This is a genomic window from Olsenella sp. An285, assembly GCF_002159625.1.
GTDB classification, from domain to species: domain Bacteria; phylum Actinomycetota; class Coriobacteriia; order Coriobacteriales; family Atopobiaceae; genus Thermophilibacter; species Thermophilibacter avicola.
On record NZ_NFIZ01000003.1, the window covers coordinates 56972 to 172314 of the forward strand.

The window sequence follows — 115343 nt, forward strand, 5'->3', positions numbered from 1 at the left end:
TACACGTATGAAACGGTGCGTCCGCCCTGTCACAGGACGGCTCCACGCCCGCAACGCAAACGCCCCGCGAGCTTCACGCGAGGGCAACGGTCGTGAAATAATGGCCCCGTAAAGTAATCCGCCGTAAGCCACAACGCCAAGAGAAGGGGCGCACATGGGCAAGGACAGGGTCTCACAGGAGTACGGCAGCCTGCTCTTCACGGACGCGGTGATGCAGGAGCGGCTCCCCAAGCCTACGTACAAGGAGCTTCGCCAGGTCATCGACGACGGAGCGCCGCTCGACCTCGACATCGCCAACGAGGTCGCGCACGCGATGAAGGAGTGGGCGCTCGAGAAGGGCGCCACGCACTTCGCGCACTGGTTCCAGCCGCTCACGGGCATCACGTCCGAGAAGCACGACAGCTTCCTCACGCCCATCGACGACGGTACGATCCTCATGTCCTTCTCGGGCAAGGAGCTCGTCCAGGGCGAGCCGGACGCCTCGAGCTTCCCGAGTGGCGGCCTGCGCGCCACCTTCGAGGCGCGCGGCTACACCGCCTGGGATCCCACGAGCCCGGCCTTCATCAAGGACGAGGTCCTCTGCATCCCCACCGCCTTCGTCTCTTACACCGGCGAGGCGCTCGACAAGAAGACGCCGCTGCTGCGCTCGCAGGTGGCGCTCGAGACGCAGGCCAAGCGCGTGCTCGCCCTCTTTGGCCGCGAGCCCAAGCGCGTCTTCACCACCATCGGCCCCGAGCAGGAGTACTTCCTCGTGCGCGAGGAGGACTACGAGAAGCGCCCCGACCTCATCTACTGCGGTCGCACGCTCTTTGGCTGCGAGCCGGTCAAGGGCCAGGAGCTCGAGGAGCACTACTTCGGCGCCATCCGCCCCACGGTCAACGACTTCATGAAGGAGGTCGATGACGAGCTCTGGAAGCTCGGCATCCCCGTCAAGACCAAGCACAACGAGGTCGCGCCCGCCCAGCACGAGCTCGCGCCGATCTTCGAGCAGGGCTCGCTCGCCATCGACGACAACCTCCTCACGATGGAGAAGCTCAAGCTCATGGCCACCCACCACGGCCTGGCCTGCCTCGAGCACGAGAAGCCCTTCGAGTACGTGAACGGCTCCGGCAAGCACAACAACTGGTCCATCTGCGCCGACGGCAAGAACCTGCTGGAGCCTGGCGCGGTTCCCTCCGAGAACCTGCAGTTCCTCGTGTTCCTCGCCGCGCTCGTCGCCGCCGTCGACGAGCACGCCGACCTGCTGCGCGCCTCCGTGGCATCCGCGGGCAACGACCACCGCCTCGGCGCCAACGAGGCGCCGCCCGCGATCATCTCGGTCTTCCTGGGCGACCAGCTCCATGAGATCGTCGAGGCCCTCATCAACAAGGAGGAGCCCGAGGTCCACGAGGCCGAGCGCATGGACCTGGGCGTCCCCGCGCTGCCTGACCTCCTGCGCGACTCTACGGACCGCAACCGCACCTCGCCCTTCGCCTTCACGGGCAACAAGTTCGAGTTCCGCATGTGCGGCAGCCAGCAGAACCTGGCCGATCCCAACGTTGTCCTCAACACCGCCGTGGCCGAGCAGTGCGACCGCTTTGCCACCAAGCTCGAGGGCAAGACGGGCGACGAGTTCACCAACCTCGCCCTGCGCTGGGTGCGCCACACCCTGCGCGACCACCAGCGCGTGCTCTTCGAGGGCAACGGCTACTCCGAGGAGTGGGAGCAGGAGGCGGAGCGCCGCGGGCTTCCCAACCTCAAGACCACGCCGGACGCGCTGCCGTGCATGGTCAAGCCCGAGAACGTGGCGTTCTACCAGAAGTACCACGTCCTCAACGAGGCGGAGATCCACGCGCGCTACGTCTCCAAGGCCGAGCAGTACGCCAAGCTCCTCAACATCGAGGCCAACACCATGGTCTACATGGCCACCAACCTCTACCTGCCCGCGCTCTCCGAGTTCTCCGGCGACCTGGCCTCCACCGTGGCCACCAAGGCCGAGATTGGCATCGAGAGCCCGGTGGAGAAGGAGCTCGTGCGCACGCTGACCGACGGCGTCGCCGCCATCCACGAGGCGGCCATCGACCTCGAGGCCAACAACGCCGCGGCGCACGCGGTCGAGGACCCGCAGGAACAGTGCAACGCCTACCGCGACAACGTCCTTCCCTCCATGGAGCACCTGCGCTCCTGCGTCGACGCAATGGAGAAGGTATGCGGCGCCGAGTACTGGCCCGTGCCCACCTACAACGAGCTTCTGTTCTGGGTGTAGCGCCGGCCGACTAGCCCGCCGACACGAAGAATCCCACGTCGCCGCCCCGTCCCGGTCTCCCGGGCGGGGCGGTTTTGTGCGGCGGGGGCATGCCGTGGCAGGGGGGCACCGCGGGTGACGTTGCCCCGCCAGAATCGGGCGCGATTGGGCGACATCCTTGATGCCGGCGGGGACCCGGCATCAAGGATGTCGCCCAATCCCCGGGCGATTCTGGCGGATTTGGGCGCCCGACGGTTCTTCTCGCCCTCCAGGGGCTCCGGGGCATCAAGGGTTTTGCCCAATCGGGACGGCCTTCTGACAAAGGCGCGACCTCGCGGAACGCAGGGGAGGGCACATACCCAATGGGACGGGTTTTCTGGCAGCGAAGGGGGACAGGCGCCGCCGCCGGCGGGCGTTCGCGGTGGCCTACGCGTCGGCCTCGTTGAGGCGCGCGACGATTCTGGGCAGCTCGCGCGCGAACTCCTCCATCGACCCGCGCCACGCGGCGTCGCGCGGCCGCGCGTGGCCGACGTACGCCGTGCGCAGCCCGCAGTCCGTGCGGACGATGTCGCGGCGGGCGTCGTTGCCCACCATGAGGCACTCGTCGAGGCGCACGCCCAGCTGGTTGGCGAACTCCTGGTAGTAGCGCACGCTCGGCTTGCATCGCGTGGAGTTCGAGTAGGTGGACACGAGCGCGAAGTCGTCCGCGCCCACGCCGGCCCAGCCCATGCGCGCCCGGTCGCAGGCGAGCGAGAAGGTGGGGTTGGTGGCGAGCGCGCACGTGAGGCCGGAGGACCACACCGCGTCGATCGCCCTCCTTGCCCCCTCGACCGGGCGCGCCCCCACGACGCCGTCGGAGAACCCCGGCACGATCTCACGCTCGTAGTAGTCCACGAGGTCGTGGATTGCGGGGTCGTCGAGCGGGATGCCGCAGGTCGAGAAGAACGTCTGGTTGAAGAGCTGCTCGTTGGTGAGGGAGTCCTGACGGTCCTGGGAGTCGATCGCGAGGAAGCTCCGCACGTAGGGGAGGCCGAGGGAGGCCGGGCTCACGCGGGCGGCCTCGCCGAGGAGCCGCGCGGCACCGGCGACGTAGCGCGCGATGAACGCAGTGAGGTTGAGCCTCAGCAGCGTGTCGTCCAGATCGAAGAGCACGGCGCGTATCACGGTTCCTCCCTCCTGTGCACGTAACGCGTTTTGCGGAGCCATCCAGAAAAAATAATAGATACCCAAGCCTGTCGCTTGAAATACACACTCAAAAAAGGCTACCCTATTCTCCGTGTGAGCACAGGGCTCGCACAACCGTATCTGTCGGCCCCCGAGAGCATGTAAGTTTCCACGTAGACGCCACGATTCCTAGGCACTGCAGGCAGCGACCATGACGACCGGGGCCCCGTTGTTCGAAAGGGGTCCACCTTTGAGTGAGATTCAGAACTCGTCCATCTTTGCGCTGGATGACATCTCCGACGAGGAGATGAACAACCTGATCGACGGCACCGTGACCGACTTCGACGAGGGCGACCTCGTTACCGGCACCGTCGTGAAGCTCGAGCGCGATGAGGTCCTGCTTGACATCGGCTACAAGTCCGAGGGCGTCATCCCGTCCCGCGAGCTCTCCATCCGCAAGGATGTCAACCCGGCCGACGTCGTCGCCATGGGTGACGAGATCGAGGCTCTCGTTCTCCAGAAGGAGGACAAGGAGGGTCGTCTGGTCCTCTCCAAGAAGCGCGCCGAGTACGAGCGTGCCTGGAACGCCGTCGAGGAGAAGTTCAACTCCGGCGAGACTGTCGAGGGCGAGGTCATCGAGGTCGTCAAGGGCGGCCTGATCCTCGACATCGGCCTGCGCGGCTTCCTGCCCGCCTCCCTCGTCGACCTCCGTCGCGTCAAGGACCTCAACGCCTACCTCGGCACCCGCATCGAGGCCCGCGTCATCGAGATGGACCGCAACCGCAACAACGTCGTCCTCTCCCGTCGCGTCGTCCTCGAGGAGGCCCGCAAGGCCGAGCGCCAGGAGATTCTCTCCAAGCTCCAGGTCGGCATGCGCCTCAAGGGCACCGTCTCCTCGATTGTCGACTTCGGCGCCTTCGTCGACCTCGGCGGCATCGACGGCCTCGTGCACATCTCCGAGCTCTCCTGGAACCACGTCAACCACCCCTCCGAGGTCGTCAAGGTCGGCCAGGAGGTCGAGGTCCAGGTGCTCGACGTCGACCTCAACCGCGAGCGCATCTCCCTCGGTCTCAAGCAGACCACCGAGGACCCCTGGCGCTCCCTCGTCAAGAAGTACCCCGTCGACGCCATCGTCGAGGGCACCGTCACCAAGCTCGTCACCTTTGGCGCGTTCGTCGACCTCGGCGAGGGCGTGGAGGGCCTCGTGCACATCTCCGAGATGGCCAAGCAGCACGTCGACCAGCCGTCCCAGGTGTGCTCCGTGGGCGATCACGTTCAGGTGAAGGTCATGGAGATCGACCTCGACCGTCGTCGTATCTCCCTCTCCATGAAGGCCGCCGCCGAGACCCTCGGCACCGAGGTCGAGGTCAAGCCGCTCCCCGAGAGCGACAAGCCGGCCGAGGAGCCCGAGGCTGAGGCCGAGACCGAGGTCAAGGCCACCGAGGAGTAAGCTCCTCCCCACATTCGATCTGCTGAGGGGGCCGTCCTTCCGGGCGGCCCCTTCTGTTAATTGGGGACAGTCCCCAATTTACAGACATCCGAGGAGGTTCCCATGGCGTACGACATAGACAAGGACTACCTGCTCGACACCATGCGCGCGTGCGTCGAGGTGGAGAGCCCGGTTGGCTACTACCCCGAGATCCACGAGTGGCTGCGCGAGGAGCTCGCTGAGATGGGCTACGAGATGCAGGTGGACAACAACGCCACCGCCTACGTGCGCGTCCCGGGCAGAAGTGCCGAGAAGACCGTGTGCCTGGGCGCTCACCTGGACACCATCGGCCTCGTGGTGCGCGGCTTCAACCCCGACGGCACCCTGAGGGTCCGGCAGCTCGGCGGCATCAACTACCACAGTATCGAGGGCGAGACCTGCCTCGTGCACTGCCGCGACGGTCGCACCGTCGCCGGCCAGGTGATCTGCGACCACCACTCCACGCACGTGTTCGAGGACGCGCGCACGCGCGAGCGCACCGAGGACACGATGGCGGTCTCCCTCGTGGCGGACGTGAGCTGTCCCGAGGACGCACGTGCGCTGGGCGTGACGGAGGGCGCCGTGGTGGGCATGGACCCGCACTTCGAGCTCTTTGACAACGGCTACGTGATCACGCGCCACATCGACGACAAGGCCGCCGTTGCCGTGGCGCTCGACGTGCTGCGCTGGCTGGCCCAGACGGGGGAGCGGCCGGCGTACGACACGCTCTTCGCCTTTCCCATCTACGAGGAGATCGGTCGCGGCGGCTCCTGGGTGCCCGACGAGGCGAGCGAGTACGTGGCGATCGACATCACGCTCATCGGGCCCGACTACGCGGGGTCGGACGAGCACTCCGTGGGCGTGATCTGCTCGGATGCCAAGGGTCCCTACGACTGGGAGCTCACCAACACCCTCATCGCGTGCGCGGAGTCAGCGTGCACGCCCGGGCGCTGGAACACCCAGGTGTGCTTCCACTACTCGACGGACGCGAACGCCGCCGCCCTCCACGGCAACGACATCGCGGCCGGGGCCTTTGGCATGGCCTGCATGAACTCGCACGGCCGCGAGCGCTGCCACGTTGACGCCCTCGTGGAGACCGAGCGCCTTGCCCGCGCCTACGTGATGGGCGAGGGCCGCTAGGCGCAAGGATTTCTCGGAGATGCGCGCGGCGAGAAGAACGGTGGTGTACGCGACCGGGCTAACGGGTATCAGAGCTGAGTCAACTCTGGACGAAAGGAAGATCATGGCATCGGGTGACTGGCAGCGCAAGGTGGTCGAGTGGCTGAGGGGAAGGCAGGGCCCCGACGACCTCGCGGTCTTCTCAATGAACCTCGCGATCGTCGTCGTGGTGGTGAACCTCTTCGCGCGGGTGAGCTGGCTCGGCTGGATCGCCCTCGCGCTCATCGTGTACTCGATGTTCCGCATCCAGTCCAAGAACCTCGGCAGCCGCTCCCGTGAGAACGAGGCCTTCCTCAAGGCGCTCGGCCCCGCGCGCCCGTGGGTGCAGAACCCCAGGGCGGCGATGGCCGAGCTGCGCACGTACAAGCACGCCAGGTGCAGCTCGTGCAAGCAGAAGGTCCGCGTGCCGCGCGGCAAGGGCAGGCTGCGCGTCACCTGCCCCAAGTGCGGCACCAAGTTCGAGGTGAAGTCGTAACGCCGTGGCGCCGCAGAGCCCGCTCGCGGAAGGGGCGGGGAGCGAGAGGCCTCCCAGTGCTATCGTTGTTCGGGTTGGAACAACGTGCGCTGGGAGGTCTCTTATGCTCGACAGAAGGAAGTTCCTGCAGGTGACGGGTGCCGGTGCGGCCGTGCTCGCCCTTGGCGCGTGCGACGGCGCCGCTCAGTCCCAGGACGCGGAGCCCCAGGCGGACGAGCCCGAGGAGCAGCCGGCGGCGCCCGTGGAGGTCCGCGCCGTCGCCCTCAAGGGCCCCACCGCCATGGGTCTCGTGCGCTTCATGAGCGAGGTGGACAGCGGCAACCTCGCGGACAACGACTACTCGTTCCAGATCGTGGCCTCGCCGGATGAGGTGACGCCGCTCGTGGCCAAGGACGGCGTGGACATCGCCGCGGTGCCCGCTAACCTGGCCTCCGTTCTCTACAACAAGACCGAGAAGGGCGTGCGCGCCATCGCCATCAACACGCTCGGCGTGCTCTACATCTGCGAGCTGGGGGACACCGTCCAGAGCGTCGCGGACCTCAGGGGCAAGACCATCTACGCCTCCGGCAAGGGCTCCACGCCCGAGTACGGCCTCCAGTACGTGCTCGAGAAGAACGGCCTGGTCGTGGGCGAGGACGTGCAGATCGAGTGGAAGAGCGAGCACGCGGAGTGCGTGCAGGCCATCGCCACCTCCGAGGGCGAGGCCGTGGCCATGCTGCCCCAGCCCTTCGTGACCACCGCCCAGGCGCAGAACGAAAAGATCCGCGTGGCGCTCGACCTCACCGAGGAGTGGGACGCCGTGCAGACGGGAGACGAGAAGAGCTCCATGGTCACGGGCGTGGCCATCGTGCGCGCTGCCTTCGCCGACGAGCACCCCGAGGCGGTGGACGCCTTCCTCGAGCACTACGCGGAGTCGGTGGACTTCGTCAACGACAACGTGGCGGAGGCGGCCGAGCTCGTAGGCAGCTACGACATCGTGGCGGCCCAGGTGGCGGAGAAGGCCATCCCCGAGTGCAACATCGTCTGCATCACGGGCGGGGACATGGCCGAGCGCCTCTCCGGCTACCTCGACGTCCTGGCCGAGCAGAACCCCGAGGCCGTGGGCGGCTCCGTGCCGGGCGACGACTTCTACTACGGCGCGTAGGGCCCGGCGTTTGACCGGCGGCGGTAACAGCGGAATCGGCGGGGGAGGGCGCCCCGGCACCTGGGGCGCCCGCCTTCTTGCCGTGGCGTTCTGGCTCGTGGCGTGGCAGCTGCTCTCCTGGGCGGTCGACTCGCGCATCATCCTGGTGGGGCCGCTCGAGGTGCTCGCGCGCCTGGGGTCGCTCGCCCTCACGCCCGAGTTCTGGGCGTCGGTGGGGACCTCGCTCGGCAGGATCGGCCTGGGCTTTCTGGGCGGGCTCGCGGGGGGCCTTCTCCTCGCGGCGCTCGCCGCGCGGGTGCGGGCCGCGCGCGTTCTTCTCGCCCCGCTCATGGGCGCCCTCAAGGCGGTTCCCGTGGCGTCCTTCGTCATCCTGGTGCTCCTGTGGGTGAGCTCATGCGAGCTCTCCGTGGTCATCTCCTGGATCATGGCCATGCCCATCGTCTACACCAACGTGCTCGAGGGGATAGAGCAGACGGACGCCGGCCTCCTCGAGATGGCCGAGGTCTTTGGCGTCGGCGCGCTCGAGCGCGTGCGGATGGTCTACCTCTCCCAGGTGCTGCCGTACTTCAGGGCGGCGGTCTCGCTCGCCCTGGGCCTCTCCTGGAAGGCCGGCATAGCCGCCGAGGTCATAGGCCTCCCGGACCTCACGATTGGCGAGCACCTCTACGACGCGAAGGTCTACCTCGACACCCCGGACCTCTTTGCGTGGACCGTTGCCATCGTGGTGGTGTCGGTGGCGCTCGAGGCGCTGGTCTCGCGCGGGCTCGACGTCGCCCTGTCCTGGTGGGAGGCACGGCCATGAGCTGCCTCGAGCTGCGTGACGTCACAAAGGGCTACGACGGCCTGCCCGTCCTCTCCGGAGCGTCCGCGCGCTTCGATGCCGGCCGCGCCCACGTGGTGATGGGCCCCTCGGGCGCCGGAAAGACCACGGTGCTGAGGCTCCTGGCCGGGCTGGAGGAGCCGGATGCGGGCGAGGTCGTGCGTCCCGCCGGCACCAGGCTGGCGATGACCTTCCAGGAGGACCGCCTGCTGGATAACCTCACGGCAACCGCCAACATCCGCCTGCCGCACGGGCGCCTCCGCGGGGACGAGCTCGCGTCCTTCCTGGAGCTCGAGCGCGAGGCCCTCCATGCCGTGGGGCTGCCCGTTGACGCGCGGCCCGTCCGGGAGCTCTCCGGCGGCCAGCGCCGGCGCGTGGCCATCCTTCGCTGCGTGCTCGCGCCTGCGAACGTCCTCATCTTTGACGAGCCCCTCAAGGGCATGGACGAGAAGACCGTGCGGCAGGTCATGGGCTACGTGCTCCCTCGCCTGACGGGCAGGACGGTCCTCTGGGTCACCCATGACGAGCGCGAGCGGGGCCTCTTCGAGCGCCCCGTCCTGTGGACCGTGCGTGGGGGTTGCGTGCTGCGGGCCACCATGTGAGATGATAGGAGCCGCAGACACGAAGGAGGCCTCATGCACGTTATCTATCTGGCGGGCGGCATTGCGTCCGGAAAGTCCACCGTGGCGAGGGTCATGGGGGAGTGCGGCGCCATCAGGATCGACCTCGACGAGCTCTCGCGCGAGGCGCTCGCGCCCGGCTCCAGGATTCTCCCGCAGATCAAGGCCGAGTTCGGCGACGACATCATCAACCCCATGGGCGGCGTGAAGCGCGAGCTGCTCGCCCAGCGCGCCTTTGCCACCACCGAGCGCACCGTCACGCTCGAGGAGATCGAGCTTCCGCTCATCGACGAGCTCCTGCGCGCCCGCGTGGCCAAGATCGCCGAGGAGGAGCGCGCGGAGAGGGAGAAGAACCCGGAGGCCCCGCAGAAGATCGTGGTGGTGGAGATTCCGCTCCTCGACCGCATGCGCGGCTCCTTTGACATGGCAGACGAGGTCGTGGGCGTCTTCTGCCCGGCGCCCGCCCGCCGGGCCCGCGCCGCGCAGAGGGGCATGGACCCCAGGGACTTCGACCGTCGCCTCCACCAGCAGCCCTCGGACGCCTACATCAAGGCCCACAGCAGCTACGTGTTCAACAACATCCGCACGCTGGACGTCTTCGAGCAGGAGGTTCGCGACTGGTGGAAGCGCCGGGAGTCAGAGGGCTGGGGGCCGGTCTCCAAGAGGGCCTCTCGTGACGACCAGGCGTAGGCCAACACGCCGCGAGCGCCCCGCCGCGCGGCGGGGCGACGCCCGTCGGGCAGATGCCCGACGTGGCACGCCGCGCCGAGGCGATGCCCGGCAGGGCGAGGCGCCCCGGAGCGAGCCTCGGCGAAGCGAGGCGCCCCGGAGCGCGCCTCGGCAGAGCGAGGCCCGCCGGGGCGAGACCCGGCAGGCGGCGAGAAGAACCGCCCCCCGTCGTCCGACCCCGCGTCCGCACAGGCGGCGGGGCTCTGGGGCGAAGGTCGTCCTTGCCCTGGCGCTTGCCGTGGCGGCGACGTTTCTGATTTGGGAGATGCTCACTCCCGCATCCCCGGCGAACAGGCTTCTCTACCCGGTGCACCACCGGCAGGAGATCCTGGAGTCGGCACGGCGGCACGACGTTGACACCGACCTCGTGTGCGCCGTCATCAAGTGCGAGTCAGATTGGGACGAGAACGCCGTCTCGCACGTTGGCGCGGTGGGCCTCATGCAGGTCATGCAGGAGACCGCGCAGGACCTCGTCTCCATGGGGGCCGTCGACGGCGAGGCCTATCCGCTCACCGATCTCTCGGACCCGCGCGTGAACATCGAGTACGGCTGCGCCTACCTGGGCTACCTCCAGAAGAACCTCTTCAGGCGCGAGGAGGTCATCGCCGCCTACAACGCCGGCCTCGGCGCGGTGCAGGGATGGCTTTCCGATGGCGGCTCCATCCCCGAGGACATCGAGTACGAGGAGACGCGCACCTACCTCACGCGCGTGCTGAACGCCCTCGACGAGTATCGGCGGAACTACCCCCTCGGCGTCACGGCCGGCTGAGCGAGCGATAGACGCCCACCAGAGCGTCGTCCCGGCAGAGCTCGAGAAGCGCGCCCGTGAGCGGGCGGGCCAGGGCAAACAGCCCGGCGTCCGCGCAGGCGGCTACGGCGTCGCGCGTCCTTTTGCGCAGCTCGTCCACCGCGCCCACGGGAATGCCGCCCGCCTCGAGTGCGGGGAGCACCCCCTCATCCGCCAGCCTAGAGAGGCCCGGCTGTCCGGCGAGAAGGTCCTCGAGCTCGTGCGCCGCCTGCTCCGCAACGTCCGCGTGCAGGTCGATGGCGCGCTGGTAGCAGGCGACCGAGAGGTCGCTCCTCCCGAGCTTCCACTCCATGAAGGCGAGGCGATAGAAGCAGATGGCCATGTCGCGGGCCGTTGAGGAGAGCATGATGCCGTCCATGAGCAGGTCCGCCGCCTCGAAGATGCGCGAGAGGTCCTCCAGGCACCGTGCCTTGCAGAGCAGGGCGTCGGGCGTCACCGGCGCCACGCGGACGAGCTCCTCTGCGTGGGCGAGCGCCTCGTCGTGCCTGCCCAGCGCCCCGAGGATGCGCGCCGCATAGGAGTGGGCGGTGTAGTACTCGTCCGGCACGAGGCACACCTCGCGCGCGTCGTCGAGGTGCGCGAGGTTGTACGCCACGCGCTCGGGAATCGAGTTGAAGTAGCGGTAGACGTGGTCGCGGTCGTCGAGGTAGGCGCCCGTCTCGACGAGGGGCGAGAGCGCGGCCTCGAGCGCGTCGAGCGCCTGGGACAGGATGTCGGGCGTCGGCTCGCCTGAGAGCGCGCCCCGGGCCCGCCTCGCGGCGTGGGCGAGCGCGTGCCCGTTCACGAACACCTCCGCGAGCGCGCGGGTGTCCGTCACGTCCGCGGTGCCCTCCACGAGCGCTCGACACGTACGCTCGCACGCCTCGGCAACCGTTGCGTCAGAGCTCTCCTCGCGCAGCGCCACGAGGCGCGAGACCGCCTCCTGCGTGGTGGAGCCGAGCTCGCCCGAGACGTCGTCCCACGCCATCGCCCGGGCGGCCCTCTCCATGATGCCGAGGTCGCGGACTCGTCTGGCGCCGCAGGCCCGTCGCAGCGCCTCGTCGCAGGGCGTCTCGTCGAGCTCTACCGGACGGTACCTCTCCGCGGGGGAGAGCTCCTCGCACCCAAGGTCGAGAAGGGGCTCCACCGGGTCGAGCCACCCCTCGGGCGAGACCGAGAAGCGCAGGGAGGGGTCCTCGGGAAGGCCGCGCTCGACGAGCTCGGCCCTGCGTGCGAGGCCCGTGAGGCGCTCGAGGGACCGCTTGTCGAGGTCGAGCGAGAGGACCGTCGCCGAGCTCCCATGCTCGTGACAGCTCACGGCCACGCGCCGCACGTCGGCGGACGCCGCGAAGGCCCTGCGCGCGAGCAGCAGCGCGAGCCTCAGGGCGTACGCCCTCGCCCAGGCGGGGCGCCTGTTCTCCTCGAACATGGTGAAGCATCCCGGGCGCGGCACCGCGGCGCTCACGCCCACGAGCCCGAGCGAGAGGTTCGCCCTGAACGTGGCCTCGATGCGGAAGGGAGCGGGCAGGTCCTCGATGTCGTTCGCAAGGCGCACGCGGCAGCCCCACTCGCCCTCGGCGTCCACGCCGTCCAGAAGAGCGCGCTCGAGCTGCCTTCCCGGCCCCTCGTGCGGCTTGAGGTCGCACACCTCGGAGAATGCCTGCGCGAGGCGCCAGGTGGCGGTCATCTTCTCGGGCCAGCGGCGCGACACGAGGTCGTCCCAGGCGTTGAGGGTCGCCTCTATCGCGACGAGCTGGTCGTATGCCGCGCCTGCGGGCTCGCCCGAGCGGGGCATGAGCCACCAGCGGCCGTTTCTCCTGAGGCGGTTGGCGCCAACCGGGCGCGGGCCCTCCCACGAGGCGACGGCGGTGCGGCCGAGCAGGGCGGGGAGCGCCCCGTAGTCCTCCGCGCCGCCGTGCTCCATGAGGTCGCGCAGGGCAAGGAGGGCGTCGTCGGCGTTGGTGAGCATGCGCTCGACGTCTGCCCGGACGTCCCTTCTCGCCCGCTCGGGGGCGGGGGAGCCCGCATCCTTTTGGGCGTCCGCGTTCGTGCGGCGGCGCATCCAGGGCGCGACCTCGAAGTCCTTCTCGGTGCGCTCCCTGCGTCGCTCCGCGGCAACGTAGAGGGCAAAAAAGACGAGAAGGACGAGCACGGCGGCAGCGGCGCCACCCAGGCGGCCGACGATCCGCAGCCTGTTGGGCCCGCCGTCGCCCAGGAGCAGCAGGGCGATCACGAGGACGATGGCGGCAAGCGTCACGAGGAGCGCGCGCACGACGCCCGTCCTTCTCGGCGTATCCGCTGACCCACGCTTGCTCATGCGCCCCCTTCCCCAGAAAGCCAATTCTATCCCAGCGGCCGTCCCCTGCGGCCCGTACGAAGAAGATAGCAGAACACTTGTTTGGTGTCGAGAGGTGGGGTACACTGTCCACACGGCAGATTCTGAGGGGAGGTTCCCATGGGCGAGGCGGCGGCTCCTGCGGAGCGCTTCGGTGGCGAGCTCGTGCGGTTTGGCAGGGCGAGCGGGGACGAGCGCCTCACGGTGGTCTCGCCGTTCGAGCCCGCCGGAGATCAGCCCCAGGCCATAGAGAAGCTCGCGGAGGGCGTTGAGCGGGGGCTCCGCTACCAGACGCTTCTGGGCGTCACGGGCTCGGGCAAGACCTTCACGATGGCAAAGACCATAGAGAAGCTCAATCGTCCCACCCTCATCATGGAGCCCAACAAGACGCTCGCCGCGCAGGTGGCGAGCGAGATGCGCGAGCTCTTCCCCAACAACGCGGTGGTCTACTTCGTCTCGTACTACGACTACTACCAGCCCGAGGCCTACGTCCCCCAGACGGACACCTACATAGAGAAGGACGCCTCCATCAACGAGGAGGTGGAGAAGCTCCGCCACCAGGCCACCTCGAGCCTGCTCTCCCGGCGCGACGTCATCGTGGTGGCCTCGGTCTCCTGCATCTACGGCATCGGCAGCCCCCAGGACTACGCGGGCCTCGCGCCCAACGTGAGCAAGGAGGAGCCGCTCGAGCGCGATGACCTCATCCGCAGCCTCATAGACATCCAGTACGACCGCAACGACTACGACCTCTCGCGCGGCACGTTCCGGGTGCGCGGGGACACCGTGGACGTGTTCCCGCCCTACGCGGAGAACCCGCTGCGCATCTCCTTCTTCGGGGACGAGGTGGAGCTCATCGCCGAGGTGGACAACGTCACCGGGGAGATCGTCCGGGAGTTCGACGCCATCCCCATCTGGCCCGCGTCCCACTACGTGACCGAGCGGCCCAAGGTCACGCACGCGCTCGAGACCATCAACGAGGAGCTCGAGACTCGCGTGGCGGAGCTCAAGGCCAACGACATGCTCCTCGAGGCCCAGCGCCTGGCCCAGCGCACGAGCTACGACCTCGAGATGCTGGAGACCATGGGCTACTGCAACGGCATCGAGAACTACTCGCGCCACCTGGACGGCCGCAAGGCGGGCGAGCCGCCCTACACGCTCATCGACTACTTCCCCAAGGACATGCTCTGCATCATCGACGAGTCCCACGTCACGGTGCCGCAGATCCGCGGCATGCACGAGGGGGACCGCTCGCGCAAGATCACGCTTGCGGACCATGGCTTCCGCCTGCCCTCCGCGCTCGACAACCGCCCGCTGCGCTTCGATGAGTTCGAGGAGCGCGTGCCGCAGTTCATCTACGTCTCGGCCACGCCCGGGGACTACGAGGAGTCGGTCACCCAGCAGGAGGTCGAGCAGATCATCCGCCCCACGGGCCTGCTCGACCCCAAGATAGACGTGCGCCCGGTGCGCGGCCAGATAGACGACCTCATCGCGGAGATCAAGGAGCGCGTGGCGAAGAAGGAGCGCGTGCTCGTGACCACGCTCACCAAGCGCATGGCGGAGGACCTCACGGACCACCTTCTGGACGAGGGCATACGCGTGAACTACATGCACTCGGACACCGCCACGCTCGACCGCGTGGACATCATCCGCGACCTGCGCGTGGGCAAGATCGACGTCCTCGTGGGCATCAACCTCCTGCGCGAGGGCCTGGACATCCCGGAGGTCTCCCTCGTGGCGATTCTGGACGCGGACAAGGAGGGCTTTCTCCGCAACCGGCGCTCCCTCATCCAGACCATGGGCCGCGCGGCGAGAAACGCCCAGGGCGAGGTCATCATGTACGCGGACACCATCACGGACTCCATGCGCGAGGCAATAGGGGAGACCAACCGCCGCCGGCAGATCCAGGAGGCCTTCAACGAGGAGCACGGCATCGTGCCTCGGACCGTCAAGAAGTCCATCACCGACGTCTCCTCGTTCATCTCCGAGGCCGAGCGGACGCTCGAGGGCAAGACGCGCGACCGGCACGGCACGGGCAGCCACGGTGCCTTTGAGACGCTCTCCGAGACTCAGCCCTCCGAGGAGACGGCCCGCTCCGTCGCAGACGAGCTCGCCGGCCTCTCCAAGGCCGAGATCGCCGACGTGCTGGACGCGCTGGAGGAGGAGATGGCGGTCGCCTCCGAGGCCATGGACTTCGAGGCCGCGGCGCGCATCAGGGACCAGATCGTCGCCATCCGCACGCGCGTGGAGGGCGGGTCCGCAGACGAGGTCATAGCCCGGCTCAAGGCGGGCGCCCGCAAGGGGAGCGCGCACGCCACGCGCCGCCGCTACCGCCCCCACAAGAAGTAACGTGATACGTGCAAAGGGGACAGGCCGCGCAAAAGTGCCCGTCCCCTTTGCACGGCCCCTTCCACATGAGGGAGTGATTCCATGGCACCGCTCTTCTCGCCAGACGAGAACAACGTCTTCGGGTACCTGGCCCGCTCGTTCGAGACCCTCGACGAGCGCCCGCTCACGGACGTGGACAGCCTCGTGCTGGCGTGCCTCTCGTACTACCACTACCAGGGAGACGCCGTGCGCTCGCGCGAGGGCGCGCCCGTGCGCGACCTCTTTCGCGCGGAGTGGGCGGAGGCGATGACCCATGGCCTGTGGGACCCGGACGGCCTCGCGCGCCTGCTCGCCCTTGTCGCCGCCAGCCCGCGCTTCCGCGACCTGCGCGTGAGCGACTACGTGGACGACTTCGACGAGGCCGCGGAGAAGCAGTTCTCCGCGTGCGTGCTGCGTCTCCCAGGAGGAGGCGCGTACGTCTCCTTCCGCGGCACGGACAACACGCTCGTGGGCTGGAAGGAGGACTTCAACATGGCCTTCGAGACGGGCGTGCCGTCGCAGTACGCGGCGATAGGCTACCTGGAGCGCGTGGCGCCCAGCATCGAGGGCCCCATCTACCTGGGCGGCCACTCAAAGGGTGGCAACCTCGCGGTCTGCGCGGCCGCCCGCTGCCCCGAGGGGACGGCGCGCAGGATAGCGCGCGTCTTCTCCCACGACGGCCCGGGATTCACCGAGGAGGCGCTCGCGGACGACCTCTGGAAGGAGCGCTCGGGCCTCGTCTCAAAGACGGTCCCGGGCTCCTCGGTCATAGGGATGCTCTTCGAGCGCCAGGAGGACTATGCGGTCGTGGAGTCGTCCACGATGGGCCTCACGCAGCACAACCCCTTCTCCTGGGTGGTGGAGGGCGACTCCTTCGTGCTCCAGGAGGAGCTCGGCCGCGGCGCGAGCTTCGTCGACAAGGGCCTCAACGAGTGGATCGCCAGCATGAGCCGCGAGGAGCGCGAGGGCTTCGTGGAGACGCTCTTCTCGGTGCTCGGCGCGGCGGGGGAGGACACCTTCGCCAACCTCTCCGGAAACTGGCAGACCTCCGTGCCCGCCATGCTGCGGCGCCTGGGAGAGCTCGAGCCAGACCAGCGCTCCCACATCACCCGCGCGCTGGGCCTGCTGGTCCAGGCGTTCATGCCCGACTTCGAGGTGCCCCAGATGCCCGGCTTCGAGCTGCCCCAGTTCCCCGACCTTGCGGAGCTCCTGCCGGGTAGAATGGACGAGAAACAGCCCAACGGGACGGCGGAGGTCTGACATGGCGGCAAAGATCGTGGTTGCGTGCGGCTCGGGCGTGGCGACGTCGGAGATGGTGGCCGCCAAGCTCCGCAGGATGCTCGCCGAGAAGAACGTGGAGGCCGAGGTCGTGGCCGTTGACGTGGCGCACGTGGAGGACGCCCTCGAGGGCGCCGCGGCGTTCGTTCCCGTGGTGAGCACCGAGAGGGCCTACGACGTCCCCACCGTGAGCGGCGTGGCCTTCCTCACCGGCATGAACCAGGACAAGGAGCTCGACCGCCTGATCGCGGCGATCTCCGGGTAAGCAATCATGCAAAAGCGTGCAAACGTGCCGGTCACTTCTGCACGGGGCTACCTTGCCGCGTACGCCGCCACGATCTTCTCGGCGGCGAGGATGCCGTCGGTGGCGGCGCTCATGATGCCGCCCGCGTAGCCCGCCCCCTCGCCCACGGGCCAGAGGCCGCGGACGCCCACGCTCTGGCCGTCGTCGCCGCGGGTCACGCGCACGGGAGAGCTCGAGCGCGTCTCCACGCCCGTGAGAACGGCGTCTGTCGCGTCAAAGCCGCGCAGCTTGCGGCCGAGCACGGGGATGGCCTCGCGCAGCGTCTGCGCGACGTAGTCCGGCAGGCACGGCCCCACGTTCCCCCACGCAACGCCGCGTGGGTAGGTGGGCACGACGTCCCCGCCCGCGCTCGAGGGCACGCCCGCCAGGAAGTCGCCCACGAGCTGGGTGGGCGCCACGTACGCGCCCCCGCCCGCGGCAAAGGCCGCGCGCTCGCAGGCGCGCTGCAGCTCAACGCCGGCGAGCACGTCGTCGCCCGGCAGGTCCTCGGGAAAGACGTTGGCAAGGAGCCCGGAGTTGGCGTTCGCGCCCGCGCGGTCCGAGAGGCTCATGCCGTTGGTGCAGACGCCGCCCGGCTCGCTCGCGGCGGAGACCACGTAGCCGCCGGGGCACATGCAGAACGAGAAGGCGCTCCTCCCCGAGGGAAGGTGGCAGGAGAGGCTGTACGGCGCCGCGCCGAGGGCGGGGTGCCCGGCGGCCTCCCCGTAGAGCGCGCGGTCGACGCTCGCCTGGAGGTGCTCGATGCGCACGCCCATGGCAAAGGTCTTGCGCTCCATGGGCACGCCGCGCTCGCGCAGCAGCTCAAAGACGTCACGCGCGGAGTGCCCGCAGCAGAGGACCAGGCAGTCCGCGGAAACCCGCTCCTCCACGACGGTGCCGTCGTCTCGGGTGGTCGAAAGGGTCACGCCGCGCACCTCGCCGCCGGTGACGTCGACGTCCGTCATGCGGCAGCGGCAGCGCACCTCGCCGCCCGCCTCCTCGATCTGGCGGACGATGTCGGTCACCACGCGCGGCAGGACGTCGCTTCCCACGTGGGGCTTGGCGTCCCAGAGGATCTCGCGCTGGGCGCCCGCGGCCACGAAGGTCTCGAGGATGAGGCGGTGCGCCGGGCTCTTGGTCCCGGTCTGCAGCTTGCCGTCCGAGAAGGTTCCCGCGCCGCCCACGCCAAACTGGATGTTGCTCTCGGGGTCGAGCTCGCCGGTCTCGTTGTGCCTGGCCACGGCCTCGCCACGGCGGGCGGCGTCGTCCCCGCGCTCCACGAGCAGCGGCTCGAGCCCGGCGCGCGCGAGCGAGAGCGCGCAGAAGAGCCCGGCGCACCCGGCGCCCACGACCACCGGTCGCGCCGCGTCCCGCCGCGCGACGCGCGCCGGGAAGCCATAGGTCCGCTCGTCCACGACGCGCACGTTCTTCTCGGCCCTTCTCTTGGCAAGGCGGGCGAGAAGGGCGCGCTCCGCCGCGGCCCCGCCGGTGAGCTCGGCGCGCAGCGTGAACGTGAGCTGCACGTCCCCGCGACGGCGCGCGTCGATGGAGCGCCGCCGCCGCGTGACGGCCGCGAGGTCCTTCTCGCCCACGCGCAGCTTTCGCGCGAGCGCGCGGCGGCACGCGGCGAGCTCGCGCGCGTCGGAGCCGTCAAGGGCGGAGAGGGGTATGCGAATCCCGGAGACCTCGAGCATGGGAGTCCTTTCAGATCTGCGCGCCGAGCGGCGCTCGTCGAGAAAGAGTATCTGCCCAAATCGCGGTCGAATCTGGGACAAATTGTGGCAGCTGCTCTTATTCGGCGCTCGCGCGGTGCGTGCCGGCGCTCGCCGTGCACGCGGCGGCACGCCCGGCAACGAGGCCGCTCCTCCACGCCCAGGCGAGGTTGAAGCCCCCGCACGCGGCGTCCACGTCGAGCGCCTCGCCGCAGGCAAAGAGGCCCGCAACCTCGCGCGCGGCAAGCGTGGCGGGATCGAACTGGCTCACGAGAAGACCCCCGCGCGCGACCTGCGCACGCTCCGGCTCGGCGGGGCCGGACACAACAAAGCGCAGGTCAAAAGCCCTCTCAAGCGCGTCCGCGCAATTCGCGCCGCCGAGCGCCCCCGCGAGGCGCGGGTCGAGCACGCCCGCCGCGCTCCCGCCGGCCGAGGCAACGAGGCGCCGGGCGAGGTCGCGGTCCATCCCGCACGTGAGGTCGAGCGCCACCACGTCCCCGGGGCGTGCCAGGCGCGAGAGGTCAAAGACCACGATGCCGGAGAGCCCGTACGGCCGGAAGAGCACCTCGCCGGCCTCGCGCGCGAGCTCCGCGCCGTCCCGCAGCAGGCGCGCGACCACGTGCGCGCGGCGCCCGTCGAGCGCGCCCAGGTCGAGGCGGCCCTCCGCCGGTGCGCAGGCGAGCGAGCAGAGCACGGGCTCGTACGGCGCGCACGCGAGGCCGAGCGAGCGCGTGAGCCCCTCGCCGCCGCCCGCGGCGAGCACCACGGACCGCGCGACGAGCGTGCCCGCCGCCGGGCCCGCCTCGGCACCCGTGCCCTCGTATGCCACGTGCCAGCCGTCCGCGCCCGTCGCCACGCCCGTGACCTCGCGCGCCGGCGCCAGCACCACGCCCGCCCGGCGCGCCCGCGCCAGCAGCACCTCGCGCACGGAGGACGCCTGGCGGGAGAGCGGGTAGAGGCGGCCGCCCCCCTCCTCGGCCCAGGCGAGGCCGCAGCCCTCGAGAAAGGCGAGCGCGTCGTCGCCAAAGCCCGGTCCGCAGACGGCGGCCACGAACTCGGGCTCGTTGTAGCGCTCCCATGCGGGCGCCGGCCCGCGCAGCGCGGCGTTCATGAGGTTGCAGCGGCCGTTGCCCGTTGCCAGGATGGTGCGCCCGCACTCGACGGCGCGCTCGAGCACCGTGACGGCCGCCCCGGCCTCCGCCGCGACCGTCGCCGCAACGAGGCCGGACGCACCGCCGCCGATCACGCAGACGTCGCACCGGGCGGGCACGCTCACGCCCGCCGCGGCCGCGAGCGCCTCCTCGCGCGCCCTGGACCTCGAGGTTCTTCTCGGCCCGCGCGCCAAGCTACGCGTCCTGCCCGCGCAGCGCGTCCACGAACTCGGCCACGCGCACGACCGTGTCGACGGCCTCGGAGAGCGTGCCTGCGGGGAGCTCGTCCTCGAAGGTGCCCGTGTCGCACGCCTCGGCGATCTTGGGGTCGATGGGCAGCTGGCCCAGCGCCTCGATCTCGAAGGCCTGCGCGGTCTCCTCGAGGCGGCTCGGCCCGAAGGGGTAGATCTTCTCGCCGCACTGCGGGCACTCGACGTAGGCCATGTTCTCAACGAGGCCGAGCACGGGCACCTGCATCATGTTGGCCATGTTCACGGCCTTGCCCACGACCATCTGCACGAGGTCCTGCGGGGAGCTCACGATCACGATGCCGTCGACCGGCAGGGACTGGAAGACGGTGAGGGGCACGTCGCCGGTTCCCGGGGGCATGTCCACGAGCAGGTAGTCGAGCTCGCCCCAGGCGCAGTCCTCCCAGAACTGCTTGATGGCGCCGGCCACCACGGGCCCGCGCCAGATCACGGGGTCGGTCTCGTTCTCCAGGACGAGGTTGGCGCTCATGACCCTGATGCCGCCCTTGGTGAGCACGGGGACGATGAGCTCGTCCACGCCGCGGGCGCGCGCCCCGGCGAGGCCCATCATGCGGGGGATGGAGGGGCCGGTGACGTCCGCGTCCAGGATGCCGACCTTGGCGCCGCGGCGCGCGAGCTCCACGGCCAGCGTGCCGCACACGAGCGACTTGCCCACGCCGCCCTTGCCCGAGACCACGCCGATGACGTGGCGGACGTTGGAGTAGTCGTTCTGGGGGAACTTCTCCGGGCCCTGGGGCTGCTTCTGGCCGTGCAGCACCTCGTCGACCTCCTGGCGGAGCCTCTCCTGCTCGTTCTGTTCCATGCTGTTCCTCTCTCCTGCGCCGTATGCCGGCGCGTGTGCGCAACGTCTCGATTCTACCCAAGCTCGGCTGCGGCAATGGCCCATACTGTTGTAAACGGCGCGTCGAGCGCCGCAACGAGAAGGGAGCACCGCCATGATCTTCACGTCGCTTGCCAACGCCGCCGCCAACGACCTCTCCACCGAGCGCTACCAGAAGGCGCTGGCCTTCCTCGCCCGCGAGGACCTGGCCGACCTCGAGCCCGGCCGCCACGACATCATGGGCGACGAGGTCTTCGCCAACGTGCAGGAGATCACCACCGTCCGCCCGGACGAGAAGAACTACGAGGCGCACCGTCGCTACGCCGACATCCACTTCGTCATCAGCGGCACGGAGCTTCTGGGCGTGGCGCCCGTCTCCGAGTGCGCGCCGGTGGGGGAGTTCTCCGAGGCCGACGACTTTGGCCTCTACACGCCCGGCGACCGCGAGGGCTGGGTGACCCTGCGCGAGGGAGACCTCGTGGTCACGCCCCCGTGCGACGCGCACAAGCCGGGCTGCTGCCCGGGCGAGCCCGCCCCGCTCAAGAAGATCTGCGTGAAGGTGCTCGTTGACTAGCGTCTCCGGCGCCGTTCCCGAGGCCGCCGACCCCGGCGCGGACTGGGGCCAGGGCTGCGGCGCCAACTGCTTCACGCTGGACGAGGACGGCTTCACCTGCAGCAGGGTGCTCGACGCGCCAGAGGTCTGGCGCGTCGACCTCCTCATGCACGACACCTTCCTGCCCTCCGTCAACGCCTTCGTGGTGATGGACGGCGGCGAGGCCCTCGTGGTGGACGCCGGGACGCCCGACCCCATGAACGACACGCGCCTCATGCGGGCGCTCCTCGGCCTGGGGGTGGACCCCGAGGCAACCACGCTCTTCTGCACGCACGCCCACATCGACCACACCGGGCTCGCGCGCGAGCTCTCCGAGGCCGGCGCCCGCGTGGTCATCCCCGAGGGCGTGCTCGGCGACATGCGCCGCTTCGCCGTGCCCGCGTGGCGCGACCAGATGGTCGAGCGCATGAGCGCCGAGGGCGCGAGTGCGGCCGAGTCCGCCGAGCTCGCGGACGTGATCTGGGACCACGTGGTCAACTTCGAGACCGAGAAGATCGCGTTCTCGACGGTCTGCCCCGGAGACGAGCTGCGCTGCGGGCGCTGGTGCTTCGAGGTGGTGAGCGCGCCGGGCCACACCACGGGCCAGTGCGTGCTCTGGGAGCCGGAGACGCGCACGGCGTTTCTGGGGGACGCGGTGCTCTTCCTGTGCTCCACCTGCATCGGCTTCTGGGGCGAGGGGGAAGATCCCATCGGCGAGCAGCTGGGGACCCTTCGCGCCCTTGCAAGGAGGGGGATCGAGCACGCGTTCATGGGTCACGGCCTGCAGGAGAGCGACGTGAGCGAGCGCTGCCTCGCCAACGTCGGCCACCACGAGCGCAGGAGCGCCCGCGCGCTCGCCGCGATCGCGGAGCGTCCGGGCCAGACGGGCTTCGAGCTGGTGCCCGCCATGGGCTGGCGCGCGCCCTTCGACCGCTGGGCCGAGACCCCGGCCATGACGCGGTGGTTCCTCGTCTCCGAGAGCATCGCGCACCTGGACCACCTCGTCGCCACCGGGGCGGTGCGCCGCGAGCGTGGCGAGGACGGCGTGAGCAGGTACTGGCCGGCCGGCGTGTAGCCGCGGCGCTTGCCGCTCGGGCCCGCCCCCAAGTGCAAGGCACAACGAGGCGCCCCGCTCTTCTCGGCACATCGAGAAGGGCGGGGCGCCTGCGTTACGTGCGTCTGGGGCCGTGCCTACGCCAGCTTGAGGAACTCGCGGTAGCCGCGGTACGCCTCGTAGACGTCGGCCTTGCTCGTGGCCTCCCAAGGCGCGTGCATGGAGAGCACGGGCACGCCGCAGTCGATGACGTTCATGCCGTAGACGGCGAGGATGTAGGCGATCGTGCCGCCGCCGCCCGCGTCGACCTTGCCGAGCTCGGCGGTCTGCCAGGCCACGCCGCCCTCGTCCATCACGCGGCGGATGGTGGCCACGTACTCGGCGTCGGCGTCGTTGGAGCCGCCCTTGCCGGCGCGGCCGGTGTACTTGTTGAACGTGAGGCCGTGACCCAGGTAGCAGGAGTTCTTCGGCTCGAAGACGCTCGCGAACGCGGGGTCGAAGGCGGCCGAGACGTCGCTCGAGAGCATGTTGGAGCGCGCGAGGCAGCGGCGCAGCGCGAGGGCGCCGCCCTCGCCGGCGAGCTCGAGGACCTCGGCCATGGCGTCCTCGAAGAAGTGGCTCGTCATGCCGGTGGCGCCCACGGAGCCGATCTCCTCCTTGTCCACGAGCAGGGTCACCGCGGTGCGCGCGGGGGCCTCGCACTGAAGCTGCGCGACGAGGCTCGTGTAGGCGCAGACGCGGTCGTCCTGGCCGTAGCCGAGGATCATCGAGCGATCGAGGCCCAGGTCGCGGGCGGCGCCGGCGGGCACGATCTCGAGCTCGGCGGAGAGGAGGTCCTCCTCGTCGATGCCGAGGGTGTCGCGCAGGATGCCGAGCACGCCGGCCTTGACCGGGCTCTTCTCGGCGTCGGAGTCCTTGTCGTCATCTGCGTCGGCGCTCACGACGATGGGACGGTTGCCCACCAGCACGTCGAGCATCTCGCCCTCGATGACCTCGGTGGCCTTCTTGGTCATCTGCTGGGAGCCGAGGTGGGGGAGCAGGTCGGAGATGCAGAAGACGGGGTCGTCGGCCTTCTCGCCAATGACCACGTTCACGACGCTGCCGTCCTTCTTGGCCACGACGCCGTGGATGGCGAGCGGCATGGCGACCCACTGGTACTTCTTGATGCCGCCGTAGTAGTGGGTGTCAAGGGTGACGAGCTCGTTCTTCTCCTCCACGGGGTCCTGCTTGACGTCCAGGCGGGGGGAGTCGACGTGCGCGCCGAGGATGTTCACGCCCTCGGTCAGCGGCGCGGTGCCCAGGTGGACGAGCATGAGGCTCTTGCCGCGGTTGACGGCGTAGACCTTGTCGCCGGGCTTGAGGGGCTCGCCGGACTTGATGCGCTCGTCGAGGCACTCGTAGCCGGCGGCGCGGGCCAGCTCGACGGACGCGGTGACGCACTCGCGCTCGGTCTTGTTGTCGGAGATGAAGGTCTTGTAGTCCTCGCAGAGGCTGTTCAGCGCGGCGAGCTGCTCCTCGCCGTAGCCCTTCCAGGCGTTGGGACGCTCCATGGGGCTCCTTTCATCGTGGTTTACATAACAGACGAACGGTACAGGATTCTAGGCGAACGGAGTGTCGGGGGCCACTCATTTGTGCCGACGCCACCGAAGAACCGCGGATGCGTCCTTGCCCTCCGTTTTGAGGGTATTTCGCGGAGGCCCCACTGAGTATCGAATCGTCTTAGCCTCGAGTTTGCGCAGGTAGATGAATTGACACCCCTGGGGTAGTACTTGGCAGGGCTCTCTCAAACTACCCTCAAAATGAGACGCCCTGTCCTAGCACACGTGCAAACGTATGAAGTTAATGCGGGACTAATTGCCTGCCGACGAGGACGACCCGGAATCGGCGCTCGCGCCCGTTCCGTTGGTCGCGCCTTCGCCCGTTGCTCCTCCTGAGCCTGTCTCAGTGCCCGCGTCGGGGTCCGCGCCGGGGTCCGGAGCCGAATCCGGGCTCGCGGAGTCCCCCGTCTGGCTGTCGCCGCCGGTCGGCGCCTCACCGGAGGGGGCGTCTGTGCTCGTCTGGTCGTTGCCGGTGTCGGTTGTTCCGGCGTCGCCCTCGGGTTCGGACGGCTCCTCTGCGGGCTCGGTCGGCTGCCCGGGCTCCTCCGGGACCCCTTCCTCGGGGGCGGGGCTCTCCGGCTCCGGCTCCTCGACCGTGCTCGGCGAGCTGGGCGCGAGGCTCGGCCCTATGCCCTCGCCGCGCGTGGCGAGGCTCACCACCAGCGCGTAAACCAGCACCACCGCTACGGCGGCGAGCGCGGCGAACACGGCCACGCGCCGCGCCAGGCGCGCCCGCTCGCGACCGCGCGCGGCCTCGGAGAGCTCAAGCGGAGCGATGGGGGTGCCGGACGCCGCGACGCGCGCCGTCTCGTCCGCGGGCGTGGGCGCGGGCATGACGCGGGTCCTCTCCGTGGGGGTCACCCGGGTGGTCACGTCCGGGGCGATGGAGCGAATCTTCTCGGCGGAGGCGGAGAGGATGTTGCGATACACCTGCGTGGCAACGCTCGACGCAACGGCGCCGATGACCGCTCCTATGATGGAGCCCGCGATGCCGATCTGCGCGGACAGCGCGAAGGACGTGGCCGCCGCAAGGCCGGTCGCCACGATTTGCGAGACGGAGAATTCGCCCAGGAGGCCTCTCGAGCGCGCGTTCTTCTCGTCCATGCATCTCCCTCCAGAACCTGACAAAGTACCCTGGCACCATTGTCATCATGTACCCATTGCGGCGCCGCAATGGTCCGGCACACGAAGACCTAACATGCCGTTTCCCCAAAATATGTCTGTGAGACCGATTTCCCCGGCACGACGCGGTATCATCTATGCGTACTGTCCTTCCGGGTTTTCCAACACGTATGGAGGTCAACATGCTCGTCAACGCTACTGCCATGCTCCAGGCCGCGGCCAAGGGCCACTACGCCGTGGGCGCCTTCAACACCAACAACCTTGAGTGGGCGTCCTCGATCCTCGACGCCGCCGAGGAGCTGCAGTCCCCGGTCATTATCCAGTGCACGAGCGGTGCCGCCAAGTGGCAGATCAGCTACAAGGTCGTGGCTGACATCGTGAAGCAGCTCGTCGAGGACAAGAACATCACCGTGCCCGTGGCCCTGCACCTCGACCACGGCACCTACGAGGACGTCTTCAAGTGCATCGAGGCCGGCTTCACCTCCGTCATGTACGACGGCTCCCACGAGGAGACCTTCGACCTCAACCTCAAGCGCACCGAGGAGGTCGTCAAGGCCGCCCACGCCAAGGGCATCTCCGTCGAGGCCGAGGTCGGCGGCATCGGTGGCGTCGAGGACGGCGTCGCCTCCAACGGTGAGCTCGCCGACCCCCAGCAGTGCAAGGCCATCGCCGACCTGGGCGTCGACTTCCTCGCCTGCGGCATCGGCAACATCCACGGCATCTATCCCGAGAACTGGGCCGGCCTCTCCTTCGAGCGCCTGGGCGAGATCAAGGCCCTGACCGGCGACCTGCCGCTCGTCCTCCACGGTGGCACCGGCATCCCCGTCGAGCAGATCCAGAAGGCCATCTCCCTCGGCATCTCCAAGATCAACGTCAACACCGACCTCCAGGTCGTCTTCGCCGAGGCTACTCGCAAGTACATCGAGGCCGGCAAGGACCAGCAGGGCAAGGGCTACGACCCGCGCAAGCTCCTCAAGCCGGGCCGCGACGCCATCGTCGAGCGCACCAAGGAGCTCATCGTCGAGTTTGGCTCCGAGGGCAAGTGCTGGGCGTAACAAGAGGCACGCGCTCGCCGCATAGGTAACGCCGACGCCCGGTCCCGCAGCGCGCGGGGCCGGGCGCCTTGCTGTGTCGCGCGGGCGTTCATCGGAGGCTGGTGTTCATCGCGCTCAGACGACCACGTTCGGCTTGTCGGCTGCCTTGGTTTTGGTCGTTTGAGCGCGATGGACGTCGGACGGGGAGTCCGCGTGCCCGTGGCCCGCCTCGTTGCGCCCCGGCGAGAAGAACATGGGCCTCGTCATGTGGAAACGGAGGGGACACCTTCCTTTAGCCGTCCTTTCAGGCTAGCCTATTCTTTCTCGCTCCATTGTGCTGATGTGCGGGCGGCGTCCCCTCGCCCCGCTCTCGGGCCTACCATGCCCGTGAGACGCGAGGCAAGGGGGAGGATTGGTCATGGAGACGTCGGGAAACGCCCTTCTGGAGGCCGTTGAGAAAACCGCGACGCTCGAGCCGGGGGCGCCGGCGTTCAGGGCGAGTGACGGGAGCGTGACGTCCTACGGCGAGCTCTGGACGAACGTGCTCGACCTTGCGGCGGGCATCGGCGAGCACGTTGCGGGGAAGGACCCGATCATCGTGCTGGGCAGAAAGGATGCCCTCACCGTTGCCGCCATGCTCGCGTGTCTGGCGAGCGGTCACGCCTACGCCCCCGTGGACGCCGACCTGCCCGTCGCGCGCGTCCGCGACATCGCGGGCCAGATGCCCTATCCCACCCTGCTCTCCACCTGCCCTGTTCCCAAGTCGCTGCGTACGGCCATCCCCGCCTGCACGATGCTTGACGCCCGCTCGCTCACCGAGGGCGTCATCGGCGTGGTCCCCGGGCGTGACGCGTGGGTCAGCGGGAACGAGACGCAGTACGTGATCTTCACGTCGGGCTCCACGGGACGCCCCAAGGGGATCGAGGTGACGGCTGACAACGTGGCCGCGTTCATGCGCTGGCTCGTGACCTTCCCCGTCATCCGCGACGGGCACCGGGCCTTCCTCGACCAGGCGCACTACTCCTTCGACCTCTCCGAGTACGAGCTCGTGGGCGCGCTCGCCACCGGTGGGTGCCTCTGCGCGGTGGAGGGGGCCGGCGACCTTGACTTTGCGGCGCTCTTCTCGACTCTCGCGACGTCGGGCGTCGAGGTCTGGGTCTCCACGCCGTCCTTCGCGGACCTCTGCCTCGCCGACCCGAGCTTTGACGAGCGCCTCCTGCCGCGCCTCGGGCTCTTCCTCTTCTGCGGGGAGACCCTCCACCACACCACGGCAGAGGCGCTGCGAGAGCGCTTCCCCCAAGCGATCGTGGCCAACACCTACGGTCCCACCGAGTCCACGGTCGCGGTGACGTATGGCGAGATAGGCGACGCGGAGCTTGCCGACCCCGCCCCACTGCCGGTGGGCTTGCCGCGCCCGGGCACCGAGCTCAGGATCGTCGACCACGAGACGGGGGAGGCCCTTCCCGCAGGAGAGACGGGCGAGATCCTCATCTACGGTGACACCGTCGCCAAGGGCTACTACGAGAACCCGGAGAGGACCGCTGAGGCGTTCTTCGAGACGCGCCTTTCGGACGGCACGCCGTCGCGCGGGTACCGGACGGGCGACCTGGGGCACCTCGACGCGGAGGGGGCCCTGCACTGCGAGGGTCGCCTCGACTCCCTCGTCAAGGTGAGCGGCTACCGCATCGAGCTCACCGAGGTCGAGGGCGCCCTCGAGGCCATCCCCGGGGTCGAGCAGGCGGCGGTGGTCCCGCGCGAGAGCCGCGGGCGCACGAGCAGCCTCAGCGCGTATGTGGTGCTGGACCCGGCCGAGCGCTCTCTGGTGCGCGACGCCGAGGGAGGCCGGGCGGACTTCGAGCTCTCCCGCATCCTCCGGGCCGAGCTCGCCCGTACCCTGCCCGCCTACATGGTTCCCCGACGCGTGCGCGTGATCGACGAGATGCCGCTCACGGCCAACGACAAGGTCGACCGTCGCGCCCTTGCGAGCCGTGGGTGACCCGAGGTGGAGTTCTTCGCCGACCCAGCGTTCTTCGTGCTTCTCGCCGCCGTGGTGGCGGTGGCGGCCGTGCTCGGCCTGACGGGGCACTCGCTCCAGCGCTGGGGTCTCGTGACGTCTGTCGTGTTTCTCGCCTGTCTGCTGGGCTCAGGACCTCAGACCGTGGCGCTCATTACGTTTCTTTGCGTGGCGCGCGTCTGCGTGGTGGTTCTGGCGGGCAACCCGGGTGACCAGCAGCTCTTCTATGCGTCCGCCGGACTCACGATGCTGCCGCTCGTGGTCTACAAGCTCACCGCGAGCAGCGTCTCGCTCTGGGGCTTCGCGGGCATCTCCTACGTGACGTTCAAGGCGCTCCAGGTGGTCTTCGAGGTGCACGACGGGCTCATCGGCCGCGACGAGCTGGGCCTTCTCGACTACCTGAGCTTCCTGCTCTTCTTCCCGCAGTTCACCTCGGGCCCCATCGACCGCAGCCGCCGCTTCCTCGCGGACGCCCATCGCGTGCCCCCGCAAGACGAGTATGCCGGCATGCTCGCCCGCGGCATCCTGCTCCTGCTCGCCGGCATGGGCTACAAGCTGGTGCTCGCCCAGCTCGCGCAGCGCTGGTGGGTGCTCGAGCCCTGGGGCGACGGGCCCTTCCTCGCGGAGCTTGCCAACCAGGTGCGCATCACCTACGCCTACGCCGCCTACCTCTTCTTCGACTTTGCCGGCTACAGCCTCATGGCCATGGGCGCGAGCTACTGCCTGGGCATCCGCTGCCCGCGCAACTTCCGCGCGCCGTTTCTGGCGTCCGACGTCATCGACTTCTGGAACCGCTGGCACATCACGCTCTCCACGTGGTTCAGGGACTTCGTGTTCATGCGCCTCACGCGCACGCTCATGCTGCGCGGGCGCCGGCGCGGCTGGCGCTGGGCGCGCGACCGCGTGCGCGTGGCCCAGGTGGGCTTTGTGGCCGACATGCTCGCCATGGGCTGCTGGCACGGGCTCACGGCGGACTACCTCGGCTACGGCCTCTACCACGGGGTCCTTCTCGCCGGCAACGAGTGGCTTCAGAAGCGCTCCGGGTTCTACCGCGCGCACCGGCGCGACCGCTGGATGCGCGCCCTCATGTGGTTCGTGACGCTCCAGCTGGTCATGCTGGGCTTTGCGATCTTTTCCGGTCAGGTTTCCTATCTCGTGAAGGGAGCTCTCAATGGGTGACGCGACTGAGTCGGTGAGGGAGCGGACGCTGTCTCTGCTCGAGGAGGTGTGCGGGGACCCCGCGGTGCACGACCATCTCGACGACGACCTCTTCGAGCTGGGGCTGCTCGACTCGATGGGAGCCATCGAGCTCCTTGTGGGCATCGAGGACGAGTTTGGGGTGTCCATCGCCCCCACGGAGGTCCCCCGCTCGGAGATGAACACGCCCAACAAGATCGTCGAGCAGGTGGAGAAGCGGGTGGCGTGATGCGCGGCGAGAAGGACAGCGGCGAGAAGAGCCGTGGGACCGGTGGCGTCACGGCACGATCCCGCCACCGCCTGGGACCCGGGACGCGACTGCTCCTGGGGGTCATGGCGGGGCTCGTCCTTGCCGGCGTGGGGCTGCTCGCCTTAGACGCGCTGCTGCCGGGCAACGGGCCCGCCGACCCAACGAAGCTCTACGACTACGTCTACGCCGACGGCAAGTCGGAGAACGCCGACTTCGTCCTCGCGAACATGTCGGATGACTCCCACCTCTGCCTCGGCTCCTCGGAGTTCTACATCTCCAAGGACAAGGTGAGCATGTGTCCGCAGGCCGTCTTCGGGGAGAACGTGACGGGCGTGGACATGACGTTCGTGGGTCAGGGCTACGACCAGTCGCTCTGGCAGGCAATTGCCGCCGGGGCCTACGGAAGCCGCGTCAGGAACAAGAAGATCATGATCGTGGTCTCCCCGCAGTGGTTCTTCAAGGGCAACGGAGATCAGGACAAGTTCGAGAGCAAGTTCTCATACTCGCTCTATCGGGCATTCGCGCAGAACCCGGGCATCTCCGACGACACCAAGGCTTACGTGCGGCGGCGCTGCCAGGAGCTGGGCGTGGATGAGGGCCAGCTTGCCGCCGCGTCCCATGACACCCCGCTCGACGCCGTCGACGACTGGTTCTTCTCGCTCGCCGACAGCTGGCGCCTGCGCTCGCAGGTCCCCAACATCGTGAGCCTGGCTCCCTCGAAGAGCCCCGCGCGCACGGCGGGGGAGCCCACCGGAGAGCCCGACTGGGATGCCCTGCTCGCGGAGGCGCGCTCGGAGGGCGCCGCCGCCAGCGCCAGCAACGACTACGGCGTCTACGACGACTACTGGGAGCGCAACCACCAGTACATGCCCGAGCTCTTCGAGAACTTCCACGAGGCTGACTCCGAGTACGCCGACCTCGCGTGCCTGCTTGACGTGTGCGACGAGCTGGGCCTCGATCCCATGGTGTGCATCCTGCCGGTCCACGGCCCCTGGTACGACCTCGCCGACGTTTCCGTCTCCGAGCGGGCTGCCTACTACCAGCGCGTCCGAGACGTCTGCGACGAAGCGGGGGCGGCCTATGCCGACTTCTCGAGCTGTGAGTACGAGCGGTACTTCCTATGCGACACGGTGCACCCCGGCTGGGTGGGCTGGGTTCGCATCGAGCGGGCGTTCTACGACTTCGTGAACGGGTGCGACGACGATTTCCTGGGTGGCGCCGACTTTGGGGACGTCCCGGGACTCGCGGGCTCCTCGGGAGGCGATGCGTGATGACAGATAAGCAGAACGCGGCTGGCGAGAAGAACCTGGCGCACCTGGCTCGCTGGGCGCCGGTCGGCGCATTTCTCGCCGTGGTGGCGCTCGTGGCGCTGGTCGTGTGGTTCGAGGTCTTCTCTGGCCTCGCGGGTCCGGTGCAGTTCATCTATGACAGCTTCTAGGGAAGAAAGGCGTCGCGCGCTCCGTGAGGTCCCGCGCGCGGCGGCGCTGGTGGCGTCGCTCGTGCTCGCGCTCCTCTCGCCCTGCGCCGCCCGAGCGGACGAGGCGCTCCTTCCCGCCCCAGACGACATCGGCGACCCGGGTCTCTCCGAGGAGGAGGTCGCGTGGATCGAGGAGCCCGAGCTCGACCCCACGGACTCGGGTGCAACGGCTCCCGGGCTGGAGCCGGACGGCGCGGAGCTCGCGGGCCTCCTGGACGGATATCTCGACGAGGCCTTTCCCGCGTGCGGCATGCCGGGGGCGGCCGTGGCGGTGGTGGACGCCGACGGCGTGCGCTACCTGCGCTGCCTGGGTGACGTGACGGGAGCCGACCAGACGTTTCTCGTGGGGTCACTCTCCAAGTCCATGACGGCGGTCGCCGTGATGCAGCTCGTGGACGCGGGGCTCGTCTCCCTGGACGACCCCGCCGGCGCCTACGCACCCGAGCTCGGAGTCCCGGGCTCGGTGACGGTTCGCGACCTCCTCAACCAGACGAGCGGGTTTGGGTACTACGAGTCACTCGCCGAGGCGTCCGTGGGGGAGAGCGCCGGGACCTTCTCCTACGCCAACGCGAACTACGACCTGCTCGGGCGCATTGTCGAGGACGTGAGCGGGCAGAGCTTTGATGCCTATCTGAGAGAGCACGTGTTTGGCCCGCTAGGCATGGACGACGCCTCCGCCGGATCGGGCTCGGGCGGTGCGCCGCAGGCACCGGGGCACCGCTCGTGGTTTGGCGCGTACGTCGCCGACGGCTTCGAGCACGAGGGGGGAGACGACGCCTGGGGTGGGCCCTCCTCGGGCTATGTGCGCGCGAGCATCGATGACATGGCCTCGTACCTGCGCATGTACCTCTACAGCGGCGAGGGGGCCCTCTCGCCCGACGCGCTGCACCAGATGGTCTTCTCGCGCGTGCCCGACCCCTCGGGGGACACCTACTACGGGATGGGGTGGACCACGTTCGCCTGGGACGACGGCGAGCTCGTGATGTCGCATGACGGGCAGGTGGAGAACTACGTGGCCCGCATGTGCATCATCCCCGGGCGCTCGCTCGGGGTGGTGGTGCTAGCTGACGGAAACGACGAGTTCGGTGGCAACGAGGCGTTCTTCTCGCTTGCTGACGGGGTGACGTCAATCGCGGTGGGCGGAGCGGCGGACGTCCCCGACGGCTCGGCGCTCCTGGCGGAGCATGCGCTCTACAACGTTGTCTACCTGGTGTGCGTGTGCGCCGCCGCGGCGCCTCTGGCCTGTGCGCTTCGCGGGCGGCGCAGCCTGGGGGCGGCGTGGGAGGTGGCGCTCCACGTGGTGCTGCCGGCCTCGCTCCTCTTTCTGCCGCGGATGGAGCTGGGCATGCGTCTGCGCGACTTCTGCGACTTCTACCCGGACCAGGCGCTCGTTCTTCTCGCCTGCTGCGGGCTACTTTTGGCAGGCGGGGTCGTGCGCGCCGCGTTCATCGCGCTCAAACGACCAGTTTCGGCATCCCGCGCGGCCCGTATGCGGTCGTTTGAGCGCGATGAATGAGGAACTTTGGTTCATACGCCAGGCGAGGGGCGCCCGGGCGAGAAGAACCTCGCAGCGGCACGTCCTTCTCGCCAGCGCTAGATGGGCTTTGCCGTGCAGGGGCCCGCGTCGTCCGGGCGGATGAGATCGGCGAGCGTCCGGCTGTCGAGGTAGCTCGACGTCACGCGGCCGAGGTCGCGCCAGACGTCCACGGTGGTGCAGCTCTCCCGGTTGGGGCAGAGCTCCTCGTTGGTGCAGTCGAGGCAGCTCACGGGCACGAGCGATCCCTCCGCGGCGCGCAGGAGCTCGCCCAGGGTGTAGTCCTCCGGCTTGCGGGTGAGCTTGTAGCCGCCGCCCTTGCCGCGCTGGCTCGTGACGTAGCCGGCCTTGTGCATGAGCGAGATGACCTGCTCGAGATACTTGCGCGAGATGTTCTGCCGGCGCGAGACGTCGCCCAGCGAGACCCAGCCGTCGTGCGCGGCGAGGTCCGCCATCGCGCGCAGCGCGTACATTCCCTTGGTCGAGAACATTCCAGCCATCTCGTCACCTCCGATGGTACGAAGGGACAGTCCCTTCGTACCATTCAATTACATGTTGCGGGCCTCGAGCATTTCGTCGAGCGTGCGCCAGGCCAGCTCGGCACACTTCACGCGCGCGGGCATGTGCGCGATGTCGCGCAGCAGCACGCCGTCCTCGAGGGCGTCGAGCGCCGCCTCGTCGGTCTCCTCGCCGCGCACCATGCGCATGAAGAGGGCGCAGAGCTCGCGCGCCTCCTCGGGCGTCTTGTCGATCATGAGGTCGCTCATGATGTCCGCGCTCGCCTGGGAGATCGCGCAGCCGTGGCCGGTGAACGCGGCCTCCTCGATGGTGCCGTCGTCGGCAAAGCGCACGGAGAACGTGAGCTCGTCGCCGCAGGAGGGGTTCACGCCCTCGTGGCTGCAGTCGGCGTCCTCCATCTGGTACTTGTAGTCGGGGTGCGAGACGTGGTCCATGAAGGCCGCGTTGTAGAGGTCAGTTACTGCCATGGAAGATCCCCCAGACCTGCTTGAGGCCGTCGACCAGGCGGTCGACGTCGGACGTGTCGTTGTAGAAGGCGAGGCTCGCGCGGCAGCAGGCGAGGTTCTCCACGCCGAGCCACGCGAGCAGCGGCTGCGCGCAGTGGTGGCCGGCGCGGATGCACACGCCGGAGGCGTCGAGGATGCTCGCCACGTCGTGCGGGTGGACGCCGTGCACGTTGAAGCTGATGACGCCGTGGTGACGCGCGGGCTCGGCGGGGCCGATGAGGTCGACGAAGTCGAGCTCCGCCAGACGCTCGAACGCGTAGGCCACGAGCGCCGCCTCGCGCTCGGCCACGGCGTCGATGCCCGCGGTCTTCGTGAGGTAGGCGAGCGCGGCGCCGGTGGCGTAGATGCCGGCGGCGTCCTGCGTGCCGGCCTCGAACTTCTCGGGCACGGGCGCCCACGTGGCGTCCTGCTCGCGCACGGAGTCGATCATCTCGCCGCCGGTGAGCATCGGCGGCATCTGCTCCAAGAGCTCGTGGCGGCCCCAGAGTACGCCCACGCCCATGGGGCCGAGCGCCTTGTGGCCGGAGAACGCGAGGAAGTCCGCGCCCAGCTCGTCCACGCTCACGTGCAGGTGCGGGACGGACTGCGCCGCGTCCACGACCATCACGGCGCCCACGGCGTGCGCGGCGTCCGCCAGCTTGCGGACGGGCAGCTCGCAGCCCATGACGTTGGAGACGTGCGCGGCGGAGACGATGCGCGTGCGCGGGCCAATCTTCTCGGCGATCTCCGCGTCCGTGAGGGTGCCGTCCTTCTCGGGGTAGAGGTAGACCAGGGTGGCACCGGCCGCCCGGCAGGCCTCCTGCCACGGGATGAGGTTGGAGTGGTGCTCCATGATGGTGATGGCCACCTCGTCGCCGGGCGCAAGGACGCAGGGCGAGAAGGACTTGGCCACGAGGTTGAGGCTCTCGCTCGTGTTGCGGGTGAAGACCACGTCGCGCGCGTCGGGCGCATCGATGAGCGCCGCCACCTGGGCGCGGACCTCCGCGATGGCCGCGGTGGCCTCCACGGAGAGGCTGTAGAGCCCGCGCAGGGGGTTGGCGTTCATGGTCTCGTAGAAGCGGCGCTGGGCGTCGAGCGCGCAGGCGGGGCGCTGCGCGGTGGCGGCGCTGTCGAGAAACGCGATCTCGGGGTGCGCGGCCAGCAGCGGGAAGTCGGCGCGATAGGGGTTCTCCCGGATGTCCATCACGCCTCCTCGCCCTCATCAAAAGTTTCTGTTAATTGGGGACTGTCCCCAATTAACAGACGAGCCTCGTCGCAGGGGGCGTGCATGAGGGCGTCCTCGTAGAGGGCGCGCACGAAGAGGGCCTCTGCGTCCTCGCGGGAGAGGCCGCGGCTGGCGAGAAACGCCAGCTGCTCGGGGCTCACCGAGCCGATGGTGGCGCCGTGGTTGCCGGCGACGTCGTCCTCGTCGCAGAGGATCGTGGGAAGCGTCTTGTTGACCACGTCGTCGCCCAGCACGAGCACGGTCTCGGCCTCGTTGCCCTGGGCGCCCTTGGCGCCGTGGACGAGGTCGATCGTGGTGCGCAGGGACTTCTTCGCGGCGTCCTCGAGCACGCCGTTGTAGGCGAGCTCGGAGCGGGTGTTGCGCCCGTGCTGGCGCACGACCTCGTTGATGTCCAGGACCTCCGCGCCGCCGGCGTGGTAGCGGCAGCCGAGGTCGATGCGCGCGCGATCGCCGGCGAGGTCGCAGGCGAAGCCCAGGGCGACGGTACCGCCGCCGAGCAGGTACTGGTGCACGTCGACGCGGGCGTCGCGCCCGCAGGTGATGCCCACGCTCTCGAGGTGCTGCTGGTCGGCGCCCGCCGCCACGTACTCGTGCAGGTGCACGTGCGCGCCGGCCTCGGCGATCACGCGCAGGAGCGATGCGGACGTGCCGGCCTCGCCGTCCTTCTCGTCCGCGCCCGCGGCCACGACGATGGTGGCCTCGGCGCCCTCGCGGACCATGACGCCCGTGTCGGCCACGTCGCCGGCCCCGGCGTCCACGCAGACCACGATGGGCTCCTCGCGGCGCGTTCCGCGCGGGACCTCGACGTAGCGGGCGTCGACGGCCTGGGACTCGACCCAGTCGGTGACCTCGCGGCCCATGCCGCACTCCACGCCCTCGAAGAGGCGCGGCAGCGCGAAGTAGACGTCGCCCTTGCGGCCGCGCGCGGGCACCGTGAGCGTGATGTCGTTCGTGCGCAGGCGGTTCCACGTCTGCGCGGGGGCAACGTTGACGCGCTCGAGGGTGATCTCGGGCGCGGCGCAGGCGGCGTCAGCGGCGAGCGCGACGTTCTTCTCGGCCATTATCCGATCGCCCCTTCCATCTCGAGCTTGATGAGGTTGTTCATCTCCACGGCGTACTCCATCGGGAGCTCCTTGGAGACGGGGTTGGCAAAGCCGTTGACCACGAGCGTGCGCGCCTCGGCCTCGGAGCAGCCGCGGCTCATGAGGTAGAGCACGGTGTCGTCCGAGATGCGGCCGATCGTGGCCTCGTGACCCACCTGCGCGGTGGCGTTGCGCACGTCCATCGCGGGGATGGTGTCGGAGCGGGAGATGTCGTCCAGCATGAGGGACTGGCAGCTCACGGAGCAGCGCGCGCGGTCCGCGCGACGGCCGATGACCACGGAGCTGCGGAACGTGTTCACGCCGCCGTCCTTGGAGATGGACTTCGTGCTCACGGACGCGGTGGTGTCCGCGCCGTTCATGATCACCTTGCAGCCGGTGTCGAGGTCCTGCGTGGCGCCGGCGAAGGTGATGCCGGTGAACTCGCAGCTCGAGCGGTCGCCCGCCATGATGGTGGTGGGGTAGAGGTAGCTCACGTGGCTGCCAAAGCTGCCGGAGACCCACTCCATCTTGGCGTCCGCGCCGATGGTGGCGCGCTTGGTGTTGAGGTTGTACATGTTCTTGGACCAGTTCTCGATCGTGGAGTAGCGCAGGCGCGCGCCGTCCTTCACGAAGAGCTCCACGGCGCCGGCGTGGAGGTTGGCCTCATAGTACTTGGGCGCGGAGCAGCCCTCGATGAAGTGCAGGTCCGCGCCGGGCTCCACGATGATGAGCGTGTGCTCGAACTGACCCGCGCCGGCCGCGTTGAGGCGGAAGTAGCTCTGCAGCGGGTAGGGGAGCGTCACGCCGGCGGGCACGTAGACGAAGGAGCCGCCCGACCACACGGCGTAGTGCAGCGCCGCGAACTTGTGGTCGGTGGGCGGGATGAGCGTGCCGAAGTACTCGCGCACGACGGGCTCCCACTGGGGGTCGTGGAGGGCGTCCTCGATCGTGGTGTAGACCACGCCCTCCTTGGCCACGTCCTCGCGCATGTTGTGGTAGACGATCTCCGAGTCGTACTGGGCGCCCACGCCGGCGAGGCTCTCGCGCTCGGCCTCGGGGATGCCCAGGCGCTCGAAGGTGTCCTTGATGTCCTCGGGCACGTCGTCCCAGCTCTTGGCCTGCTTGGTCTTGGGCGAGACGTACGTGGAGATGTGGTCCAGGTCGAGCCCGGCGATGCTCGGGCCCCAGTTGGGGGCCATCGGGCGCGCGTGGTAGAGCTCGAGCGCGCGCAGGCGCATCTCGAGCATCCACTCCGGCTCGTCCTTCTTCTCGGAGATCGCGCGGACGATCTCCGGCGTCAGGCCGTCGTCGTAGCGCTCGTAGCCCTCCTCGGACTTGGTGAAGTCGTAGAGGGAGCGATCGACGTCAGCGACCTGCGTGCGGCTTCTGCTGCGCTCGTCGCTCACTCGGCGTCACCCGCCTTGGGGCAGCCCGGGCACTCGGCGCACGAGGCGTCGTCCTGGCCGGCCCCGCGCTCGAAGCGCTCGAAGCCGTTGCGGTCGATGTCCGCGATGAGCTCGGCGGGGCCCTCGGCCACCATGCGGCCCTTGACCATGACGTGCGTGCGGTCCACGGTCAGGCGCTCGAGGATGCGGGTGTTGTGCGTGATCACGATGAGCGCGCCGCCGACCTGCTCGCGATACGCCTGGATGCCGCGGGAGACGATGCCCAGGGCGTCGACGTCGAGGCCGGAGTCGGTCTCGTCGAGGATGGCGAGCTTGGGCTGCAGGAGCAGCAGCTGCAGCATCTCGATCTTCTTCTTCTCGCCGCCGGAGAAGCCGACGTTGAGCTCGCGCATGAGGAAGCTCTGGTCGAGCTCGAGCTGGTCGGCGATCTCGCCCACGCGGGCGCGGAACTTGCGCGCGGTGGTCTTGAGCTCGGGGCGCATCTGGCAGATCGTGCGCAGGAAGCTGTAGAGGGGCACGCCGGGAACCTCGACGGGCGCCTGGTAGGAGAGGAAGATGCCGGCGAGGGAGCGCTTGTCGGCAGTGAGCTCGGTCACGTCCTGGCCGTCGAAGGTGATGGAGCCGGAGGTCACGCGGTAGACCGGGTCGCCCATGATGACGTGGCCGAGCGTGGACTTGCCGGCGCCGTTGGGGCCCATGAGGACGTGGCACTCGCCCTCGCCCACGGTGAGGTCGACGCCGTGCAGGATGGGCTTGTCCTCGGTGCCCGCAGAGAGGGCGCTCACGTTGAGTAGCTGGGAAGCCATGGTTTGCCTTTCTTGTGCGAGGAGGTCCCTCGCACGCTCTCCTCGCGGGGCCGACGGCGCCCGCGCCTTGTTTCGCCTAATTCATACTAATGAGTAGGGAATTTCTGGCAAGGGGTAGGGGCGAGAAAAACGGGCGCTTCGCAATATATCCTACTTGCTTGGGGGTATTTTAAGGCATCGTGCGACGGCGGTGGTATTTGGCGCGGGGCGCCGGCCACCCCCTTGCCGCGGGGCGTCGGTCGCTCCCGCTGGTCCCTAGAACAAAACTTTATGCGTCGTTTGCGGCCTGGTTACGGCTGGGGCAGCGTGGTGCGCAGGGTCGTACCATTTCGCATGCTCTGAGGCGACGCGTGACGGGAGGACCATAGAGGCATGGAAGCATGGAAGCGGCTCGGCGGCTTCATCGGGGACCACATGGCGTTCGTCTCGCCCACGTGCGTGGTGCTGGCGGTGCTCTTCCCCGAGGTGTTCTCGGTCATGAAGCCGGCGGTGACCGCGCTCTTTGCGTTCATGACCTTTCAGGGGGCGATCTCCAACACGTTTGGCAACCTCGCGCGCACGGTGCGCCATCCGTTGCCGATGGTGGTGACGCTCCTGATAACCACGGTGCTCATGCCGGTCCTGGCGTGCGGTCTGGCGACGCTCATCTTTGGGTCGAACCCTAACCTCGTGTGCGGAATCGTGCTCGAGTACACCGTTCCGGTGGCCGTGACGTCGGCCATCTGGATCAACCTCTACGAGGGCGACCCGGCGCTCGGACTTGCCACGACGCTCGTCTCCACGGTTGCGGCGCCGTTCACCATCCCCTTCACGCTGCACCTGCTCCTGGGTCAGGTGGTGGAGGTCGACGCCGCTCGCATGATGGGCGAGATGCTCGTCTCCATCGCGCTTCCGGCGCTTGCGGGCACGGCGGTCAACGAGTTCTCCCACGGCTGGGGCGCCCGGCAGCTCTCGCCGGTCCTGGCGCCGGCGGCCAAGATCGCGCTCATCATGGTGATCCTTGCCAACTCGACGGGCGTGGCGCCCTACGTGCGCAACCTCACGCCGCAGCTGGTGGCGGTCACGGTGTTCATCGGGCTCTTTGCGTGCTCGGGCTTTGCGTGGGGCGTGCTCGCGGCGCGCCTGATGCGCACCTCGTGGGCCCAGCGAGTCTCGCTCACGTACCTCTGCGGCCTGCGCAACATCTCCGCCGGCGCGGTTCTCGCCGGCGAGTACTTCCCGGGCGAGGTGATGTTCCCCGTGGTCATCGGGACGTTGTTCCAGCAGGTGCTCTCGGCGTTCTGGGGAACGGTGCTGCGGCGGATGAAGTCCGCAGACGCCGCGGGAGAAGCGGCGGGGGAGCTGTCCTCGTAGCGAGCGGCACGTCGCGTCGGCCCGTTACTGCAAAAGTGTCGCTCGGGTCAGTGAAATGCCGATAGTCCTGCAAAACTGGCCTTCGGGTCAGTGGAAATTCGCCTCAGATGGCTCTGCTTCGGAAAACGTACCGGTGTTATGCCTTGATTTGGTATCAAATACTAAATCAAGATTGTCAGACTGAGGTAAAATCCACTGACCCGAAGGCCAGTTTTGCAGATGGACAGAGGTGTTACTGACCCGAAGAGGGAAATTGCACCCAGACGGCATCAAGACGTCGTCTGTGCGCCGGTCGCGGAACGCGGATGCTGAGCGCGACAGGGCGACTACCGCCCCGGGCCCTATGCCCAGCGACGGCGCGGGCGACCGTCGTCCAGGATGACGGCGAGCGCCGCGACGGCGACCACGGCGATGAAAATGAGCCTCTTCATGGGGACCTCCTGACCTCGGCTTGCTTGCTGACAGAATCCTCGCAGGTCAGGGGATATGGAGCCATCGACGGGGCTTACGCGCGCCTTGCGGTTTCGTAAGGTTGTGCGTCGGGCGCCCTCCCGCGTGCCCGCTCTGCCGCGCGCCCGTCCAATGTTGCGCCCTCGTCTCGGGTCGCGCCCCGCGCCGGGGCCTGTCGTAGAATGACACAAGCTAACGACAGGAGGACCTATGCCCCTTACCAGAGAAGACGTGGCAGGCATCGCGGACTATGCGCGCATCGCCCTCACCCCGGAGGAGCTTGACGAGATGACGGCGTACATGAACAGCGCGATCGACCTGCTCGAGCCCATCAGGCAGTACGACCTCGAGGGCGTGGAGCCCACGTTCCATCCCATCGGCGACCTCTCCAACGTGATGGCCGATGACGTCCCGGACACCGACGTCCGGCACCTGCCCGTGGACGTGGCGCTCAAGAACGCCGGTGCGTCCCGCGACCGCAGCTTCCGCGTCCCGTCCATCCTCGGCGACCAGGGGGGTGACCGCTAATGGCCGCGAACTTCGACCAGCTCTCCGCTGCCCAGATCGCAGCGGGCGTCGCAAATGGCGACTTCACCGCCGCTGAGGTGGCCCGCGCCGCGCTCGACGCCGTGGAGGCGCGCGATCCCGAGGTCAAGGCGTTCCTGCAGGTCTCTGCCGACCTCGCGCTCGCCGCGGCCGAGGCCACCGACCGCGCCCGCGCGGCAGGAGAGAAGCTCGGCCCGCTCGCCGGCGTCCCTGTGGCCTTCAAGGACAACATGCACCTCGTGGGCACCCGCACCACCTGCGCCTCGCGCATGCTCGCCAACTACGAGTCCACGTTCACGGCCACCTGTGTCCAGCGCCTGCTCGACGCCGGTGCCACGCCCGTGGGCAAGACCAACATGGACGAGTTCGCCTTCGGCAGCTCCACCGAGTCCTCGGCCTTCCACCCCACGGCCAACCCGTGGGACACCGAGCGCGTGCCCGGCGGCTCCTCGGGCGGCTCGGCCGCGGCGGTCGCCGCCGGCGAGGTCACGGTCTCCCTGGGCTCCGACACCGGCGGCTCCATCCGCCAGCCGGCCTCCCTCTGCGGCGTCGTGGGCCTCAAGCCCACCTACGGCGCGGTCAGCCGCTACGGCGTGGTCGCCTTCGGCTCCTCGCTCGACCAGGTCGGTCCCTTCGGTCGCCGCGTCGAGGACGTGGCCCTTGCCATGAACGCGCTCACCTCCGCCGGCCGCGACCCGTGGGACTCCACGAGCCAGCCCGTTGCCACGGACTTCCTCGCGCACCTGGACGACGCGATCGAGGGTCGCAAGGTGGGCATCGTGCCCGCCCTCATGGAGGCCGCCGGCCTCACGCAGGAGGTGCGCGACGCCGTCGATGCCGCCGGCCGCGCCCTGCAGGACCAGGGCGCCGAGCTCGTGGAGGTGGACCTCCCCAACATCGCCTCCGCCATCGCTGCCTACTACGTGATCGCCCCCTGCGAGGCCTTCTCCAACCTCGCGCGCTTCGACGGCGTGCGCTACGGCTACCAGGAGCCCGGCCAGGCAACGCTGGCCGATCAGACCTCGCTCTCCCGCGCGCACGGCTTTGGCGAGGAGGCCAAGCGCCGCCAGATGCTGGGCGCCTACCTCCTCTCCAGCGGCACCTACGACAAGTACTACTACCCCGCGCAGCAGGTCCGCACCCTCATCACGCAGGACTACGCCCGCGCGTACGAGAAGTGCGACGTCATCCTCATGCCGGCCGCACCGCGCACCGCGTTCAAGTTCGGCGAGATGAGCGACCCCACGCAGATGTACGCGTCGGACATGTTCACGATCTCCAACAACATCGCCGGCAACGGCGGCGTCTCCGTGCCGCTGGGCCTGGGCGCCACCTCCGGCCTGCCCGTCTCCGCGCAGCTCCAGGGCCCGGCCTTCGCCGACGACCGTCTGCTCACCTTTGCGCGCGCGATCGAGCGGTCCTTCTCGCCCACCGGCGAAGGAGCCCCCGTCGCGCCCGCCTTCGCCGGAAAGGGGGGTGAGCTCGCATGAAGAAGCTCGCCGAGGTCCTCAAGGACTGGGAGGCCGTGATCGGCCTCGAGGTCCACACCGAGCTCACCACGCTCGAGACCAAGATGTTCTGCAACTGCCGCCTCTCCCACGACGACCCGCCCAACACCAACGTCTGCCCCGTGTGCCTGGGCATGCCGGGCGCGCTGCCCGTGCCCAACGAGAAGGCCATCGAGTCCATCGTCATGGCGGGCCTGGCCACCAACTGCCAGATCATGCGCCACTCCATGTTCTACCGGAAGCACTACTTCTATCCGGACATGGCCAAGAACTTCCAGACCACGCAGGGCCCCGTGGCGTTCTGCATGCACGGCCACCTGGACCTGGAGGTCTCCGGCGCCGGTGCCAAGGAGCGCCCGGACAGCACCGTCGAGAAGGACGCGGACGGCGGCTACGTCGCGCCCATCCGGATCCTGCGCATCCACATGGAGGAGGACGCCGCCAAGATGGTGCACGTGGGCGGCGAGGAGGGCCGCATCACCGCGGCCACCGAGTCCCTCGTCGACTACAACCGCTGCGGCACCCCGCTCATCGAGCTCGTGACCGAGCCCGACCTGCGCACGCCCGAGGAGGCGCGCCTCTTCATGGAGAAGCTGCGCCAGACCTTCCTCACCCTGGGCATCTCCGACTGCTCGCTCGAGAGCGGCTCCATGCGCTGCGACGGCAACATCTCCCTCCGCCGCCGCGGCGAGACCAAGTTTGGCACCAAGACCGAGATGAAGAACATCAACTCGTTCAAGAGCCTGCACGACGCGCTCGAGTACGAGATCTGTCGCCAGGCCGAGGTGCTCGAGGAGGGCGGCATCGTCTACCAGGAGACGCGCCACTGGGAGCCCAGCCGCCGCCGCACCGTGGTCATGCGCGTCAAGGAGACCGCGGACGACTACCGCCTCTTCCCGGACCCGGACCTCGCGCCCTTCGACCTCACGGACGAGTTCGTCGACCGCTGCCGCGCGCGCATCCCCGAGCTGCCCGACGCCAAGCGCGACCGCTACATCGCCGACTACGGCCTCAAGCGCGCCGACGCGGCCCAGCTCGCGGGCGACCCCAAGGTCGCGGCCTTCTTCGAGGAGGCGCTCGAGGGCACGGGCCCGGCTGGCGAGAAGAACCTCAAGGTCGTGGGCACGCTGGCCAACGTCATGGTGAACCTCGCGCCGAGCTACGACGCCCTCACGGTGGAGCAGGTCCGCGGCATCTCCGGGCTTCTCGCCGAGGACGCGCTCACCTTCGCCCAGGCCCGCGAGGTACTCGACGCGGTCAACGGCACCGGCGAGGACCCGGTGGCATACGTCGACGCCCACGGCATGCGCCAGTCCACGGACGAGGGTGCCCTCGGTGCCATCGTGGACGAGGTGCTCGGCCGGTGCACGGACCAGGTACAGCAGTACCGCGACGGCAACAAGAAGGTGCTCGGCTTCCTCGTGGGGCAGTGCATGAAGGCGGCCAAGGGCTCCGGCAACCCCAAGGCCTTCAACAAGATGCTCGCCGAGAAGCTCGAGGGATAGCGAGAAGGACCCGCCCCCGCAAAGTCCGGCGCTCAGACAGCTTGCCGAGAAGAACGCTCGGCAAGAACTCGCGGCGGACTATGCGGGGGCGGGTCCTTCTCGCCTCTCGTTCGTCGCGAGACAGGCGCGGGGGTGCGGGGGAGCGACGGTTTCGGGCTTGAGACCGTCCGGATTTCGCACGTGAGCCGCGGTTAGTCCGCCGCCAGCCGCCCGTCCGAAAATGAGGTATGTTTCAGGCTTGTTTCAGAGTGCCGGGCGCGTTAGACTCCCTGCTGAGGGTCGCGAGGAGGGAGAGACGTGGAACAGGGCGTGTCGGCCGAGGAGGTCAGGCGGGCTACGGTGGAACCGGTCGCCGAGGTGGTGACCCCGGCGGAGGAGGCTCGTTCCGAGAAGCTCGTCAAGCGGCGCGGCGGCTACACCTTCCCGCAGTTCTTCTCGATACTCAACGTGGGCCTCGTGCTCACGGCCGTCTCGCTCGTGCTCTTCAAGACGCCCAACCACCTGGCCTTTGGCGGCACGTCCGGCCTGGCGATCCTTCTGGGAACGGCCTTCCCGGTGCTGCCCGTCTCGGTGTGGATGTGGGTGCTCAACATCGTCCTCGTTGTCCTGGGCTTCATCTTCCTGGAGCGCAAGACCATCCTCTGGACGGCGTACGCCTCCATCGCGCTCTCCGCGTACACCTCGCTCTTCGAGTGGCTCTTCCCCGTGACGCAGTCGATCACCGGCGACCTCTGGCTCGACCTCTGCTTCGCCGTGCTGCTGCCGGCCGTGGGCAGCGCCATGATCTTTGACATCGGCGCCTCCACCGGCGGCACGGACATCACGGCCATGATCCTCCGCAAGCACACCGACATCGAGATCGGCAAGGCGCTCCTTGCCGTCGACCTGGGCATCGTTGCCGCCGCGATCATCATCTACGGGCCGCGCGTCGGCCTCTACTGCGTGCTGGGCCTCCTGGGCAAGAGCTTCGTGGTGGACGGCTTCATCGAGTCCATCCGCCAGCGCAAGGTCTGCCAGGTCATCTGCAGCCGCCCGCGCGAGGTGGAGGAGTACATCGTCAAGAAGCTCGGCCGCACCGCCACGGTCACGTTTGGCTGGGGCGCGTACTCCGGCAAGCGCGTGATCATCCTCACGAGCGTGCTGTCCCGCCGCGAGGCCATGAAGCTGCGCCTCTTTGTGCGCGAGACCGACCCGGGCGCCTTCATCACCATCACCAGCAGCTCCGAGATCGTGGGCAAGGGCTTCCGCGGCGTGAACTAGCGGCCGTGGGGTTCGCCGTGCGTCCACCCGCAGGGTATGTACACGTGCCCGGCAGGGTATGTACACCCGCCGGGCTTGAATGGTTGCAAATCAGCTGGTAGAAGGCTTGCCGAGAAGAACCGGCGCGTCGGAGACCGTACATACCCTCACGGGGGGTGCGCATACCCTCGCGGGGCGCCTCGCGCGTCGCAGGCGCGCCGCGGCCTACGCGTCCTTCTCGGCGTTGCGGGCCTCGTCGAGGTAGCTGTAGAGCGTGTACTTGGAGATGCCGAAGAACTTGCAGACCTTGGGGCCGGACTTGGTGATGAGGAAGGCGCCGGTGTCGTTGAGGTAGCGGATCGCGCGGACCTTCTCCTCCTTGGTCATGAGCGCCACGGGCGTGCCCACGAGCTCCACGCTCTGCTCGATGAGGTCGTCCAGGAGGTCGGCCACGCTGCGGACGATGGGCTCGGGCTCGCGCGGGGCGCTGGGCTCGGTGCCCACGACCTCGCCGATGATCTCCCCGGCGGCGCGCAGGACCGTGATGTCGTAATTGAGGGCGAAGATGCCCACCGTGTGCCCGGCGTCGTCCCTGATGAAGATCGTCGAGGACTTGAGGATCTTGCCGTCCGCCGTCTTGGTGAGGTAGCAGAGGCGGTCCTCCAGCTTGGCGTCGCCGGCGTGGAGCGCCTCGAGCACCACGTGGCTCGGGCCGTCGCCCAGCTTGCGGCCCGTCACGTGACCGTTCTCGATGGCCACGATCGAGTGGCTGGGGTCCTTGGCCTCGAGGTCGTGCACCACGACCTCGCACCCGCTGCCAAACTGCAGCGCGAGCGCGTGGGCGAGTCTCTTGTAGAAGTCGAGCTGAGCTTCCTGCATGCGGTTCTTGGTCCTTCCCGGGGGCGGTGCTGCGGTCGGCCGGAGGGGCCGGCATACTTTTTGTTAGGTCCCTCTGCCGGGCGGTCGTGGCCGTCGGCAAAGGTTTGATGGGGGATAGCGTAGCGTTATAGCGGCCAGCACACAACGAGAATTTGCCGCCACCTCATCAACGCCAACCGCTCACGCCCCGCAACCTACCGTCTAACAGATTTTCATAGAAGCAGACATTTTGTTAGCCCGAGGCCCGCAATAATGTTGAAACATAGTCGCAGGATTGTGCAGTCGCACATGCATGGAGAGGACAATCATGGCGAAGACGCAGACCGCAGAGGTCAAGGAGGCGCACGACTACCTGTTCCAACGTGAGGGGATGCCGCCCATCGGCGACATGATTCCCTGCGCGCTCCAGCACGTGCTGGCGTCGTTCGCGGGCATCATCACCCCGGCGATCCTCATTGCCGCCACGTTCAACTTCACCGCGCAGCAGAAGACGGACATCATCCAGGTGGCCCTGATCCTCTCTGCCATCGACACGGCGCTGCAGGCCTTCGCGCCGTTCCGCCGCATCGGCGGCAACCTGCCCATCGTCATGGGCGTCTCGTTCGCGTTCCTGCCGGCCCTCCAGGCCATGGGCGCCACGTTCTCCTTTGGCTCGCTCCTCGGCGGCGAGATTGTGGGCGGCATCGCGGCAATCCTCTTTGGTCTCTTCTACGGCAAGCTCAAGGCGTTCTTCCCGCCGGTGGTCACGGGCACGGTGATCTTCACCATCGGCGTCTCGCTCTACCCCACGGCCATCAAGTACATGGCCGGCGGCGAGGGCACCGCGCTCTGGGGCACCCCGCAGGCCTGGTGCGTGGCGCTCGTCACCTTTGCCGTGGTCTTTGGCCTCAACAACTTTGCCAAGGGCACCCTCAAGCTGGGCAGCGTCTTCTTTGGCATGATCGCCGGCATCATCGTGTCCGCGCCCTTTGGCATGCTCGACTTCTCTGCCGTGAGCTCCGCCGGCGTCTTCGCGTTCCCCAAGCTCATGCCCTACGCGCTCGAGTTCCACCCCGAGGTCTGCATCACCCTGGCCGTGGTCTACCCGATGGTCGCCATCCAGGTCATCGGCGACGTCTCCGCCGCCTGCCTGGGCGCCATGGACCGCATGCCCACCGAGCGCGAGCTCTCCGGCGCCATCGTCTCCCAGGGCTGCACGTCGCTCGTCTCCGCCTTCATCGGCGGCCTGCCCACCTCCGCGCTCGGCCAGAACGTGGGCATCATCTGCTCCAACAAGGTCGTCAACAAGTGGGTCTTCGTGATCGTGGCGGCCGTCTTCGCCGCGGCGGGCCTGCTCCCGCAGCTCTCTGCCGTGCTCACCGCCATCCCGCAGCCGGTCATCGGTGGCGCCACGGTGGGCGTCTTTGGCACCATCACCATGAACGGCGTCCGCATGTTCACCAAGGACGGCCTCACCCCGCGCGTGACCACCATCGTGGGCACCTCCGTGGTCTTTGGCCTGGGCATCTGGATGGCCTCCGGCTGCCTCGCCGGCGAGGGCATGCCCTCCTGGGTCACCACCGTCATCGGCTCCAATGCCATCACCCCGGCCGCCATCATGGCCATCCTGCTCAACCTGATCCTCCCCAAGCCCGAGAACTAGCTCTGCAAATTGGGGACTGTCCCCAATTAACAGATAGGAGACGAAATGCTGCTCGTCACCAACGGTCGCGTCATCACGCGCGACGCTGACAACGCCTACCTCGAGAACGGCGCCGTTGCCATCGATGGCGAGAAGATCGCCGAGGTAGGTGACGCCACCGCGCTGGCCGAGAAGTACCCCGAGGCCGAGGTCGTGGACGCCCACGGCGGCGTCATCATGCCGGGCCTCGTGAACTGCCACACCCACATCTACTCGGGCCTCGCCCGCGGCCTTTCCATCAAGGGCTGCAACCCCACCAACTTCCTCGAGAACCTCGAGCAGCAGTGGTGGAAGATCGACGACAACCTCACGCTCGACGGCACCCGCGCGAGCGCCTACGCCACCGTGCTGGACAGCCTGCGCGACGGCGTGACCACGATCTTCGACCACCACGCGAGCTTCTGCGAGATCCCGGGCTCCCTCTTTGCCATCAAGGACGTGTGCGAGGAGACGGGCATCCGCGCGTGCCTCTGCTACGAGACGTCCGACCGCCGCGGCGACGAGAAGCGCGACCAGGCAATCGCCGAGAACGCCGAGTTCGCGCAGTGGGCCGCCAAGGCCCAGGCCGAGGGCAACTCCATGATCGCCGCGATGTTTGGCGGGCACGCCACCTTCACACTCTCCGACGAGACGATGGACAAGATGGCCGAGGCCAACAATGGTCTCACCGGCTTCCACATCCACGTGTGCGAGGGCATGAACGACGTCTGGGACAGCCGCCTCAACCGCGGCGGCATCTCGCCGATCGAGCGCCTGCTCCAGCACGACCTCCTGGGCCCGCGCACGATGCTCGGCCACTGCATCCACGTCACGCCCGCCGAGATGGACATCATCAAGGAGACCGGCACCCACATCGTCAACAACCCCGAGTCCAACATGGGCAACGCCGTGGGCTGCGCGCCGGTGCTCGAGTTCTACCGCCGCGGCATCCCCGTGCACATGGGCACGGACGCCTACACGCACGACATGCTGGAGAGCCTCAAGGTCTTCCTCATCATCCAGCGCCACAACGCGGCCATGCCCAACGTGGGCTGGGTCGAGGCCATGACGATGCTCTTCCAGAACAACCCCGCCATGGCGAGCGAGTACTTCGGGCGCGAGATCGGCTTCCTCAAGCCCGGTGCCGCGGCCGACGTCATCGTGATGGACTACCCGGTCTTCACGCCGTTCTCCGACGAGAACATCGACGGCCACATGCTCTTCGGCATGATGGGCAAGAACTGCCGCACCACCATCGTCAACGGCAAGGTCCTCTACAAGGACCGCGAGTTCGTGGCCTTTGACGAGGAGAGCATCAACGCCTGGACCCTCGAGCAGAGCAAAAAGCTCTGGGGCACGCTCAACGAGCGCACGTACTAGGAACCGTTGGCCGGGCGCGGGGGGCGCCCGGTCCCACTCGGCCTCCGCGGGGCCGATCGTCACCATTCGCCGGCGCGCGGTCTCGTCGGCGGACGTGGGGGAAGACCTCCCTCAGGAGAGGAGCAACAATGAGCGACGTCATGAGGCCGATGCCGTTTGCGCAGGTCATGGACTGGGTCCTGACCGAGCACGAGACGCAGGCCAGCATCTTTGGCGTGCGCAAGGCCTACCGCCACGAGGGCGGCGCCGAGCCCATATTTGCCGAGAAGATCGAGACGCCCTTTGGCCCGGCCGCCGGCCCCAACACCCAGCTCGCGCAGAACATCGTGGCCTCCTACGTGGCGGGCTCGCGCTTCTTCGAGCTCAAGACCGTCCAGATTATGGACGGCGAGGAGCTCTCCGCCTGCGTGAACAAGCCCTGCATCGTGGCCGAGGACGAGTGCTACAACTGCGAGTGGTCCACCGAGCTCACGGTGCCCGACGCCTTTGCCGAGTACGTCAAGGCCTGGTGGGCGTGCAAGCTCATCGCCCGCGAGTACGGCCTGGGAGACCCGGACGGCTTCGTCTTCAACATGTCCGTGGGCTACAGCCTCGAGGGCATCCAGAGCCCCAAGGTCGACGCCTACATCGAGGGCATGAAGGACGCCTCCGGCACCGACGTCTGGGCCGAGTGCCGCGACTGGGCGCTCGCCAACCTCGACCGCTTCCAGAACGTGGACGCCGACTTCGTGAACTCGGTCTCCCCGCAGGTCTCCAACTCCGTCACCGAGTCCACGCTCCACGGCTGCCCGCCGGACGAGATCGAGCGCATCGCCACCTACCTCATCACCGAGAAGGGCGTGAACACCTACATCAAGTGCAACCCCACGCTCCTGGGCTACGACTTCGCGCGCGAGCGCCTGAACGAGCTGGGCTTTGACTACATCGTCTTCGACGACACGCACTTCCGCGAGGACCTGCAGTGGGCCGACGCCGTGCCCATGTTCGACCGCCTGATCGAGCTCTGCGCCGAGAAGGGCCTCGCCTTCGGCGTCAAGCTCACCAACACCTTCCCGGTGGACGTCACCCGCGGCGAGCTGCCCTCCGAGGAGATGTACATGTCCGGCCGCTCGCTCTTCCCGCTCACGATCGAGCTCGCGCGCCGCATCGCCCAGCAGTTCGACGGGCGCCTGCGCATCTCCTACTCCGGCGGCGCCGACGCGCGCAACATCCGCGAGCTCTACGCCGCGGGCATCTGGCCGATCACCATGGCCACCAACGTCCTCAAGCCCGGCGGCTACGAGCGCTTCTACCAGATCGCCGGCCTTCTCGCCGGCGCGGAGCGCCTGGACTACGTGGACGTCGACGCCGTGACCGAGCTCGCCGCCCGCACCGCCTCCGGCAAGGACTACCAGAAGCCCATCAAGCCGGCCAAGCCGCACAAGGTCGGCGCCGAGCTCCCGCTCATGAGCTGCTTCACGGCGCCCTGCCGCACCGGCTGCCCCATCCAGCAGGACATCCCGGCCTACCTCTCCCGCGTGGACGAGGGCAAGCTCGCCGAGGCGCTGCAGATCATCGTCGAGCGCAACGCGCTTCCGCACATCACCGGCAACCTCTGCCCGCACCCCTGCGGCGCCAAGTGCGAGCGCAGCTTCTACGAGCCCGAGGGTGCGCGCATCCGCGAGTCCAAGCTCGAGGCCGCCCGCGGCGGGTTCGACGAGGTCGTGGCCAAGCTCCGCGCTGCCGGCCCCGCCAAGAGCGCCGCTGCGGCCGATAAGAACGTCGCCGTGATCGGCGGCGGCCCGGCCGGCCTGGCCACCGCGTTCTTCCTCACGCGCGCGGGCGTCAAGGTCACCATCATCGAGCGCACCGGCAAGCTCGGCGGCGTGGCCCGCCACATCATCCCCGAGTTCCGCATCTCCCACGAGGACATCGACAAGGACGTGGCCCTCTGCCTCGCCTTTGGCGCGCAGGTCCAGATGGAGCGCGAGGTCACGAGCGTCTCCGAGCTCTTTGACGAGGGCTTCACGGACGTCGTGGTGGCCACCGGCGCGTGGGCGCCCGGCAAGGTGGGCCTCAAGGCCGGCGAGGAGATCGACGTCCTGGAGTTCCTCGAGGCCGCCAAGTCCGGCGAGCCCATGGACCTGGGCACCGACGTCGTGATCGTGGGCGCGGGCAACACCGCCATGGACGCCGCGCGCGTGGCCAAGCGCGCCGAGGGCGTGCAGAACGTGCGCATCGTCTACCGCCGCACCAAGAAGGAGATGCCGGCGGACGAGGAGGAGCTGCAGCTGGCGCTGGAGGAGGGCGTGGAGCTGTGCGAGCTCCTGGCGCCCATCGGCGTGGCCGACGGCAAGCTCGCTTGCGAGGTCATGCGCCTCGGCGAGCCGGACGAGTCCGGCCGTCGTCGCCCGGAGGGCACGGGCGAGACCGTGCAGGTTCCCGCCACGGCCGTGGTCTGCGCCGTGGGCGAGCAGATCGAGCGCGGCCTCTACGAGGGCGCCGGCGTCGAGGTCGACCGTCGGGGACGGCCGGCCGGCACCTCCACCGGCGTGGACCACGTCTGGGCTGCCGGCGACTGCCGCCGTGGGCCGGCCACCTTCGTGGAGGCCATCGCCGACGCGCAGGCCGTCGCGCGCGACCTGGCTGGCGTCGACTTCAACAGGTACGCCGAGAAGAACGTCCGTGCCGACAAGCTCGACGCCATCATGGCGCGCAAGGGTGACGTCTGCACCGACGTGGCCGGCTGCACCTCCAGCCGCTGCCTCGGCTGCGCCACCGTCTGCGAGGTCTGCTGCGACGTCTGCCCCAACCGCGCCAACGTTGCCGTGCGCGTGCCCGGCCTCGCCCAGCAGCAGGTCGTCCACGTTGACGGCATGTGCAACGAGTGCGGCAACTGCGCCGTCTTCTGCCCGTGGAGCGGCCGCCCGTACAAGGACAAGCTCACGCTCTTCTGGAGCGCGGCGGACATGGACGCGAGCGAGAACCGCGGCTTCCTTCCGCTGCCCGACGGCACGTTCCGCGTGCGCCTGGCGTCCGGCGAGGGCACCTACGACGTGAGCGACGCCGCCTGCGGCCTGCCCGAGGACGTGCGCCTCACCATCTGCGCCGTCCGCGACGACTACGCCTACCTGCTCGCATAACTTGACAAGGGGACAGTCCCTTTGTCAAGTCGACCAAAAGCCGGCGGGGGACCGTGCCCTCGCCGGCCCACACGAGGGGAGTACACCATGGACGACGAGCTCAGGCGCATCTGGGTCGCCGACACCGGCTGCATAGGCTGCCGCCTCTGCGAGCGCGCGTGCCCCACGGGCGCCATGCGCGTGGAGGACAAGCAGGCCAGCATCGACTACGCGCTCTGCATCGCGTGCGGCATGTGCGCCACCAAGTGCCGCAAGGGCGTCATCCACGACACGCTGGGCATCTACGCCCCGGCCGAGTAGGGAGTGGGGGAGAAGAACATGGCTGCCACCGCTAAGGCACCCGTCGAGTACCGCTTCACCGTCAACGGCGAGGAGCAGGTCGTCACCACAGACAAGCCGCTCCTTCGCTACCTGCGCGACGACCTTAAGCTCACCTCCGTCAAGGACGGCTGCTCCGAGGGCGCGTGCGGCACCTGCACCGTGCTCGTGGACGACCGCGCCACCAAGGCGTGCGTCCTCACCACGCGCCTGGCCAACGGCCGCGACGTCGTGACCGTTGAGGGCCTGCCCCGCGAGGAGCAGGAGGCCTTCGTCTACGCCTTCGGCGCCGTGGGCGCCGTCCAGTGCGGCTTCTGCATCCCCGGCATGGTCATGGCGGGCGCGGCCCTCATCCACAAGGTGCCCGACCCCACCGAGGACCAGGTCAAGGTGGCCATCCGGGGCAACGTCTGCCGCTGCACCGGCTACAAGAAGATCATCGAGGGCATCCTCCTCGCCGCCGCGATCCTGCGGGGCGAGAAGAACATCGACCCCGAGCTCGAGCGCGGGGACGACTACGGCGTGGGCAAGCGCGCCTTCCGCGTGGACGTGCGCCGCAAGGTCCTCGGGTACGGCAAGTACCCGGACGACATCGACGAGCGCGACTTCCCCGACCTCACCTACGCCAGCGCCGTGCGCTCCAAGTTCGCCCGCGCCCGCGTGGTGAGCATCGACGCCGAGAAGGCCCGCGCCATGCCGGGCGTCCTCGCCGTGCTCACGGCGGCGGACGTGCCCGTGAACGCCGTCGGCCACCTGCTCTACGACTGGGACGTCATGATCGCCGAGGGCGACGTCACCCACTGCGTGGGCGACGCCATCGCCCTGGTGGTTGCCGAGGACGCGGCCACGCTCGAGAAGGCCAAGAAGGCCGTCAAGGTCACCTACGAGGAGCTCGAGCCCGTCCGCTCCATCGAGGAGGCCCGCGCCGAGGGCGCGCCCGTGCTCCACAAGCCCTATCTCGCCTTCGGCAACTGGGTCACGCCCGAGAACAACATCTGCCAGCAGCGTCACGTGGTCCGCGGCGACGCGGCTACCGCGCTCGCCGGCGCCGCGCACAAGGTGACGCGCACCTTCAAGACGCCGTTCACCGAGCACGCCTTCCTCGAGCCCGAGTGCGCCGTCGCCTTCCCGTACAAGGGCGGCGTCAAGGTGTGCTCGTCCGACCAGGGCGCCTACGACTCCCGCAAGGAGATCGCCCACATGCTGGGCTGGGACGCCACGCCCGAGAAGGTCGTCGTGGAGACCATGCTCGTGGGCGGCGGCTTCGGCGGCAAGGAGGACGTCTCCGTGCAGCACCTGGCCGCGCTCGCCGCGCTCGCGGTGAACCGCCCCGTCAAGGTGCGCCTCACGCGCCAGGAGTCCATCAACTTCCACCCCAAGCGCCACTACATGGAGGGCACCTTCACCCTCGGCTGCGACGAGGACGGCACCTTCGTGGGCCTGGACTGCGAGATCAACTTCGACACCGGCGCCTACGCCTCCCTCTGCGGCCCGGTCCTCGAGCGCGCCTGCACGCACTCCGTGGGCCCGTACTGCTACCAGAACACGGACATTCGCGGCTACGGCTGGTACACCAACAACCCGCCCGCCGGCGCGTTCCGCGGCTTCGGCGTCTGCCAGAGCGAGTTCGCCCTCGAGAGCCTCATCGACCTTCTCGCCGACGAGGTGGGCATCTCGCCGTGGGAGATCCGCTTCCGCAACGCCATCGAGCCCGGCAAGGTCCTGCCCAACGGCCAGATCGCCGACCGCTCCACCGCCCTCAAGGAGACCCTGCTCGCGGTCAAGGACGTCTACGAGGCGCACCCCGGCCACGCCGGCCTCGCCTGCGCGATGAAGAACGCGGGCGTGGGCGTGGGCCTGCCCGACGCCGGCCGCTGCAAGATTCGCGTGGAGGACGGCCGCGCCGTGGTCTACTCCGCCACCTCTGACATCGGCCAGGGCTGCAACACGGTCTTCCTGCAGGACGTGGCCGAGGCCACGGGCCTGCCGCTCTCCAACATCGTGAACGGCGAGTGCTCCACCGAGAACGCGCCCGACTCCGGCACCACCTCCGGGTCCCGCCAGACCCTCATCACCGGCGAGGCCGTGCGCGGCGCGGCGTTCCTGCTGCGCGACGCCATGCTCGCGGTGGAGGAGGGGACCGAGACCGGCACCGAGCCCGTGGTCGCCCACGGCGACGGCTTCGTGGTCGAGTACGCCGACGGCACGCCCTACGTGGGCCCGGGTGCCGGCTACCACGCCCAGGACCCCGTGGCCGCGCTCGCCAAGCTCGAGGGCCGCGAGTTCTCCTACGAGTACCTCGAGAAGACCGACAAGCTCGGCGCGGACGTCCCCAACCCCAAGAGCCACGTGGCCTACGGCTACGCCACCCACGTCGTGATCCTGGACGACGACGGCCGCGTGACCGAGGTCCACGCCGCGCACGACTCCGGCAAGGTGGTGAACCCCATCGCCATCCAGGGCCAGATCGAGGGAGGCGTGCTCATGGGCATGGGCTACGCGCTCACGGAGAAGTTCGACCTCAAGGACGGCGTCCCGCAGGTGAAGTTCGGCACGCTCGGCCTCTTCCGCGCGCCGGACATCCCCTTAATCAACGCCATCTACGTCGAGAAGGACGAGCTGCTCGACGTGGGCTACGGCGCCAAGGGCATCGGCGAGATCGCCACGATCCCCACCGCGCCCGCGGTCCAGAACGCCTACCGTGCCCTCACCGGCGAGCTCCAGTGCGAGCTGCCGCTCAAGAACACGTACTACTCCTGACACCTTGACAGTTTGCTCAGGTCAAACTGTCAACCTTGACAGCTGGCCCCGGGCAAACTGTCAACCTTGCACCACTCGCGACTGGGACGCTCCACCTCGTCGCAATCCCTTGAAAGGGGCCCGCCGGTTCTGCCATGCCCGGCGGGCCCTCGTTTTGCGCGAGCTGCCTCAACCTGCGAAGTTGAATGCCACGGTGGTGAAGTTGACCGATTCCTCGCTTCGTGCGACTACCTGCTGGTAGAGCTTAAAGTCGGCGGTGATGACGGGGATGCCCTTCTCAGCGAGTTCAACGTACGATGCGTCGGTGAATCCCAGCCACATGAAGGGCTTCTCCTCGACTACCTTAACGGCGGGGATGTGCTTCTCGCTGAGCGCTTCTCCAGACTCAATGAGCTCCTTCAGTATCTGATGGCAGCGCGTGCGAGAACCCTTGTCCGAGTCCAGGAGATTGGTCGTCTCTGCGAGACATCCTGGCGTGACGACGATTTCGTCATAGCTCGCAAGAAGCCTGCAGAGTGCGTCGTAGGAGCCAGCATCGTAGGCGGCAAGACGCTTGTGGCGGGCTATTGTCGCGCGGTCTGCGAGTCCAACAAGAAAAAGCAGGAATACGTTGGTGTCGAGTGCGACCTTACGCCGGCTCATGGTAGGGCTCCATCCTCTTGAACTCGAGCGTGGCCCTGTCGAGGATGAGCGTCATATAGGTGCGCAGTGACTTTGGGCTGGTAGTGAGTCCTGCAAGGGCCGTTGCCGGAAGGTCGCTTCCGAGGACGTAGCCAACAACGACGTGCCAGCTAGTTTCGTCCTCGCTCAGCTCGATGCCCTCGAGAGCCGCGTACTTAGCCTCCGGGATGAGCTCCACGAGAATCTCAACTGCCTTCTTTGCTGCGGCCTGTGCCGACGAGACGTCCATGACGAGTCCTCCAACCATATTGTTCCTTTCTCTTCAAGTGTAGCGCGCTCGCGTTCAAGCTCTTAAGGGAGTTCCTCATGAAGCCTCCGTGTCTCCATGGGGGAGTAAGACCCTAGCACGGGGGAGGTAGGCCTTGTCTTGCAGTTGTCTTCCACGTAGCTGCGTTCCCAGCTCAAGACAGTCGAGAAGGACATATGGTTCGAATCTCTATCGACAGACGGTTGGGTTTCGTGTGTCACCGGTAGATAAGCTCCCTTGGGCGCTCTGAGCTGCGCGGCGGCAGGCACTTCTCGGCGGGTGACCACCTTGTCGTTGCGCTCGTGGACAGTGAGGTCCGTGCGTTCGCGACGCTCGCGACTTTACCGTCAAATCTTTACCGCCAGTGGCGGTAAAACGGTGCGTCGCTCCCATGGGCGCCCGGCGGCCCATCAATCAACGCTCCCGTCACGCTGCGGAAACACGGGTAGGGCAAAGTTACCCTCTGTGTAGCTGAAACTGCCCGCGCGCCAAACGAGAGGCCCCTCATGTTCGACTTCCTCATGTCCGCCATCACCGCGCTGAACGACAACGTGCTGTGGGGCGCCCCCATGGTCGTGCTGATGCTCGGAACCGGCGTGTTCCTGCTCGCCGTCACCAAGGGCGTCGTGTTCACGCGCTTCAACGTGGTCATGCGCTACACCACCAAGACGCTCTTCCGGCGCGCCGACCCGTCGGAGGCGGGGGAGGGCACCATCTCGCCCTTCCAGGCGGTGTGCACCGCGCTCGCCGCGACGCTCGGCACCGGCAACATCGTGGGCGTGGCGCTCGCGGTGGCCACGGGCGGCCCGGGCTCGATCTTCTGGCTGTGGCTCTCCGCGCTGGCCGGCATGGTCATCAAGTTCTGCGAGGTCACGCTCTCGGTGGCGTACCGCACGCGCAACGAGCGCGGCGAGATCGTGGGCGGCCCCATGTACTACATCTCCCGCGGGCTGGGCAAGACCTGGCTCGCGATGCTGTTCGCCGCTTTCGGCTTCCTGGCGTCCTTCGGCATCGGCGCGAGCGTGCAGGCCAACTCGCTCGCCGGCAGCGTGAACGCGACCTTCGGCGTGCCGCTGCCCGTCATCGGTGCCGTCGTGGCGCTGCTCGCAGGACTCGTCCTCATCGGCGGCATTACCCGCATCGCACAGATTACCGAGAGGCTCGTGCCCTTCGCGGCGATCTTCTACCTGCTCGGCGCCGCGGCGGTGCTCGTGGTCAACGCCGGCGAGATCCCCGCCGCCATCGGCCAGATCTTCCGCGACGCCTTCACCGGCACGGCGGCCACGGGCGGCTTCCTGGGTGCCACGGTCATGTACGCGTGCCGCGTGGGCATGTCGCGCGGCGTGTTCACCCACGAGGCGGGCATGGGCTCGGCGCCCATCGCGCACGCCTCCGCCGACACCGACCACCCCGCCCGCCAGGGCCTGTGGGGCACCTTCGAGGTGTTCTTCGACACCATCGTCATGTGCACCATCACGGGCCTCGTGATCATCACCTCGGGGCTGTGGCACGCCGACCCCATGATGTCCGAGGGCGCCATGAGCTCGGCGGCCTTTGGGCAGAGCATCCCCGGCGGCCAGTACATCGTGACCGTGGGTCTCATGCTCTTCGCGTTTGCCACGCTCATCGCCTGGTACTACTACGGCGAGAAGTGCGTCGAGTACCTCTTCCGCAAGAGTCGCGCCCAGCGCGTGGCGGTGCGCGTCTACCAGGTTGCCTACGTCGCTATGGTGTTCACTGGCTGCGTGACCAACCTCGACGTGGTGTGGGAGTTCGCCGACTGCTTCAACGGTCTCATGGCAATCCCGAACCTCATCGCGCTGATCGCCCTCTCGCCCGTGATCCGCCGGCTCGCGGCGGACTTCTTCCGCGACCCCGACCGCCGACGCCCGCGCGACACGGATTACAGCGGGTTGCTGGTGTTTAGGGACAAGTGAGTAGGGCATCCGGTCTTGGCGAGAAGCTCGCGTGCTGTTTGTAGCTACGGCCAGGACGTTGTCTGCTCTGTCAATCAGCTTTCCTGTCCGGACGGATGTTGCGAGATAATAGTCTGAATAATCGTCAAGCACGTCTCGTTCGCTTGCTCGATCTTGATTCTTTCAAGAAAGGAGCCGAACCCAATTGTGTCAATCAGCTTTCCGATCGCCTCGTCTGCAAAGGACAAGCTGACGATACTTACGCTGGAGAAATCGAGAATGACGGTTTGGGCTGAAGACATTACGTTCAGAACTAGATTTCTGAAGCTGCTTCCGTCAATTCTGCTCCCGAGCCCGTCTGCCTCTTTTGCAACGTTGAGTCGGACAATGGTTCCATCCCAGTCTTCCTCGCGCTCTTCCATCCAGAGGTCAATGAAGCCGTTGGGACCAAGGACTTTATCAAGCTCAATTGGCTGACTAACGTCTAGCTGGAAATCAACTAGTGTGGTTCCCCCGATAAGGCTCAGTGACTTCGAGAAGGTCTCGCGCGAGGAGTAATCCTCTCGGTGGATTAAGGAGTATCGAACTCCGTCGGATGTTATTTCCAGAGATCCACGTCCTTGCTCAATGATGGATTTCAGGAGCCATAGCCCGTTGCCGGCGCCTTTGCCGTCAGTTACTCCTGCCTGCATGGAGAGTAGGATGGCATCTTTCGTGTTCTCGAAGGCGATTCCGCCCTTCTTTAGTGATGCTGGGATTCCGATTCCCTGGTCGTAAACAGAAATTGCGATTCTTCCAGTTGACTTGTGGTATTGGGTCATGACAAGTCCTGAGGGAGAGTTCTCTTCGCAGCGAGTCGAGTGAACGAGAATATTGTCTGAAATCTCATTCAGACAGAGCTCAAGTGCGTTTAGAACTCCGCTGCTCATTACGGCAGCCTTGCGGAGGGAATTGATGGTGCCAGTTACTACTTGGTAGTGGGTGTCCGCATTGATTCGCCATATCTTGTCAAGGAAAGCGTCCTGCCTGACCTCAAGCGGATTCGAGTATGGATTGAGTAATCCGATTATGCTTGCGTAGGAGCTACCTGAGGATGATCGGGACGGAAGAAACTGGCAGCCCAGTGAGGAGTAATACTCGATTGTCCCCGCTATTGGTAGGCAGATGTTGGGGTATAGGCCCTCGCCGCCATTCTTGATTTTGATTTTGAATGTCCGGAACCCTTCCGCCAGGCTATCATTTATGATGCGAACAAGATGGGAGGCCGCGCCCTTTACTGGCTTGAGCCATATCGTCTTGTAGCCAGTACTGTTTGGTGTAGGAACGGTGACCAACGTGGCCTCTCTTTATTGTTCGTCGTGAGAAGTGCTGCTATTATATCCACGAAGCCCCCTACGCCTCTGATGCAAGCGAAACATGGGGGCGCTTTTATGGCGTAACTAAGTAGAATAATTAAAAGTTGATTAATTCGCTCTCCCTCATCCTGGCGCCCCTGCTATCCTTTGTCTAGCAGGGGCGCCAGGATGAGGGACCGACCCGTCTTCGACTCCCAATCATCGTCTTCTCACTAATTTGTAGTTAGCTTTGGAGTGCAGCTCTATATCGGGAATAGCACGCCACCTGTTTTTTTATCAAGCTGGGCGTATGGCGTAATGATGAGCTATCGTGAAGTCCGCTCGTGCGCGCCGCTCGGAGACGCAGTCATTGTGGTAGTGGATGAAGTCGAGGCTCGGCCAGGTCGACTCGTCGCTTCCTGGCAGGGCGACCTTCCTCCCGTCGAAGGCGTAGAGCCACTGGTCGTTCGTAGGCGTGTGCGGCACGCGCGAGGAGACCACGACGCGGTAGCGGTCGTCGAGCGTGATGAGGCCGCGGTCGAAGGCGCGGTCGTGCAGTGCGTTGAGCAAAAGGCCGTTCGATGACATGAGTCGCTCGCTCGGTGTGGCCGCCGCCCACGGCTTGATGTGGCTCGCCGTGAGCAGGGCGGGAATGTCGATACCCGTGAGACAGCAGATGCCGCCGTAGTTGGAAAGAAGCACGCTGCGGAAGTAGTCCTGGTTGACGCGCGTGCGAACCCGCTCAACACGTTCTAGCCCAAGCTGCTGCGGCTGGTCAGGGCGAGAAGAACCTGAGGCCTCGTTCTCTCCGTCGCAGGAGATTCGAGTTCCGATTTGCTCGAGCTCCCACATCGCCTTGGGCATGGTTGCAGCAAGCTCTGCGAAGATAGTCAAAAACCTGACATCATGTAGGCATTATCTATTGCTTGTTAGCACTAGAGAACGAGGAGATGACCGCAGAATATGAATGAGTTTGATTGCGTCAGTGAGTACTGCCGGAAGAGGGATGAGATTGTTTTGTCTGACCCTGAGTCCAAACTATTCTCCCCTCGGTCAACCCCTATATTCTATTCGGCGTTTTATGATTCATATAACCGCTACATCTTGGCTCTGAATCACGAAATTAAGATGCTGAGAAGGCACATTCGTTCGTTGCGTGCCTGGACAGAAGTGGAGCAGTCTCATCTTGATGATTTGGAGGGGACGGTCTGGGGATGCATTCTTTCCGATTATGTTGAGCCCACAGTTCGGTCCGCAATCGACTTACCTAAGGAGATTAAAGATAAGATATATCAAGCGACTTGGAAGCTGTCTATAATTGCACAAAGTGGCGCTGAAGGCGCCATGTCCATCGAGGAAATTGCGGAAAAGAATACAAGCAAATATAAGCTGTTTGAGGCTCATGGGATGAAGAGCCCGGAGTTAGATTGTCTGCGGGAGTGTCTGGATGCGCTTCATGGCAAGGAGCATATTGGGGCTAATCTACTTGAAAAGCTCCATGGAGAAAAGCATCACGACATTCTCTCTCCCATCCATATGGGCTATCCGTACGTTCGAGTAAAGAAGGATGCCTCGTCTGGGATGATTGTGGTTCACCATGCCGAAGACAGGCTTGACTGGCACTCTTTAATTCCAACGATTGATGCGCAAAGAGTACTTGCTCAAAAAGCTTACGTAGCGTTTCATGACTATGCGGAGAAGCTAATCAGCAGCGGGCTTCATTTCGGGTAGATTGGATGCTGTCGTTCCGCATGAGATGATGTCCAAACAATACAGGCGGATGTAGAAAACAACGAGCAGGTCAGACGTAGTGTTGCGAAGCGGTGGCATTCTCGTTGTGCACGTGACGCTTTACCCGTGAGAAGAAGGGAGGCTGCCGTGGAAGGACGTGACGTCGCGCGATTCGCGCACGAACTCAGGGAGAAGATCGAGGGGCGGGGTGCCGTCGCGCTCGAGAGGACTGACTGGGCAGAGCGCTTCTGGGGGCTCGGTTTCAAGATGGACTGCGGGCACTCGTACGAGGAGCGCTACGGTCTCGCCCTGCATGACGTGCAGGGGCTCAGGCACAAGCTTGCTTGCATCGACGATTTGCAGACGCTCGGGGACGCGTGCTTCTCCCAGTGCCGCTACATCACCCACTGGGCGATGGGGTCCTGCGACGAGCAGGTTGAGTGGCTCGGAGTCGCACTCGCGAGGCTCGAGGGGCTCGCCGACGGTGTCGCGGACGGAGCGCCCGTGGTCGTCGCCTACCGCTTCGCGGGCGCCGTGGAGCGCGCGGTTAGGGACTTCTGCGGGCGCGCACTGCCCGGCGAGCCCGTGCCCTGGCGCGTCGAGTACCGTGTGCGCGAGACGGCGGCGTGCGACGCCTGCGTGGACGAGATTGAGTGCCTCCTCGAGATGCGCACGGGCGACGTGAGCCTGGGCTTCACGGTGACGCGGACGGCTTGGAGGTTCGACTGGCAGGAGCCGGAGGACCTTACGCCCGTGATTGGTGATGTACACGCCGAGCGCGTCGTCTTCGATGAGGAGACCGGAGATAACATTGAGCTCGCCTGGGACGACAGAACTGGCGTCTGGAGGAGGGTAGGCGAGCGCTGAGCGCGTGGAGGCGGCCTCGGCCGTCGGAACGGATTTCTCATTGCGCGGTCGTCTGGAGTGGTTTCGGCGGTGGTGCCATCGCGCTTGGATATGGACCTCGGTTTGGTATGCCCGGTGCCATCCCGGCGTGACGACATTGTCGGCGGCGAGTAGTCTGGGGTTCGCAACAGTCTGGCTACCGTAGATTCCTGACGATTAACGTTTCACAGGTTGATGGTCATTGCATCGGAACAACTCTTGTTTTTCAGGGCTTCGACACCAATCATCTGGACGAAGACGATGCTCTTCGCCGTCTCGTGTGTGCTTTCCGGGTATCGCCCTGTTTGCATGATTCTGTGGATGGAGGCGAAGAGTTCAATCTCGATGATGGGCTCGCTGTCCTTGATTGGATTGTTGTCTGAATCGTTTCGGTTTCCGAAGGCATAGGTGTAGAGTACGTTCTTTCCGTCGCTTATGACAAGGTGGGCGATACCCGTGCACCCCGAACCCGTATACATCTCTGCATATGCCTATGAAGCGGCAGGAGTGGCCAAAGTACGCGAGAAGGACCTGTGGCCGTACTCAGGTCGTCAAGGAACTTCCTATCTGCGCTCTCCTGCTTGCCTGATGTCAACAACGTCGACCCAAGGTGCCGAGAGCACTGAACCGTCATCCAGCTTAAGAGCAAGCCCCGGAAGCTCCTCCCTCTTTCCAGGTGAGTGAGCAATCATCCCAACAGAGACGCTTCCGTCAATCAGTTCGACCTCTACCTTCGCTCCACTTTTCTCGAGCATGATCCAGCGCCAATGAGACTTTTGATCATCTTTGTAAACGGGGTTCTCGTCCGTAAAGTAATGTCCCTTCCGCTCGAAGCGGGAATCAAGGATTCCTTTTGCATAATCGCTGAGCTGCACGTGTATCATTCCGGAGATTCTTTCGCACAGCAGCCGATGTGGATCCTTCGCCTCGCGCGCCGCCTCATAACTCTTGAGCGCATCCAGCAGCACGTAAACGTCGGAGAGGTTGAGCGGCAGGCAAATGGGATGTACCGAGGACTTGAACTCGCCGTGATAGCCGAAGTCGGTCTGGACGCACATGTTGCCGATGCGAACGCCGTCCTTTAGGCGAGTGCGGCGTTCGCCGATTGCGTTCACAGAGCAGCAGAGAACGTTTCCAGCGAGATACTCCTGGGACACGCTCTCGTGTGAGGCAGCGAGCATGATGAGGTCTGCCTCCTCGTTACCGATGAAGGAGTTCTTGAGGTCGTATGGGGTGAGCCCTTCGTTGCCTGCCTCTTTAGCCAGCATTTCAAACAGCTCATGGGTCTCATGGAAAAGATCGAGTCGCTCCGTGCCGAATGGCCCCTGTGGGCCGTTTGCATAGCGACGAATCACCTGGCGAAGTTCCGAGGAATTGACCGGTGCCGCATCGAGCCTGCTCAGACTGCGCCCGGCGTTTTCGTCCCACAGCATTCGTTCAAGCTGCGTAGCGTCTGGCATGTGTTGGCGAATGAACTCAGAAACGGTCATCGGACCCCCCTCATATCTATCAGCATCTTAGCAAGCGCTACCAGATGGGGGTTGGACGGACGCGTCCCAACGGCACCCGTCCGACCCCGTACGGACTATGTCGAGGCAATCTCTCTGAGATAGCTCTCCAACTGCTCTGGATCCTCATGGAAATGAGTCTCCCTAAGTCCAGAGCGCATCACTTCGAGATAGGCCCCGCTTGGCGCGTTCTCCGGTCGACGGCACCTATTGGTGAACGTAACCATCGGGATGCCAGCTCTCGAGCCCAGCTCGAGTGCGTCCGGATACCAAGACTCGCCGCGCCCCTCTGCGCTGTGAATCTGTTCAAACTGCTCACGCGTGATAAGGTATGCACGCGCAAAGGATTGTCCTTCCCGAGCTGGGTCAAGAAACGCCACCCCACTGCCATCCCAGGATCCACTCATGTTGCCAAAGTAGACCGAGTAGGGGAGAAGAGCCGGTTCGCTTGCAAGTGGCGGCGTCGTATCGCCGCAGCCTCCGTAGCTCCGCTCGTTGAATCGGCAGCGTCCTCCTCTGACGTAGTTCATGAAGCGCTCGAATAGCATGTTCGACCCATAGCAGACATACCAGATGAGGGAGTCTCTTACGGAAACGTAACGGTTGTATGGTTGCAGAACGGTAGGGACTTCGTTTTTGGAATTAATATCATGCAGGTAGACATAGGCGATCGCGGGAACCTCGCGACCTGCGACCCGTGCGGTCACTCGCTCCGCGCGATAGAGAGCACCTTCCCCCTCAAGGCGGTTGATGGCAACCAGCGTGTCAACGTCTACCAGCCTGATTTCACCGTGAACAAGGCTCTCACCGCCGTTAGCTCCGGTATGGCGAATGCTGGGGTACGCGCCCAGGTCGTATAGGGTAAAGCCTGAAACCGTAGCCGCTCCCAGATAGCCGCTCTCCGAAACGAGCGATTCGTTCGGCATTCCCGTCATCAGCGTTCCGTACACAAAGAGCGGAAGAAGCTCCTCGTGCCCAAGCGCTCGTGCCACTTGCATCGTGTCTACGGCGAGAAACTCACCAAAGTCATCGAAGACGTTGCACGTACGGACCCTCTCCGCGTACTCTGTCCCGATGGCGTTCAGAAGGGCAAAGAACTCCGGGCAGACGTCCGGACAAGAGCTCGCAAGCTCCAGTGTTCCGCAGGAGACGAAGTCGTTGATGTCCTCGATCTGCTGACGACTCCCATCGAATCCATGGCCAAAGAGGCGTCGCTTGCAGCAGAACTCCAAGCCCTTGCTAAGACTCCGGATAACCGTGTCGTCGACCCCGCCCTCAAGCACAAGCTTGATAAGAACCTGGCAGCATGCATAGCTCGGGCGATAGACAAAGTCGACGCGTGCGTCGGCGGGGACGTGGCGGGGGTCAACAAACCCAAAACTGCCGTCTTCGTGCTGGAAATCGAGGATATCCCTCACGGACTTCTGCCAATCGGAGTCGCGGAACAGTCCCTCGTCACGGAAGTGTCTGAGGTCACCCATCTGAGCGTCAAGTTCCTCGATGCTCATCGTGAGGTCATAGGAGGGCTCTATAGCTTCGAAGTTCATTGCGTACTTGAGTCGGAGTGCCATATTGTTCAGTCCCTTCACTGTGTGGTTGCATCTGTCAGCTGACGATGTCATTGTGCGGGGACAGCGCGAAGCACTCCACCAAGCTGTGCTTGGTTTTTAGGTGGGTCGCTCAGAGGGTGGCCGTAGTTGACGCGAGCTTCCTGTTGACGGCTCACGGCATGGGTTTTCCTCTCCCGAGATCTCAGGGTTGAATCGCACCATGAGCTCGGCTGGTGCGATCGGGCACTGGTTGATCGCCTCATAGCGAGTTTACGAGCTCGGCCCAACATCAAACACTAAGGTTCGTTTGGCAGAAAGCCCGCTTCGAGATCATGCGGCTTTTCGGTGAGAGCGTTGCGCGCGGCGATGAGTTCAGTCGGGGCCTTCTCCCAAGCTCGGTGACAAATGATTCCAGGGACGGCATCGTGACCGGTTACCTCTCTGGCAGCGGCGAGAAGAACCTGCTTCTGACATTGCCAAAACGTACTGATGGGAGTCCGCGTGCTGGAAGCTACTCCTCGCTTGGAAGGAGGTAAAGCGCACCCGAGTCGGCGGCAATGGCCATAGGCCTCTCGCGGAGCGACGCGAGCGATTCGACGCCCTGCTGGAGCGGAAGCACCTCGGGCGAGCTCATCGCTCGGAGCCTCCCCAGCAGCGAGTCGGTGATACCCTCGTTGAACTTACCGAGGTCCTCACCCGCGTCGGAGAGAGCGTCGTCGACCGGTGTGAGGTCACCGATGGGTGTCATCGAGAGCAGCCCGCCAAGCGCCTTGCCCGCCTCGGAGATTCCGCCAAGTATCGCTGAGTCCAGGGAGGCGCGTGAGCTCGCCTCGACGGCTTCGTAGCACTCGGTGTAGAGTTCGCGATACGCGACTCCGTGAGCGGAGATTCGCTCGGCGACCGAGCGGAGGTAGGTAGCGTCGGTGTTGCCGCTTAGCAGCGGCTCAAGGAACGATGCAAGGGCATTCGCATAGGTTGCTAGGCGGTATTCCGCGAGGTGGTCGACGAGCTCTCCCAACCTAGCTTCCACCGCAGCGCGGACTTCAATGGGGCCGCCGGCGAGCTTTCCCCTAACTTGGGCGCGCTGGAGTGTCACGGCGGCGTCCGCCTGCTTCCTTACCTCGAGTACCTGTGCGTGTGCGCTCTGGAGGAAGGTCACATTCCCCCAGTTGAAGCGATAGTCCCGTGCGATGTCCGCGAGGGCCTGAAGAGCTCCCCTGAGCTCAGCCTTGTCGCGCTGGCGAAGGTACTCGAACATCTCCTCTTGCGTGCGCTGGATCGAGTCGAGCTTCTGTGTGATGACCATGAGGGCGGCGGCCATGGCGAGCGTCGCCGGATCGAACGCCACGACGGGCGCCTGGGCGGCGTCGGCGACGTGGAGGCGCGCCTGGGCGAAACCCTTCTCGGGGTCTCGGTACGAGGCAAGGAGCCCCGTGCCGTCCTTGAATGCCTGGAGCACGGAGGGGGATAGGGGAGAACCTGCGGCATCGGTCACCGTGAAGAGCACGGGAGCGGTAGCGGCGGCGACGGCCGGCGCAATCGCCTCGGCGAGCGACGCAAGACCGGCGCCTAGCGCTGGGAGCTGGTCTAACGGGATACGGAGGGCGTTGTCCGCCTTGACTTCAATATCAGTGGGCACGAGCCCCAAAGTGAGCTCTCCCGGACGCTGAATCTGCTTGCTCTCTGACATTGTCCGTCCCCTCGCCAGCCAACTGAGCCGATACGGTCATTCTATTCCTAACGGAATCTATGCTGCTTCGGAGTAGCGCTCGGCGATGTACTTGTATATGTTCCTGCGCTCCGTCTTGAAGGTCCTACGGGTGATTTCGGACTCCTGCTGGAAGTGCAATCCTTCTGAGTCGTGTTCCTTTCTCGTTAGAATGGCGAGCGCCCCGTCGTTCTTCTGGCCAACATGATGCAGCTCGTAAGGATACCCGTCAGCGTCTCGCGGCGCATACCCCTGTTCCATTAGCCAGAGATTGGTGTGCCCGTCCGCATCGATTTTCCTCTTGAGGTCGAGGTCCCGGGCAAGGACCGTGCGCGTTCCCTGAGGCGTCTTCACGGTGCAGGGCTTGAGCCCGGCATTCTTGTACACGGTGTACTCGTCGATGTTCCGCATATCTCGTATGACTGCGAGAGGGTACCGCGACTCCATCTGTACGGTTGCTGCCTCGCTCATGGTGAGGCCGCTCTTCGTAGCGCTTCGAAGGAATGAGGCTTCAGCGAGCGCTCCCGTTGCGGCTCCGATGATCGCCCCCGTCTTGTATCCTTCGCTCGCGGCGAGCGTTGCGGAGCGTATGGCCTCATCTGCATCGCCGGTTTCCAACCCCGTCGTGATGCCCGCAACTGCGCCGGACACCGGCGCCTCAATTGCTGCTCCGACGATTGCACCCTTTGTTGCAAAGGTAAAGATGGCAGTGATTGCCTGCGGGGCGCCCACCGCGGGAGCGACGACGGTAACCGTTGCGAGCACTACAATCACGCCCGTACCCATGGCGACGTTGCGGGCGACCTCGTCCCACGTCTGGTCGTAGCTCACGAACTTCTTGACAACCGTCTGACCGTCCTGTGCTGTGAAGACATAGGGGGTGTCTCCAAAATGGTTAATTACATCCTCGAGCGAGTAGCCAAAGAAAACGTTGCCCAAGGAGTTATAGCTTAGCTCCTCGATGTACTCTTGGGATACATAGGCGGCCTCGACCTCCTCAACGAGATACTCGTCTGAGGAGAGTTCCGATACGAGCGACTCGTAGACGCCTTCCTCGAGAGACTCAACAAGCTCTGGGTCATCAAGTGAAGCGTACTCGTCCGCATATTCGTAGGATTGTGGACTGGAGAGGGCCTGGGCAGATGCTCCGCTGGAGCATCCCGTCAGGACGAGGCAGACGGAGAGAAGGACGGAAAGCAGTTTCTTCATCGGTCGTCTTCCTCCTCGTCCTCGTGTGAGACTCCCTCACCTGAAGGAGGCAGCCCAGCACCTCCGGCTTTCCTCTTTCTGTGCATTGGGACAACTCCGAGCACCACGACGATGGCAATGGCTAGCGCCACTCCTGCAATGGATGTCAAGCTGCGAGGTGTCTCGCTCTCTGAAGCGGTGTCCTGGTCGATGTGAGCCGGTGCGGAGACGAGCCTGCCGTCATCGTCGATGGTCTCGCCGGATGCAATTCTCTGGTTGATTTCCTGGATGGGGAGGCCTGTGACGGCGTATGCCTTTAGAACTGGGTCGTCCCCTACATAGATGACTTTCTCCGTGGTTTGACCCGTGTACTCGTTCGAGGCAGTTACCGTGTAGACGCCATCTTCGGTGTACATATCACCGTCTCTTGCAGGGCCATTGAACCTCACGTCTTCGACAAGGCCGTCGGCGCCGGGCGCCATGACCTCCCTCTTGACGTAGATGTCGAGGTACCGCGACCTTGCGAGATCGAGATAGAAGCCGTTCTGTGCATAGGATTCGTTGGTTAGCTCGGAGTGGGTTTCCACATCAAACGGGAAAACCATGCAGTTGCCGTTGCGTACGGCGAACTTGAAGCTAATTCTGTAGTTTGAGAAGCCGGGTACAATAGACACGGGGCCGACTTTTCTAGGATCATCCTTTACCTCGTAGTCGAGCGCCACCTCGTATTCGCCCTCCTCGAAGAGCTGAACCTCAGTGTCCGCCCCCTGCTCGATTCCAGACAGGTAGTCGGTGTAGACCTGCGGCTCCATTGTCTCGTTCTGGTAGTTTGTCTGGCGCACAATGAGCGTTCCGCGTCCAAAGTCTGTTCTGGGGACCCCGAGAGCCTCGTCTGATCCGTTGTCGTCATCGTTTACCGATAGTGCGTCGTTGTCGTTGAGGGCGTTGATGTTCTGATCGAGCCTAAAGGAGAGGCGGATCTGGTCTCCAGCGACCTTTAGGAAGACCGGGTAGCCCTCAGGGCTTTGCTCTACGCTTGTATAGCCGCTTACGATGAACTGTCCGAGTCTCCAACTGAAGTGCGGGTCATCTTGGCCGATTTCATTTGCCTCTGCATATCCCGTGTCGAGGCCGGCATTGACTGCGTCACCGAGGTAGTACATCGAGGTGTCCGCGACCTCCTCGGCGTAGGCATGAGGGGTCGCCACGAATAAGGCGGCGAGGAAAGGCAGCAGCAAGCAGAGCACTCTCTGGAACATATGGGCCCAATCTCTCTGAAGACCGGAGTGCACAGAAGTGTTGATTCGATTCAAGATGCACCCGGTCATTTTACAGGGTCCAGGTGGGCTTGTATGCGTCGAGGGGTACGACGCCTCCCAACAGGGCAGGGATTGTCGCAGAATTTTCAATTCACGCTGTTGCTCAGGCAGCACGGGAGGAGTTGCCGTACTTCGATGATGTCAACACGCGGGTGGACATGTCGCCCTACGGGTGTCGGTGTTCGCGGACGCATGCGTCATCCTGTCGGCTTCGCAGCGCTCTCGGCGTCCGCCGCGAGGGTCGCGAGCGGCGCAACATCCCATCATCACCCGCGGGTAGGCGTGACAGCTCAGCAGCTCATTCGCCATAGCGTAGTGCGCGCTGCCACGTGCAATGGAGCGGAGGCGAGTGGGCTGCGGTCGACCCTCGATGATGAGCGAGCCGTGGTGGGTGTGGCATCTCAGAGCTGCACAGACTCTTCTCGCCGCGTTCTCGCCATGGGCGACACGTTGTAAAATAAGAGATTAGAGATATATATGCAGTCCTGACACTTCTTTCTTACCTTGAAGGAGCCAATATGGCTATAGCGGCGCCCAAATCATATGACACCTCGCTCGGCGAGCTCCTCGAAGGGGTTGGCAAGGGGACGCATCAGCTCCCGGAGTTCCAGCGCAGCTGGACGTGGGATGACGGGCGCATCAGGAACATCATCGCGAGCTTAACGCAGGGGTATCCGATGGGCGCGCTCATGAGGCTCGAGTGCGGAGGCGGTGAGGTGAGGCTTAAGTACCGCGCCTTCGAGGGAACGCACGGCATTTCCCGCGAGCCCGACTACCTCGTCCTCGACGGCCAGCAGCGGCTCACCTCGCTGTACTGCTCGCTTTTCGGGAAAGACCCCGTCAGCACCTCGAACGAGCGCGGCCAGAAGCTCAGCCGCTTCTACTACCTCGATATGCGCAAATGCCTCGATCCGGAGGAAGACCGCGAGGATGCAGTCATCTCCATATCGGATAAGCGCGTCGTCACCGAGGACATCGGTCGCAAGGTCGTCCTCGACCTCACGAGTCGTGAGCGCGAGATCGAGGAGCTCATGTTTCCCGCAAACCTCGTGTTCGACTCCCAGGAGCGTGACGATTGGTTTACAGAGTTCATCGAACACTATGGTCTTAAGTCCGGAGAGTACGCCCTCTGGAAGCACTTCAAGGAGGATGTCCTCAGGACGATGGAGGACTACAAGATTCCGGTCATCACCTTGGACAAGACGACGCCCCGCGAGGCGGTCTGCAAGGTCTTCGAGAACGTGAACACGGGGGGCGTCTCCCTCACCGTGTTCGAGCTCGTGACGGCGGCCTTCGCCACCTATGACTTCGACCTGCGCGGCAACTGGAACAAGGTCGTGCGCCCGCGCATCTGCGCCGAAGGCAAGGACATCAGAACGGATCTCATGCAGGGCGTCGACGAGACGACGTTTCTGACCTCCATGACGCTCTACACGACGTATCGCGCAAAGCGCGCCGGCACCAAGGGCAGCACGAGCTGCAAGAAGAAGGACGTTCTGGCGCTGCGCTACGAGGACTACGTCGCCAACCTGGACGCGCTGCTGGACGGGTTCGACATGGCCCGCGACCTGCTCATCGGCGAGTGCGTCTTCCGCATGCGCGACCTCCCGTACACCACGCAGCTCATCCCGCTCGCAGCCACCTGCGCCTACATCGGGCGCAAGACGTTCGACCGGCAGCCGGTGAAGGCGACCCTCCGGCGGTGGCTGTGGTGCGGGATCTTCGGGGAGATGTACGGCGGCGCCAACGAGACGCGCTACGCCAACGACATCGAGGACCTGGTGGCGGAGATCGAGGGCAAGGATTCCGCGATGCGCACCGTGAACGCCGCCTACTTCCAGTCCACGCGCCTGCTGGGCCTCCAGACCAGAAACAGCGCCGCCTATAAGGGCGTCATGGCCCTCGTGTTCCGCGAGAACTGCCTCGACTTCGTCGACGGTGCCCCGATGACCATGGTGAAGTCGATGGAGACCCCGCCGGACATCCACCACATCTTCCCGCGCGCGTACTGCGAGAAGACAGGGCTCGAACGGACGAAGTGGAACTCTATCGTGAACAAGACCCCGCTCATCGCGCGCACGAACCGGGAGATCGGAGGCGTCGCGCCCTCGAAGTACCTCCCGAAGATCATGAAGGATGAGCAGGTCGACGGTGACGAGCTCCGCAGGCGCGTGGAGTCCCACCTCGTAGACTACGACGCGCTTGCCGCGGATGACTTCGATACGTTCTTCCTGGATCGCGCGAAGAGGCTCCTCGACGTCATCGAGCAGGCCATGGGCAAGGAGGTGCCCGACAGGGCGTCCGACGAAACGGTGGCTGCGTTCGGTCGTGCCCTGAGCTGACCGTTGCGCACGCCCCGTAGGCGCAGAAGGGCGGTGCGCTATGCACCCGCGGTGTCGCAAACCATCCCCACGAATCAGAGAGAAGCCGCTATGGAGACCAGTGACGTTGCCGAGTACGCTCACAAGCTGAGGCTTGCAATCGAGGAGCGTGGTGCCGCCGCACTCGAGCGCGACGATTGGGCAGTGCGCTTCCGGGAGCTTGGATTCGAGATGGATTGCGGTCACTCGTATGAGGAGCTTTACGGGCTCGCCTTGTATGACGCACGGGGACTCAGGCGCGAGCTTGCGCACATCGACGACGTGCAGACGCTCGGCAACGCGGTCTTCTCGCAGTGCCGGTACATTACGCACTGGTCGATGGGGCCTTGCGAGCGAGAGCTCGACTGGCTGGAAATCGCGCTTGGTCGTCTCGAGGAGCTTGCCCGCGCTGTATAGTCGTCGACCGGCTCGCGGAGCGGTATCGGCTTCAGACTGATTCGCGCTTGCGCACCACTCATCGAGCGGCGATTGGCTGCTTTGGTAAAATCGGGGAAGCCACCAAGACTGGCTTTTAACTGGAGATCGTTCGTCTATTCCAGGGGGCCTACCTCGATGATTCGTGAGCTTCGCGTTAGCGGTTTCCGCATCCTCAAAGACTTCGTCTGGGAGCCCAAGGAGGGGCTCAACATCCTTGTCGGCGCGAACTCTGCCGGCAAGTCGACCGTCCTGGACGCTATCGAGCTTGTCACGCGCGGGAGCATCCGCGGCCAGGGCGCCCGCCGCTCCCTGTCGCCCGACTGGTTCAACAAGGACATCGTCGACGCCTTCTTCCAGGAACTCGGCGGTCCTTTGGAAGGTATAAACGTCCCCGAGATCAAGATCGTCGCAGTGTTCTCCGAGGACTGGCGCCTAGCAAGGATCACCGGAGCCAACGACCCTGACAAGAAGTTCAAGGACGCGCCCGGCATCTACATCACCTACTCCGTTTCCCCGAACCTGCTTCCCCAGTTTCTCGAAGAGTGCCGGAGCATCAAGGAGGCCGGCGGACCTTTCGTTCTTCCGACTGACTACTACGATTGCTCCTGGCACATCTTCCAGGGCGATCCGATAGTCAGGCGACCTAACGGGGTCAGCTGCACGCGCATCGATACTATGCCCGAGCCCCGTTCTAGGGCCGTGGACGCCTACACGAAGAGCTATGTAGGCGAAGAGCTCGATGACGATAAGAAGTTTGAGGTTGCCAGCCGGTTCAGGCAGGTTTACGCGCAGGTCGACAGGGATATCCTTGCGGGAATCACTGTCAACTGCTCAGGGAGAGGCGATCTCGGTCTCCAGATTGACAGGTCGCCCCGCACGGACTGGACCAACTCGATCGTCCTCCACAGGGACGGACTGCCACTCTACGCGCTCGGCAGCGCAGAGCAGACGCTCACGAAGTGTGCCGTGTCGCTTGAGAACGCCGATAGCGAGTCGATCCTTCTGCTCGAAGAGCCGGAGTGCCACCTCTCCTACTCGTGGCTCAACGACCTCGTCGGGGTAATCGCTGATGCCGCCAGCGAGGACAGGCAGATCTTCGTCACCACGCACAGCCCCTTCGTCCTCAACAGGCTCGGCTTGGACAGCCTCTCCGTGATGGCCGAGGGAAACAGCCCGAGCAGGATAACCAACCTAAGCAAGGATACCGTCAGCTACTTCAAGCGCCTCAGCGGATACGACACGCTCCGGATCGTGCTGGCAGACAGGTCGGTGCTTGTCGAAGGTCCCACCGACGAGCTTGTCTTTGACTGGGCGTTCCGAAAGAAGCGCGGCAAGCTGCCGCACGAGAAGGGCATTGACGTCATCGAATGCGGAACGTCTCACAAGCGCCTCCTTGAGTTCGCAAGTGCCTTGGGGAAAGGCAGGGTGGCAGCGCTTCGCGACAACGACGAGGAGGACCCTGATTACTGGGCCGGGCTCGCCAAACCCCACCTCTCGAACGTCAGGGCGTTCTTCTGCGGCGCACTCGAGGAAGGGAAGACGATCGAGCCTCAGATGATCGAGGCGAACAAAGACAAACTCCAAACACTTGCCTCAATCGTGAGGAAGCGCGGCAACTCCACAGACAATCTAGAGGAGTTCATGACGAACAACAAGACGGAGTGGGCGCTCAGGCTGCTGGAAGCCGACAGGAGTGAATCCGAAGTTTTGGACATACCTTCGTACATCCTGAACGCCATCAACTTCATAGACCCCGCTCCGGAAAGCGCCGAGAATGAATGACGCCGTCGTCGCCGTCGCGGGCTGGGGCAAGACAGAGGAGCTTGCGAACGCGGTGGCACGAGAGCCGAACCCTGAACGCACCCTCGTGCTCACCTACACGGAAACCAACCAGCGCGAGGACACCCTCAGGATCTTTCAGAAGACAACCGGGGCAAAACGCCACGCGTCGGTAACGGGATGGAAGGCATTTCAGCTGCACGACATCGTTCGGCCGTACCTGCCCCTGCTATATCCAGGCATCCGCCTCAGGGGCCTCTCGAATCGCGACGTGGATCTGGACAAGCACCCGGGCGGCTCGGACAGATATCTGACGAGGGACGGGGACGCCTACCCCAGCCTGCTCGGCAAGCTTACTCTCGACGTGATTGACAGCAGCAAGGGCGCTGCGATCAGAAGGCTCGAGCGCCTGTACGACTCGATCTACATCGACGAAGCGCAGGATCTCAGGGGCAACGACCTGTGCGTTCTCGAAAGGCTCCTCAAGTCGAGCATCGACGTCCACTTATTCCTTGACCCCCGCCAGTCGACGCTGAGCACAGCAGAAAAGGACCGAAAGTACAAGAAGAACTACCCGAACGCAGAGGTGATCAAGCTCTATCGGGAATGGGAGGGGAAGGGCCTTCTCGACATAAGATACGAGAACGAGACGCACAGGAGCATCGCGCCAATCGCCGCGCTCTCCGACATCATAGTCGGCGACGAGCTCGGGTTCGGCCCCACCGTAAGCGTTGTCGAGCCGCGCGGTCGGCACGATGGGATATACATCATTGCCAAGTCAGACCTGAATCGTTACGTGAGCGAGTACGGAGCGACTCTCCTTGCTCTGCAAAAGAGCGAGAAGTACGGGATCAGCGACTCGATGAACTTCCGTAAGTCGAAGGGCATGACCCGCGACGACGTTGTTATCGTCACCACTGGCCCCATCGAGAAGTTCCTTACTTCGGGCACAGCGCTCAGGCCGGCGAGCGCCTGCAACTTCTACGTTGCCGTAACACGGGCAAGGTATAGCGTTGCTCTGGCAGTCGAGAATCCTGAGAGGGTATTCCGCTCGATTACCGGTAAGGGATTGGCGGGGGATGACATACCAATTAAGAAGTTGTATTAAAAAGTTGAAAGAGCGTACCTAGGGTTGACCCTAGCTTCGAAGAGAGCCTTTGAGCGGAACCACGTTTTCGCGTCTAGTGGGATGAGGAAAGAGTCTGTTGAGCCATGCTCCAAAAGCTGGTTGAGATTAATCATAACCGCGTTGGCTGGTTTCCCAACGTAATTCGGCGCCAGATAGAGTTCCTAGGGTGCCATTACCTTTAGTCCGAAGGCACTCAGGAATGTCATCGTGTTCTAGCTGAAGGTTGCCAAGAACATCTTGGAGCGCCCCATGAGAGCCTGCTGTTCTCAGCGTACTGTCTCCCCGGCTTCGCTTGCTACCCGATTCGGTTCAAGGGAGACCTCTCAGCTAATGGTTCATCGATACGTGTCTCTGAGCATGGAAGGTGCCTCGCTAAACTTGGGAACCGAGTAGGAGTGTCTTGCAGACACCTTCTCTTGGACATTTCTAACGCGGGGGATGGATTACCGTATAATCTGGCTATCTGCCTTTTCGTTATCGATGGGCCTACATATTACCCAGAATTGCGACGGCTCAGAAACCCCTCTCTTTCCCTGAGCGCCGCAACGCTCTATCCGTCGCCCACCGCGACGGGCGGAAGGTGCTCGATGAGTCAGCAGCGGCTTCAACTGACCTGGTACAACAAGGACATGGCGCTCATTCCCACGGAGGACGGTCGCTACGGCTACAGCTGGGTCGACCCCTCCGACCCTCGCTATTGCGAGACGCGCGTGCTCGAGCTCGACGAGTACGTGACGGGCGAGCAGACCCCCAGGCAGGAGGGCGTGACGTACTCGGAGCGCGCCGACCTGGAGCCGCAGGGCGACAATCTCATGGTGCTCGGCGAGTCGGGGGATGTGCTTGAGGCGCTCACGCGCACGCCGGAGCTTGCCGAGAGGTACGTCGGCAAGGTGAAGCTCGTCTACATCGACCCACCGTTCAACACCGAGAAAGCCTTTCCTTCTTATGAGGACAATCTGGAGCACTCAATCTGGCTAACCATGATGCGAGATCGGCTTCTAAACCTGAAAAAGCTCATGAGCGACGATGCGACTATCTGGGTGCATATTGACGATGTTGAGGTCCATCGCATCAGAATGTTGATGGACGAGGTCTTTGGTGCAGGACAGTTCCTCTCGGAAATAGCTTGGGAGAAGACTTTCAAGCCACGAAACGATAAGAAAGAACGTGAGGGTTTCTCTTCTCGGCATGACATGATTCTGGTATATGCGAAAAGTAATTTAGTTCAATGGAACAGGCTTCCTCGAACAGTTGCGATGGACTCCGCATATAAGAATCCAGACAACGATCCCCTTGGACCCTGGACAAGCGCTCCTGCAACAGCGAACAAGGGAGACGGTGCCGGAGGCATGTGCTACGCAATTCAAAGTCCGCTGACTGGCAAGATGCTTCGTCCCCCTCGAGGAGGGCACTGGCGTTTTGGACAAAGCGATATGTTGGCCTGGCTGAATGAATGGGCTCCCTGCCGCTTGGAAAATCTTCACGATGAAGAATGGCGTGCCGACAATGAGGGCGTTCCTGTCTCCAAGGTAAAGCGGGACGTTCCCGCCATCGTACTTGACTGCACAACCGAGGAAGCAAAAGGATTTGCCAGGGCGCGCCTTGCCTCAGGAAGTTGGCCTCGGCTGTATTTGACCAGTACAGGAGGCTTTCGTTCAAAGTCATATCTGGCAACAAAACCGGGCAGGGTACCAGAAGATTGGTGGCCTTATCTGGAAGTAGGGTCCAACGATGAGGCAAAGAGTGAGATAAAGGCCCTCTTTTCAAATGAGAAGCCCTTCGATACGCCTAAACCGGAGAGACTGCTCGAGCGTATCATTCACATCGCTACAAACCCCGGCGACATCGTGCTCGATTGCTTCGCGGGTTCCGGCACCACTGCCGCTGTTGCACAGAAGATGGGGCGACGCTGGGTAACCTGTGAGCTGCTCGAGTCCACGTTCAGCAAGTTTGTGCGTCCACGCCTCGAGAAGGTGATAAACGACGAGGACCCCGGCGGCGTCACCTCCGGTAGGCCCGAGCGTGTCGCCGCCGAGGGTGTGGAGTTGCCCGACGGGGTGAGCCCGTACGACGCGGCGAGGTTCACGTCGGTCCTGAGCAGGCTCGTTGCCGACGATCCCGGCCTCAAGAACGATGAGACGATCAAGCTGCTCAAGAGGATGACGAAGACGCGCAAACTCAAAGGCACAGTCAACTGGCGGGGTGGCGGAGGCTTCCAGGTCGCGCACCTTGCGGCCGCATGCTTCGACTACGACGCAGAGCTCGACCGCGTGGTCCTCACGGAGGCTGCTACAGGGGAGTTGCTCGTGAGGTCTGTGGCAGCGAACCTCGGCTTCACCATGCTCCCGGACGGCGAGAGGGGCGCGTTCGACGCCCGTCGCGGCAAGACCCTTCTCAGGGTGCACGAGGGCGTCGTCGACGAGGCGCTCGTTGACGACCTCGTGGCCCAGCTCTCCGAGGGCGAGTCGCTCGTCATCGCCGCCACCGGCGTCGCCGACGGCGCGCGGGAGCGCCTCCGCAGGGCGCGAAGGGGCTCGCAGATCGTCCACGTCCCAGACGGAATCTTCTCCTACTCGAAGGGGGTGGGGCTGTGAGCGGGCGCCTGAGCATCGAGTACGACTCCAGCCTGATCGACTCCATCAGCGCCGACTTCGATCTCCGCAAGCCGAACAGGGACGCCCTGCGCGAGCTCGTGTTCGCCCTCGACGGAGACTACGACCCCGCGACCATGCAGATCCTCAACCTGGCGACCGGGGCGGGCAAGACCTACCTCATGGCGGCCTTCGTGGAGTACCTGCGCCGGCAGGGCGTCCGCAACGTCATGATCGTCACCCCCGGGAAGACCGTGCAGGTGAAGACCGTGCAGAACTTCTCGCAGGGGTCGAGACGCTACATCGAGGGGAGCCCCTGCCCGCCCGAGGTCGTGACGCCGCAGGACTACTCGGCCTGGGTCGCCCGCAGCAACGGCGCCTCGCTGCTCAACTACGGGCGCGACGTCCCCGTTCTCGCGTTCATTTTCAACATCCAGCAGCTCATCGCTCCGAGGAGCCTCGAGGGTGACACGCGCGGAGGCACGCAGGACGCGCAGAGGAGGAGGCCCAGGCGCTTCGACGAGAGCGCGGGCGTGCTCTTCGACTACCTCAGGGAGCTCGATGACCTCGTCGTCATCGCAGACGAGTCGCACCTTTACAGCGAGAGCGCAGCGGCGTTCAACTCGGCCCTGAGGGAGCTCGACCCCGCCGCGAGCGTCGGGCTCACTGCCTCGGCCATGCCCGGGGACCACGTCATCTTCCGCTACCCGCTGTACCAGGCGATCAGCGACCGCTACGTGAAGGCTCCCGTCCTGGCGTTCCGCAGGGAGGGGTACGGGGCCGGCGGTGCGCCCGAGGAGCAGCAGCTCGCCGATGCCGTGCATCTGCGGGCCAACAAGCAGCGCTACTACGACCTCTATGCCGAGCAGAACGGGAGGGACCACCTCAACGCGGTGCTCTTCGTCGTTTGTGCGGACACTGACCACGCCACCCAGGTCGCGGAGCTCCTCCGAACCCAGCGCTACTTCGGAAGCCAGACCTCCGTTCTGCAGGTTGACTCCAGGCACGACGACGATGCTACCGAGTTTCTCCTCGAGAACCTCGACGCGCCCGACTCCCCGGTCCTCGCCGTGGTCTCGGTAAACAGGCTCAAGGAGGGCTGGGACGTCAGGAACATCGCCGTCGTCGTGACGCTTCGCGCCATGGCGTCCGAGGTGCTGACCCAGCAGACCATGGGGCGCGGCCTCAGGCTGCCGTTCGGACGGTACACTGGCGTGCTGCAGATCGACCAGCTCGACATCATCTCGCACCAGTCCTTCGTGGAGCTTCTCAGGGCCGAGAACGTGCTCGAGCAGTTCGGCCTGGACGACGCCGCGTCCGAGGCCGAGCGACCGGGGGTCGAGGAGGCCATCAGGGGCATCGCCGGCGGCGGCCACGGCGGCGAGCCCGACGCCGCCGGGCAGGGGGCCGTCGGTGGCGCGGGAGGCGGCGAGTACGCCGACGCGGAGGAGGGCGCTCCCCCTGAGGGTCCCTCCTCTGGCGCGGGCGGGCCTGGCATCGGGGCTCGCGTCATCGGCGAGGGCGGGATTCCCGCCGACGTGCCGCTCCCCTCGGCGGCGAGGGTCGGGAGGAGCCCCTCCCTCGCGGGCGTCTCCTACCTCTTCCCCTGCACGAGGGTCCAGATGTCGGACGTGACGGTCTCGCTCTCCGACATCGACGAGGGAGACATAGAGCGCGCGGCGGCGCGCGTCACCTCCACGGGCGACGTCCTCATTCGCAAGGAGATCGTCGCCGCCCTCGGCTCCGGCGTCAGGGTGCGCGACACCGAGAGCGCCGAGGTCGAGAGCGTCCACATCGAGGCGGGCCAGGCAGAGGACGCGCTCGTGAGGCTCGTCATGTCGGGGAACCTCATCACCGTCAACCGGGAGAACAAGCTGCTGGCGAGGCGCTACCTCGTGAGCACCTTCATGCGGCACGTTCCCTTCGAGCAGTGGACGGTGAAGTCGCTCGCGTCCGCCAACGACGAGCTCGAGAGGCTCGTGAGGGACTTCGCAAACGAGGCCCTGCGCAGGCGCACCGAGGAGACGAGCATCGTCCCTAGGAGGCTCCCTGCCGCCGACGAGCTCAGCGTGCCGCTCGGAGAGACGGTCCACGAGAAGGTCGACTCGCGCTCGGAGTTCGCGCGGGGGCGCTTCTACACGGGGTGGATCAAGTCCCTCTTCGAAGCAGAGTCCTTCGACTCATACACCGGGGAGTACCTGCTGGCGCGCCTCCTCGACACATCCCCGCACGTCGTTTGGTGGCACAGGCTCCACCCGCAAGACGGCGCCTGCATCTACTACACCCCCAGGGACCGCTACTTCCCTGACTTCGTGGCGCTCGACGATGAGGGCGTTCACTGGATTATCGAGGGCAAGGACGCCCGGGGCCGCGAGAACGACGTCGTCCAGCTGAAGCGGAGGGCCGCCGAGGGCGTCGTGCGTCGGCTCATGGCCCACGAGGACTTCTGCGACGAGCAATGGGGCTACCTTATCGCCTACGAGGACGACGTGGTTTCCTCCGACTCGTGGAGCGACCTCAGGGCGAAGTCGAGCCCGGTCCAGACTAAGTAGGAGCTATGCCTCCGGCCCCGAGGCTAGGTGGAGCGTGCTGCGGTCCGCGAGCTGCGCGAAGTCCGGGCCGAGCCAGATGCCTGACTCGCCTGGCCTGAGCACGAGCGACATGCGGCCATGCATCGAGGCGACGCTTGCGTTCGGCCTGGTGGTGACAATCGAGAATCGGTCGTGCTCGAGCACGGAGGCGAGCGGGAACGCTCTGGTGTCGGGCAATGTGCAGTCATGGACTAGCAAAGCTCCTTTCTCGTAGCACTGGAGTACATTGGCTATGGCGCGGGTGCCGTGCTTGCAGTTGGGCGTTGAGAGGAAACACGTCACCTTGGTTTGCGCGAGCGGCAATTGGAGAGAGGAATCTGACAGAGATACTTGCGCAGGACTCAAGGTGCATTACGGCGATGTGTTTTGCGTGTCAGTAAGCAGTAATATCAGGGAAGGGAATCATTGTCTTTTGAAAGGTATAATTTACTGATAATATTATAATTCTGTATCTGTTTCATCGATTCGATTATTTTGACGTCGGGAGTGTGGTATACACGGGTTTGGCCGGTTGCCGAATGGGAAAGTACCCCTTTTCCGGACCAGACTATAAAATTGCCCGGCATAGATTCAAGAGTCAATCGATGCTCCTCTATTCTTTTTTCGATAACTTCGATGAGTGCGTCGAGACAGATTAGATATAGCGTTTGAATCATGGATTGATATGTCTTAACGCACTTTCCAAGAGACAGCCAGGCGGTCTTTTCTTCTCCCGTGCGCATGCTCGCCCAGTTTTTGAGGCGTTCGATCAGTCCTTGTTTAAGACCTAAGTTCATAAGGTCATTATCAATATTAATGGCAAGTCCAGCTTTTTGATTAATTTCATCAATATTTACTAAACTAATGGTCCAAAAATCATGTTCAGTTTTATTTCTCAGATCGTACATTAGCGCATATACAAGACTGCTGTCATAGGCATTCGAGGTTATGCTTTTCCAATGCCGATAGCGCTCGGATTCTTTACCGTGATATTTCTCAATGAGGTGTTGCCCTCTGTCCAGAAATTTCTTTGCAGATGCGACTATTGAATGAAATAACGCATCGGCGGCTACATAGTATAAGTACCGTGATTGTTTCCCCTCGGGTAAAGATACGAGACCATCTTCCTCTAAATTATAGCTATCAAGCAATAAATAAATATTCGTTTGCACAGAATGATACAACCAATCTAATTGTTTATAATCCCCTATGGGCTCACCTACGGTTATTGCTGCTGCCAGCTGATCGCTGCACAGTGGGCAACTTAACAATCTGAAATATCCTCTGGGATTTGATTCAAGTTCTCCAAAAGAGAGGTCGTCGATAGCGGCTTTTGAAAGCTCGTCAATTTGCCAAAGATTCGTGAATACCATTCTCTCACTCATCGTTTTTATCCACTCATTCTAATAATATTACATATTAATAATGGGCGTATATCGCAGGAGTTCTACGTGGGTGCACTTTGAAATAACGTATATCGTTTGCCTTACATTCCCGTATTGGTATCCTCCTGCCGCACGGTGAAGTCCTGGTGCTCCAGCCAGGCACGCTCCTCGTCGGTCTCGGAGATGTCGATCCGCTCAATCCTAAGGATCACGGGGCGCGTGCCGTCCTGCCAGCAGGCGATCATCTGGCGGTCGTCGCGCATCCAGCCGTGTATGATCGATCCGCCCTGCAGCGCCGTGTAGACATAGCGGTTGATGCAGTCCCACGTCTCTGCACACGGGAACGCAGGGTCGAGGTTGTGCCCGAAGTGCCGGAAGCCGTCCGTGCCCAGGCCTGTGCGGAACAGGTACTCCTGCCCCACCTCGAAACAGGGGCACGCGCCGCTCTCGGGCTCGGCGCAGTACTCGCGCTGCAGCTCGGGGAAGAGCTTCTTGTCCGGGACGGTGACCTTGCACTGGTGCTTCATCTGCTCCTCCTCGGTCGACTCCGCCCACCTCCATTATCCCCGCGTCGGGCCACTTGTGACACGCCCATAGCCTTTACCCATCGTTTGGGTGCGGGCTTTCTTCTTGCCCGCCTTACCGGAAGGACGGGTAGATGGATGGCTTGCAGGACGAGACGAAGCTCGAGGAGCAGGGCTCGCAGCAGCAGGCGTCGCAGCGCGACGACCAGGGCGAGGCGTCGCAGGCGCAGGTGAGCGCAGCTGCCGGCGGCGACGCGGCTGCCAAGGCGCGCGCGGACTACGAGGCGGCTCTGAAGGAGCGCGACGCGCGCATCGCGGAGCTCGAGGGCGAGATCGCGGAGGCGGCCAAGACCGCCGAGGGCGCGGAGGCCCTGCGCAAGGAGATGGACGAGCTGCGCCGCAGGGGCGACGAGGAGCGCGTGGGGTTCGAGCTCCAGATCGCGGGGGCGCGCAACGTGAAGGCCGCCCGCGCGCTCCTCGCAGACCACGACAACGACATCGAGAAGCTTAGGGCCGCCGAGCCGTGGCTCTTCTCGGCTTCTCCCGCCCCCGCTTCCGCGCCGACCGGCGCGACGGGGCTGCCGAGCGCGGGCGCCGCCGGGGCCGACGAGTCGACGCAGATGAGCCACTGGCGCAGGATCGCCGGCCTTCCCGAGAGCGAGGAGTAGCAGATGGCAAACAGCATCGCCTACACCAAGAACTACACCGCCGTCCTGGACGAGGTCTACAAGAGGGCCGCGTGCTCGACGTGCCTGAACAGCCCTCGCCGCATGGCGCGCGCGGGGCGCAACGCCAAGGAGATTATGGTCCCGAAGATCGAGGTGACGGGCCTCGGCGACTACACCCGCAACGTGGGCTACAAGACCGGCTCGATCACCTACGAGTTCGAGACCAAGACGTTCAACTACGACCGCGGCATCAAGCTGCTCGCGGACGTGATGGACGTGGAGGAGGCGGGCGCAAAGAAATGATTCTTCGCAGTAGATCAATAACCGACTGGAGTTTGGCGACGGGGGTTAAGTCGCGATTATCAACTCCCGAGAATGTCGTCTGGGTAATAGGATGAGCTTAATGCTGCGACTGACCGAGTGTGTCCTGTTTGCTCTTGGCATATTCTTACATGGGTTTTGCGTTTATCTAACGATTGGCTCCTCTGTTCAGAAGGAGGGAGGGGTATGCGTCAGACGATTGATGCCATCCGAGATGCCATCGAGAAGGAGTGCTGGTTGCCGGCTCTTGCCCTGGCGTTGACTATCCCCGACGTGATGGGCCAGATTGCGTATCCGAAATACGTCTCTCCTCATGGGAAAAGGCTTGTTGGAAAACAATACAAACAATGGTTCCATGAGAACGTCGAACCCCGATTTGCTGACCACACTGGGTTTGATGAGAATTGGAGAGCATGGCGCCCGTACTTTTCCGCCGACATGTGCTATCAGCTGCGCTGCGAGCTGCTTCATTCTGGCAGTGATGACATTGACTTCGAATATGGGGAACGAGAGCCCGGGCGAGACTATACGTATGACTTTGAGTTTCGCGTACACGCCTGTGATAGCTACGGATCTTGCTGGTCAGACCCACGTGGGGACGAGCGAATAGAAGAGCATGTTCATGTCTGCATAGATATCAAGACGCTCTGCGATGCCCTGTGTGACAGCGCAGAACGTTGTCTGCAAAATGTTAATGAAGGTGAGCTGGCAAAACATGAGGTTCGCGTTGTTGACGTGGCTGAATACGCGGGCTTAAACCATCGTAAATTGGGCGATAAATTGTAGACCGCGATAAACAAGTTGTTTGTAATTTTGGTCTCTTCGGCAAGAGGTTAGTGGCAAATTGAAGCCGTCGGTGTGACGGCGCGGTGGGCGATGCGAGCCTTGATAAGGATCGGTGCGCGGCCTCTATCCTGTTTTGCCAAGGAATGCTAGCTACGTCAGTATCAAACGCAAGGTCACTGGCAGTTTCGGAATCGGCGGGCACGGTTGGCCGTGAGTCAATCTAGGCATTATTTCCGGTAAGTTAATCGAGTGGGGTATCTGCGCCGGCCTTTCGGGGTACTTGTCTTGGAAGGACATGACCTGTTTTCACCGCAGAGCGCGTCTTCCACTCGAGCTTACATTCCGTTTGCCTCTCGGATCATCTTCGTGAGCTTATTGAGATGTTTTTGAAGCTCTGGTGACAGCTCATGTCCAAGCTCTGCCACTTTCCTTGCAACCCTAATTTTGTCGGGTCCGTAGGTCTTCCCTTTGAACTTTCCACTCAGAGGACAAATATACTCTTCGCCCAACTCCCAGTCATATGTCTTGTTTGGGTACAGGGCATCAAGTGCGCATCGTAGGACCTCAGCGGGAACGTAGTTCTCAATCGTCCTGCCATCTGTTACCCATGAAAAGTTTCCGCTGGCCTCACACTCTTTTTTAATTCGAAGCTTGGTTGAGTTTAGTTGAGCCCTCTTCTTCTCCCTGTCGGAATCCATCAGAACGCAGAAGTGGGTGTTTACTCTGAACAGCGCAATGAGATCGTCATCATCGCCTGGGATATCCGCGCTGCAGGAGTTAAGCAGCCTTCCTCCGTACATCATCACCGAATAATGAGTTCCCTCACTGAGATCCGGGGCTACAACGCTTAGCCAGTAGTTCACGTAAATCCGGTCGGAGGGCCCCTCGACCCAAATGACGTAGTTTGACTGAAGCAGGTCGGATGGCTTTGCGCCGATGTCGTCGAGAACGTTGCGTGCGTCTACGATTCCCCTTACCTGCGAAGCGGTGGATTTACCTCCAATGTTGGTAACCTGCGTTATGGTGACGCCTGGAGTGTTGATGATCGAGGGCGAATGCGTCGTGATTAGGAACCTGTTCCCGTTCTCGTCGTCGAGGAAGTAGCGGACCAGCTTCGACTGAAGCGTGGGGTGCAGATGAATCTCGGGCTCTTCGATGAGGATGAGTTTGTTGTCGTTGCATGCTACGACGGCAGCAATCATAACGAGCTCTTCGATCCCAGTGCCGAGGTCAGACAGTTCGAGGAAGCCGGGAGTTCCAGATTTGACGAGAACTGCGGTTGCCTCTGCGTCTGTGGTTACCTCTGCATCGGGGTCATTTAGAATGCCGCGTACAAACCGTTCGAATCTTGCCCACTTTTTCTGATTGACGAATTGCTCCTCAACATTAGGCATCCTCAGTCGTCTGAGTTCCTTTATCAGGCCTTTTCCTCCAGTTATTTCGTATCGCCTGGGTTCACCATCGCTGGTTATTTGACGAATCGCTTCGACCTTTATTACTTGCGGAATGGTATTCCATGGGATGATCTGTCGTACAATGAATTCGAGATTATCTCGGGGGTCTGATCCGTATTGAGATGCAATCGTATAGGCAACCTTTCGGAAATCTGTATTGCATTCTTTGGCAAGCGACTTTGCGAATTGTTCGTTGATGGAGAGGGTCTCGCTGCCAGTTGTTCTAGAGATGGCCGGAGCATCAAAATCAAGCCAACACGCAGATTTGTCTCCACGGGTAACTAGTTCACTTGATAGAGCCTTGTCAAGTACGGTGTTAACGGTACTGTCATTTTGCCTTGGGCCTTTTGCATTTGACAGTAGAGAAGTGCGACTGAAGCAGAGAGACAAAGTTATGCGAGCGTCGTAAGTCCACTGGTTGCCCTGCGGGATGTCTCTATTGGTGAAAGGGTAATGCTGGCTGTCACCAATTCCACCACGCGACAATGTGGGCAGGACTCGATATGCTATGTCTGCAAGCGAGGACTTTCCAGCATTGTTCTGCCCGGTGATTAGATGGACTTTTCCAAATGGTCCGACTAAAGCTTGCTTATCTGATGCGAAGCTACGATATCCCCCGATGCCAAATCCGAGGAATTCGTAGGACTCGTTTTCACTCATGTTGTCTTCCTAAAGACGAGAGTACTTTTGTGAAAAACCCATTCAAGTTGCAATTCGCTTTCAACGTACTATCGTCGCACCATTTTGACAATCCAATAGTACTGCCGCGGTTTGAGAAGCTTGTGCCGGGCAGTTCAATAGCGATGGGGTGACGCCGCTACTTTCGCACTTCTTGGTGATGATGTCCATTCTCCCAAAGCTCTCTTGCTGCCTGTAGAATACTTTTGTCATAAAGAGGCCAGTCGTCGAAATCCTCAACACCGCCTTTTCCGGTTTTATGGGTTAGCTCTTCGTTAATCTTGAGCGTAATACATATAAGAATAGACAGGAGTTGGTAATAGTCGTCGCGAATATCCTCTGCTTGTGGATTCGGGATGGCGCTATGAGCGTGGTCGTATCGGTTTCGAAGGGCCAAGGAATTTGGGAAAGATGCATCGTTAAACATATAGTCAAGATAATCTGCCTCTACGGGAGCAAATAGCTGGTCGCAATAGCAGAGAATTCGATCATCTACTAACGATTCAACTACAGAGGAATCCTCCTCTGTACGACGCCGTAGAGTTATGGCGTCATAATCCCAGACCAGTTTGATGCATACGGCACGAGGGGTCGGAAGAAGCCTCTTATCCCTGCTGTCTTCGAGAATTAGGTCGGCATCAATAAGCATGTCGATTGTCATCTGGAGATAGTCAGAATAATCGTGCCGCGTGACGCGATGTTTCCTCATAACATCGAAGAAGCAAAGCTCGCTCTCATGGGATTCGTGAAGATAGGCAAGCATACATTGATCGGAAAACAGCGCATGGCCCAATCGCTCGAATTCGGGTCCTGCTATGGCATACTTCTTCTCCTCTAGTGCCATAAGGGAGGAAAAGGACTTTAACGTTTCGAACGGAAAGAAATCGTCATCAACCTCGCCCCTCTTCGAGTAAATTGCGTACGCTTTAATAACTCGTTCGATTTCGGGCCCCATCGCTTTGCACTTGTCGAGCCAGGAAGAGCCTTTAGCGGGAAGCGAGAGCGTGAAGCCACGTATTCCGTACTCTTCAGAGAAGTACTCGCCATATGCCCATTCAAGAGCGCTTTCGATGCTTGTTCCACTTGATTTGAGAAGATCGTTATAGGCTGCCGATTCAAGATAGGTCAATCCACTGCGCATCTGAAAGCTTGTTGATGAGCGATATTCTCCCTTCACGTGAGTTCCAAGTAATTCAAGGAGTGCCGTTTGCTCATGAGTTCGCGCAGGAGCAGACATGAGGCCGTTCATGTCTATGTAGTCGAATATGAATTGCAAGTTGTTCAGTATGGTAGCGGGGTCGGTATACTTCTTCAGCCACTGTCCGCTAAAGATATGCGTTAAGTTATGGCCGTCGACCTTTAGGCCCTTGCACGCGATTTGATTCATGTCGATGGTTACGCCAGTGTAGAAATGAAGTCCTGTTCCGTTGGCAAAGAGCTGTTCAACGGAACTATCGTACTTTCTTTTCGCCTGTACTCTAACCTCCGGAGATGGGTTATAAAATCCGGAAGATCCAGTTGGCCAGCCCCGTAATGCTAGCAAGTAGTTTGGATTAGCATTTTCGCTCTTGATGTAGTCGAGCATAATGCGATCTATCTCAGAGCTGTCGAGCGAAGATGGAAGGTGGAGATTCTCGCGGCTACCCGAGTCTGTTGCAAGTCGGCTGATGATGAGCTCGGCCGCAATAGCCGTGTGATTAAGTAGAGCGCGTTTGATCGCTTCACCAAAGTCGCTAACGAGTCGCTTGCTTCTTAAGACGGAACTAATACATTCGGGATGACGGTTGATGAGTTTTTCTAAATCATCGGACTGGATTTTTGTGATGGCGCCAGACGTCTCAACGAGGCTCCAAAACTGCTCAGCATATTGAAGTTCGACAGCTTCAAACACGTCATCTACGCTGTAGACAGAAAGTAATTGATTGATGAACTTACACGCAGTAGAGAAGAGCCGTTTTGCGGGCTCGCCAGAGTCAAGAGAGGCCATGCCTTCGAATAGCTCTGGAATGTTGTCAGCCATTAATTTGCACTGGTGAGCCTCAATGGCGTCATTGATTGTGACAGGGGAATGCGTTTCTGATCTGGTCAGCATCTCAATGCATCTGTCACGGTAATAACCTGCGGACCAGTCGTTACGACCATAGTAGGTGACACGATTGTGATTGGCAGCATTCATTATTATCACCTCGCTGCGGATGCAGTACGACATGGGTAGTCACAAGTTTTGCCTAGCTTCTAAGTCTACGTGCTGGAGGCGAATGGTTAGTCTCTATTTTGTAGAGTGTCTAGGGTTGACTTCAAAGTCCCGACCAGCATCGTCGCGCGTGACGTGTACCGACTGTTCAAGCGGCACGTCATGGACAATGGCTACGACAAGCCTGGGCAGATGACCGAGCTTCTCAAGGAGATTCGCCGCTACGCCGGGCACTACGCGTGCATCACGGCTGGTGCCTGCGAGGACAAGGAGCTCCGCGTTCTTCTCGCTCGTATTCAGAAGCTTGACGTCTCCGTCGTGAACCCGCTGCTCATGTCCTTCTTCGAGGACTATGTCGGCGATGCCCTCTCGCATGACGACTTCGCCTCCATGCTGAGTACCACGGAGAGTTACCTCTTCCGTCGCTCTGTGTGTGACGTCGCGACGAACAGCCTGAACAAGTTCTTCTCGTCCGTGATTGCGCGGCTGAACGCGGTGCGGGACGATGGCGGCAACATCCGCGAGGCCTATGAGGCGATTCTCCTGGGAGAGGAGGGGACGGAGCGGCGCATGCCGAGCGACGCGGAGTTTGAGCGGGCGCTCAGGACGCGCGACTGCTACGCGTTCAAGCGGGGGTTCTACCTGCTTACCACGCTTGAGAACAGCTATCACACGAAGGACCCGCCGGACTTTACGGGCGGCGCCTTCACCATCGAGCACATCATGCCGCAGAACGCGCTCGCCAGCGGGGAGTGGCACAAGATGTTCGGCCCCGACTGCGAACGCGCTGGATGCATGGCTATGTCCTGAGCTTGGAGCGGAGGTCTTTGCGTCGTAGGGGCAGCCGAAAGAATGCTTCTGCCCTGAAGCCCATAGACTTCAGGGCAGCTTGCCTGTCGCTTTCTGCTACAGGCGTTGGTATGCCTCTCGAATCATGTCTGACATGAGCACTCTGCGCGTCGCTAGGAATTCCGGGTAATCCATGCTTTCGAACCCGATTGGCAGCGCGTTCTCTCGGCATGCCGTCTCGTACGCCTCGTCTCCAAGTGCTTCCCTGAACTTCGAAACGTAGACCTTGGGGTCGTCGTCCTTGATGTAGATGTTCTTCTGGTAGTCCACGCATGTGAAGTTCGCTCTACGGTCCCTAAGGCCCTCGTAGGGGCCGTTCTTCAAGAAGTTTGCCGGGAACACGTGGTGCTTGTCGTACGCTTTCTTGACGCCGCTGCTCGCGGGAAGGAGAAGTTGCGCCACAGTGCCAGTCCCGAATAGTACCCGTGACCCGAGTACCACCTGGGCGGCGAGGAATCCGTTCCAGACGGGGCCGCTCGCTCGGTTCTTGTCGAACTCGTTTGGCAGCGTGACCCCAAAGAAGTCGTCGGTGAGGCGCGCGGAGATCTCAGCGTCTACCCAGGTCTGGAATGCGTCCGCCCCTGAAAGCTCGTCGATGGCATTCAGCTGCTGCTCGAACACCGATTCGAAGTTGCCCGAGTACATCTGCGTCAGAATCGCCGTGTAGAACCATCGCTTGGAGATGCGCTGCAGCTCGACCCCGCTGATGCCGAAGCGGTGCTTGGCGATGAGGGCGATTGTGTACGAGAGAGGGATGGCGTTCTCGGAGCTTATCATGCTCCTGTTCAGGTATCCGGCGTCCGCGAGCGCGTTGATGAAGGCGTGCCAGTCGTTTAGGTTGAGAACCTTGTCCAGGGCCGCGTCGAACTTCTGGAAGTTCTCCTCGCGTTTCGCGGCACTGGTCTCCTTCGTCTTAAGATCGCGGCCATTTAGGATGAGGCGCGCGTAGCGCAGCCTGCCGCGCCCGAAGCCAAGGCCGACGGTCGCCCTGATCACGTGGCTGGGCCTGACTGTGAGGAGCGCATTGTATGACGTTCCCGTTCCCGGCCTGTGGCTCTCCTCGCACCAGTCCTCGATGCGCTGCCGAGTCTGCGGCTCGTAGACCGAAAGCAGCGTCATGATAAAGTCGTCTTCGGTGAGCTTGGTGCCGCCTGAGTTGACCCGGATGAAGATTTGTGACATCTGCTCCTCGTCCGCCTTGCTGGAGATGGAGAGGATGGGAATCACGTAGGTCGTCTCGAGGTTTAGTAGCTCGTTGATGCCGTTCTCGACTGCGGCCCGCTCTTTAACGCTGAGGGCGTCGGCCCCCCGCTTGAAGTTGGCCTCGTTCAGCCGGGCGATGTACTCTTCGCGGAATTCAACGATCTCGTTGTCCTTCTTTGCGCGGAAGGCTTCACTAACATCCGGGATGTAGCGCGCGTCGTTCTTGATGGCAGCGTCCCAGGTGTGGAACTCACGCGCTATGGGGTCGTATGCGATAGTAATTCGCCTGTCGGAGAAGGTCTGGTCTTTCACTGAGATGCCATACAGGGACGAGACAAGCGCCGTAAGACGCTGCTGCCCGTCGATGACGAGCTCCTTGGGCGTGGCATAGCTCTTGTCGTTGAGACCGATGGAGGACTTTTTCTCCTCCTGGTCGTCGGGAGCCTCCCACAGGATACAGTACCCGATGGGATAGCCCCGGAGCATCGAATCGAGCAGGTCGCGGACGTCACTGTCCTTCCAGACGAACGGCCTCTGAAGATCGGGCAGGCCAACGCGCCCCTCGATGACGTCGCTGACCAGCTTCCCAACCGGTCGGTCAACTCTCGTGAACAGCGGCTCGGCCATGAGATCTCCCTCGTTTTGAACTGTTTGCTACCGCCCAGGCAGAATAGGAGAACCCGCTGATGCTGATGATGTGCGACATGGGCGGGAAGTCCTAGCATGCTCTGCGCGGGCGGCTCCAATTGTAGCGCCTTGGAGAGACGGACGGGGTTCCGGGCCTATCCTTCTCGCTGCTTGTGGCCGCTGCATGAGCCTGTACCCGTCAGTCAGATGCGCTTGCTGGCGGAGCTGCTGGACGAGGAATAGTTAGAAGAGGCGGATTGAAACGCGAGAGACACGGGTTTTCGCCAGGAGAGGGAAGTGAGCTCAACAATGGACAGGTCACAGGAGTTGGCAAGCATCATAAAAAACTGTATGAGCTCACGGGCAGACTCGAAAAGATGTACCCCGGCAGGCACTTCACGCCTGACGGCCACCTCGTCGGGAGCATCGGCGAGGTGTTCGCCGCCGAACGCTATGGTATCAGCCTGTTCCGAGCAGACTACGAGACCCACGACGGCAAGGCTCCGGATGGGCGGCTCGTGCAGATCAAGGCGACCCAGCGGCGTGCTATCGCAATCAGCAGCGAACCCGACTACCTCCTGGTGCTCAGCATCGATGACAGGGGTCAGTTGGCAGAGGTCTACAACGGTCCCGGGAGGCCGGCGTGGCAGCTCGTCTCCGGTCGGAAGAGGCCGAAGACGGGGCAGTACCAGGTCTCGCTCGCAAGACTGAGGCGGCTTAACGAGGACGTGTTGCCGGAGGAGAGGATACCGCCAGTCGCGTAGGCGCTCCGCCGCTATCCAAGCACAATCGAAGCTGCCGCCACCTCTTCGAACAGCTCATCGATGTCACCATAAACGTCTTGCAGCTGTTCAGCTATCGCGGCCCTCACATATCGATCCCGTGCCGTGGGCTTCTCGATCAGCACCCACCTGAGCTGTTGGTAGGAGTACTTAGCAAAGGCTATCCATTGGGGGTAGCTGACGGCCATGGAAGCCATGGGGTTCTTGGTGAATGCGACTACGCCCGCATTCGCGGCGGTTGCGATGCTGTGGGCTGTGAAGAGCATGGTTCCGAGCTTGGGGTTCTTCTCGCGATTGGTCGAGAGCGGGATGGCGTCCTTAACGGGGGTCCCTCCTTTGACCTTGCGGAAGGCATAGGCAAAGCGTACCAGGATTTCACATACGGCAACGGGAATCGACTGGGAGCAGAACTGGACGAAATCGTATCCCTGCCAGTACATGCCTTGGACAATCTCGGCTATGGTTGCCTTTTCATTCCCAATGCTCCCAAACTGCATGAGGTTGAACAGGGCCATACCGGGCGCGGGCAGGCCTGCGGGTGTCGTGACGTCCGAGAAGAAGTGCATGAGCTGCGTGACAAGCGCCTGCACGACGTCCGTCTTCTGGAGGTGTGCGTAGCGCTCGATTACCTGGACAACAATCTTCCCATTCTTGTCGATGGTGGTCATCCGTCCCGTGAGGATGTCGGAAACTCCCACCACGAGCCCCAGGAGCGGGTCGTGCCCCAACGAGTACAGACGGTGCATACCGGGGCAGAGTCCCTCGACTCGGGTTGTCGTATAGCCTTTGTTGACTGGTGCGTCATAGGGGACCTTTGCCGCCCTCTCCAGCTCCCTCAGTTGACTAGGGCTGAGGGAGTGTTCGAGATGACCGCGAATGAAATTAGTGAGCGGGCCTGCCTCGACGCCGCTTGGCGTCTTGCAGGGAATGCCCACAAGGAGAATCTCGATAGCCGCAGAGAGAAGTCCTGCGCCAGCAGCGATGGCGACGTCGATTTCGTCGAGTTGATGGATGGCGTTGTACTCAGCGTTGAGCCGCCTCACCGCCTCGGCGTTGTCATCGAGCTCCTCCGGAGTGAACAGGTCCTCAAGCGTGGCGTCGGCGCAGCCGTTCTCACACGCCTCCGCAACAAGCTCGTCCCACGAGGGGAGATAGATGCGCTTGGGGGATATGAGCTCAGGGGGTACCGACAGCGGGTCGAGTTGCTCAACGCCCATGTCAGCTGGTTGTGCTGGATCGTAGCCAAGCGACCTCAGCAAGCTCTCTGACGAAGCGATGGTCTCCTCCAGGCCCTTGGTGTCCGGAAGGCCAATCTCACTGAGCAGCTTGTCCTGATAGGCGAGGACGGCGTTGATTCTCTGCTCTTCCTCGCTGTACTCGTAGCGACTCATTGCTTGCCCAGATCCTCGCGGAGCTCTTCAATCGCCTTGGTGAGAAGGATGTTGAGCGACTGAAGGTACTCCATCCGCTCCTTGGTGGCGTTCGTCTCCTCCTTCAGCGCTTGGATGATTGCCTGGTGCTTCCTGAGGGCCTCCTCATAGAGGCGCTCCTTCTCCTGCTTGAGCTGATCTGCCCTGAGCTTTGCCGCAAGGTCAACTCCCACTCCCGCACCAATTGCCACGGGCGCCGCGAGGACAAACACGCCCGCCGCCATGCCGCCTCCCACGACGGCGCCTGCGGCGGCGAGGGCCGAGGTCATTCCCGCCGCCGACAGGCCGGCGGTCCCGAGTCCGTAGAGGGCAGCGAAGGAGGCGATTCCTCCCGCAGTTGCCCCGAGGGCCCCTCCCAGCACCTCGGGGATGGAGCTCTCGCGGACCGTCCGAGTCTCGTCGTCAAGAGCGGCGGTGGCCTCGTTCACCACGTTGGCAACCGGTTGGAGGGCCTCGATGCTCTGGAAGTTCATCGCCTTCTGGCGCTCTACGTCCTGCTTGATGTTGTCGATGGTTCCGGAGATTGCCTTGCCCGCATCGCTTGCCATCTCTCCAATCTGAGATGCCGCTCCGCTTGCGACTTCACCAATCTGAGATGCCGCTCCGCTCGCCGCCTCTCCCGCCTGTGACGCGATGTCCCCCGCCACCTCGCCAACCTGTGTTGCGGCTTCGCCTGCTGCATTCACAGCCGTTCCGACCAGGTTCTGTACTGCGGCACCCGCTTTCTGAAGCTCCTCAAACGGGTTTCCAAAGTCCATGATGCTCCCATCGTCGAAGAGTGTGTTTGTGTGTCTGAAAGTCATTCTATCGTGGACCTGAATGCCGGCAATCGTCCCGTTGCTTCTGGGGCTCCTGACCCGCGCCTAGGAGGGCGTTCGATGAGGGGAGATGATGGCGTGAGCGCTGCAGACTTCTTGCCATGGCGTACAATGTAATCATATAATTACACTCTACGGCACGGGAGGGTGATGGACGCAAGGGCGCTGTTTCTGCACCAAGTCAAGAAGTTCGTCGAGAAGAACGGCTTCGTTCTCGTGCCTCGCGAGCAAAACGTGACGTTCATGGCCGAGCGTGGCATGACGATGGATGACCTCAGGCGAGTGATTCTTTCGCTTGAGCCGAAGGACATGTTCGACGGCCCCGAGCAAGATCGAGACCCGCGCTTTAGGGACAAGTGGACCGTCGCAGAGTTTTCGCCTGCGTATGGGAGCGAGACGCTGTACCTGAAGCTGTCCGTCCGGACTGACGCCGAGCGATGCAAGTGCTTGTCGGTAAAGTTGTTTGTTGACCGACGGGAGACGAGGAAATGAGCGTGGAGAAGACCATTAACACCTACTGCCCAGAGTGCGACCGCGAGGTAGTCGCGATTCTCGAGCATAGGGTCGAGACGCTGTCCGTCAAGGGCGAGCCGACCTCCTATGAGGCCGAGGTTGCGGTCTGCCCGTGCTGTGGCGGGGCAATCGGAGACTCCCGCATTGAGGGCGAGAACCTGCACCGCGCTTACTCCGCCTACTGCTCCGCCCATGGACTCATGGCTCCGGACGAGGTCAGAAGCCTTCGGAACAGCTACGGTCTCTCCCTGCGCGAGTTCAGCAAATTCCTCGGGTTCGGCGAGCAGACCGTGGCCCGCTACGAGGCAGGCGCAATCCCCGATGACTCGCATAACACCACGCTCATGCTTGCCGCAACGGCTTCCGGGGCTGCCGCCCTGCTCTCGGTGAGGGAGGGCCAGCTGAGTGAGAGGACCGTCGCCGCGGTTCGTCGGTTCGTCGAGAGCAAGACCCCTGTCTCCGGAGCCTCTGCCGCCTTTACCGCGCGTCAGTGGCCCACCCCGGCGATGCTAGTTCCCGGCAGGTTCAACGGCTATCGCCCGTTCGATATAGATCGCATTGCCGCAGTCGTATGCGAGCTGGCGTCTCGTTGCGTCGACCTGTACAGGACCAAGCTGCAGAAGGCGATGTTCTTCACCGACTTTCTGTGCTACGCGCGCACCACACGGTCGATGACGGGGCTCTCCTATGCGCACGCGGACTACGGCCCCGTCATGGACGGGAAGGACCGAATCGTCGCGCTCCTTCAGGATTGCGAGGCCATTGACCTTGCCCAGAAGGGGTGGGGAGAGGTGGTTGTGTCCAGACATCGTCCGACTGGCATTTTGAGCGAGGACGAGATCCAGCTTGTCGACGAGGTGGCGGCCTTCGTCAATACGTTCGAGAGGGCAACGGACATCTCGTCCTTCTCGCATGGCCTTGATGCGTGGAAGGACACCGAGAGTGGTCGGCCTATCGATTACGTCGCAAACGCAGGGCAGGTTGCTGACGCAATCGAGCGTCGCATGGCGAGATAGCTTCCCGTTGTCACGGCGGCTTTCCCGCGTTTGCCGTGCTGGGTTCTGGGCGGGCTGAGGGGGTCAAACAACATCTCTGCGCCTGCCCGTGGTTGCCGCGTTCCATCTCTTCACTTTTGCTATACTGCTATACAAACAAGTGAGGTGATGGGCATGCCTGCGACAAGCGCGGTGCCAGCAGCACGTCAGACGCAGATGAACACGCGCATAGACGCCGAGCTCAAGGCAGCCGGCGACGCCGCGCTCGCGCATCTTGGCTATACGCCCTCGGCGGCGGTGCGCGGGCTCTGGCGGTTCGTGGTGGACCACCAGGACGACGCCGCGGCCGTGCGTGAGGTCATAGAGCCCGACGCTGCCTCCGCGCTCTCCGACGAGGCGTCCCGGAAGGCGGCGGCGATTGCCGGCCTGCGGTCCCTGTACGAGCAGACGGCCTGCGAGCTTGGCATTCCCGGCGAGGCCGAAGCAGGCCTCCCGTCTTGGGACGATCTTCGCGAGGACTGGTACGACGAGCGCCTGGAGGGGGAGGCGTAGATGCCGCAGCCGTCGCGCGTTCTTCTCGACACCAACGTCTGGCTCGATGCGTTCGACGGCGCGCGGCCGCGTTCCCGCGCGGCGAACGAGCTGATTGACGCCTGCGTGCGCAAGGGAATCGAGCTGCTCTACGCGGTCGGCACGGCAAAGGATGTGTACTACCTCGTGAGCGCCTCGCTCAAGCGCCAGGCGCGGGCGGCGGGGGAGACGCTCTCTGAAGGGCAGGCGCGCGCGGCATCCGCCTACGCGGCGGCATGCGTGGCAAACATGGACGAGATTGCAACGGCCGTGGGCGCCGACTCGTCGGACGTCTGGCTCGCCCGGAAGTACCAGCGCATCCACGAGGACTTCGAGGACTGCCTCGTGCTCGCAGCCGCGCGGCGTGCAAAGGTGGACTTCCTTGTGACGAGCGACGACGCGCTCCTGCGCCATGCGCCCGTGGCGGCGCTCTCGGTCGATGACTTCCTTGCATTGGTGGGGGAGTAGTCGGCTACACAGAGGCAATCACCATCTAACTTACGCAAGGAGGAACAATGACCTCGATCAGCGCGACCGCGTTCCGCAAGGACATCTACAACATCATCGCGCGGGCCAACGAGGACTGCTCGCCCATCGTCATCACCAACACCAAGGGCAAGGGCGCGGTACTCGTCGGGGAGGACGAGTGGGCAGCTATCGAGGAGACCCTCTACCTCATGGGGATTCCTGGCGTGGCCGAGTCTCTCGTAGAGGGTCGCGACGTTCCCGTCGAGGACTGTGTGGACGAGTCCGCGCTGGAGTGGTAGCCATGTGGAGGGTCATCTTCACCAAGCAGGCCGCGAAGAACGCCAAGAATCTCAAGGCGGCGGGGCTGGCGGGTAAGGCGAAGCGCCTCGTCGAGGCCGTGCGCGCCGACCCCTTTGGGACCCCACCAGCCTATGAGGGGCTCGTCGGGAGCCTTGCCGGGCTCTGCTCGCGTCGCATCAGCATCTGGCATCGCCTTGTCTACTCCGTCGACGCGACACCGGTCGACCATGACGGCGTGAGCTACGTGGGCACCGTCAAGGTTGTCCGCATGTGGACGCATTACGAGGGCGTGCGCGGGTAAGGTGCGTGTCCGGGCTTCTCGCTCTATGTAGCTGTGCGCCTCACGCCAAGCTTGTCCCGCGAGCGGCTGGGTGACGGCGCTCGGGCTCTGCGGCTACCGTTGCTCCGCTTTGCTCACTTTGGATTACTCAAAAAAGTTGAGTCAAAATAACTGAGTAAAACGGGCTCTGTACGAAAAGCGCCATCCTTCTCGCCGTTGGTCTGTCCGCCCGTCCTGCTACCATCGCCTTAAGGATCGAGGCGGGAGGTCACCATGCCGTTCTCCATCGTTCGCAACGACATCGCGCGCGTGCGCGCCGGCGTGCTCGTCAACGCCGCCAACGAGCGGCTCGCCGCCGGGGGAGGGGTCTGCGGGGCGATCTTTGCCGCCGCGGGCGCGAGCAAGATGGCCGCCGCGTGCGCGGGGATCGGGCGCTGCCCCACGGGCTCGGCGGTAGTCACGCCGGGCTTTGACCTGCCGTGCCGCTGGGTGGTCCACGCGGTGGGTCCCGTCTGGCGCGGAGGGACGCACGGCGAGAGGGGCCTCCTGCAGAGCTGCTACCGCAGCGTGTTCTCAGAGGTGGCGCGCCTGGGCGCGGCGTCGGTGGCGTTTCCGCTCATATCCGCCGGCATCTTCGGCTACCCCGTGCGCGAGGCGCTCGACGTGGCCCGTGCGGAGGCGTCGGCGTTTCTCGACGACCACCCGGACGTCGAGGTGACGCTCGTCGTCTTCACGCGCGACGTGGTGGCGCAGGGCGTGGCGCTCCTGGGCGAGCTGCGCGAGTGCGTGGACGACGCGTACGTGGACGGCAGCCCGCACCTGCGCGACCGCTCCGCTGAGCTCCGGGAGCTCCGCGCTCCCGAGGCGCGTCCCGTCGCGGGCGCGCCCCTCGCCGCGTCCGTCCCGGCCCCCGGCAGCCTGGGGGCGCCCGACGAGCTCGCCGAGCGCCTGGCGCACCTCGACCTGTCCTTCTCGGAGGCCCTGCTCTCGCTGATCGACGAGCGCGGGCTCACCGACGCCCAGGTCTATCGCCGGGCAAACCTCAGCCGCCAGCTCTTCTCCAAGATCCGCTCCAAGCCGGACTACCGGCCGAGCAAGCCCACGGCGGTGGCGCTGGCGCTCGCGCTCGGCCTCACGCTGCCGCAGACGCAGGAGCTTCTCGCCCACACCGGGCTCACGCTCTCGCGCAGCAGCAAGTTCGACGTGATCGTCGAGTTCTACCTCGCGCGCGGCGTCCACGACGTCATGACCGTGAACGAGGCGCTCTTCGCCTTTGACCAGCCGCTGCTGGGCTCGCAGTAGGGGCCGGCGCCCCTCGCGCCAGATGTCGCCCGGCGGTTTACCTCTGCACCCGCGCCCCCGCGTAGCCTTGGTGTCGTCAGGTTGGCTGCGACAAGGGAGGCAGCAATGCGCACGGAGATCGTCTTCATCCTGGACGCGAGCGGATCGATGGCGGGGCTCGAGGCCGACACGGTCGGTGGCTTCAACAGCCTCATCGAGAAGAACCGTGAGGAGCCGGGGGAGGCCGTGGTGTCCACGGTGCTCTTCTCGAGCGGCTCGCGCGTCCTGCACGACCGGATCGACATCCGCGAGGTGCCGCGGCTCACGAGGCGCGACTACGAGTGCCACGGGTGCACGGCGCTGCTCGACGCCGTGGGCGGCGCCATCAGGCACGTCGACCTGGTCCAGAGCGTGCAGCCCGCAGGCTACGAGGCGGACAGGGTGCTCTTCGTCATCACCACCGACGGCCAGGAGAACGCGAGCCGTCGCTACACGTACCCGCAGGTCAGGCGCATGATCGAGGAGCACCGGCAGAGGGGCTGGGAGTTCCTGTTCATCGGGGCCAACATCGACTCCGCGGCGGAGGCGGCGAGCCTGGGCATCGCGCCCGAGCGCGCGGCGGACTACGTGGCGGACGGACGCGGCACCGAGGTGCTCTACGACGCCGTGGCGTGCGCGGTTGCCGAGGCGCGCGCGTGCCCGCCCAGCGCGGCGATGGGCGACGCGTGGCGCACGGGGCTCGACGCTGACGTGCGGGCGCGGAGGCGGTAGGCTGATCTCTGCCCGTTGGAACCGGGTATAACTCGTCGAGAGATGGGAGGTGCGCCAAGTTCTACCAAGTTCCACCAATAAGACAGCGCCGTAGGGGAGGGGGTCACATGTCCGTCTGGGTAACCGGAGACGTGCACGGCAGCATCGACATCGGCAAGCTCTCCGGCCGCAGGTGGCCCGAGGGCAAGAGCCTCACGCGAGATGACCTGCTCATCGTGTGCGGAGACTTCGGCATGCCGTGGGACGGCTCCAACAGGGAGCGCTACTGGCTGGACTGGCTCGCCGAGCGCCCGTGGACCACGCTCTTCGTCGACGGCAACCACGAGTGCTTCCCGCACCTGGCCGACCTGCCCGTGACCGAGCGCTGGGGCGGGCGCGTGCAGGTCTACCCCGAGTGGCCGAGCATCGTCCACCTCATGCGCGGCGAGGCCTACCGGCTGGGCGACCTGCGCGTCTTTGCCATGGGCGGGGCCTCCAGCCACGACAGGGAGTGGTGCGTGGAGGGCTGGAGCTGGTTTCCCGAGGAGCTGCCCAGCCTCGAGGAGCTCGAGCGCGCCGAGAAGAACCTGGATGCGGCGGGCTGGGACGTTGACCTCGTAATCTCCCACTGCTGCTCGAGCCGCATGCTGCCCGCGGCGCTTGGCGCGGCAGGAGCTGGAGGCGGCCGCGAGGGGCGTGACCGCCTCAACGAGTGGTTCGACATGCTCGAGGATCGGCTCGACTTCTAGGCGTGGTACTTTGGCCACTACCACGCCGATGCCCAGCTCGACGAGCGGCATCGGCTGATCTACCGCGACATCATGCGGGTGGGGTAAGACAGCCAATTACAAGCGCCTTCTGACCCGGAAGTCCGGGGCTGACGAGCCCCTTGGCCGATTGCGGGATTGCTGTGATAAGGGTGAGCCGCAAGAATGCTCATGATTCGTGGGTGCTGGGAGGATCAACCCCAAGGACTTCTCGCCAATTGCTCGGAAAGCCCATGGGGCGCAGGGAGACGCTGGGATATGAGGAGATGAGGCTGTCGAGCGCTCTCAGCTCTTCTTCCCACTCGTCGACCCATGAGACCTCGTAGATTCTCTTGAGCGTAATGAAGGTCGGGAACTCTCGGCTGCTGGACCACTTCTTGTCACGTCGCAGCATTCGAGGTCTGGTCTTGAGCAATCGGTTATAGAAGCGGTTGTGGTGGGCGCAAATGTTTCTCACCATGGTTAGGTGACGCAACCAGCTTTTTAGATAGGGCGCCGAGACGCCGAATGCTGCGGCGATTTCTTCGGCAACCGTGTCGGCATGTCCCTCAATGACGAGGTCTTCGCGGAGGTTTCCGTATAAGGAAGAGACGGTTCCCATTGACATGACCTCAACAGCGGCCCAGAGTGGCAGCCTTCCGAATTAGTCGAGATTGTGCTGCACGCAAGGCATGCCCTGCTTCTTTGCGTGTCTGATTTCGCGCTCGACCGCCTCCATTGACTTTATGTAGCTCTTTCTGCTGGAGAACAGTTCCGCGCATGATAGGGCGTCCGGTCCGAACCCAAGTGATAATACGTATGCGAACTGGGTTCTAGCCTTTACCTCCACGCGCTCAATGAGCCTCCAGAGCCAGAGACGCAGCTCCCTGTCGAAATCATGAATTGCCCAGATGTCCTCGAGACGTGTCCCTTTTCGAATGGTGCCGCTCTGCTCGAAGGTCATCCAGTAGCCTCGAAGGCGATAATTATTTGTGTCAAGAAGGCAACGCTTGGCAAAAGCGCGGCTGCCGATCGTAATGCCCTGTTCGACGAGGTGATCAATTTGCTCGTCAATGGGAAGCGGTGGCTTCATAGAAGATGACCCCGCCTGGTGCGCGTCATCGTTACCGAGAGAGGCGTGCGGGGTACTGTCATATGTCAGTTTACTCGAATTGCCTGCGGTTTCAAACGCGCTCTTTGTCTCCACAAGAGTCCCGTCTTCCAAAGTTTGTGACTAGTCATAAAGCCAGTCTATCTATTGTTTGTTTTTGCGGCATACGCTTTTCCCTATTTGGACGGCAGTATGTGTCTCGGACTCGCAGATTGGGTTTTGGTTGTCCTGTGCATGCTGCCGGTCGGGTCGCGTTTGATTTGCCCATCACCCCCGCGCCCCGCACGCCACACCCCCTGCCGAAAGACGTGTCCCCGTCTGCCGCCAGGTTCTTGTCGCCGGCCCCTCTGACGCGGTAAGTGAACAGCGGTAGCGCGCACACGGCGCGCAACGGCAGAAGGGATGCAGCATGCAGCTCGAGAACAAGGTCGCGGTCGTCACCGGAGCGTCGTCGGGCATGGGGCACGCCATCGTGGAGCTCTTCGCCCGCGAGGGCGCCAAGGTGGTCGCCGTCGCGCGGCGCAAGGAGCGCCTCGAGGAGCTGGTGGCGAGCCTGGCGGACGCCCCGGGCGAGGTCGCGGCCTATCCCGGCGACGTCTCCTCCCGCGAGGTCAACGAGGGCATGATCGACTTTGCCCAGAAGACCTTCGGCGGCTTTGACGTCCTCGTCAACAACGCGGGCATCATGGACGACATGTCCCCGGTCGGCGACGCCACGGACGAGAAGTACGAGCAGGTCATGGCCGTCAACGTCTACGGCCCGCTCGCGGCCATGCGCGCGGCGGTGAACGCCTTCAAGGCGTCCGGCACCAAGGGCTCGATCGTCAACGTTGCGTCCGTGGGCGGCATGCGCAGCTGCGCCGGCGCCGTCTACTGCGCCTCCAAGGCCGCGCTCATCTCGCTCACCAAGAACACCGCCTACATGTACATGGCCGACGGCATCCGCACGAACTGCATCGCGCCGGGCGGCATCGTGACGGAGATCGCCACGTCGATGGGCGTCCCCAACCCGGCGGGCTACGGTCGCATCAAGCCGGTCCTGGACTGCGCGCCCGCACCGGGCAGCGCCGAGGAGATCGCCGCCGCGGCGCTCTTCCTGGCTAGCGACGCCGCGAGCTACGTCAACGGCGTCATCCTGCCCGTGGACGGCGGCTGGATGGCCGGCTGAGTCTGGGTGGCGGCGTGTCAGGCGGCGGGGCCGTCGGCTCTGTGCCGGTGGCCCCGCCTCATGTGGCCGAGAGGGAATACGTGTCCGGTCACCACGTTATCCTTGGGTCAGGATCTCGATTCTCGATCGCCCCGGGAGGGGCTGAAAGGGGGCGCCGTGTCGCTCGTTTGCCTGTCGGAGCGCATATCCTATCTCCCGCACGTCGAGGAGCTTGACCGTCCCGTGCTGGCGCTCGTGCGCGGGGACCGCCTCGCCCTCGCCGTCGACGCGGGCTACTCGCCGCGCCACGTCGAGGACTTCTACCGCGAGCTCGTCTCGGCGGGCCTCCCGCTGCCCGACCTCACCGCGCTCACGCACTGGCACTGGGACCACAGCTTTGGCATGGGCGCCGTCGCCGGTCTCACGGTCGCCCGGAAAGAGACGAACGAGCACCTGCTCGAGGCGCGCGGGATCCTCTCGGACCCGGCCGACCCGCGCCGCGCGGACATCTGCTCGGCCCAGGGCTTCGCCGAGGAGTTCCCACCCGGGGTGGACCCCGTCGTCGTGACCGCCGACCTCGAGTTCGAGGGCGAGCTCGCGGTCGACCTCGGCGGCGTGACGGTTCGCCTGATCGCCACGGACGCGCCCCACACCAACGACTCGACGCTCGTCTACGTCCCCGAGGAGCGCGCCCTCTTCGTGGGCGACTGCTTCTGCGAGGACTACGACTCCGGCGACGACCCGTCCGTCTGCCACCTCGACCCCGCGCGGCTGCGCGCACTTCTCGCCACGATTGGGGGCCTGGACCCGGCACCGGAGACCTTCGTCATCGGCCACTGCCCGCCGGAGGGCCCGGACGAGTTCCTCGGGTACCTGCACGAGCTGCTGCAGCCGGCCCCGGGGGAGGGAGGGGCGCATGTCAGCGCTTCGTGACGCGATCTATGGCCTTGCCGTGGGCGACGCGCTCGGCGTGCCGTACGAGTTCCGCCCGCGCGGGAGCTTTACCTGCACGGGGATGGTCGGCCACGGCACGCACGACCAGCCGGCGGGCACCTGGTCGGACGACACGAGCATGACGCTCGCCACCTGCGACAGCATCCGTGCGTGCGGGCACGTGGACACGGGTGACATGCGCTCCCGGTTCCGCGCGTGGATCGACGGCGGAGCCTACGCCATCGACGGCGTGGTCTTTGACTACGGCGGCACCACGGCCCGCGCGCTCGTCGCCGGCACGGGACGTGCGGGCGAGCGCGACAACGGCAACGGCTCGCTCATGCGCATCGCGCCGCTCGCCTTCACGGACGCCACGGACGACGAGGTCCGCGCGGTCTCGGCCATCACGCACGCGCACCGCGTCTCCACCGGGGCCTGCGTGGACATGGTGCGCGTGATGCGCGCGCTCGCGGCCGGCGCCTCGCCGGCGGAGGCGATCCCGGACCACGAGGTCCTTCTCGCCGCCAGCGAGAAGGACGTGCGCTCCGGGGGCTTCGTGCGGGATACGTACTGCGCCGCGCTCTGGTGCCTTGCGGTCTCGGGGTCATACGAGGAGTGCGTGCTGCGCGCGGTCAACCTCGGGGAGGACACGGACACCACGGCGGCCGTGGCCGGCGCGCTCGCGGGCATCGCGTACGGGATCGAGGGGATCCCGGGCGAGTGGCTCTCCGGGCTTCGGGGAAGGGACATCATCGAGCGCTGTCTGTTCTAGGGGCGGCGGGAGGCGAGGGGCGACGCTCCCAGCAGGCTTCCTGCCGGGGACGTGGCCGCGGGCGAAGTGACCTGGTGGCTTCGGCGGCATCAGACCTGGGGGCGGGGCCGCGTCAGTGCTAAGCTCACGGGAGGTCGCGCGGCCCGGGGGCAGGTGAGGCCCTCGGTCGCGCTGCGCATCCACCGCGAGAGCCACAAGGAGCCCCCATGTCTGACGGCGTCATGATCCTTCTCGTCTTTGCCCTGATCGCGCTTCTCGGGGGCGGCACGACGGCGCTCGTCCTCCTGATCGCGAGGCGGGCCCGGGCGCGCAAGGAGCGCGCCTACACCGCCGAGACGGTCGGGACCGTCGTTCGCGTGCGCCCCGGCGGCGTCGACCGGCCGACTGTCGTCTACGTTCGCTATGAGGTCGACGGCGTCTCCTACGAGTGCCACGAGACCGTGAAGTTCTCGAGCGAGCTCATCAGGCTCGGCCCCGTCCCCATTGGCCAGCGCAAGCGCGGCAAGATCGCCTCGCGCGAGGGCAGTCGGGTCCGCGTGGCGTACCTCCCCGGGGACCCGTCGCGAGCCATTCTTGCGGACAACACCGGCCTGATGAGCGAATAGGGTCGCGCTGCCCGCGCCCTTCTCGCTACAATAGCTGGGCCGAACACGAATAATGATTCAAAAGGGGACTGTCCCCTTTTTGATCACTGGAAAAAGTTGACAAAGGGACTGTCCCCCTGTCAGGTAGAAAGAAGACCCATGCCCAGCGCCAGCCTTGCCGAACAGATCGCCTCGCGCCGCACGTTTGCCATCATCTCGCACCCGGACGCGGGCAAGACCACGCTCACGGAGAAGCTCCTGCTCTACACCGGCACCATTCAGTCGGCCGGCTCGGTCAAGGGCAAGTCCAGCGCCAAGCACGCGGTCTCGGACTGGATGGACATCGAGAAGGCGCGCGGCATCTCCGTCACCTCCTCCGTCCTGCAGTTCACCTACGACGGCTGCTGTGTGAACATCCTGGACACCCCCGGCCACCAGGACTTCTCTGAGGACACGTACCGCACCCTCATGGCCGCCGACGCCGCCGTCATGGTGATCGACGGCGCCAAGGGCGTCGAGGCACAGACGGTCAAGCTCTTCAAGGTGTGCGCGCTGCGCGGCATCCCCATCTTCACCTTTGTGAACAAGCTCGACCACGACACGCGCGACCCCTTTGACCTCACGGAGGAGATCGAGACCGTGCTGGGCATCGGCACGTACCCGATGAACTGGCCCATTGGCTCCGGCCGCAACTTCCGCGGCGTCTTCGACCGCGCGAGCCGCCACGTGCTCGCCTTCGAGGGCGACGGCCACGCCAACGCCACCAAGCGCGTGAACGAGATCGAGGCCGAGCTGGGCGACCCCGCGCTCGACGAGCTCATCGGCGAGGACAACCACCGCAACCTCATGGACGACATCGAGCTTCTGGACGGCGCGGACCACGAGTTCGACCTCGAGGCCGTGCGCACGGGCAAGCTCAGCCCGGTCTTCTTTGGTTCCGCGCTCACCAACTTTGGCGTGGAGCCCTTCCTGCGCGACTTCCTGCGCCTGGCGCCCGCGCCGTCCGCCCACGTGGACGCGCTCACGGGCGAGCCGGTTGAGGCGACGTCGGAGGACTTCTCCGGCTTCGTCTTCAAGATCCAGGCCAACATGGACAAGAACCACCGCGACCGCATCGCCTTTTTGCGCATCTGCTCCGGCAAGTTCGAGCGCGGCATGGACGCCTGGCACGAGCAGGGCGGCCGCAAGATCAAGCTCGCGACGGGCACGGCCATGATGGCCGACGACCGCGCCACCGTCGACGAGGCGTACGCCGGCGACATCGTGGGCCTCTTCGACCCGGGCGTCTTCTCCATCGGCGACACGCTCTGCCGCGTGGGGCGCCACGTGCGCTACGCCGGCATCCCCACCTTCGCGCCCGAGCACTTCGCGCGCATCGAGCAGGTGGACACCCTCAAGCGCAAGCAGTTCGTCAAGGGCATGGAGGAGCTCGCCCAGGAGGGTGCCATCCAGATCTTCCGCGAGGCGGGCGCCGGCATGGAGCGCGTGATCGCGGGCGCCGTGGGCGTGCTGCAGTTCGAGGTGCTCGAGCAGCGTCTGAGCTCCGAGTACCACGTGGAGGTGCGCCGCTCGCCGCTGCCGTACAACCTCATCCGCTGGATCGACGAGTCCGCCGGCGAGGTCGACTTCCGCTCGCTCAACCTCACGCGCGAGACGCTGCGCGTGGAGGACATGCGCGGCGGCAAGCTGCTCCTCTTCACGAGCCCGTGGAACCTGGACTGGGCCATCGAGCACAACCCGGACCTCACGCTCTCCGAGTTTGGCAACGTGACGTTCTAACGAGCCGCGACGGCGGCGCCGGGCGAGAAGGGCCCGCGGCCGCGCGGTTCTTCTCGCCGCGCGTTGCCTTACGCGCCCCCGCCTTCGCATTCATCGCGCTCAAACGACCGCTTTCGAGGTTCTTCTCGCCCGTTTTGTGGTCGTTTGAGCGCGATGAACGTCGAACGGGGCTTCCGTGCCGCGGGCTACGCCGCCGTCGCCACCTCCTCCACAAAGCGGAATCGCACGCCGCCCGCGATCACGGTGCCCTGGCCTCGGATGGTCTTGCGCTCGGCAAAGCCCGCGGGCGGCACGGGGACGTCCCCAAAGCAGAGCTTCGGGACCGGTCCCCGGGGAACGCCGTGCAGGTCAAGCAGGTCGGAGAGCTGCTGCGGGTCGCACGCGACGGCCATCGAAAAGCGCGCGATGCTCGGCCGGTACACCGTGAGCAGGGCCTCGCGCTTGCGCTCGTCGAGGAGCTTTCCCACCGGCCCGGCCTCTGCACGCAGGTACTTGTCGTCCCCGTCGAGCTCGCCAAAGATGAGGCGCCCCGTCGCGTCGCGCCAGGAGAAGTCGATGCGGAAGACGCGTCGGTCATCCGCCGGGTCCGGCAGCGTGAGCTGCAGGTGCGGGTACTCGTAGCCCAGCTCGACCATGTGCGCCCGCGCGACGGACTCGCCGCCGCTCTCCGCCGTCGGCTCCGCCCAGACGCAGATGGCCGCCGCGCGCCGCACGCCCGGGCAGTGGCGGAAGCGCGTGCGCAGCAGCCCGATCATCTCCTGGCGCGCGAGGCCGGAGCATCGGAGCGCGGCGTCCGCGACTGCCAGCGCGTCCGCAAACGGGAAGCTCGCCAGGCAGTCGAAGACGGTGCGCCAGAACGACGTCACGCGGAACCCGCCCACGTCCCATGTGGGGTCGCCCTCGATCTCGTGGCTGATCACGCGCTTGGTGGAGTGGCGCCCGCTCTCGTGCGACCGGACGACGTGGGTCTCGCGGAGCAGGTCCCACGAGACGGGGAGGCCCCACGCGAGCGCCGCGGACTGCGCGCAGAACTGGGTGTCCGGGCGCAGCTCGGCGAGCCCGCGCATGATGTGGAGCGCGCGCCCGTCCGGCTTGAGACTGCGCCAGCGGGCGCGGCGCACGTAGAGGCCGGAAACGGGGGAGATGAGGTCGCTGCGCCTCTTGCGAAAGCGCCGCCTGATGGCGCGACGGTCGCGCTCCTCGTGCGGGACGAGACACGTGCCGCGCTCCTCCGCGGCGTCTAGCAGCTCATCTATACGGCTATGCCTGGCCGTGCTCATGGCGGCCTCCTTCGACTCTCTCTGTGTGTGGGGGTTCTCACAGTGTTCCCGTTTGGTGGCGTTGGTATGCGCGGGACCGCGGGTCGCTGTCGCCGCTTCGGGGCGGGGGCGCATGGGTCTGCCGCTTCGGCGCCCCATCCGCCGCTCGTCGGTGTCGCTCTTTCGTTCATCGCGCTCAAACGACCACAAAACGGGCGAGAAGAACCTCGGAAGTGGTCGTTTGAGCGCGATGAATGCAGCGCGTCCGGTAGGCACCGCGGGTCGGAGCGGCAACTGGGAGTGGCGACACCGTGGCGAGCAAAACGCGCCGAGAAGAGCCCGCCGCAGCGCGGTTCTTCTCGGCGTGTGCTGGTCGTGAAGTGGTGTGGTCGCTCAGGACCGTTCGCCGGGGCAAACGCAACGTTTGCCGGACATGCAAAATTCCCCTTGCAACACCCTTGAAATATGGGAATATATGGGCTAACAAACTTTCTGTTTGGTAAGCAGACAAAAAGTTGGCACGCACAAACGACGCAAGGAGGAAGCGTGAGCGAGAAGATCAAGTGGGTCGTCAACAAGATGCCCAAGAGCGATGATGCGCACCTTGGCATCATGTCCCTCGAGAACGTGGAGGCCGCCCGCAGCTTCCACAGGAGCTTCCCGCAGTACGACGTCACGCCGCTCGCCAAGCTCGACGCTCTGGCGGGCGAGCTGGGGCTCAAGGACCTCGCCGTCAAGGACGAGTCCTACCGCTTTGGCCTCAACGCGTTCAAGGTGCTGGGCGGCTCCTTTGCCATGGCCAACTACATTGCGCAGAAGATCGGCCGCCCGGTCTCCGAGATGACCTACGACTACCTCACGAGCGACGAGCTCGCCCGCGACTTCGGCCAGGCCACGTTCTTCACCGCCACGGACGGCAACCACGGCCGCGGCGTGGCCTGGGCCGCCAACAAGCTGGGCCAGAAGGCCGTCGTGCACATGCCCAAGGGCAGCGTTAAGAGCCGCTTCGACAACATCGCGGCCGAGGGCGCCGAGGTCACCATCGAGGAGGTCAACTACGACGAGTGCGTCCGCATGGCCGCCGCCGAGGCCGAGGCCTGCGAGAACGGCGTCATCGTGCAGGACACCGCCTGGGAGGGCTACGAGGAGATCCCGTCCTGGATCATGGAGGGCTACGGCACCATGGCCTCCGAGGCCGCTGAGCAGTACGCGGCGGCCGGCGTCGAGCGCCCGACGCACGTCTTCGTGCAGGCCGGCGTGGGCAGCCTTGCCGGTGGCGTGGTGGGCTACTTCACCAACCTCTTCCCCGACAACCCGCCCATCTTTGTGGTGATGGAGGCCGACACCGCGGCCTGCCTCTACAAGGGCGCCCTGGCCGGCGACGGCGAGCCCCGCATCGTGGACGGCGACATGCCCACGATCATGGCGGGCCTCGCGTGCGGCGAGCCCAACACGCTGGGCTGGGACATCCTGCGCAACCACGTGAGCGTCTTCGTGAGCTGCCCCAACTGGGTCGCTGCCAAGGGCATGCGTGTGCTCGGCGCCCCCAAGAAGGGCGACCCGCGCGTCATCTCCGGCGAGTCCGGCGCCGTGGGCGCGGGCCTGATCACCACGCTCATGGAGTCCGACGAGTACGCCGACCTCCGCGAGGCCATCGGCCTCACCGAGAAGAGCTCCGTGCTCATGTTCTCGACCGAGGGCGACACCGACCCCGTGAACTACCGCAAGGTCGTGTGGGACGGAGCGTACCCCGCCGAGTAGGGGAGAGCGAGAAGAACGGGTTCTTCTCGGCAGCAACTGGTAACGGAAGCGTCAGAAAGGACGTAAGCAAAATGGCCAAGGAACTGAACTTCGACGAGATCAAGAGCGCGGCAGAGGCGTACGGCAAGGACATGACCGCCTTCCTGCGCGCGATGATCTCCCACCCCTCCGAGTCCTGCGAGGAGGGCGAGGTCGTGGCCTGCATCAAGGCCGAGATGGAGAAGCTCGGCTTTGACAAGGTCGAGGTCGACGGCCTGGGCAACGTCATCGGCTGGATGGGCGAGGGCGAGAAGATCATCGCCATCGACTCGCACATCGACACCGTGGGCATCGGCAACCGCGACAACTGGGAGGCCGACCCCTACGAGGGCTACGAGACCGACGAGATCATCTACGGCCGCGGCGGCTCCGACCAGGAGGGCGGCATGGCGTCCGCCACGTACGCCGCGAAGATGATGAAGGACCTGGGCCTCATCCCCGAGGGCTACAAGATCATGGTCGTGGGCTCCGTCCAGGAGGAGGACTGCGACGGCATGTGCTGGCAGTACATCGTCAACAAGTACTTCGACGGCCCTGAGGACGCCCGTGAGAAGATCGAGTTCGTCATCTCCACCGAGCCCACCGACGGCGGCATCTACCGCGGTCACCGCGGCCGCATGGAGATCCGCGTTGACGTTCACGGCGTCTCCTGCCACGGCTCCGCGCCCGACCGCGGCGACAACGCCATCTACAAGATGGCCGACATCATCGCCGACGTCCGCGCCCTCAACAACAACGGCTGCGACGAGTCCACGGACATCAAGGGCCTCGTCAAGATGCTCGACCCCAAGTACAACCCCGAGCACTTCGAGGACGCGCGCTTCCTGGGCCGCGGCACCTGCACCGTGTCGCAGATCTTCTACACCTCGCCCAGCCGCTGCGCCGTGGCCGACTCCTGCGCGATCTCCATCGACCGCCGCATGACCGCCGGCGAGACCTGGGACTCCTGCCTCCAGGAGATCCGCGACCTGCCGGCCGTCAAGAAGTACGGCGACGACGTCAAGGTCTCCATGTACATGTACGACCGCCCGAGCTGGAAGGGCACCGTCTACGAGACCGAGGCCTACTTCCCCACGTGGATCAACGCCGAGAGCGCGGCCCACGTCCAGGCCCTCGTTGACGCGCATCACGCTCTCTACGGCGACGAGCGCATCGGCTGCGAGGCCTCCATGGACAAGCGCACCGGCCGCCCGCTGACCGACAAGTGGACCTTCTCGACCAACTGCGTCTCCATCCAGGGCCGCTACGGCATCCCGTGCGTGGGCTTTGGCCCCGGCGCCGAGAGCCAGGCGCACGCGCCCAACGAGGTCACCTACAAGCAGGACCTCGTGACCTGCGCCGCGCTCTACACCGCCGCGCTCAACCTCTACGACCCGTCCAAGAAGACCGGCGACGTCACCGTCTTCCGCGCCGGCGCGACCGACAACGACATCCAGTAGCGCCCACTTGACAAAGGGACAGTCCCTTTGTCAACCCGACGCAACGTAACGTGACAAAGGGACTGTCCCTTTGTCAAGAAAGGAAACCAAGATGGCCAAGGACTTCTCCGCGCTTCTCGACGAGCTCAAGGGCTACGACTTCTCCGGCATGTACAACGCCGACTTCCTGCACACCTGGGACAAGACCACCGACGAGCTGCGTGCCCTCTACGCCGTGGCCGCCGCCCTGCGCAACCTTCGCGAGCGCAACATCTCCTCGCGCATCTTCGACTCCGGCCTGGCCGTGTCGCTCTTCCGCGACAACTCCACCCGCACGCGCTTCTCGTTCTCCAAGGCTACGAACCTGCTGGGCCTCCAGCTCCAGGACCTCGACGAGGGCAAGTCCCAGATCGCCCACGGCGAGACCGTTCGCGAGACCGCCACGATGATCTCCTTCATGGCCGACGTCATCGGCATCCGCGACGACATGTACATCGGCAAGGGCGACGCCTACATGGCCGAGGTCGCCGAGTCCGTTGACGAGGCCTACAAGGACGGCGTGCTCGACCACCGCCCCACGCTCATCTCCCTGCAGTCCGACTCCGACCACCCCACCCAGTCCTCCGCCGACATGCTCTACCTCATCGAGGAGTTCGGCGGCCTTGAGAACCTCCGCGGCAAGAAGGTTGCCGTGACCTGGGCGTACTCCCCGAGCTACGGCAAGCCGCTCTCCTGCCCGCAGTCGCTCATCTCGCTGCTCCCGCGCTTTGGCATGGACGTCACGCTGGCCCACCCCGAGGGCTACGACCTCATGGGCGACCGCGTGGAGGCCGCCAAGGCCTACGCCGCCGAGTCCGGCTGCACCTTCAAGCAGGTGAACACCATGGCCGAGGCCTTCGAGGGCGCCGACATCGTCATCCCCAAGAGCTGGGCCCCCTACGCCGCCATGGAGAAGCGCACCAACCTCTACGCCGAGGGCGACGACGCCGGCATCAAGGCGCTCGAGAAGGAGCTCCTCGCGCAGAACGCCACCCACATGGACTGGTGCTCCACGCGCGACCTCATGGCCAAGACCGCTCACGGCGACGACACGATCTACATGCACCCGCTGCCCGCCGACATCTCCGGCGTCTCCTGCGAGCACGGCGAGGTCATGGCCGACGTCTTTGACATGCACCGCGTGGGCATGTACAAGGAGGCCAGCTACAAGCCGTACGCCATCGCGGCCATGATCTTCCTGCAGAAGGTCAAGGACCCCGTGGCCACGCTCGCGGCGCTCGAGGCCGCGGCCAAGCCCCGCTGGAACCAGGCCTAAGTAACAGGTAGCAACCTGGGGGCCGCCGGGTCAGTCGCGCGCTCACCGCGCTGCGCGCAGAGGTCGCGCGCCGACTGTCCCGGCGGCCCCGCCGTTAGAGGTTCTTCTCGCCACGTTCTTATCGGCACAAGGAGACACATCAAATGTCTAAGCGAATCGTCATCGCTCTGGGTGGCAACGCCCTGGGCAACAACCTGCCTGAGCAGATGGAGGCGGTCAAGCACACGGCGCGCGCGATCGTGGACCTCATCGAGCAGGGGAACGAGGTCGTGGTGGCGCACGGCAACGGCCCGCAGGTGGGCATGATCCAGGAGGCCATGACCCAGCTCACGCGCTCCAACCCCGAGAAGTACATCCCGTGCCCGCTCTCGGTCTGCGTGGCCATGAGCCAGGGCTACATTGGCTACGACCTGCAGAACGCCCTGCGCGAGGAGATGCTCGACCGCGGGATCGATCACGGCGCGGCCACCGTGCTCACCCAGGTCGAGGTCGACCCCGAGGACCCCGCGTTCGCCAACCCCACCAAGCCCATCGGCGCCTTCATGACGCGCGAGGAGGCCGACCGCATGATCGCGGAGCGCGGCTACGACGTCATCGAGGACGCCGGGCGCGGGTTCCGTCGCGTGGTGGCCTCGCCCAAGCCGGCGGGCATCGTGGAGCTGGACACCATCCGCTCGCTCGTGGAGACCAACCACGTGGTCATCGCCTGCGGAGGCGGCGGCATCCCCGTGTTCAAGACCGAGGGCAACCACCTCAAGGGCGCCGCGGCGGTCATCGACAAGGACTTCGCGGCGGCCAAGCTCGCCGAGCAGCTGGACGCGGACTTCCTCGTGATCCTGACGGCGGTGGAGAAGGTGGCCGTGAACTTTGGCAAGCCCGACCAGCAGTGGCTGGACGAGCTCACGCCCGCGGACGTCGAGCGCTACGTGGCCGAGGGGCAGTTCGCGCCCGGCTCGATGCTGCCCAAGGTCCAGGCCGCGCTCTCGTTCGCGCAGTCAGGCGAGGGCCGCTCGTCGCTGATCACGCTGCTCGAGAAGGCGAGCGACGGCATCGCCGGCAAGACGGGTACCATCGTACGTGGGTAACCTGCAAGTTGGGGACAGTCCCCAATTTACAGAATAGTTTTATGTGATTTGGGGACTGTCCCCAATTAACAGAAGAACGGGGGAGCGCGGGGCATGAGACCCGACCTCAGGGCATATCTTCTGGGTGACGACGGGCACCGGGTCTTTGGGCCCGGTCCCGTCGACCTCTTGGAGCGTGTGGGCGAGCTCGGCAGCCTGCGCGCCGCGGCCATGGAGATGGGGATGGCCTACACCAAGGCCACGCGCCTCGTGCGCGACGCCGAGCGCGCCTTTGGCTTCTCGCTCACCGAGCGCACGGTGGGCGGCACGGGCGGCGGCGGCTCGCGCCTCACGCCCGAGGCGCTCGACCTCATCGAGCGCTACCGGGCCTTCGAGCGCACGAGCCGCTGGGCCCTGGGCGCCGCCTACGCCACCTGCTTCTCGGGCTTCTGCGACGTGCCGCGCATGGGCTGCGTGGTCATGGCCTCCGGGGAGGGGGAGCGCTTCGGCGGCGCGCCGGGCGAGAAGCTCGTGGCGCCGCTCGCGGGCGTGCCCGTGCTCGAGCGCACGCTCTCCGCGCTGCCCGCGGACCTGCTGGACGTGGTGGTGGTGACGCGCTGGGACGCCGTGGAGGAGCTCTGCGGGCGGCTCGGCGTGCGCTGCGTGCGCGCTGCGGGCCCGCTCAAGAGCGACACCGTGCGCTCCGGGCTCGAGGCGCTGGGCGAGCGCGCCGCCTGCCTCTTTGTGACCGGCGACCAGCCGCTCCTTGGCGAGAAGAGCGTGCGGTCGCTGGTCGCGGCGGTCGCGCACGAGCCCACGGCCATCGCGCGCCTCTCGTGGCGCGGCCGGCCGGGCAACCCCGTGCTCTGGCCGTCGGACACGCTCGGAGCGCTCTCGCACCTGGAGGGCGACGTGGGCGGGCGGTCGCTGCTGTCCGGTCACGCCGAGCTCACGGAGCGCGTGCGGAGCGTCGAGGCCGCGGACGAGTGGGAGCTCGCGGACGTGGACACGCGGGACGACCTCGCGCGCCTGGAGGGCGCGCTGTTGGAGCGGGCCTAGCTTGACAGTTTGCTCAGGTCAAACTGTCAAGCTGCCCATGGGTTGACAGTTTGACCTGAGCAAACTGTCAAGCTGCCAGGCCCGGGAGGGAGAGACGGTATGAGAAGGATCCTTGCGAACGGCACGCTGGTCACGCCGGACGGCCTGCGCCGCGGAGACGTTGCGCTGGAGGGCGAGAAGATCGTGGCGCTCGCGGCCCGCGTGGAGCCCGAGCCCGGCGACGAGGTGGAGGACGTCTCCGGCTGCTGGGTTTTCCCCGGCTTCATCGACGCGCACACCCACCTGCAGTGCTGGACCGGCATGGACTGGACGGCCGACAGCTTCGAGACCGGCACGCGCGCCGCGGCCTGCGGCGGCACCACCTGCGTCGTGGACTACGCCACGGCCGACCGCGGCGTCACGATGGACGACGCCCTGGCCGAGTGGCAGTCGCGCGCGGCGTCCGGCGCCGGCTGCACGGCCAACTACGGCTTCCACATGGCCATCTCCGAGTGGGGCCCGGACTCGCCCGCGCAGATGCGCCGCATGCGCGAGGCGGGCGTCTCGAGCTTCAAGACCTACCTCGCCTACGACCACCTGCGCCTGAATGACGCCGAGACCCTCGAGTGCCTGGAGTGCTGCCGCGACCTGGGCGCCGTGCTCTGCGTGCACTGCGAGAACGGCGACGTGGTGAACGAGCTGCAGCGTCGCGTGCTCGCGGAGGGCATCACGGGCCCGGAGGGGCACCCCCTGAGCCGCCCGGCCGAGGCCGAGGCCGACGCCGTGAGCCGCCTGCTCTACCTTGCGCAGATCGCCGGCGCGCGCGTGAACGTGGTGCACCTCTCCACCGAGCTCGGTCTTCTCGCCGTGCGCGCCGCCCGCGCCCGCGGCCAGCAGGGCATCTACGTGGAGACCTGCCCGCAGTACCTCACGCTGGACGACACGCGCTACCTCGAGGCCGGCGACGACGGCTTCGCTGGCGCCAAGTACGTGATGAGTCCGCCGCTGCGCAAGCCCTCCGACGTCCGCGCGCTGCGCGGCGCCGTGCTCGCGGGCGAGGTGGACTCCATCGCGACGGACCACTGCTCGTTCAACCTGCGTGGCCAGAAGGACCGCGGGCGCGGCGACTTCACCAAGATCCCCAACGGCGGTCCCGGCATCGAGCACCGCCCGGCCGTGATGGCCACGACCTTCGAGGGCGAGCTCGGTCCGGAGGAGCTCTGCCGGCTTCTGTCCGAGGGCCCGGCGCGAACCTTCGGCCTCTGGCCGGAGCGCGGGCGCCTGGCGGTGGGCGCGGCCGCGGACGTCTGCGTGTGGGACCCGTCCGCCCGCTGGACCATCAGCGCGGCGACCCAGCACCAGGCCGTCGACTACACGCCGTGGGAGGGCTTCGAGGCGCACGGGAGGGCGCACCTCGTCTACGTGGGCGGCGAGCTCGTCGTCCGCGACGGCGAACCTACCGGTGCCACCCCCGGCCGCTACGTGGCAAGATGATGAAAGGGGACAGTCCCCTTTCATCACGAGACTAAGGAGAAGAACATGGCAATTGAGGCAATCGTTACCGACAAGGCGCCCGCAGCGCTCGGCCCCTACTCTGCGGCCGTGGCCG

At 64.9% G+C, this 115343-nt stretch carries 99 protein-coding genes and 1 pseudogene (1 of these 100 cut by a window edge); 66 read left to right on the forward strand and 34 right to left on the reverse strand.

Annotated features, from left to right (window positions below; translation table 11 throughout):
• The first annotated feature begins 154 nt into the window (after positions 1–154).
• A complete protein-coding gene (locus B5F79_RS02885; protein ID WP_087217405.1) occupies positions 155–2245 on the forward strand; it encodes a glutamine synthetase III family protein in 2091 nt (696 codons plus the stop codon).
• A 405-nt stretch (positions 2246–2650) separates the two neighbouring features.
• On the opposite strand, the gene B5F79_RS02890 is transcribed toward B5F79_RS02885, so the two are convergent.
• The gene (locus B5F79_RS02890; RefSeq protein WP_087217406.1) at positions 2651–3388 is read right to left on the reverse strand and encodes an HAD family hydrolase; all 738 of its coding nucleotides are present in this window, start codon (positions 3386–3388) and stop codon (positions 2651–2653) included.
• A gap of 250 nt (positions 3389–3638) precedes the next feature.
• Here B5F79_RS02890 and rpsA point away from each other — a divergent pair, with 250 nt between their 5' ends.
• From rpsA to B5F79_RS02930, 8 genes are all read left to right on the forward strand, one after another.
• Entirely contained in the window at positions 3639–4838 is a 1200-nt protein-coding gene (rpsA, locus tag B5F79_RS02895) for a 30S ribosomal protein S1 (RefSeq protein WP_087217407.1), read from the forward strand.
• A 102-nt stretch (positions 4839–4940) separates the two neighbouring features.
• Entirely contained in the window at positions 4941–5996 is a 1056-nt protein-coding gene (locus B5F79_RS02900; protein ID WP_087217408.1) for a M20/M25/M40 family metallo-hydrolase, read from the forward strand.
• 103 nt (positions 5997–6099) lie between these two features.
• Entirely contained in the window at positions 6100–6510 is a 411-nt protein-coding gene (locus tag B5F79_RS02905) for a zinc ribbon domain-containing protein (protein WP_087217409.1), read from the forward strand.
• Between the two features lie 103 nt (positions 6511–6613).
• Complete coding sequence (locus B5F79_RS02910) at positions 6614–7654, forward strand: ABC transporter substrate-binding protein (protein WP_087217410.1); 1041 nt, start codon at positions 6614–6616, stop codon at positions 7652–7654.
• A gap of 10 nt (positions 7655–7664) precedes the next feature.
• A complete protein-coding gene (locus B5F79_RS02915) occupies positions 7665–8456 on the forward strand; it encodes an ABC transporter permease (RefSeq protein WP_206390993.1) in 792 nt (263 codons plus the stop codon).
• Positions 8453–9076 (forward strand): ATP-binding cassette domain-containing protein, encoded by a 624-nt coding sequence (locus B5F79_RS02920; protein WP_087217411.1) that lies wholly within the window; start codon positions 8453–8455, stop codon positions 9074–9076. Before B5F79_RS02915 ends, B5F79_RS02920 begins: the two co-directional genes overlap by 4 nt.
• Positions 9077–9109: 33 nt before the next feature.
• The gene (coaE, locus tag B5F79_RS02925) at positions 9110–9784 is read left to right on the forward strand and encodes a dephospho-CoA kinase (RefSeq protein WP_087217412.1); all 675 of its coding nucleotides are present in this window, start codon (positions 9110–9112) and stop codon (positions 9782–9784) included.
• A 304-nt stretch (positions 9785–10088) separates the two neighbouring features.
• Positions 10089–10592 carry a lytic transglycosylase domain-containing protein gene (locus B5F79_RS02930; protein WP_143786222.1) on the forward strand — a complete coding sequence of 168 codons (504 nt, stop codon included), beginning with the start codon at positions 10089–10091 and terminating at the stop codon, positions 10590–10592.
• Here B5F79_RS02930 and B5F79_RS02935 read toward each other — a convergent pair.
• Positions 10579–12927 (reverse strand): tetratricopeptide repeat protein, encoded by a 2349-nt coding sequence (locus B5F79_RS02935; RefSeq protein WP_143786223.1) that lies wholly within the window; start codon positions 12925–12927, stop codon positions 10579–10581. The two genes, B5F79_RS02930 and B5F79_RS02935, sit on opposite strands and share 14 nt — an antisense overlap.
• Before the next feature lie 138 nt (positions 12928–13065).
• Between B5F79_RS02935 and uvrB the strand changes: the two genes are divergently transcribed.
• The 3 genes from uvrB to B5F79_RS02950 all read left to right on the forward strand — a co-directional run bounded on the left by uvrB (position 13066) and on the right by B5F79_RS02950 (position 16852).
• Complete coding sequence (uvrB, locus tag B5F79_RS02940; RefSeq protein WP_087217415.1) at positions 13066–15291, forward strand: excinuclease ABC subunit UvrB; 2226 nt, start codon at positions 13066–13068, stop codon at positions 15289–15291.
• Positions 15292–15372: 81 nt separating this feature from the next.
• A complete protein-coding gene (locus B5F79_RS02945; RefSeq protein WP_087217416.1) occupies positions 15373–16569 on the forward strand; it encodes an Mbeg1-like protein in 1197 nt (398 codons plus the stop codon).
• 1 nt (position 16570) lies between these two features.
• On the forward strand, positions 16571–16852 hold the full coding sequence (locus B5F79_RS02950; RefSeq protein ID WP_087217417.1) for a PTS galactitol transporter subunit IIB: 282 nt from the start codon (positions 16571–16573) through the stop codon (positions 16850–16852).
• A 47-nt stretch (positions 16853–16899) separates the two neighbouring features.
• Here the strand turns inward: B5F79_RS02950 and B5F79_RS02955 are convergent, their stop codons facing one another.
• From B5F79_RS02955 to B5F79_RS02965, 3 genes are all read right to left on the reverse strand, one after another.
• A complete protein-coding gene (locus B5F79_RS02955) occupies positions 16900–18564 on the reverse strand; it encodes an NAD(P)/FAD-dependent oxidoreductase (protein WP_087217418.1) in 1665 nt (554 codons plus the stop codon).
• Between the two features lie 97 nt (positions 18565–18661).
• Positions 18662–19927 carry an NAD(P)/FAD-dependent oxidoreductase gene (locus B5F79_RS02960; protein WP_087217419.1) on the reverse strand — a complete coding sequence of 422 codons (1266 nt, stop codon included), beginning with the start codon at positions 19925–19927 and terminating at the stop codon, positions 18662–18664.
• 1 nt (position 19928) lies between these two features.
• Positions 19929–20804 carry an Mrp/NBP35 family ATP-binding protein gene (locus B5F79_RS02965; RefSeq protein ID WP_087217420.1) on the reverse strand — a complete coding sequence of 292 codons (876 nt, stop codon included), beginning with the start codon at positions 20802–20804 and terminating at the stop codon, positions 19929–19931.
• 133 nt (positions 20805–20937) lie between these two features.
• Here B5F79_RS02965 and B5F79_RS02970 point away from each other — a divergent pair, with 133 nt between their 5' ends.
• Positions 20938–21396 (forward strand): YhcH/YjgK/YiaL family protein, encoded by a 459-nt coding sequence (locus B5F79_RS02970; RefSeq protein ID WP_087217421.1) that lies wholly within the window; start codon positions 20938–20940, stop codon positions 21394–21396.
• Entirely contained in the window at positions 21389–22489 is a 1101-nt protein-coding gene (locus B5F79_RS02975) for an MBL fold metallo-hydrolase (protein WP_087217422.1), read from the forward strand. Before B5F79_RS02970 ends, B5F79_RS02975 begins: the two co-directional genes overlap by 8 nt.
• A gap of 116 nt (positions 22490–22605) precedes the next feature.
• On the opposite strand, the gene B5F79_RS02980 is transcribed toward B5F79_RS02975, so the two are convergent.
• Positions 22606–24018 (reverse strand): aminopeptidase, encoded by a 1413-nt coding sequence (locus B5F79_RS02980; RefSeq protein ID WP_087217423.1) that lies wholly within the window; start codon positions 24016–24018, stop codon positions 22606–22608.
• 300 nt (positions 24019–24318) lie between these two features.
• Positions 24319–25170, reverse strand: coding sequence for a hypothetical protein (locus B5F79_RS02985; RefSeq protein WP_087217424.1), 852 nt, complete (start codon positions 25168–25170; stop codon positions 24319–24321).
• 200 nt (positions 25171–25370) lie between these two features.
• Here B5F79_RS02985 and fba point away from each other — a divergent pair, with 200 nt between their 5' ends.
• The 7 genes from fba to B5F79_RS03015 all read left to right on the forward strand — a co-directional run bounded on the left by fba (position 25371) and on the right by B5F79_RS03015 (position 32676).
• Entirely contained in the window at positions 25371–26243 is an 873-nt protein-coding gene (fba, locus tag B5F79_RS02990; protein ID WP_087217425.1) for a class II fructose-1,6-bisphosphate aldolase, read from the forward strand.
• 397 nt (positions 26244–26640) lie between these two features.
• The gene (locus B5F79_RS02995) at positions 26641–28218 is read left to right on the forward strand and encodes an amino acid adenylation domain-containing protein (protein ID WP_087217426.1); all 1578 of its coding nucleotides are present in this window, start codon (positions 26641–26643) and stop codon (positions 28216–28218) included.
• Between the two features lie 6 nt (positions 28219–28224).
• Positions 28225–29415, forward strand: a complete 1191-nt coding sequence (gene dltB, locus B5F79_RS03000) for a D-alanyl-lipoteichoic acid biosynthesis protein DltB (protein WP_087217427.1) — start codon at positions 28225–28227, stop codon at positions 29413–29415.
• Positions 29408–29662 carry a D-alanine--poly(phosphoribitol) ligase subunit DltC gene (gene dltC, locus B5F79_RS03005; RefSeq protein ID WP_087217428.1) on the forward strand — a complete coding sequence of 85 codons (255 nt, stop codon included), beginning with the start codon at positions 29408–29410 and terminating at the stop codon, positions 29660–29662. The genes dltB and dltC overlap by 8 nt, the downstream gene beginning before the upstream one ends.
• Positions 29662–30954: a D-alanyl-lipoteichoic acid biosynthesis protein DltD gene (gene dltD / locus B5F79_RS03010; protein WP_087217429.1), complete on the forward strand. Its 1293-nt coding sequence runs from the start codon at positions 29662–29664 to the stop codon at positions 30952–30954. Before dltC ends, dltD begins: the two co-directional genes overlap by 1 nt.
• Positions 30954–31121 carry a hypothetical protein gene (locus tag B5F79_RS10950; RefSeq protein ID WP_158094825.1) on the forward strand — a complete coding sequence of 56 codons (168 nt, stop codon included), beginning with the start codon at positions 30954–30956 and terminating at the stop codon, positions 31119–31121. Before dltD ends, B5F79_RS10950 begins: the two co-directional genes overlap by 1 nt.
• The gene (locus B5F79_RS03015; RefSeq protein WP_087217430.1) at positions 31108–32676 is read left to right on the forward strand and encodes a serine hydrolase domain-containing protein; all 1569 of its coding nucleotides are present in this window, start codon (positions 31108–31110) and stop codon (positions 32674–32676) included. The genes B5F79_RS10950 and B5F79_RS03015 overlap by 14 nt, the downstream gene beginning before the upstream one ends.
• Positions 32677–32753: 77 nt before the next feature.
• Here B5F79_RS03015 and B5F79_RS03020 read toward each other — a convergent pair whose 3' ends face one another.
• From B5F79_RS03020 to sufC, 6 genes are read right to left on the reverse strand one after another with little or no spacing between them, the layout of a single operon-like run.
• The gene (locus B5F79_RS03020) at positions 32754–33194 is read right to left on the reverse strand and encodes an RrF2 family transcriptional regulator (protein WP_087217431.1); all 441 of its coding nucleotides are present in this window, start codon (positions 33192–33194) and stop codon (positions 32754–32756) included.
• A gap of 48 nt (positions 33195–33242) precedes the next feature.
• Complete coding sequence (gene sufU, locus B5F79_RS03025; protein ID WP_087217432.1) at positions 33243–33680, reverse strand: Fe-S cluster assembly sulfur transfer protein SufU; 438 nt, start codon at positions 33678–33680, stop codon at positions 33243–33245.
• Positions 33667–34902, reverse strand: coding sequence for an aminotransferase class V-fold PLP-dependent enzyme (locus B5F79_RS03030; RefSeq protein ID WP_087217433.1), 1236 nt, complete (start codon positions 34900–34902; stop codon positions 33667–33669). Before B5F79_RS03030 ends, sufU begins: the two co-directional genes overlap by 14 nt.
• On the reverse strand, positions 34902–36005 hold the full coding sequence (locus B5F79_RS03035; protein WP_087217434.1) for a SufB/SufD family protein: 1104 nt from the start codon (positions 36003–36005) through the stop codon (positions 34902–34904). The genes B5F79_RS03030 and B5F79_RS03035 overlap by 1 nt, the downstream gene beginning before the upstream one ends.
• On the reverse strand, positions 36005–37432 hold the full coding sequence (gene sufB / locus B5F79_RS03040) for a Fe-S cluster assembly protein SufB (protein ID WP_087217435.1): 1428 nt from the start codon (positions 37430–37432) through the stop codon (positions 36005–36007). The genes B5F79_RS03035 and sufB overlap by 1 nt, the downstream gene beginning before the upstream one ends.
• Positions 37429–38238 carry a Fe-S cluster assembly ATPase SufC gene (gene sufC / locus B5F79_RS03045; RefSeq protein ID WP_087217436.1) on the reverse strand — a complete coding sequence of 270 codons (810 nt, stop codon included), beginning with the start codon at positions 38236–38238 and terminating at the stop codon, positions 37429–37431. Before sufC ends, sufB begins: the two co-directional genes overlap by 4 nt.
• Before the next feature lie 372 nt (positions 38239–38610).
• On the opposite strand from sufC, the gene B5F79_RS03050 reads away from it, so the two are divergent.
• The 5 genes from B5F79_RS03050 to B5F79_RS03070 all read left to right on the forward strand — a co-directional run bounded on the left by B5F79_RS03050 (position 38611) and on the right by B5F79_RS03070 (position 44860).
• Positions 38611–39591, forward strand: coding sequence for a bile acid:sodium symporter family protein (locus B5F79_RS03050; protein WP_087217437.1), 981 nt, complete (start codon positions 38611–38613; stop codon positions 39589–39591).
• A gap of 660 nt (positions 39592–40251) precedes the next feature.
• Entirely contained in the window at positions 40252–40569 is a 318-nt protein-coding gene (gene gatC, locus B5F79_RS03055; RefSeq protein ID WP_087217438.1) for an Asp-tRNA(Asn)/Glu-tRNA(Gln) amidotransferase subunit GatC, read from the forward strand.
• Positions 40569–42077: an Asp-tRNA(Asn)/Glu-tRNA(Gln) amidotransferase subunit GatA gene (gatA, locus tag B5F79_RS03060; protein ID WP_087217439.1), complete on the forward strand. Its 1509-nt coding sequence runs from the start codon at positions 40569–40571 to the stop codon at positions 42075–42077. Before gatC ends, gatA begins: the two co-directional genes overlap by 1 nt.
• A complete protein-coding gene (gene gatB, locus B5F79_RS03065; protein WP_087217440.1) occupies positions 42074–43600 on the forward strand; it encodes an Asp-tRNA(Asn)/Glu-tRNA(Gln) amidotransferase subunit GatB in 1527 nt (508 codons plus the stop codon). Before gatA ends, gatB begins: the two co-directional genes overlap by 4 nt.
• 297 nt (positions 43601–43897) lie before the next feature.
• A complete protein-coding gene (locus B5F79_RS03070; RefSeq protein ID WP_206390995.1) occupies positions 43898–44860 on the forward strand; it encodes a YitT family protein in 963 nt (320 codons plus the stop codon).
• Between the two features lie 204 nt (positions 44861–45064).
• Here B5F79_RS03070 and B5F79_RS03075 read toward each other — a convergent pair whose 3' ends face one another.
• Positions 45065–45718 carry a helix-turn-helix transcriptional regulator gene (locus tag B5F79_RS03075; RefSeq protein ID WP_087217441.1) on the reverse strand — a complete coding sequence of 218 codons (654 nt, stop codon included), beginning with the start codon at positions 45716–45718 and terminating at the stop codon, positions 45065–45067.
• Between the two features lie 307 nt (positions 45719–46025).
• Here B5F79_RS03075 and B5F79_RS03080 point away from each other — a divergent pair, with 307 nt between their 5' ends.
• The 5 genes from B5F79_RS03080 to xdh all read left to right on the forward strand — a co-directional run bounded on the left by B5F79_RS03080 (position 46026) and on the right by xdh (position 54958).
• On the forward strand, positions 46026–47360 hold the full coding sequence (locus B5F79_RS03080; protein WP_241147238.1) for a uracil-xanthine permease family protein: 1335 nt from the start codon (positions 46026–46028) through the stop codon (positions 47358–47360).
• 45 nt (positions 47361–47405) lie between these two features.
• Positions 47406–48758, forward strand: a complete 1353-nt coding sequence (gene ssnA / locus B5F79_RS03085; protein ID WP_087217443.1) for a putative aminohydrolase SsnA — start codon at positions 47406–47408, stop codon at positions 48756–48758.
• A 128-nt stretch (positions 48759–48886) separates the two neighbouring features.
• Positions 48887–51880 carry a putative selenate reductase subunit YgfK gene (ygfK, locus tag B5F79_RS03090; RefSeq protein ID WP_087217444.1) on the forward strand — a complete coding sequence of 998 codons (2994 nt, stop codon included), beginning with the start codon at positions 48887–48889 and terminating at the stop codon, positions 51878–51880.
• A gap of 87 nt (positions 51881–51967) precedes the next feature.
• Positions 51968–52180 carry a 4Fe-4S binding protein gene (locus B5F79_RS03095; RefSeq protein ID WP_087217445.1) on the forward strand — a complete coding sequence of 71 codons (213 nt, stop codon included), beginning with the start codon at positions 51968–51970 and terminating at the stop codon, positions 52178–52180.
• A gap of 18 nt (positions 52181–52198) precedes the next feature.
• On the forward strand, positions 52199–54958 hold the full coding sequence (gene xdh / locus B5F79_RS03100; protein ID WP_087217446.1) for a selenium-dependent xanthine dehydrogenase: 2760 nt from the start codon (positions 52199–52201) through the stop codon (positions 54956–54958).
• A gap of 168 nt (positions 54959–55126) precedes the next feature.
• Here the strand turns inward: xdh and B5F79_RS03105 are convergent, their stop codons facing one another.
• Both B5F79_RS03105 and B5F79_RS03110 read right to left on the reverse strand, forming a co-directional pair.
• Entirely contained in the window at positions 55127–55600 is a 474-nt protein-coding gene (locus B5F79_RS03105) for a hypothetical protein (RefSeq protein ID WP_087217447.1), read from the reverse strand.
• A complete protein-coding gene (locus B5F79_RS03110) occupies positions 55587–55868 on the reverse strand; it encodes a hypothetical protein (RefSeq protein ID WP_143786224.1) in 282 nt (93 codons plus the stop codon). The genes B5F79_RS03105 and B5F79_RS03110 overlap by 14 nt, the downstream gene beginning before the upstream one ends.
• 524 nt (positions 55869–56392) lie before the next feature.
• Here B5F79_RS03110 and B5F79_RS03115 point away from each other — a divergent pair.
• On the forward strand, positions 56393–57823 hold the full coding sequence (locus tag B5F79_RS03115) for an alanine/glycine:cation symporter family protein (protein ID WP_206390997.1): 1431 nt from the start codon (positions 56393–56395) through the stop codon (positions 57821–57823).
• A 74-nt stretch (positions 57824–57897) separates the two neighbouring features.
• Here the strand turns inward: B5F79_RS03115 and B5F79_RS03120 are convergent, their stop codons facing one another.
• Both B5F79_RS03120 and B5F79_RS03125 read right to left on the reverse strand, forming a co-directional pair.
• The gene (locus tag B5F79_RS03120; protein WP_143786225.1) at positions 57898–59136 is read right to left on the reverse strand and encodes an STAS-like domain-containing protein; all 1239 of its coding nucleotides are present in this window, start codon (positions 59134–59136) and stop codon (positions 57898–57900) included.
• Between the two features lie 297 nt (positions 59137–59433).
• A complete protein-coding gene (locus B5F79_RS03125) occupies positions 59434–60000 on the reverse strand; it encodes an HNH endonuclease (protein WP_087217450.1) in 567 nt (188 codons plus the stop codon).
• Positions 60001–60099: 99 nt separating this feature from the next.
• Between B5F79_RS03125 and B5F79_RS10790 the strand changes: the two genes are divergently transcribed.
• On the forward strand, positions 60100–60867 hold the full coding sequence (locus B5F79_RS10790; RefSeq protein ID WP_143786226.1) for a hypothetical protein: 768 nt from the start codon (positions 60100–60102) through the stop codon (positions 60865–60867).
• Positions 60868–61014: 147 nt separating this feature from the next.
• A complete protein-coding gene (locus tag B5F79_RS03135; RefSeq protein ID WP_087217452.1) occupies positions 61015–61734 on the forward strand; it encodes a hypothetical protein in 720 nt (239 codons plus the stop codon).
• A gap of 203 nt (positions 61735–61937) precedes the next feature.
• On the opposite strand, the gene B5F79_RS03140 is transcribed toward B5F79_RS03135, so the two are convergent.
• The 6 genes from B5F79_RS03140 to B5F79_RS03165 form a co-directional block, all read right to left on the reverse strand.
• Entirely contained in the window at positions 61938–62231 is a 294-nt protein-coding gene (locus B5F79_RS03140; protein ID WP_087217453.1) for a hypothetical protein, read from the reverse strand.
• A gap of 84 nt (positions 62232–62315) precedes the next feature.
• Complete coding sequence (locus B5F79_RS03145) at positions 62316–63242, reverse strand: hypothetical protein (RefSeq protein WP_087217454.1); 927 nt, start codon at positions 63240–63242, stop codon at positions 62316–62318.
• 95 nt (positions 63243–63337) lie between these two features.
• The gene (locus B5F79_RS03150; protein ID WP_158094826.1) at positions 63338–64831 is read right to left on the reverse strand and encodes a gamma-glutamylcyclotransferase family protein; all 1494 of its coding nucleotides are present in this window, start codon (positions 64829–64831) and stop codon (positions 63338–63340) included.
• Positions 64832–65321: 490 nt separating this feature from the next.
• Positions 65322–66500 (reverse strand): hypothetical protein, encoded by a 1179-nt coding sequence (locus B5F79_RS03155; protein ID WP_087217456.1) that lies wholly within the window; start codon positions 66498–66500, stop codon positions 65322–65324.
• Between the two features lie 57 nt (positions 66501–66557).
• Positions 66558–67727 carry an HNH/ENDO VII family nuclease gene (locus tag B5F79_RS03160; RefSeq protein WP_087217457.1) on the reverse strand — a complete coding sequence of 390 codons (1170 nt, stop codon included), beginning with the start codon at positions 67725–67727 and terminating at the stop codon, positions 66558–66560.
• Complete coding sequence (locus tag B5F79_RS03165) at positions 67724–68944, reverse strand: hypothetical protein (RefSeq protein WP_158094827.1); 1221 nt, start codon at positions 68942–68944, stop codon at positions 67724–67726. Before B5F79_RS03165 ends, B5F79_RS03160 begins: the two co-directional genes overlap by 4 nt.
• A gap of 599 nt (positions 68945–69543) precedes the next feature.
• Between B5F79_RS03165 and B5F79_RS03170 the strand changes: the two genes are divergently transcribed.
• The 6 genes from B5F79_RS03170 (at position 69544) to B5F79_RS03195 (ending at position 79874) form a co-directional block, all read left to right on the forward strand.
• Positions 69544–71367, forward strand: coding sequence for a GmrSD restriction endonuclease domain-containing protein (locus B5F79_RS03170; protein WP_087217459.1), 1824 nt, complete (start codon positions 69544–69546; stop codon positions 71365–71367).
• 90 nt (positions 71368–71457) lie between these two features.
• Complete coding sequence (locus B5F79_RS03175; protein ID WP_087217460.1) at positions 71458–71802, forward strand: hypothetical protein; 345 nt, start codon at positions 71458–71460, stop codon at positions 71800–71802.
• A gap of 156 nt (positions 71803–71958) precedes the next feature.
• Complete coding sequence (locus B5F79_RS03180; protein WP_087217461.1) at positions 71959–73605, forward strand: ATP-dependent nuclease; 1647 nt, start codon at positions 71959–71961, stop codon at positions 73603–73605.
• Complete coding sequence (locus tag B5F79_RS03185) at positions 73598–74710, forward strand: hypothetical protein (RefSeq protein WP_087217462.1); 1113 nt, start codon at positions 73598–73600, stop codon at positions 74708–74710. The genes B5F79_RS03180 and B5F79_RS03185 overlap by 8 nt, the downstream gene beginning before the upstream one ends.
• 608 nt (positions 74711–75318) lie before the next feature.
• On the forward strand, positions 75319–77325 hold the full coding sequence (locus B5F79_RS03190; RefSeq protein WP_087217463.1) for a site-specific DNA-methyltransferase: 2007 nt from the start codon (positions 75319–75321) through the stop codon (positions 77323–77325).
• Positions 77322–79874, forward strand: a complete 2553-nt coding sequence (locus B5F79_RS03195) for a DEAD/DEAH box helicase family protein (RefSeq protein ID WP_087217464.1) — start codon at positions 77322–77324, stop codon at positions 79872–79874. The genes B5F79_RS03190 and B5F79_RS03195 overlap by 4 nt, the downstream gene beginning before the upstream one ends.
• Positions 79875–79877: 3 nt before the next feature.
• On the opposite strand, the gene B5F79_RS03200 is transcribed toward B5F79_RS03195, so the two are convergent.
• The 3 genes from B5F79_RS03200 to B5F79_RS03205 all read right to left on the reverse strand — a co-directional run bounded on the left by B5F79_RS03200 (position 79878) and on the right by B5F79_RS03205 (position 81804).
• A complete protein-coding gene (locus B5F79_RS03200; RefSeq protein WP_143786227.1) occupies positions 79878–80090 on the reverse strand; it encodes an SOS response-associated peptidase in 213 nt (70 codons plus the stop codon).
• Between the two features lie 212 nt (positions 80091–80302).
• Complete coding sequence (locus tag B5F79_RS10795) at positions 80303–81277, reverse strand: hypothetical protein (RefSeq protein WP_143786228.1); 975 nt, start codon at positions 81275–81277, stop codon at positions 80303–80305.
• Between the two features lie 101 nt (positions 81278–81378).
• Complete coding sequence (locus B5F79_RS03205; protein ID WP_087217466.1) at positions 81379–81804, reverse strand: TIGR04076 family protein; 426 nt, start codon at positions 81802–81804, stop codon at positions 81379–81381.
• 131 nt (positions 81805–81935) lie between these two features.
• Here B5F79_RS03205 and B5F79_RS03210 point away from each other — a divergent pair, with 131 nt between their 5' ends.
• The 3 genes from B5F79_RS03210 to B5F79_RS10800 all read left to right on the forward strand — a co-directional run bounded on the left by B5F79_RS03210 (position 81936) and on the right by B5F79_RS10800 (position 83576).
• Entirely contained in the window at positions 81936–82469 is a 534-nt protein-coding gene (locus B5F79_RS03210; protein WP_087217467.1) for a hypothetical protein, read from the forward strand.
• A 3-nt stretch (positions 82470–82472) separates the two neighbouring features.
• On the forward strand, positions 82473–82772 hold the full coding sequence (locus B5F79_RS03215) for a hypothetical protein (RefSeq protein ID WP_087217468.1): 300 nt from the start codon (positions 82473–82475) through the stop codon (positions 82770–82772).
• A 204-nt stretch (positions 82773–82976) separates the two neighbouring features.
• Positions 82977–83576, forward strand: coding sequence for a hypothetical protein (locus B5F79_RS10800; protein ID WP_143786229.1), 600 nt, complete (start codon positions 82977–82979; stop codon positions 83574–83576).
• A 335-nt stretch (positions 83577–83911) separates the two neighbouring features.
• Here B5F79_RS10800 and B5F79_RS03220 read toward each other — a convergent pair whose 3' ends face one another.
• Both B5F79_RS03220 and B5F79_RS10805 read right to left on the reverse strand, forming a co-directional pair.
• Positions 83912–85690, reverse strand: a complete 1779-nt coding sequence (locus tag B5F79_RS03220; RefSeq protein WP_087217469.1) for an AAA family ATPase — start codon at positions 85688–85690, stop codon at positions 83912–83914.
• Positions 85691–85847: 157 nt separating this feature from the next.
• Entirely contained in the window at positions 85848–87884 is a 2037-nt protein-coding gene (locus B5F79_RS10805) for a hypothetical protein (protein ID WP_143786230.1), read from the reverse strand.
• Between the two features lie 180 nt (positions 87885–88064).
• On the opposite strand from B5F79_RS10805, the gene B5F79_RS03225 reads away from it, so the two are divergent.
• Entirely contained in the window at positions 88065–88712 is a 648-nt protein-coding gene (locus tag B5F79_RS03225; RefSeq protein WP_087217470.1) for an HNH endonuclease family protein, read from the forward strand.
• A gap of 96 nt (positions 88713–88808) precedes the next feature.
• Here B5F79_RS03225 and B5F79_RS03230 read toward each other — a convergent pair whose 3' ends face one another.
• Entirely contained in the window at positions 88809–90581 is a 1773-nt protein-coding gene (locus B5F79_RS03230) for a GmrSD restriction endonuclease domain-containing protein (protein WP_087217471.1), read from the reverse strand.
• A 257-nt stretch (positions 90582–90838) separates the two neighbouring features.
• Between B5F79_RS03230 and B5F79_RS03235 the strand changes: the two genes are divergently transcribed.
• Positions 90839–91345 (forward strand): DUF6998 domain-containing protein, encoded by a 507-nt coding sequence (locus B5F79_RS03235; protein ID WP_206390999.1) that lies wholly within the window; start codon positions 90839–90841, stop codon positions 91343–91345.
• A gap of 11 nt (positions 91346–91356) precedes the next feature.
• On the opposite strand, the gene B5F79_RS03240 is transcribed toward B5F79_RS03235, so the two are convergent.
• Both B5F79_RS03240 and B5F79_RS03245 read right to left on the reverse strand, forming a co-directional pair.
• On the reverse strand, positions 91357–92754 hold the full coding sequence (locus B5F79_RS03240; RefSeq protein WP_087217472.1) for a hypothetical protein: 1398 nt from the start codon (positions 92752–92754) through the stop codon (positions 91357–91359).
• Positions 92751–93551: a hypothetical protein gene (locus tag B5F79_RS03245; RefSeq protein WP_206391001.1), complete on the reverse strand. Its 801-nt coding sequence runs from the start codon at positions 93549–93551 to the stop codon at positions 92751–92753. Before B5F79_RS03245 ends, B5F79_RS03240 begins: the two co-directional genes overlap by 4 nt.
• Before the next feature lie 210 nt (positions 93552–93761).
• On the opposite strand from B5F79_RS03245, the gene B5F79_RS03250 reads away from it, so the two are divergent.
• From B5F79_RS03250 to B5F79_RS03290, 9 genes are all read left to right on the forward strand, one after another.
• Positions 93762–94103, forward strand: a complete 342-nt coding sequence (locus B5F79_RS03250; RefSeq protein ID WP_087217473.1) for a type II toxin-antitoxin system MqsR family toxin — start codon at positions 93762–93764, stop codon at positions 94101–94103.
• A gap of 2 nt (positions 94104–94105) precedes the next feature.
• Positions 94106–95140: a type II TA system antitoxin MqsA family protein gene (locus B5F79_RS03255; protein WP_158094828.1), complete on the forward strand. Its 1035-nt coding sequence runs from the start codon at positions 94106–94108 to the stop codon at positions 95138–95140.
• 153 nt (positions 95141–95293) lie between these two features.
• Positions 95294–95671, forward strand: a complete 378-nt coding sequence (locus tag B5F79_RS03260) for a type II toxin-antitoxin system RelB/DinJ family antitoxin (RefSeq protein WP_143786231.1) — start codon at positions 95294–95296, stop codon at positions 95669–95671.
• Positions 95672–96157, forward strand: a complete 486-nt coding sequence (locus tag B5F79_RS03265; protein ID WP_087217476.1) for a type II toxin-antitoxin system VapC family toxin — start codon at positions 95672–95674, stop codon at positions 96155–96157.
• 47 nt (positions 96158–96204) lie between these two features.
• Positions 96205–96456, forward strand: a complete 252-nt coding sequence (locus tag B5F79_RS03270) for a type II toxin-antitoxin system Phd/YefM family antitoxin (RefSeq protein ID WP_087217477.1) — start codon at positions 96205–96207, stop codon at positions 96454–96456.
• Between the two features lie 2 nt (positions 96457–96458).
• Entirely contained in the window at positions 96459–96758 is a 300-nt protein-coding gene (locus B5F79_RS03275) for a Txe/YoeB family addiction module toxin (protein ID WP_087217478.1), read from the forward strand.
• A 252-nt stretch (positions 96759–97010) separates the two neighbouring features.
• Positions 97011–98039, forward strand: a complete 1029-nt coding sequence (locus B5F79_RS03280; protein ID WP_087217479.1) for a macro domain-containing protein — start codon at positions 97011–97013, stop codon at positions 98037–98039.
• Positions 98040–98144: 105 nt separating this feature from the next.
• On the forward strand, positions 98145–98789 hold the full coding sequence (locus tag B5F79_RS03285) for a vWA domain-containing protein (RefSeq protein WP_087217480.1): 645 nt from the start codon (positions 98145–98147) through the stop codon (positions 98787–98789).
• A 107-nt stretch (positions 98790–98896) separates the two neighbouring features.
• Entirely contained in the window at positions 98897–99517 is a 621-nt protein-coding gene (locus tag B5F79_RS03290; protein WP_087217481.1) for a metallophosphoesterase family protein, read from the forward strand.
• Between the two features lie 187 nt (positions 99518–99704).
• Here the strand turns inward: B5F79_RS03290 and B5F79_RS11190 are convergent.
• Positions 99705–100607, reverse strand: a pseudogene (locus B5F79_RS11190) (Abi family protein).
• 427 nt (positions 100608–101034) lie between these two features.
• Here B5F79_RS11190 and B5F79_RS03305 point away from each other — a divergent pair.
• The 5 genes from B5F79_RS03305 (at position 101035) to B5F79_RS03325 (ending at position 105840) form a co-directional block, all read left to right on the forward strand.
• A complete protein-coding gene (locus tag B5F79_RS03305; protein ID WP_072375308.1) occupies positions 101035–101793 on the forward strand; it encodes a glucose 1-dehydrogenase in 759 nt (252 codons plus the stop codon).
• A gap of 156 nt (positions 101794–101949) precedes the next feature.
• On the forward strand, positions 101950–102705 hold the full coding sequence (locus B5F79_RS03310; RefSeq protein ID WP_087217484.1) for an MBL fold metallo-hydrolase: 756 nt from the start codon (positions 101950–101952) through the stop codon (positions 102703–102705).
• A complete protein-coding gene (locus tag B5F79_RS03315) occupies positions 102689–103477 on the forward strand; it encodes an ADP-ribosylglycohydrolase family protein (RefSeq protein ID WP_087217485.1) in 789 nt (262 codons plus the stop codon). Before B5F79_RS03310 ends, B5F79_RS03315 begins: the two co-directional genes overlap by 17 nt.
• 206 nt (positions 103478–103683) lie before the next feature.
• Positions 103684–104082: a DUF3592 domain-containing protein gene (locus tag B5F79_RS03320; RefSeq protein ID WP_087217486.1), complete on the forward strand. Its 399-nt coding sequence runs from the start codon at positions 103684–103686 to the stop codon at positions 104080–104082.
• 138 nt (positions 104083–104220) lie between these two features.
• Positions 104221–105840, forward strand: a complete 1620-nt coding sequence (locus B5F79_RS03325) for a peptide chain release factor 3 (protein WP_087217487.1) — start codon at positions 104221–104223, stop codon at positions 105838–105840.
• A gap of 185 nt (positions 105841–106025) precedes the next feature.
• On the opposite strand, the gene B5F79_RS03330 is transcribed toward B5F79_RS03325, so the two are convergent.
• The gene (locus B5F79_RS03330) at positions 106026–107120 is read right to left on the reverse strand and encodes a hypothetical protein (RefSeq protein ID WP_087217488.1); all 1095 of its coding nucleotides are present in this window, start codon (positions 107118–107120) and stop codon (positions 106026–106028) included.
• Between the two features lie 525 nt (positions 107121–107645).
• Here B5F79_RS03330 and dpaL point away from each other — a divergent pair.
• The 7 genes from dpaL to B5F79_RS03365 all read left to right on the forward strand — a co-directional run.
• Entirely contained in the window at positions 107646–108860 is a 1215-nt protein-coding gene (dpaL, locus tag B5F79_RS03335) for a diaminopropionate ammonia-lyase (RefSeq protein ID WP_206391004.1), read from the forward strand.
• Between the two features lie 71 nt (positions 108861–108931).
• The gene (locus tag B5F79_RS03340) at positions 108932–110338 is read left to right on the forward strand and encodes a YgeY family selenium metabolism-linked hydrolase (RefSeq protein WP_206391005.1); all 1407 of its coding nucleotides are present in this window, start codon (positions 108932–108934) and stop codon (positions 110336–110338) included.
• Positions 110339–110429: 91 nt separating this feature from the next.
• A complete protein-coding gene (gene ygeW, locus B5F79_RS03345) occupies positions 110430–111632 on the forward strand; it encodes a knotted carbamoyltransferase YgeW (RefSeq protein WP_087217490.1) in 1203 nt (400 codons plus the stop codon).
• A gap of 143 nt (positions 111633–111775) precedes the next feature.
• Positions 111776–112717, forward strand: a complete 942-nt coding sequence (gene arcC, locus B5F79_RS03350; RefSeq protein ID WP_087217491.1) for a carbamate kinase — start codon at positions 111776–111778, stop codon at positions 112715–112717.
• A gap of 93 nt (positions 112718–112810) precedes the next feature.
• On the forward strand, positions 112811–113755 hold the full coding sequence (locus tag B5F79_RS03355; RefSeq protein WP_087217492.1) for an NTP transferase domain-containing protein: 945 nt from the start codon (positions 112811–112813) through the stop codon (positions 113753–113755).
• A 99-nt stretch (positions 113756–113854) separates the two neighbouring features.
• Positions 113855–115228, forward strand: a complete 1374-nt coding sequence (gene hydA / locus B5F79_RS03360) for a dihydropyrimidinase (RefSeq protein ID WP_087217493.1) — start codon at positions 113855–113857, stop codon at positions 115226–115228.
• Positions 115229–115273: 45 nt separating this feature from the next.
• Positions 115274–115343 carry the beginning of a Rid family detoxifying hydrolase gene (locus B5F79_RS03365; RefSeq protein ID WP_087217494.1) on the forward strand. The gene runs 317 nt beyond the window's last position, so 70 of the gene's 387 nt are visible here — the first part of the coding sequence; its start codon is at positions 115274–115276; its stop codon lies off the right edge, out of view.

What these genes read in the sequence shown, in the direction of transcription:
- B5F79_RS02885 (WP_087217405.1), top strand. Translation starts at nt 155, where the DNA reads ATGGGCAAGGACAGGGTCTCACAGGAGTACGGCAGCCTGCTCTTCACG.
- B5F79_RS02900 (WP_087217408.1), top strand. Translation starts at nt 4,941, where the DNA reads ATGGCGTACGACATAGACAAGGACTACCTGCTCGACACCATGCGCGCG.
- B5F79_RS02905 (WP_087217409.1), top strand. Translation starts at nt 6,100, where the DNA reads ATGGCATCGGGTGACTGGCAGCGCAAGGTGGTCGAGTGGCTGAGGGGA.
- B5F79_RS02910 (WP_087217410.1), top strand. Translation starts at nt 6,614, where the DNA reads ATGCTCGACAGAAGGAAGTTCCTGCAGGTGACGGGTGCCGGTGCGGCC.
- B5F79_RS02920 (WP_087217411.1), top strand. Translation starts at nt 8,453, where the DNA reads ATGAGCTGCCTCGAGCTGCGTGACGTCACAAAGGGCTACGACGGCCTG.
- coaE (WP_087217412.1), top strand. Translation starts at nt 9,110, where the DNA reads ATGCACGTTATCTATCTGGCGGGCGGCATTGCGTCCGGAAAGTCCACC.
- B5F79_RS02930 (WP_143786222.1), top strand. Translation starts at nt 10,089, where the DNA reads ATGCTCACTCCCGCATCCCCGGCGAACAGGCTTCTCTACCCGGTGCAC.
- B5F79_RS02935 (WP_143786223.1), bottom strand. Translation starts at nt 12,927, where the DNA reads ATGAGCAAGCGTGGGTCAGCGGATACGCCGAGAAGGACGGGCGTCGTG.
- uvrB (WP_087217415.1), top strand. Translation starts at nt 13,066, where the DNA reads ATGGGCGAGGCGGCGGCTCCTGCGGAGCGCTTCGGTGGCGAGCTCGTG.
- B5F79_RS02945 (WP_087217416.1), top strand. Translation starts at nt 15,373, where the DNA reads ATGGCACCGCTCTTCTCGCCAGACGAGAACAACGTCTTCGGGTACCTG.
- B5F79_RS02950 (WP_087217417.1), top strand. Translation starts at nt 16,571, where the DNA reads ATGGCGGCAAAGATCGTGGTTGCGTGCGGCTCGGGCGTGGCGACGTCG.
- B5F79_RS02955 (WP_087217418.1), bottom strand. Translation starts at nt 18,564, where the DNA reads ATGCTCGAGGTCTCCGGGATTCGCATACCCCTCTCCGCCCTTGACGGC.
- B5F79_RS02965 (WP_087217420.1), bottom strand. Translation starts at nt 20,804, where the DNA reads ATGGAACAGAACGAGCAGGAGAGGCTCCGCCAGGAGGTCGACGAGGTG.
- B5F79_RS02970 (WP_087217421.1), top strand. Translation starts at nt 20,938, where the DNA reads ATGATCTTCACGTCGCTTGCCAACGCCGCCGCCAACGACCTCTCCACC.
- B5F79_RS02980 (WP_087217423.1), bottom strand. Translation starts at nt 24,018, where the DNA reads ATGGAGCGTCCCAACGCCTGGAAGGGCTACGGCGAGGAGCAGCTCGCC.
- B5F79_RS02985 (WP_087217424.1), bottom strand. Translation starts at nt 25,170, where the DNA reads ATGGACGAGAAGAACGCGCGCTCGAGAGGCCTCCTGGGCGAATTCTCC.
- fba (WP_087217425.1), top strand. Translation starts at nt 25,371, where the DNA reads ATGCTCGTCAACGCTACTGCCATGCTCCAGGCCGCGGCCAAGGGCCAC.
- B5F79_RS02995 (WP_087217426.1), top strand. Translation starts at nt 26,641, where the DNA reads ATGGAGACGTCGGGAAACGCCCTTCTGGAGGCCGTTGAGAAAACCGCG.
- dltC (WP_087217428.1), top strand. Translation starts at nt 29,408, where the DNA reads ATGGGTGACGCGACTGAGTCGGTGAGGGAGCGGACGCTGTCTCTGCTC.
- dltD (WP_087217429.1), top strand. Translation starts at nt 29,662, where the DNA reads ATGCGCGGCGAGAAGGACAGCGGCGAGAAGAGCCGTGGGACCGGTGGC.
- B5F79_RS10950 (WP_158094825.1), top strand. Translation starts at nt 30,954, where the DNA reads ATGACAGATAAGCAGAACGCGGCTGGCGAGAAGAACCTGGCGCACCTG.
- B5F79_RS03015 (WP_087217430.1), top strand. Translation starts at nt 31,108, where the DNA reads ATGACAGCTTCTAGGGAAGAAAGGCGTCGCGCGCTCCGTGAGGTCCCG.
- B5F79_RS03020 (WP_087217431.1), bottom strand. Translation starts at nt 33,194, where the DNA reads ATGGCTGGAATGTTCTCGACCAAGGGAATGTACGCGCTGCGCGCGATG.
- sufU (WP_087217432.1), bottom strand. Translation starts at nt 33,680, where the DNA reads ATGGCAGTAACTGACCTCTACAACGCGGCCTTCATGGACCACGTCTCG.
- B5F79_RS03030 (WP_087217433.1), bottom strand. Translation starts at nt 34,902, where the DNA reads ATGGACATCCGGGAGAACCCCTATCGCGCCGACTTCCCGCTGCTGGCC.
- B5F79_RS03035 (WP_087217434.1), bottom strand. Translation starts at nt 36,005, where the DNA reads ATGGCCGAGAAGAACGTCGCGCTCGCCGCTGACGCCGCCTGCGCCGCG.
- sufC (WP_087217436.1), bottom strand. Translation starts at nt 38,238, where the DNA reads ATGGCTTCCCAGCTACTCAACGTGAGCGCCCTCTCTGCGGGCACCGAG.
- B5F79_RS03050 (WP_087217437.1), top strand. Translation starts at nt 38,611, where the DNA reads ATGGAAGCATGGAAGCGGCTCGGCGGCTTCATCGGGGACCACATGGCG.
- gatC (WP_087217438.1), top strand. Translation starts at nt 40,252, where the DNA reads ATGCCCCTTACCAGAGAAGACGTGGCAGGCATCGCGGACTATGCGCGC.
- gatA (WP_087217439.1), top strand. Translation starts at nt 40,569, where the DNA reads ATGGCCGCGAACTTCGACCAGCTCTCCGCTGCCCAGATCGCAGCGGGC.
- gatB (WP_087217440.1), top strand. Translation starts at nt 42,074, where the DNA reads ATGAAGAAGCTCGCCGAGGTCCTCAAGGACTGGGAGGCCGTGATCGGC.
- B5F79_RS03075 (WP_087217441.1), bottom strand. Translation starts at nt 45,718, where the DNA reads ATGCAGGAAGCTCAGCTCGACTTCTACAAGAGACTCGCCCACGCGCTC.
- B5F79_RS03080 (WP_241147238.1), top strand. Translation starts at nt 46,026, where the DNA reads ATGGCGAAGACGCAGACCGCAGAGGTCAAGGAGGCGCACGACTACCTG.
- ssnA (WP_087217443.1), top strand. Translation starts at nt 47,406, where the DNA reads ATGCTGCTCGTCACCAACGGTCGCGTCATCACGCGCGACGCTGACAAC.
- ygfK (WP_087217444.1), top strand. Translation starts at nt 48,887, where the DNA reads ATGAGCGACGTCATGAGGCCGATGCCGTTTGCGCAGGTCATGGACTGG.
- B5F79_RS03095 (WP_087217445.1), top strand. Translation starts at nt 51,968, where the DNA reads ATGGACGACGAGCTCAGGCGCATCTGGGTCGCCGACACCGGCTGCATA.
- xdh (WP_087217446.1), top strand. Translation starts at nt 52,199, where the DNA reads ATGGCTGCCACCGCTAAGGCACCCGTCGAGTACCGCTTCACCGTCAAC.
- B5F79_RS03105 (WP_087217447.1), bottom strand. Translation starts at nt 55,600, where the DNA reads ATGAGCCGGCGTAAGGTCGCACTCGACACCAACGTATTCCTGCTTTTT.
- B5F79_RS03110 (WP_143786224.1), bottom strand. Translation starts at nt 55,868, where the DNA reads ATGGACGTCTCGTCGGCACAGGCCGCAGCAAAGAAGGCAGTTGAGATT.
- B5F79_RS03115 (WP_206390997.1), top strand. Translation starts at nt 56,393, where the DNA reads ATGTTCGACTTCCTCATGTCCGCCATCACCGCGCTGAACGACAACGTG.
- B5F79_RS03125 (WP_087217450.1), bottom strand. Translation starts at nt 60,000, where the DNA reads ATGCCCAAGGCGATGTGGGAGCTCGAGCAAATCGGAACTCGAATCTCC.
- B5F79_RS10790 (WP_143786226.1), top strand. Translation starts at nt 60,100, where the DNA reads ATGAATGAGTTTGATTGCGTCAGTGAGTACTGCCGGAAGAGGGATGAG.
- B5F79_RS03140 (WP_087217453.1), bottom strand. Translation starts at nt 62,231, where the DNA reads ATGTATACGGGTTCGGGGTGCACGGGTATCGCCCACCTTGTCATAAGC.
- B5F79_RS03145 (WP_087217454.1), bottom strand. Translation starts at nt 63,242, where the DNA reads ATGACCGTTTCTGAGTTCATTCGCCAACACATGCCAGACGCTACGCAG.
- B5F79_RS03150 (WP_158094826.1), bottom strand. Translation starts at nt 64,831, where the DNA reads ATGGCACTCCGACTCAAGTACGCAATGAACTTCGAAGCTATAGAGCCC.
- B5F79_RS03155 (WP_087217456.1), bottom strand. Translation starts at nt 66,500, where the DNA reads ATGTCAGAGAGCAAGCAGATTCAGCGTCCGGGAGAGCTCACTTTGGGG.
- B5F79_RS03160 (WP_087217457.1), bottom strand. Translation starts at nt 67,727, where the DNA reads ATGAAGAAACTGCTTTCCGTCCTTCTCTCCGTCTGCCTCGTCCTGACG.
- B5F79_RS03170 (WP_087217459.1), top strand. Translation starts at nt 69,544, where the DNA reads ATGGCTATAGCGGCGCCCAAATCATATGACACCTCGCTCGGCGAGCTC.
- B5F79_RS03175 (WP_087217460.1), top strand. Translation starts at nt 71,458, where the DNA reads ATGGAGACCAGTGACGTTGCCGAGTACGCTCACAAGCTGAGGCTTGCA.
- B5F79_RS03180 (WP_087217461.1), top strand. Translation starts at nt 71,959, where the DNA reads ATGATTCGTGAGCTTCGCGTTAGCGGTTTCCGCATCCTCAAAGACTTC.
- B5F79_RS03185 (WP_087217462.1), top strand. Translation starts at nt 73,598, where the DNA reads ATGAATGACGCCGTCGTCGCCGTCGCGGGCTGGGGCAAGACAGAGGAG.
- B5F79_RS03190 (WP_087217463.1), top strand. Translation starts at nt 75,319, where the DNA reads ATGAGTCAGCAGCGGCTTCAACTGACCTGGTACAACAAGGACATGGCG.
- B5F79_RS10795 (WP_143786228.1), bottom strand. Translation starts at nt 81,277, where the DNA reads ATGAGTGAGAGAATGGTATTCACGAATCTTTGGCAAATTGACGAGCTT.
- B5F79_RS03205 (WP_087217466.1), bottom strand. Translation starts at nt 81,804, where the DNA reads ATGAAGCACCAGTGCAAGGTCACCGTCCCGGACAAGAAGCTCTTCCCC.
- B5F79_RS03210 (WP_087217467.1), top strand. Translation starts at nt 81,936, where the DNA reads ATGGATGGCTTGCAGGACGAGACGAAGCTCGAGGAGCAGGGCTCGCAG.
- B5F79_RS03215 (WP_087217468.1), top strand. Translation starts at nt 82,473, where the DNA reads ATGGCAAACAGCATCGCCTACACCAAGAACTACACCGCCGTCCTGGAC.
- B5F79_RS10800 (WP_143786229.1), top strand. Translation starts at nt 82,977, where the DNA reads ATGCGTCAGACGATTGATGCCATCCGAGATGCCATCGAGAAGGAGTGC.
- B5F79_RS03220 (WP_087217469.1), bottom strand. Translation starts at nt 85,690, where the DNA reads ATGAGTGAAAACGAGTCCTACGAATTCCTCGGATTTGGCATCGGGGGA.
- B5F79_RS10805 (WP_143786230.1), bottom strand. Translation starts at nt 87,884, where the DNA reads ATGAATGCTGCCAATCACAATCGTGTCACCTACTATGGTCGTAACGAC.
- B5F79_RS03225 (WP_087217470.1), top strand. Translation starts at nt 88,065, where the DNA reads ATGGACAATGGCTACGACAAGCCTGGGCAGATGACCGAGCTTCTCAAG.
- B5F79_RS03230 (WP_087217471.1), bottom strand. Translation starts at nt 90,581, where the DNA reads ATGGCCGAGCCGCTGTTCACGAGAGTTGACCGACCGGTTGGGAAGCTG.
- B5F79_RS03240 (WP_087217472.1), bottom strand. Translation starts at nt 92,754, where the DNA reads ATGAGTCGCTACGAGTACAGCGAGGAAGAGCAGAGAATCAACGCCGTC.
- B5F79_RS03245 (WP_206391001.1), bottom strand. Translation starts at nt 93,551, where the DNA reads ATGGACTTTGGAAACCCGTTTGAGGAGCTTCAGAAAGCGGGTGCCGCA.
- B5F79_RS03250 (WP_087217473.1), top strand. Translation starts at nt 93,762, where the DNA reads ATGGACGCAAGGGCGCTGTTTCTGCACCAAGTCAAGAAGTTCGTCGAG.
- B5F79_RS03260 (WP_143786231.1), top strand. Translation starts at nt 95,294, where the DNA reads ATGCCTGCGACAAGCGCGGTGCCAGCAGCACGTCAGACGCAGATGAAC.
- B5F79_RS03265 (WP_087217476.1), top strand. Translation starts at nt 95,672, where the DNA reads ATGCCGCAGCCGTCGCGCGTTCTTCTCGACACCAACGTCTGGCTCGAT.
- B5F79_RS03270 (WP_087217477.1), top strand. Translation starts at nt 96,205, where the DNA reads ATGACCTCGATCAGCGCGACCGCGTTCCGCAAGGACATCTACAACATC.
- B5F79_RS03275 (WP_087217478.1), top strand. Translation starts at nt 96,459, where the DNA reads ATGTGGAGGGTCATCTTCACCAAGCAGGCCGCGAAGAACGCCAAGAAT.
- B5F79_RS03280 (WP_087217479.1), top strand. Translation starts at nt 97,011, where the DNA reads ATGCCGTTCTCCATCGTTCGCAACGACATCGCGCGCGTGCGCGCCGGC.
- B5F79_RS03285 (WP_087217480.1), top strand. Translation starts at nt 98,145, where the DNA reads ATGCGCACGGAGATCGTCTTCATCCTGGACGCGAGCGGATCGATGGCG.
- B5F79_RS03290 (WP_087217481.1), top strand. Translation starts at nt 98,897, where the DNA reads ATGTCCGTCTGGGTAACCGGAGACGTGCACGGCAGCATCGACATCGGC.
- B5F79_RS03305 (WP_072375308.1), top strand. Translation starts at nt 101,035, where the DNA reads ATGCAGCTCGAGAACAAGGTCGCGGTCGTCACCGGAGCGTCGTCGGGC.
- B5F79_RS03315 (WP_087217485.1), top strand. Translation starts at nt 102,689, where the DNA reads ATGTCAGCGCTTCGTGACGCGATCTATGGCCTTGCCGTGGGCGACGCG.
- B5F79_RS03320 (WP_087217486.1), top strand. Translation starts at nt 103,684, where the DNA reads ATGTCTGACGGCGTCATGATCCTTCTCGTCTTTGCCCTGATCGCGCTT.
- B5F79_RS03325 (WP_087217487.1), top strand. Translation starts at nt 104,221, where the DNA reads ATGCCCAGCGCCAGCCTTGCCGAACAGATCGCCTCGCGCCGCACGTTT.
- B5F79_RS03330 (WP_087217488.1), bottom strand. Translation starts at nt 107,120, where the DNA reads ATGAGCACGGCCAGGCATAGCCGTATAGATGAGCTGCTAGACGCCGCG.
- B5F79_RS03340 (WP_206391005.1), top strand. Translation starts at nt 108,932, where the DNA reads ATGGCCAAGGAACTGAACTTCGACGAGATCAAGAGCGCGGCAGAGGCG.
- ygeW (WP_087217490.1), top strand. Translation starts at nt 110,430, where the DNA reads ATGGCCAAGGACTTCTCCGCGCTTCTCGACGAGCTCAAGGGCTACGAC.
- arcC (WP_087217491.1), top strand. Translation starts at nt 111,776, where the DNA reads ATGTCTAAGCGAATCGTCATCGCTCTGGGTGGCAACGCCCTGGGCAAC.
- B5F79_RS03355 (WP_087217492.1), top strand. Translation starts at nt 112,811, where the DNA reads ATGAGACCCGACCTCAGGGCATATCTTCTGGGTGACGACGGGCACCGG.
- hydA (WP_087217493.1), top strand. Translation starts at nt 113,855, where the DNA reads ATGAGAAGGATCCTTGCGAACGGCACGCTGGTCACGCCGGACGGCCTG.